At 69.8% G+C, this 89,194-nt stretch carries 81 protein-coding genes, 1 tRNA gene and 1 pseudogene; 24 read left to right on the forward strand and 59 right to left on the reverse strand.

The features are described 5' to 3' along the window. Nucleotides 1–109 precede the first annotated feature (109 nt). The 7 genes from Q0741_RS17630 to Q0741_RS17660 all read right to left on the reverse strand — a co-directional run bounded on the left by Q0741_RS17630 (nt 110) and on the right by Q0741_RS17660 (nt 5,394). Nucleotides 110–388: a DUF493 family protein gene (locus Q0741_RS17630; protein WP_298234502.1), complete on the reverse strand. Its 279-nt coding sequence runs from the start codon at nt 386–388 to the stop codon at nt 110–112. Between the two features lie 87 nt (nt 389–475). Continuing rightward, nucleotides 476–1,375: a D-amino acid aminotransferase gene (locus tag Q0741_RS17635; RefSeq protein WP_298234503.1), complete on the reverse strand. Its 900-nt coding sequence runs from the start codon at nt 1,373–1,375 to the stop codon at nt 476–478. Nucleotides 1,376–1,421: 46 nt separating this feature from the next. Continuing rightward, nucleotides 1,422–2,570, reverse strand: coding sequence for a D-alanyl-D-alanine carboxypeptidase family protein (locus tag Q0741_RS17640; protein ID WP_298234504.1), 1,149 nt, complete (start codon nt 2,568–2,570; stop codon nt 1,422–1,424). 72 nt (nt 2,571–2,642) lie between these two features. Then, nucleotides 2,643–3,254: an alpha/beta fold hydrolase gene (locus Q0741_RS17645; RefSeq protein ID WP_298234505.1), complete on the reverse strand. Its 612-nt coding sequence runs from the start codon at nt 3,252–3,254 to the stop codon at nt 2,643–2,645. After that, entirely contained in the window at nt 3,254–3,580 is a 327-nt protein-coding gene (locus Q0741_RS17650) for a ferredoxin (RefSeq protein WP_028996853.1), read from the reverse strand. The genes Q0741_RS17645 and Q0741_RS17650 overlap by 1 nt, the downstream gene beginning before the upstream one ends. A gap of 169 nt (nt 3,581–3,749) precedes the next feature. Next, on the reverse strand, nt 3,750–4,898 hold the full coding sequence (locus Q0741_RS17655) for a VanZ family protein (RefSeq protein ID WP_298234506.1): 1,149 nt from the start codon (nt 4,896–4,898) through the stop codon (nt 3,750–3,752). Nucleotides 4,899–4,953: 55 nt separating this feature from the next. Next, nucleotides 4,954–5,394, reverse strand: coding sequence for a CopD family protein (locus tag Q0741_RS17660; protein WP_298234507.1), 441 nt, complete (start codon nt 5,392–5,394; stop codon nt 4,954–4,956). A 297-nt stretch (nt 5,395–5,691) separates the two neighbouring features. On the opposite strand from Q0741_RS17660, the gene hemB reads away from it, so the two are divergent. Both hemB and Q0741_RS17670 read left to right on the forward strand, forming a co-directional pair. After that, nucleotides 5,692–6,696 (forward strand): porphobilinogen synthase, encoded by a 1,005-nt coding sequence (hemB, locus tag Q0741_RS17665; RefSeq protein WP_298234508.1) that lies wholly within the window; start codon nt 5,692–5,694, stop codon nt 6,694–6,696. Nucleotides 6,697–7,082: 386 nt separating this feature from the next. Continuing rightward, entirely contained in the window at nt 7,083–7,841 is a 759-nt protein-coding gene (locus Q0741_RS17670) for a magnesium transporter CorA family protein (protein ID WP_367184137.1), read from the forward strand. 20 nt (nt 7,842–7,861) lie between these two features. Here the strand turns inward: Q0741_RS17670 and ybeY are convergent, their stop codons facing one another. After that, nucleotides 7,862–8,317 carry an rRNA maturation RNase YbeY gene (ybeY, locus tag Q0741_RS17675; RefSeq protein WP_298234509.1) on the reverse strand — a complete coding sequence of 152 codons (456 nt, stop codon included), beginning with the start codon at nt 8,315–8,317 and terminating at the stop codon, nt 7,862–7,864. Between the two features lies 1 nt (nt 8,318). Further along, nucleotides 8,319–9,290: a PhoH family protein gene (locus Q0741_RS17680; protein WP_298234510.1), complete on the reverse strand. Its 972-nt coding sequence runs from the start codon at nt 9,288–9,290 to the stop codon at nt 8,319–8,321. A gap of 100 nt (nt 9,291–9,390) precedes the next feature. Here Q0741_RS17680 and Q0741_RS17685 point away from each other — a divergent pair, with 100 nt between their 5' ends. The 3 genes from Q0741_RS17685 to ruvA all read left to right on the forward strand — a co-directional run bounded on the left by Q0741_RS17685 (nt 9,391) and on the right by ruvA (nt 12,676). After that, nucleotides 9,391–11,259 (forward strand): sensor histidine kinase, encoded by a 1,869-nt coding sequence (locus Q0741_RS17685; RefSeq protein WP_298234511.1) that lies wholly within the window; start codon nt 9,391–9,393, stop codon nt 11,257–11,259. 108 nt (nt 11,260–11,367) lie between these two features. After that, nucleotides 11,368–12,021 (forward strand): response regulator transcription factor, encoded by a 654-nt coding sequence (locus Q0741_RS17690; protein ID WP_028996861.1) that lies wholly within the window; start codon nt 11,368–11,370, stop codon nt 12,019–12,021. Nucleotides 12,022–12,103: 82 nt separating this feature from the next. Continuing rightward, a complete protein-coding gene (gene ruvA / locus Q0741_RS17695; protein ID WP_298234512.1) occupies nt 12,104–12,676 on the forward strand; it encodes a Holliday junction branch migration protein RuvA in 573 nt (190 codons plus the stop codon). A 13-nt stretch (nt 12,677–12,689) separates the two neighbouring features. Here the strand turns inward: ruvA and Q0741_RS17700 are convergent, their stop codons facing one another. Continuing rightward, on the reverse strand, nt 12,690–13,184 hold the full coding sequence (locus Q0741_RS17700; protein WP_298234513.1) for a copper chaperone PCu(A)C: 495 nt from the start codon (nt 13,182–13,184) through the stop codon (nt 12,690–12,692). A 230-nt stretch (nt 13,185–13,414) separates the two neighbouring features. Here Q0741_RS17700 and ruvB point away from each other — a divergent pair, with 230 nt between their 5' ends. Next, nucleotides 13,415–14,473 (forward strand): Holliday junction branch migration DNA helicase RuvB, encoded by a 1,059-nt coding sequence (ruvB, locus tag Q0741_RS17705; protein ID WP_298234514.1) that lies wholly within the window; start codon nt 13,415–13,417, stop codon nt 14,471–14,473. A gap of 34 nt (nt 14,474–14,507) precedes the next feature. Here the strand turns inward: ruvB and Q0741_RS17710 are convergent, their stop codons facing one another. The 15 genes from Q0741_RS17710 to Q0741_RS17780 form a co-directional block, all read right to left on the reverse strand. Next, the gene (locus Q0741_RS17710) at nt 14,508–14,897 is read right to left on the reverse strand and encodes a hypothetical protein (protein WP_298234515.1); all 390 of its coding nucleotides are present in this window, start codon (nt 14,895–14,897) and stop codon (nt 14,508–14,510) included. Between the two features lie 205 nt (nt 14,898–15,102). Then, on the reverse strand, nt 15,103–16,071 hold the full coding sequence (locus Q0741_RS17715) for a branched-chain amino acid ABC transporter permease (RefSeq protein ID WP_298234516.1): 969 nt from the start codon (nt 16,069–16,071) through the stop codon (nt 15,103–15,105). Continuing rightward, nucleotides 16,071–16,955: a branched-chain amino acid ABC transporter permease gene (locus Q0741_RS17720; RefSeq protein ID WP_298234517.1), complete on the reverse strand. Its 885-nt coding sequence runs from the start codon at nt 16,953–16,955 to the stop codon at nt 16,071–16,073. Before Q0741_RS17720 ends, Q0741_RS17715 begins: the two co-directional genes overlap by 1 nt. An 88-nt stretch (nt 16,956–17,043) precedes the next feature. Beyond that, a complete protein-coding gene (locus Q0741_RS17725) occupies nt 17,044–18,249 on the reverse strand; it encodes an ABC transporter substrate-binding protein (protein WP_298234518.1) in 1,206 nt (401 codons plus the stop codon). 33 nt (nt 18,250–18,282) lie between these two features. Continuing rightward, nucleotides 18,283–19,035: an ABC transporter ATP-binding protein gene (locus Q0741_RS17730; protein ID WP_298234575.1), complete on the reverse strand. Its 753-nt coding sequence runs from the start codon at nt 19,033–19,035 to the stop codon at nt 18,283–18,285. A 41-nt stretch (nt 19,036–19,076) separates the two neighbouring features. Then, complete coding sequence (locus tag Q0741_RS17735; RefSeq protein ID WP_298234519.1) at nt 19,077–19,853, reverse strand: ABC transporter ATP-binding protein; 777 nt, start codon at nt 19,851–19,853, stop codon at nt 19,077–19,079. Beyond that, nucleotides 19,850–20,740 carry an IclR family transcriptional regulator gene (locus tag Q0741_RS17740; RefSeq protein WP_298234520.1) on the reverse strand — a complete coding sequence of 297 codons (891 nt, stop codon included), beginning with the start codon at nt 20,738–20,740 and terminating at the stop codon, nt 19,850–19,852. The genes Q0741_RS17735 and Q0741_RS17740 overlap by 4 nt, the downstream gene beginning before the upstream one ends. A 296-nt stretch (nt 20,741–21,036) precedes the next feature. Next, on the reverse strand, nt 21,037–21,477 hold the full coding sequence (locus tag Q0741_RS17745) for a type IV pilin protein (protein WP_298234521.1): 441 nt from the start codon (nt 21,475–21,477) through the stop codon (nt 21,037–21,039). 165 nt (nt 21,478–21,642) lie between these two features. Next, nucleotides 21,643–22,278, reverse strand: coding sequence for a histidine phosphatase family protein (locus Q0741_RS17750; protein WP_298234576.1), 636 nt, complete (start codon nt 22,276–22,278; stop codon nt 21,643–21,645). 37 nt (nt 22,279–22,315) lie between these two features. Beyond that, nucleotides 22,316–22,948, reverse strand: a complete 633-nt coding sequence (locus tag Q0741_RS17755) for a YbhB/YbcL family Raf kinase inhibitor-like protein (RefSeq protein WP_298234522.1) — start codon at nt 22,946–22,948, stop codon at nt 22,316–22,318. Nucleotides 22,949–23,088: 140 nt separating this feature from the next. Further along, on the reverse strand, nt 23,089–23,412 hold the full coding sequence (locus Q0741_RS17760) for a DUF1840 domain-containing protein (protein WP_298234523.1): 324 nt from the start codon (nt 23,410–23,412) through the stop codon (nt 23,089–23,091). Continuing rightward, on the reverse strand, nt 23,409–24,665 hold the full coding sequence (locus Q0741_RS17765) for a class I SAM-dependent methyltransferase (RefSeq protein ID WP_298234524.1): 1,257 nt from the start codon (nt 24,663–24,665) through the stop codon (nt 23,409–23,411). The genes Q0741_RS17760 and Q0741_RS17765 overlap by 4 nt, the downstream gene beginning before the upstream one ends. 184 nt (nt 24,666–24,849) lie before the next feature. Further along, on the reverse strand, nt 24,850–27,063 hold the full coding sequence (locus tag Q0741_RS17770; RefSeq protein ID WP_298234525.1) for a bifunctional diguanylate cyclase/phosphodiesterase: 2,214 nt from the start codon (nt 27,061–27,063) through the stop codon (nt 24,850–24,852). A 44-nt stretch (nt 27,064–27,107) separates the two neighbouring features. Further along, nucleotides 27,108–28,454, reverse strand: coding sequence for an HD-GYP domain-containing protein (locus Q0741_RS17775; RefSeq protein WP_298234526.1), 1,347 nt, complete (start codon nt 28,452–28,454; stop codon nt 27,108–27,110). Between the two features lie 110 nt (nt 28,455–28,564). Beyond that, complete coding sequence (locus Q0741_RS17780) at nt 28,565–28,999, reverse strand: Lrp/AsnC family transcriptional regulator (RefSeq protein WP_298234527.1); 435 nt, start codon at nt 28,997–28,999, stop codon at nt 28,565–28,567. A 118-nt stretch (nt 29,000–29,117) separates the two neighbouring features. Between Q0741_RS17780 and Q0741_RS17785 the strand changes: the two genes are divergently transcribed. The 4 genes from Q0741_RS17785 (at nt 29,118) to Q0741_RS17800 (ending at nt 32,937) form a co-directional block, all read left to right on the forward strand. Further along, nucleotides 29,118–30,251 (forward strand): saccharopine dehydrogenase NADP-binding domain-containing protein, encoded by a 1,134-nt coding sequence (locus Q0741_RS17785; protein WP_298234528.1) that lies wholly within the window; start codon nt 29,118–29,120, stop codon nt 30,249–30,251. A gap of 205 nt (nt 30,252–30,456) precedes the next feature. Next, complete coding sequence (locus tag Q0741_RS17790) at nt 30,457–31,290, forward strand: IclR family transcriptional regulator C-terminal domain-containing protein (protein WP_298234529.1); 834 nt, start codon at nt 30,457–30,459, stop codon at nt 31,288–31,290. 79 nt (nt 31,291–31,369) lie between these two features. After that, complete coding sequence (gene pobA / locus Q0741_RS17795) at nt 31,370–32,545, forward strand: 4-hydroxybenzoate 3-monooxygenase (protein WP_298234577.1); 1,176 nt, start codon at nt 31,370–31,372, stop codon at nt 32,543–32,545. A gap of 86 nt (nt 32,546–32,631) precedes the next feature. Further along, a complete protein-coding gene (locus Q0741_RS17800) occupies nt 32,632–32,937 on the forward strand; it encodes an antibiotic biosynthesis monooxygenase (protein ID WP_298234530.1) in 306 nt (101 codons plus the stop codon). Nucleotides 32,938–32,999: 62 nt separating this feature from the next. Here the strand turns inward: Q0741_RS17800 and Q0741_RS17805 are convergent, their stop codons facing one another. From Q0741_RS17805 to rsmB, 6 genes are all read right to left on the reverse strand, one after another. After that, a complete protein-coding gene (locus Q0741_RS17805) occupies nt 33,000–33,911 on the reverse strand; it encodes an AEC family transporter (protein WP_298234531.1) in 912 nt (303 codons plus the stop codon). A gap of 193 nt (nt 33,912–34,104) precedes the next feature. Then, a tRNA-Phe gene (locus Q0741_RS17810) sits at nt 34,105–34,180 on the reverse strand. 96 nt (nt 34,181–34,276) lie between these two features. Continuing rightward, entirely contained in the window at nt 34,277–34,954 is a 678-nt protein-coding gene (locus Q0741_RS17815; protein WP_298234532.1) for a response regulator, read from the reverse strand. Between the two features lie 22 nt (nt 34,955–34,976). Next, entirely contained in the window at nt 34,977–37,295 is a 2,319-nt protein-coding gene (locus tag Q0741_RS17820) for an ATP-binding protein (protein WP_298234533.1), read from the reverse strand. Between the two features lie 488 nt (nt 37,296–37,783). Continuing rightward, a complete protein-coding gene (locus tag Q0741_RS17825) occupies nt 37,784–38,389 on the reverse strand; it encodes a DUF4390 domain-containing protein (RefSeq protein ID WP_298234534.1) in 606 nt (201 codons plus the stop codon). After that, on the reverse strand, nt 38,386–39,705 hold the full coding sequence (gene rsmB, locus Q0741_RS17830) for a 16S rRNA (cytosine(967)-C(5))-methyltransferase RsmB (RefSeq protein ID WP_298234535.1): 1,320 nt from the start codon (nt 39,703–39,705) through the stop codon (nt 38,386–38,388). Before rsmB ends, Q0741_RS17825 begins: the two co-directional genes overlap by 4 nt. Nucleotides 39,706–39,903: 198 nt before the next feature. Here rsmB and folE point away from each other — a divergent pair, with 198 nt between their 5' ends. After that, nucleotides 39,904–40,620 (forward strand): GTP cyclohydrolase I, encoded by a 717-nt coding sequence (gene folE / locus Q0741_RS17835; protein ID WP_298234536.1) that lies wholly within the window; start codon nt 39,904–39,906, stop codon nt 40,618–40,620. Between the two features lie 50 nt (nt 40,621–40,670). Next, nucleotides 40,671–41,096: a BLUF domain-containing protein gene (locus tag Q0741_RS17840; protein WP_298234537.1), complete on the forward strand. Its 426-nt coding sequence runs from the start codon at nt 40,671–40,673 to the stop codon at nt 41,094–41,096. Between the two features lie 627 nt (nt 41,097–41,723). Here the strand turns inward: Q0741_RS17840 and Q0741_RS17845 are convergent. From Q0741_RS17845 to Q0741_RS17870, 6 genes are all read right to left on the reverse strand, one after another. After that, complete coding sequence (locus tag Q0741_RS17845) at nt 41,724–43,037, reverse strand: NAD(P)/FAD-dependent oxidoreductase (RefSeq protein WP_298234538.1); 1,314 nt, start codon at nt 43,035–43,037, stop codon at nt 41,724–41,726. Beyond that, on the reverse strand, nt 43,034–43,327 hold the full coding sequence (locus Q0741_RS17850; protein WP_298234539.1) for a c-type cytochrome: 294 nt from the start codon (nt 43,325–43,327) through the stop codon (nt 43,034–43,036). The genes Q0741_RS17845 and Q0741_RS17850 overlap by 4 nt, the downstream gene beginning before the upstream one ends. Nucleotides 43,328–43,413: 86 nt before the next feature. Next, complete coding sequence (locus Q0741_RS17855) at nt 43,414–43,986, reverse strand: LemA family protein (RefSeq protein WP_298234540.1); 573 nt, start codon at nt 43,984–43,986, stop codon at nt 43,414–43,416. Next, on the reverse strand, nt 43,983–44,708 hold the full coding sequence (gene queC / locus Q0741_RS17860) for a 7-cyano-7-deazaguanine synthase QueC (protein ID WP_298234541.1): 726 nt from the start codon (nt 44,706–44,708) through the stop codon (nt 43,983–43,985). The genes Q0741_RS17855 and queC overlap by 4 nt, the downstream gene beginning before the upstream one ends. A 5-nt stretch (nt 44,709–44,713) precedes the next feature. Next, the gene (locus Q0741_RS17865; protein WP_298234542.1) at nt 44,714–45,997 is read right to left on the reverse strand and encodes a glutamate-5-semialdehyde dehydrogenase; all 1,284 of its coding nucleotides are present in this window, start codon (nt 45,995–45,997) and stop codon (nt 44,714–44,716) included. Nucleotides 45,998–46,074: 77 nt separating this feature from the next. Further along, nucleotides 46,075–47,112, reverse strand: coding sequence for an AEC family transporter (locus tag Q0741_RS17870; RefSeq protein ID WP_298234543.1), 1,038 nt, complete (start codon nt 47,110–47,112; stop codon nt 46,075–46,077). Nucleotides 47,113–47,249: 137 nt separating this feature from the next. Here Q0741_RS17870 and cysQ point away from each other — a divergent pair, with 137 nt between their 5' ends. Continuing rightward, nucleotides 47,250–48,047, forward strand: a complete 798-nt coding sequence (gene cysQ / locus Q0741_RS17875) for a 3'(2'),5'-bisphosphate nucleotidase CysQ (protein WP_298234544.1) — start codon at nt 47,250–47,252, stop codon at nt 48,045–48,047. Nucleotides 48,048–48,135: 88 nt separating this feature from the next. On the opposite strand, the gene Q0741_RS17880 is transcribed toward cysQ, so the two are convergent. Beyond that, a complete protein-coding gene (locus Q0741_RS17880) occupies nt 48,136–50,748 on the reverse strand; it encodes a DNA topoisomerase III (RefSeq protein WP_298234545.1) in 2,613 nt (870 codons plus the stop codon). A gap of 108 nt (nt 50,749–50,856) precedes the next feature. Here Q0741_RS17880 and Q0741_RS17885 point away from each other — a divergent pair, with 108 nt between their 5' ends. From Q0741_RS17885 to Q0741_RS17895, 3 genes are read left to right on the forward strand one after another with little or no spacing between them, the layout of a single operon-like run. Further along, nucleotides 50,857–51,345, forward strand: a complete 489-nt coding sequence (locus Q0741_RS17885; protein WP_298234546.1) for an SET domain-containing protein-lysine N-methyltransferase — start codon at nt 50,857–50,859, stop codon at nt 51,343–51,345. Nucleotides 51,346–51,392: 47 nt separating this feature from the next. Next, on the forward strand, nt 51,393–52,310 hold the full coding sequence (locus Q0741_RS17890; protein ID WP_298234547.1) for a biotin--[acetyl-CoA-carboxylase] ligase: 918 nt from the start codon (nt 51,393–51,395) through the stop codon (nt 52,308–52,310). Continuing rightward, nucleotides 52,310–53,104 (forward strand): hypothetical protein, encoded by a 795-nt coding sequence (locus Q0741_RS17895; RefSeq protein ID WP_298234548.1) that lies wholly within the window; start codon nt 52,310–52,312, stop codon nt 53,102–53,104. Before Q0741_RS17890 ends, Q0741_RS17895 begins: the two co-directional genes overlap by 1 nt. 38 nt (nt 53,105–53,142) lie before the next feature. Here the strand turns inward: Q0741_RS17895 and Q0741_RS17900 are convergent, their stop codons facing one another. From Q0741_RS17900 to tkt, 3 genes are all read right to left on the reverse strand, one after another. Then, on the reverse strand, nt 53,143–55,032 hold the full coding sequence (locus tag Q0741_RS17900; RefSeq protein WP_298234549.1) for a S8 family serine peptidase: 1,890 nt from the start codon (nt 55,030–55,032) through the stop codon (nt 53,143–53,145). 182 nt (nt 55,033–55,214) lie between these two features. Further along, a complete protein-coding gene (gap, locus tag Q0741_RS17905) occupies nt 55,215–56,213 on the reverse strand; it encodes a type I glyceraldehyde-3-phosphate dehydrogenase (RefSeq protein ID WP_298234550.1) in 999 nt (332 codons plus the stop codon). A gap of 75 nt (nt 56,214–56,288) precedes the next feature. After that, nucleotides 56,289–58,337: a transketolase gene (gene tkt / locus Q0741_RS17910; protein ID WP_298234551.1), complete on the reverse strand. Its 2,049-nt coding sequence runs from the start codon at nt 58,335–58,337 to the stop codon at nt 56,289–56,291. 178 nt (nt 58,338–58,515) lie between these two features. Here tkt and Q0741_RS17915 point away from each other — a divergent pair, with 178 nt between their 5' ends. The 3 genes from Q0741_RS17915 (at nt 58,516) to Q0741_RS17925 (ending at nt 61,752) form a co-directional block, all read left to right on the forward strand. Further along, nucleotides 58,516–59,094, forward strand: a complete 579-nt coding sequence (locus Q0741_RS17915; RefSeq protein WP_298234552.1) for a hemerythrin domain-containing protein — start codon at nt 58,516–58,518, stop codon at nt 59,092–59,094. A 718-nt stretch (nt 59,095–59,812) separates the two neighbouring features. Then, nucleotides 59,813–60,523: a nucleotidyltransferase family protein gene (locus Q0741_RS17920; RefSeq protein WP_298234553.1), complete on the forward strand. Its 711-nt coding sequence runs from the start codon at nt 59,813–59,815 to the stop codon at nt 60,521–60,523. Beyond that, nucleotides 60,520–61,752, forward strand: a complete 1,233-nt coding sequence (locus Q0741_RS17925) for an FAD-dependent monooxygenase (protein ID WP_298234554.1) — start codon at nt 60,520–60,522, stop codon at nt 61,750–61,752. Before Q0741_RS17920 ends, Q0741_RS17925 begins: the two co-directional genes overlap by 4 nt. A 20-nt stretch (nt 61,753–61,772) precedes the next feature. Here Q0741_RS17925 and Q0741_RS17930 read toward each other — a convergent pair whose 3' ends face one another. Next, the gene (locus Q0741_RS17930; RefSeq protein WP_298234555.1) at nt 61,773–62,585 is read right to left on the reverse strand and encodes a carbon-nitrogen hydrolase family protein; all 813 of its coding nucleotides are present in this window, start codon (nt 62,583–62,585) and stop codon (nt 61,773–61,775) included. A gap of 36 nt (nt 62,586–62,621) precedes the next feature. After that, nucleotides 62,622–66,692 carry a YhdP family protein gene (locus tag Q0741_RS17935; RefSeq protein WP_298234556.1) on the reverse strand — a complete coding sequence of 1,357 codons (4,071 nt, stop codon included), beginning with the start codon at nt 66,690–66,692 and terminating at the stop codon, nt 62,622–62,624. A 130-nt stretch (nt 66,693–66,822) separates the two neighbouring features. Here Q0741_RS17935 and glnE point away from each other — a divergent pair, with 130 nt between their 5' ends. The 3 genes from glnE to Q0741_RS17950 all read left to right on the forward strand — a co-directional run bounded on the left by glnE (nt 66,823) and on the right by Q0741_RS17950 (nt 71,127). After that, nucleotides 66,823–69,552 (forward strand): bifunctional [glutamate--ammonia ligase]-adenylyl-L-tyrosine phosphorylase/[glutamate--ammonia-ligase] adenylyltransferase, encoded by a 2,730-nt coding sequence (gene glnE / locus Q0741_RS17940; protein WP_298234557.1) that lies wholly within the window; start codon nt 66,823–66,825, stop codon nt 69,550–69,552. 92 nt (nt 69,553–69,644) lie between these two features. Then, a complete protein-coding gene (locus Q0741_RS17945) occupies nt 69,645–70,244 on the forward strand; it encodes a rhomboid family intramembrane serine protease (protein ID WP_298234558.1) in 600 nt (199 codons plus the stop codon). Then, complete coding sequence (locus Q0741_RS17950) at nt 70,219–71,127, forward strand: DMT family transporter (RefSeq protein WP_298234559.1); 909 nt, start codon at nt 70,219–70,221, stop codon at nt 71,125–71,127. The genes Q0741_RS17945 and Q0741_RS17950 overlap by 26 nt, the downstream gene beginning before the upstream one ends. Before the next feature lie 54 nt (nt 71,128–71,181). Here the strand turns inward: Q0741_RS17950 and Q0741_RS17955 are convergent, their stop codons facing one another. From Q0741_RS17955 to recA, 11 genes and pseudogenes are all read right to left on the reverse strand, one after another. Then, entirely contained in the window at nt 71,182–72,045 is an 864-nt protein-coding gene (locus tag Q0741_RS17955; protein WP_298234560.1) for a ferritin-like domain-containing protein, read from the reverse strand. Nucleotides 72,046–72,482: 437 nt separating this feature from the next. Next, nucleotides 72,483–73,469: a magnesium/cobalt transporter CorA gene (corA, locus tag Q0741_RS17960; protein ID WP_298234561.1), complete on the reverse strand. Its 987-nt coding sequence runs from the start codon at nt 73,467–73,469 to the stop codon at nt 72,483–72,485. 186 nt (nt 73,470–73,655) lie between these two features. Continuing rightward, a complete protein-coding gene (locus tag Q0741_RS17965; RefSeq protein ID WP_298234562.1) occupies nt 73,656–74,594 on the reverse strand; it encodes a serine/threonine-protein kinase in 939 nt (312 codons plus the stop codon). An 85-nt stretch (nt 74,595–74,679) separates the two neighbouring features. Continuing rightward, nucleotides 74,680–75,123 (reverse strand): hypothetical protein, encoded by a 444-nt coding sequence (locus Q0741_RS17970; protein ID WP_298234563.1) that lies wholly within the window; start codon nt 75,121–75,123, stop codon nt 74,680–74,682. Nucleotides 75,124–75,147: 24 nt separating this feature from the next. Beyond that, nucleotides 75,148–75,849 (reverse strand): TerC family protein, encoded by a 702-nt coding sequence (locus Q0741_RS17975; protein WP_298234564.1) that lies wholly within the window; start codon nt 75,847–75,849, stop codon nt 75,148–75,150. Between the two features lie 320 nt (nt 75,850–76,169). After that, nucleotides 76,170–76,901, reverse strand: coding sequence for a TerC family protein (locus tag Q0741_RS17980; RefSeq protein ID WP_298234565.1), 732 nt, complete (start codon nt 76,899–76,901; stop codon nt 76,170–76,172). Between the two features lie 152 nt (nt 76,902–77,053). Next, nucleotides 77,054–77,947, reverse strand: a complete 894-nt coding sequence (gene sucD / locus Q0741_RS17985) for a succinate--CoA ligase subunit alpha (protein ID WP_298234566.1) — start codon at nt 77,945–77,947, stop codon at nt 77,054–77,056. Between the two features lie 38 nt (nt 77,948–77,985). Next, the gene (gene sucC / locus Q0741_RS17990; protein ID WP_298234567.1) at nt 77,986–79,146 is read right to left on the reverse strand and encodes an ADP-forming succinate--CoA ligase subunit beta; all 1,161 of its coding nucleotides are present in this window, start codon (nt 79,144–79,146) and stop codon (nt 77,986–77,988) included. Between the two features lie 377 nt (nt 79,147–79,523). Then, nucleotides 79,524–80,027, reverse strand: coding sequence for a regulatory protein RecX (locus Q0741_RS17995; RefSeq protein ID WP_298234578.1), 504 nt, complete (start codon nt 80,025–80,027; stop codon nt 79,524–79,526). Continuing rightward, nucleotides 80,001–80,099, reverse strand: a pseudogene (locus Q0741_RS18000) (recombination regulator RecX); the annotation flags it as partial. The pseudogene Q0741_RS18000 and the gene Q0741_RS17995, both read right to left, overlap by 27 nt. A gap of 30 nt (nt 80,100–80,129) precedes the next feature. Then, entirely contained in the window at nt 80,130–81,197 is a 1,068-nt protein-coding gene (gene recA, locus Q0741_RS18005; RefSeq protein ID WP_298234568.1) for a recombinase RecA, read from the reverse strand. 158 nt (nt 81,198–81,355) lie between these two features. On the opposite strand from recA, the gene Q0741_RS18010 reads away from it, so the two are divergent. Both Q0741_RS18010 and Q0741_RS18015 read left to right on the forward strand, forming a co-directional pair. After that, nucleotides 81,356–82,027 (forward strand): response regulator transcription factor, encoded by a 672-nt coding sequence (locus Q0741_RS18010; protein ID WP_028996917.1) that lies wholly within the window; start codon nt 81,356–81,358, stop codon nt 82,025–82,027. A gap of 50 nt (nt 82,028–82,077) precedes the next feature. Beyond that, nucleotides 82,078–83,625, forward strand: coding sequence for a sensor histidine kinase (locus tag Q0741_RS18015; protein WP_298234569.1), 1,548 nt, complete (start codon nt 82,078–82,080; stop codon nt 83,623–83,625). On the opposite strand, the gene rodA is transcribed toward Q0741_RS18015, so the two are convergent. The 5 genes from rodA to Q0741_RS18040 all read right to left on the reverse strand — a co-directional run. After that, on the reverse strand, nt 83,626–84,780 hold the full coding sequence (gene rodA, locus Q0741_RS18020; protein ID WP_298234570.1) for a rod shape-determining protein RodA: 1,155 nt from the start codon (nt 84,778–84,780) through the stop codon (nt 83,626–83,628). It lies immediately after the preceding gene. Further along, nucleotides 84,777–86,807 (reverse strand): penicillin-binding protein 2, encoded by a 2,031-nt coding sequence (gene mrdA / locus Q0741_RS18025; RefSeq protein WP_298234571.1) that lies wholly within the window; start codon nt 86,805–86,807, stop codon nt 84,777–84,779. The genes rodA and mrdA overlap by 4 nt, the downstream gene beginning before the upstream one ends. 115 nt (nt 86,808–86,922) lie before the next feature. Then, the gene (mreD, locus tag Q0741_RS18030) at nt 86,923–87,444 is read right to left on the reverse strand and encodes a rod shape-determining protein MreD (protein ID WP_298234572.1); all 522 of its coding nucleotides are present in this window, start codon (nt 87,442–87,444) and stop codon (nt 86,923–86,925) included. Beyond that, on the reverse strand, nt 87,441–88,346 hold the full coding sequence (mreC, locus tag Q0741_RS18035) for a rod shape-determining protein MreC (protein WP_298234573.1): 906 nt from the start codon (nt 88,344–88,346) through the stop codon (nt 87,441–87,443). The genes mreD and mreC overlap by 4 nt, the downstream gene beginning before the upstream one ends. 48 nt (nt 88,347–88,394) lie before the next feature. Then, nucleotides 88,395–89,194: rod shape-determining protein (locus tag Q0741_RS18040; protein WP_298234574.1), on the reverse strand; the 800-nt coding region annotated here is incomplete at its 5' end.

Below are 89,194 nucleotides of genomic sequence, written 5' to 3' on the forward strand. Positions count from 1 at the left end.
ATGCATGCCACCGCCGGCGCACGCTCTTCCAGCAACTACAACTGTAGGGTTAAGGCACGCGCGCTGTCGCAGCGGCTGGAAGCCGACAATGCGCCCGCGCCCTCCGAAGTCACAACACCACCTTGACCATCGGGTGGGTGGTCAAGGTACGGTAGAGCTCGTCGAGCTGCTCGCGGCTGGTGGCGGTGACTGTGACGGTCAGGCCCAGGTAGTTGCCGCTGCTGCTGGGGCGGCGCTCCACGGTCGCGGCGTCAAAGCCTGGATCGAACTGCAGCACGACCGCCACTACCGCTTCCTCGAAGCCCTCCACATGCGCGCCCATCACCTTGATCGGGAAGGGGCTCGGGTACTCGATGAGCGAATCGCGGGGCGTGGCGGCAGTGTTCATGGCCTGACTACGGGTTAGCGGCCCCAGGGCCGCACAATGAAAAACGGGCACGGCAAGCACCGCGCCCGTCAGGAAAGGTGGGGCGGCTCAGATCGATTGCAAGGCCTTGGCGCGCTGGTAGGCCTCGTACAGCCGGCCGTACACCGGGCCGGGCTTGCCGCGCAGCGCGCCATGACCCACGAGTTCGCCGTCCAGCCGCGTCACCGGCAGCACCTCGCGCGCCGCGGAGCTCAGCAGGATCTCGTCGGCTGCACGTAGATCCGCCTCGGGAATGGGGCGCAGGTTGTAGGCGATACCCACTTCCTCGCACAACTCGCGCAGCAACTCGTAGCGGATGCCTTCGAGCACATGCTCGCTCTTGGGTGGACCCAGCAGTGCGCCCTCGTGCACGATCCAGACGTTGCTGGCCGAGCCCTCGGTGAGGTAGCTGATGCCGCTGGCAGCCTCGCGCAGCAGGATGGTCTCGCTGGCGCCATGGTCGGCCGAGATCTGGCGCGCCAGCACGTTGCCCAGCAGCGAGGTGGTCTTGAGGTCGCAGCGCTCCCAGCGGAAGTCACGCGCCGTGATGCAGGCCACGCCCTGGTGGCGCTGCTCCGGCGTGGGAACGCGCGCGGCACTGCTCATCATGAAAACCGTGGGCACGAGCCCTTCGAGCATGACGTGGTCGCGCGGCGCCACGCCGCGCGTGATCTGCAGGTACAGCGACTGGTCCTCGCTGTCCTGCGCCGCGATCAGCCGCCGCGCATGCGCGAGCCACTGCTCGCGGCCGCAAGGATTGGGAATGCGCAGCCGGCCCAGATTGCGCTCCAACCGCGCCATGTGGTCGTCGAAGCGGAAGAGGCGCCGCCCGTACACCGGCAGCAGCTCGTAAACCCCGTCGCCGAAGAGGAAGCCTCGGTCCAGCACCGGCACCCGGGCCTGACCCAGCGGTAGGAACTCCCCGTTAAGAAAACACAGGCTCTCGGGCTGGATCGGCGCAGGATGCATCGTGGCTCCTCCTTGCTCTGGGGATCAGGGTGGCAAGCAGGTCAGGTTACTTGATCCACAGCCGCAGCGCATCCCAGGTGCGGCCCACGAAGCCGGCCTGCTCCACGGGCTCCAGCACCACCAGCGGCACCTCCGTCACCGGCGTGCCGGCGCGGGTGCTGACCTTGACGGTGCCCACGCGCTGGCCCTGCGACAGCGGCGCCACCAGCGGATCGCTGCGCTCGACCTTGGTCTGCAACTGCTGGCCCTCGCCCTTGGGCACCGTCACCACCACGCCGGTGGCAGCACCGAGCTTGGCCTGCGAGGCCACGCCCTTCCACACCTCGGGCGTGACGATGGCCTTGCCCGGCTCGAACAGGCGCACGTTGTCGAAGGCGCCATAGCCCCAGTTCAGCAGCTTCTGGCTTTCGCTGGCGCGCGCCTCGCGCGAGGCCGTGCCCAGCACCACCGTCAGCAGCCGGCGCTTGCCGTTGGGAAAGTCGCGGCTGGCGCTGGCCACCAGGCAGTAGCCCGCGGCGTCGGTGTAGCCGGTCTTCATGCCGTCCACCGTCGGGTCGCGTCGCAGCAGCAGGTTGCGGTTGTCCTGGCGGATCTTGTTGTACGTGTAGTCCTTGAGCGCGTAGTACGGGTAGTACTCGGGGAAGTCGCGGATGATGCGCGCGGCGATCACGGCCATGTCGCGCGCCGTGCTGCGGTGCCCCGGCTCGGTGATGCCGGTGACGTTCTTGAAGGCCGTGTTCTTGAGGCCCCAGGCCTGCGCCTGGCGGTTCATCATGGCCACGAAGCCCTCCACGGAGCCCGCCACGCCCTCGGCCAGCGCCACCGCGGCGTCGTTGCCCGACTGCACGATCATCCCGCGCAGCAGCTCGTCCACCTTGGGGCTCATGGTGGTGTCGATGAACATCACCGAGGCGCCGCCCTTGCGCTCGTTCCAGGCGCGCTGGCTCACGGGCAGCGTCTGCTCCAGCGTGAGCTTCTTGTCGCGCAGCGCATTGAAGACCACGTAGGCGGTCATGAGCTTGGTCAGCGAGGCCGGGTCGGCCGGCGCATCGGCCTCGCGCTCTGCCAGGGTCTGGCCGCTGGAGACATCGAGCAGGATGTACTCGCGCGCCGCAATCTCGGGCGGCTGAGGCGCCTGGGCAAAACTCGAAAGTGCCAGCGGCAAGGCCAGCAGGAAGGCGATCAGGCGTTTCATGGCAAATCTAAAGTGGGAAACGTCAACGCGCCGCCCGTGCGGCGACGTGCGGCACGCAGGAAGAGAAAAAGATCAGTGCGCGAGGTGGCGCAGCACGATCGACTTGAGCAGCGGCAGCTGGCCGTGGAAGAAATGGCCGCCCCCGGGCACCACCACCACCGGCAGGGACTGCGGGCGCGCCCAGTCCAGCGTGGCCGACAGCGGCACCACCTCGTCCTGCTCGCCGTGCACCACCAGCGTGTCCGCCGGCACGGTGGCAACGTCGAAGCGGCTGGTAGCCGGGCCGACCAGCACCAGGCGCTGCGGCGCGGGCTGCACGCGCTGCGCGACGTGCGAAGCCACGAAGCCACCGAAGGAGAAGCCGCCCAGCAGCAGCGGCTCGTCGCCCTGGCGCATCGCCGCGACCACGGCCAGCGCGTCCTCGATCTCGCCACGCCCCTCGTCCCACGCACCGGCGGAAGCCCCGACGCCACGGAAGTTGAAGCGCACGCTGCGCCAGCCCATCTGCACGCAGGCCCGTGCCAGGGTCTGCACCACCTTGTTGTCCATCGTGCCGCCGTGCTGCGGGTGGGGATGGCACAGCACGGCCAGACCGCGGGGCGTGCCTTCGGCCGGCACGTCCAGGGCGCACTCGATCTCGCCGGCCGGGCCCGGCACGCGCAAGCGCTGGGTTTTGGAGTTCATCAGCGGCCCACGTCCGGCGGCAGCAGCAGGCGCTCCACCACACGGCCTTCCTTGAGATGGGACTCGACGATCTCGTCGATGTCCTCCTTGTCCACGAAGGTGTACCAGGTGGCTTCGGGATAGACCACCGCCACCGGGCCGCCGGCGCAGCGGTCCAGACAGCCGGCCTTGTTCACGCGCACCCCGCCCGGACCCGCCAGCCCGGCGGCCTTGACGCGCGCCTTGCAGTGGTCGAAAGCCCCCTGCGCATCGTGCTGCGCACAGGACGCCTCCCCGTTCTCCCGCGCGTTCAGGCAGAAGAAGATGTGGTGCTTGTAGTAGCTCATCCCCGGGATTGTAGGGACGGGGTTTTACTTACAGGAGGTCACCGGAAGTTGCCGCGCGGCGGGCCGTGATACCCGTCACCCGCCGCACCGCTGAGCGTTTGGACGAGGCCTTCACGCCACAAGGTTCGGGCCCGTTCGAGCCCCGCCGGCGGCCCGGGCTACCAGCGGTTCAGCCCTCGTCGCGCGCCCCCACGCGCACCAGCAGCCAGGCCGCAGCGGCATAGGGCCACAGCCAGCCAAGCCAGCGCGACAGCCCGTGGAAGCGGATGAAGCGTCCCTGCGACCAAGCTTGCAGGCTCTGCGCGTAGTAGGCGTTCTCCGGCGCCTGCGCCACCACCACCACCTGCGCCGTCAGCACCATCAGCCCCACCGCTGCCGCCAGCCGCGACGGCAGCATGCAGCACGCCAGCGCGGCCAGCAGGCCCAGCGTCAGTCCCGGCACCGCCGTCGGCGTGAGCCAGGCCAGCGCATGCTCGGGGCCGAAGTTCAGCGCCGTGGACAGCGTGCTCACCGCCAGGGCCAACACCAGCGCGCCCAGAGTCAGCACGGCGCGGCGCGCACGCGAGCGCATCGCGGCAAAAGCCACCAGGCACGGTGCCAGCAGGCCCAGCGCAATGCACAGCATCTCGGTGGCCGGCGACAGCGGCGTGTGCAGCGGCGACGACGGGCGCAGCCACGACTCGGCGGCCGGCGCCCAGGGCGTGTCCTCCAGCGCCAGCCGCGCCAGTTCGCGCAGTTCGTCCCAGCACTGGCCCAACCCCAGCGGCACCGGTGTAGGGAACAGCAGCGCCATGGGCCACAGCAGCAACAGCGTCAATGCCCCGGCGCTGGCGGGGATGAACCAGCGGTCGCGCAGCGACTGCCACACCCGCAGCACGCCCAGGGCCGCCAGCGCCGCGGCCACCAGCGCACCTGCCACGCCGCCGCCGCTGTTGAGCAACCAGTCCTCGCGGCTGGGCACGCGCTCGGGCAGGAAGCTCTGGGTCAGCTCCAGTGTGTACGACAGCAGCATCGGCGACAGCGCCGCCAGCGCCAGGGCCCAGCCCCAACGCCAGCCGCTGCGCACGCCGGCGCCGTAGAGCAGCGCACCCAGCGGCATGTAGCCGATGAAATTGGCCCAGATGTCGAAGGCGATGTGGTACTGCGCCCAGGGCAGCGTCAGCAGCGACTGCAACGACTGCCCCGGCGGCCAGCGCCAGCCGCTGAAGGGGTACAGGCTCGCGTAGACGATCAGCAGCGCGAAGGCCGCTGACAGTGGCACGGTGGCCGAGCTGCGCCGCTGCGCCATCAGCGTCGTGGCTCCGCGCAGCGCCGGCACGGCACCCGATGCGTGCCGCGGACTTCGAGCACCTTCACCACAGACACGGCAGCGCTCAGAAGGGCTTGACCACCACCAGGATCACGATGGCCGTGAACAGCAGCACCGAGACCTCGTTGAACACGCGAAACCAGCGATGGCTGCGCTGATTGCCCGACTGCTCGAAGCGGCGCAGCAGCGTGCGGCAGACATGGTGGTAACCGATCACACCAGCCACCAGCACCAGTTTCGCGTGCAACCAACCATTGCCTGCTCCCTTGCCCACCCCGATACCCAGCCACAGCCACAGGCCAAGCGCCAGGGCCGGCACCATCAGCATGCTGCTGAAGCGGTAGAGCTTGCGCGCCATCAGCAGCAGCCGCTCGCGCTCGGCATGCGAGTCCGCCGGCACCATGGCCAGGTTCACGAACAGTCGAGGCAGATAGAACAGGCCGGCAAACCAGCTGGCCACGAAGACGATGTGCAGGGCCTTGACCCACAGGTAGGCGGAACTCATGCGGCCATTATCGGCAGCGCCCGCCGTGCCCCGCTGCGCTGCAGCGAGGCGGCCAGAGAGCCAGAGACAAAAAAGAAAGCCCCGGGCGCTGCCCGGGGCCGCAAGCCTTGCGCTGTCATGACGTCAAGGCACCTGCTCAGGGAGGAAAAGCAGGGAATGAAGCCTCGCGGCTATCATTCGAGTTCCAGTCTAGCAGGCGCTTGCCTGCCCAATGCGGGCCGGTCACGAGGGCTTACGGGCCTTTCATTCGCCACGCGGCTGCACCGGTTTCCGCGCCTCATCCAAGGACGCCTTGCCGTGCACATCCTGCCCCCCTACCCCGCCAGCCGGCCGCGCCGTCTGCGCCGCGACGAGTTCACCCGCGCGCTGGTGCGCGAACACCGCCTGGCGCCGCAAGACCTGATCCTGCCGGTGTTCCTGCTCGAAGGCAGCAACCGTGTCGAAGACGTGGCCAGCATGCCCGGCGTGCAGCGCATGAGCCTGGACCGGCTCTTCAGCGTGGCCGAGCAGTGCGTCAGTCTGGGCGTGCCGGTGATGGCGCTGTTCCCCGTCATCGACGCCTCGCTCAAGACGCCCGACGGCCGCGAAGCCGCCAACCCCGAAGGCCTGGTGCCTCGCGCGGTGCGGGAACTCAAGAGCCGCTTCCCGCAACTGGGCCTGCTCACCGACGTGGCGCTGGACCCCTACACCAGCCACGGCCAAGACGGGCTGCTCGATGAAACTGGCTACATCCTCAACGATGCCACCGTGGCCGTGCTCAAGGCGCAGGCCCTGGCTCAGGCCCAGGCCGGCGTGGACATCGTTGCGCCCAGCGACATGATGGATGGGCGCATCGGCGCCATCCGCACCGCGCTGGAAGAGGCCAAGCTCGTACACACCCGTATCATGGCCTACAGCGCCAAGTACGCCAGCGCCTTCTATGGCCCCTTCCGTGACGCCGTGGGCAGCGCCTCCAACCTGGGCAAGGCCGACAAGAAGGTCTACCAGATGGACCCGGGCAACAGCGATGAGGCGCTGCGCGAGGTGGCACTGGACATCGCCGAGGGCGCGGACATGGTCATGGTCAAGCCCGGCATGCCGTACCTGGACATCGTGCGCCGCGTCAAGGACGAGTTCCGCGTGCCCACCTTCGCCTACCAGGTCAGCGGCGAGTACGCCATGCTCAAGGCCGCCGCAGCCAACGGTTGGCTCGACCACGACGCGGTGATGATGGAGTCGCTGCTGGCCTTCCGCCGCGCCGGCGCCGATGGCGTGCTCACCTATTTCGCGCTGGACGCCGCGCGGCTGCTGCGCGGACGCTAAGTGCGCGTGCTCTACATCGGCGCCGACGGCGCGGTGGCGCTGGACGCGCTGCCCACGGCGCTGCCGCTGGAGGGCTTTCTCTGGATCGGCTGCGAGCGCCCGGCCTTCGAGGCCGCGGTGCCCGCGCTACAGCACGCGCTGCAACGCTGGGACTGCGGCGCGCTGGTGGATCTGCACATCTCCGACCTGCTCAACGCGCAGCTGCCCAGCCACTTCGACTACACCTCTTGGTACGACCTGCTGGTGTTCCGCCGTCTCACGGCCTCCGCGCCCGATTCGGCGGGCCCGTCATCCAGCGGGTCCAACGGCGGGAATGGCGTCCCCAGCCCCCGGCTGCCGCAGCAGCCCTGGGCACGGCCATCGCTCCGCAGCCCGCGCCGGCCCTGGTGGACACCAGCCCGGTGGGCTTTGCCATCTACGACAGGGTCCTGGTCACCGTGCACCCGCCCAAATGCCCGGTGCGTGCCTATTTCGAGAAGCGCCTGTCCGCCGCTGGCGGCATGCGCGAGCGTGGCGGCTCACGCCTGCCGGCCAGCCCGGCGGACCTGATGCTGCGCATGGTCAACCACATGGTGGACAGCTACCTCGACCTGCGCCGCCTGCTCACGCGCCAGCTCGGTGCGCTACAGCAGGCGTTGCTGCACCCGCGCAGCCGTTTCCACGACTGGCAGGTGCTGCTGGACGCGCGCAACGCGCTGCACCTGCTGGAGGACACCTGCGAGGACCAGCGTGCGGCCTTGCAGGAATGGATCGACGGGTTGGAGGAACTGCCCCTGCCGCACGAGGCGCCTCCGGCGCGCGAATTCGAGCTGCTGAAGGTGCGCTCGCGCGACGTGCAGGAGCACATCGAGCGCGTGCTCTCGCACGTGCGGCGCCTGGAGCAGTCAGCCGAGACGGCGGTGCAGATGCACTTCTCCGCCCTCAGCCACCGCACCAATGACATCATGCGCACGCTCACCGTGCTCACCGCCATCTTCCTGCCGCTGAACCTGATCACGGGTTTCTTCGGCATGAACTTTGACGCCCTGCCACTGATTCACTCCGGCACCGGCGTGTGGATCGCCATCGCGCTGATGGTGGCGCTGGGCGTGGGCCTGGGCTGGTTCTTCTGGCGCAAGCGCTACCTGGGAACGACGCGGCGCTGAAAGCCCCGCACGGAGCGCGCTCAGACCTTGGTGTAGGGGTCGTGCAGCCCCAGGCCGAGCAGGATTTCAGTTTCGCGCGCTTCCATGGCCTCGGCCTCGTCGTCCTGCTCGTGGTCAAAGCCTTGTGCGTGCAGCGTGCCGTGTACCAACAGGTGCGCGTAGTGGTCGGCCAGCGGCAGCTTCATCTCCGTCGCCTCGCGCGCCACCACGGGTGCGCACAGCACCAGGTCGGCCACCACGACCGGCTCGTGCGCGTAGTCGAAGGTCAGCACATTGGTGGCGTAGTCCTTGCCGCGGAACTCGCGGTTGAGCGCGCGGCCCTCTTCCTCGCCGACGATGCGCACGGTGATCTCGGCCGGCAGTTCGTCCAGCGCGGCGCGGATCCAGCGCTGCACCTTGTGGCGCGGCAACTCGGCGCGGTGCGCGGGGTCGGCAAACTGCAGCGACAGGCTGAGCTCGGGACGGGCGGCGGCCATCTCAGCGGTCTCCCCGAGCATCGGCGGCCTCGTAGGCTTGCACGATGCGCGCCACCAGCGGGTGGCGCACCACGTCGGCAGCGGTGAAGCGCGTCATGGCGATGCCGCGCACGCGCTGCAGCACGCGCTCGGCGTCCACCAAGCCGCTGGTCATGCCCTTGGGCAGGTCGATTTGGCTGGTGTCGCCCGTCACCACGCACTTACTGCCGAAGCCGATGCGGGTAAGGAACATCTTCATCTGCTCAGGCGTGGTGTTCTGCGCCTCGTCCAGGATGACAAAGGCGTGGTTCAGGGTGCGCCCACGCATGAAGGCCAGCGGCGCGATCTCCAGCGTCGCGCGCTCGAAGGCCTTGGTGACGCGGTCAAAGCCCATGAGGTCGTAGAGCGCGTCGTAGAGCGGGCGCAGGTAGGGATCGACCTTCTGCGTCAGGTCGCCGGGCAGGAAGCCCAGCCGCTCGCCGGCCTCCACCGCCGGACGGGTGAGGATGATGCGCTGCACCTGGCTGCGCTCCAGCGCATCCACCGCGCAGGCCACGGCCAGGAAGGTCTTGCCGGTGCCCGCCGGGCCCAGGCCGAAGGTGATGTCGTGCGCCAGGATGTTCTTGAGGTACTGCACCTGGTTGGGCGTACGGCCCTGCAGGTCGGCGCGCCGGGTATGCAGCACCACTTCGCCGCCCGGGCTGCCGGCCGCGCCGTCGCCTCCGGCGGGCGCGTTGTCGCTGGTGGCTTCGGCCAGCGCCAGCTGCAGCGCCTCGGCCGGGATGGGCTTGCTGGCCCGGTCGTACAGGCGCTGCAGCAGCGCGGCGGCGCGCTCGGCCTCGCGCTTGGTGCCCTCGATACGGAAGGACTCGTTGCGCCGCGAGAGCTTGACGCCCAGCGCGTCCTCGATGGCGCGCAAGTGCTCGTCGGTGGCGCCGCACAGGTGCGACAGGCGTTCGTTGTCGAGCGGGATGAAGGCGTGGCGCAGTATCAAAGGACGGCCTCGGGTCTGGAAACGGGGCCGGCATTGTCGCCGCAGCCTCAAGCCGCGCCGGCCGGGCGGTTTTGGCGGGAGGCTCCTGCACAATCTTTCCATGCTCCTACTGCACTCCGGCGCACCGTGGCGGCGCCTTCTGGCGCTGCTGGTCCTGACGCTGATGCTGGCCACCGCGGCCGTGGCGGACGTTTTGCGCATCGAGCAGGCGCTCAGCGCCGAAGGCGACAGCGCCCGCTTCCCGGGCAACGCGCCGCAGCGCACGGTGGCCTTGCCCGACGACTGGAACGCCTCGCGCCCGGGCCATGCGGGACCGGTGTGGTACCGCGTGCGCTTCGACGCCCCGATCGCGCAGGACAGCGGCGAGGTGCTGGCGCTGTACGTCGAGCGCGCCTGCAGCAACCTGGAAGTGCAGATCAACGGCCAGCGCCTGCACGCGGCCGGGCGCATGCGCGAGCCCGTGTCGCGCAACTGCCACCATGCCCAGCTCGTGACGCTGCCGGCGGCGCTGCTGCGCCCCGGGGGCAACCTGCTCGACATCAAGGTGGCAGGCGAGCCGCTGGAGCGCGTGGGTTCGCGGCTGCGCGCGGGCGGGCTGTCGGCACTGCAGATCGGCCCGCACGCGACGCTGGCACCGCTGCACGAGCGCCATCTCACGCTCAACGTCACGCTGCCGCTGGTGCTCAGCGGCAGCCTGCTGCTGCTGGGCGGCTTCATGTGCGTGCTGGGCTGGCTCAACCGGCGCCACAGCCACTTGGCTTACTTCGGCGTGCTGGCAGTGGGCTCGGCGCTGCTGACTGCGCGGCTGGGCTGGCGTGACCTGCCCTTTACTGGATTCCAGACCGAGGTGGTGCTGGCCTCGCTCATGCCCGTGGTGACGCTAGCGGCGGTGCAGTTCCTGCTGCGCCGCGCCGGCCACCGCGTGCCGGGCGCGGGGCTGGTGCTGCTGCTGCAGTGCATGCTGGTGCCCGCGAGCCTGCTGCTGGGCGGTCCGGCGCGCGTGCACCTGCTGGCCAACGCCTGGGCCACGCTGCTGACGCTGGAGGTACTCGTGGCGCTGGCGCGGTTCCTGCGCCGTGCCTGGCGTCGGCGCGGACCGCACGGCTGGGTGGTGGGCATGCTGATCGCGGGCGCCGCCGCGCTGGTACTGGTGCAATTGCTGGCGCTGCGGGAGCCGCCGGGCTCGACCGTGCTGGCGCTGGTGCATCTGTCGCTGCCGCTGACCTTCATCGGCATGGGCTTGCGCCTGGTGCAGCTGCACGGGCGCGCGCTGCAGGACGCCGAGGCCGACCGCCGCGTGCTGGAAGCACGCATCCGCGAGGCCACCGAGGAGATCGAACGCAACTTCGCGCAGCTCACCGAGCTGCGCATCGAACAGGTCACCGAGCGTGAGCGCAAGCGCATTGCCGCCGACCTGCACGACGACCTGGGCGCCAAGCTGCTGACCATCGTGCACACCAGCGACAACGAGCGCATCTCCACGCTGGCGCGCGAAGCGCTGGAGGAAATGCGCTTGTCGGTGCGCGGCCTCACCGGCCGGCCCGTGCGGCTCATCGACGCGCTGGGCGACTGGCGCGCCGAGGCCATGAGCCGCCTGGCGCAGACCGGGATCGAGGCGCGCTGGGTGGCGCCGACCGAGGACATGCCGCAGACACTGTCGGCGCGCGCCTACGTGCAGACCACGCGCATCCTGCGCGAGGCGGTCAACAACATCATCAAGCACAGCGGCGCCACGCACTGCACCGTGACCTGCCAGATCGAAGGCGGCGATTTCCAGCTCGCCATTCAGGACAACGGGCGCGGCATCCCGATGGAGCTTGACGGCCGGCTCGACCGCGGCCACGGCATGTCCAGCATGAAGCACCGCGCCAAGCAGCTGCAGGGCCAGTGCCTGGTGGAATCCGGTCCTGGCTACGGCACCGTCATTCGCCTCACGCTGCCGTTGGAGCGCCATGCCGTGGCGGTTTGAAAACAAGCACGCGTCATCCCTCCAGACGCGGGCCCCTGGGCAAGTGGGCCCAAACAGGCCCGCTGTTACCATGAACTACACACAACCCGTGACTTCAGTGGAGGCCCTGTGAAGAACATCCTGCTCCTCGAAGACCTGCCGCAGATCCGCACCTGGCTCAAAAGTCTCGTGATGGAGGTGTTCCCCAATGCAGAGATCTCTGAAAGTGCACGCGTGCACGATGCACTGGGGTTGGTTTCAGCGCTGCGCTTCGACCTTGCGCTGGTCGATCTGGGGCTGCCCGACGGCTCCGGCGTGGACGTGGTGACGGCGCTGCGCGAACAGCAGCCCGAGGCGCAGTCGGTGGTGGTAACGATCCACGACGACGACGAGCACCTCTTCCCCGCGCTGCAGGCCGGTGCCTATGGGTACATCCTCAAGGAACAGCCGCGCGAGCTCATCACCGAGCAGCTGCAGCGCATCAGCCAGGGCGAACCGCCACTGTCGCCCTCCATCGCGCGGCGCGTCATTGCCTACTTTGCCGCGCAGGCCAAGCCGCAAGCGCCGCTGATGCCGCATGTGCAGCTCACCGAACGCGAAAGCGAAGTGCTGCTGCGCGTGGCCAAGGGCTTCACCCTGCCCGAGATCGGCGTGCAGCTCAATTTGTCGCGGCACACTATCGCGGACTACGTGAAACAGATTTACAGGAAGCTGAACGTCAGTTCCCGGGCCGAGGCTGCGCTGGAGGCACAGCGGCTAGGACTGTTCGGCCGGAGCCGATGATCAAAAGAACCCTTCCCGCCTTCCACGCAAGCGGCGCACAAGCGCCGCTTTTTCATGTCCGCAACCCGCGCGGAGGCCGCCCGTGATCGGCCGCCTGCAGGGACAGCTCGTCGAGAAGTCGCCGCCGCTGGTGATGCTCGACGTCGGCGGCGTCGGCTACGAGGTGGACGTGCCAATGAGCACCTTCTACCAACTGCCCGCGCTGGGCGAGCGCGTCACGCTGTTAACGCACTTGGTGGTGCGCGAGGACGCGCATCAACTCTTCGGCTTTCTCACGGTGGAGGAGCGCGCGACCTTCCGCCAGCTCATCCGCATCAGCGGCGTCGGCCCGCGCATGGCGCTGTCGCTGCTCTCGGGCTTGAGCGTGGCCGAGCTGGCTCAGGCGGTGAGTCAGCAGCAGAGCGGGCGGCTGGTGAAGGTACCAGGCATCGGCAAGAAGACCGCGGAGCGGCTGCTGCTGGAGCTCAAGGGCAAGCTCGGCCCCGATCTGGGCCAGCCGGTCACGGTGGCCAACGACGCGCAAGCCGACATCGTGCAGGCGCTCATCGCGCTGGGCTACGCCGAGCGCGACGCCAGCGCCGCGCTCAAGGCCCTGCCGGCCGACGTCGGCGTGAGCGAGGGCATCAAGCTCGCGCTGCGGGCGCTGTCGCGCTGAGGCGCGCCGCGCCTCATTGCTTGTGATCGTGTCCGTGCATGTGCGCGGGCATTGACGCCGCGGCACTCGGGCCACGGTTGCCCACCACCAGCTCGGTCTTCACCTCGCCGGATTTTTCGAAGCGCAGCACCAGCGGCAGCCGCTCACCCGTGCGCAGCGGCGCCTTCAGGCCCATGAGCATGAGGTGCAGGCCGCCGGGTGCCAGTTCCACCGTGGTGCCCGCGGGCAGCTCGATGGCGTCCACCTGGCGCATGCGCATCACGTCGCCGGACATCTGCATGCTGTGCAACTCCACCCGCTCGGCCGCGGACGTACTGGCGCCCAGCAGCCGGTCGGCCGTGCCACCCGTGTTCTGCAAGCGCAAATAGGCCCCGCCCACGGGCTGGCCGCCCACGGTGGGCCGAGCCCAGGCATCGCGAGCCTGGACGGTGCCCGGTTGGGCCCAGGCGGCGGAATTCAACAGCAGCGCGGCAGCCAGCAGGCCTTGGCGCAGGGTCGGGAGCTTCATGGCGAGATCTCGCTTCAATGGTGATCGTGGCCGCCGGACGGCATGGCCGACTCCACGGCGACGTGAGCCGACGCCGGAGCGACGGCCAGCAGCACTGCAGTCGCCGTAACAGGCCGGAGGAAGAGGCGGTTCATGGGCAGTCTCAACCTCGGAGCAGCCGCCCCGGCAAGGGCGCAGGACTTGAGCGGCGGCATCTTAGCCAGCCCCGGAGGGCGGCCGATAATGGCTGTATGAGCATACAGACGGACGAATTCGCGGGCGCCCCCTCGCGCCGCGTCGTCAGCGCCGCCCCGGGCACGCCCAACGAGGAGGCCTTCGAGAAAGCGCTGCGGCCCAAGGGGCTGCGCGAGTACGTGGGCCAGGCCAAGGCGCGCGAGCAGCTGGAGATCTTCATCGGCGCGGCACGCAAACGGCGCGAGGCGCTGGACCACGTGCTGCTGTTCGGCCCACCGGGGCTGGGCAAGACCACGCTGTCGCACATCATTGCCGCGGAGTTGGGCGTCAATCTGCGCCAGACCTCCGGCCCGGTGCTGGAAAAACCCAAGGACTTAGCGGCCATCCTGACCAGTCTGGAACGGCACGACGTGCTGTTCATTGACGAGATCCACCGCCTCTCGCCGGTGGTGGAGGAGATCCTCTACCCCGCGCTGGAGGACTACCAGATCGACATCATGATCGGCGAGGGCCCGGCGGCACGCTCGATCAAGCTGGATCTGCAGCCCTTCACGCTCGTGGGCGCCACCACCCGCGCAGGCATGCTCACCAACCCGCTGCGGGACCGCTTCGGCATCGTGGCGCGGCTGGAGTTCTACACGCCACAGGAGCTGGCGCGCATCGTCACGCGCTCGGCCGGGCTGCTGGAGGCGCCCATCGACGCTGAGGGAGCGATGGAGATCGCACGACGCTCGCGCGGCACGCCGCGCATCGCCAACCGGTTGCTGCGCCGCGTGCGCGACTACGCCGACGTCAAGGGCGACGGCAGCATCGGCGGCGCGATCGCCTCGGCCGCGCTGGCCATGCTCGACGTGGACCCCCAGGGCTTCGACCTCATGGACCGCAAGCTGCTGGAGGCGGTGGTGCACCGCTTCGACGGCGGCCCGGTGGGCCTGGACAACGTGGCCGCGGCCATCGGCGAGGAGCCCGGCACCATCGAGGACGTGATCGAGCCCTACCTGATCCAGCAGGGCTACCTGCAGCGTACCCCGCGCGGGCGCATCGCCACGCTGGCGGCCTACCGGCACCTGGGCGTGGCGCCCAAGGCCGGCGCCGGAGACCTGTTCGAGAGTTGAGCCGCGGTGCCGAGGACTGGTGGACCCGGCCGGGCTACAGCATGTCCTCCACCACCAGGCGGTGGTAGCGTTCGGCCAGGCGCGCTCCATGACGATGCGCCACCTCGCCCACCCGCAGCGCCTGCTCGTCTTCGGGCGCGAACACGATCAGCCAGCCGCAGCCCTCGCGTGCCAGTTCGCAGTAGCGGCGCATGAGCACGATCTCGTGGCCGAACTCGGCCGTACCGGAAACGCCTTCGAGGAGCTCGCGCATCTCGCGGCCCTCCTCTTCACCGGTGTAGAACAGGATGTCCTCTGGCCCGAAACCCAGCGCGCGCAGATCGCGCGCGGCCTGCTGTGCCGCCGCGTCATCGGGAAAGGCAATCACCACATGCCCCACGGGCTTGAAGGCTCCAAAGGACACGGGCACTTGTGTCTTGGTCATTCGCTGAACCGCCATAGCCGACCTCCGCTGCGTGTGTGGACGGTGGCTGCGGACAGCCACCGCAGCGGGTAGCCTGCAGCGTCGCAGCCGCACCCGGGGCGAGAGCAAGACAAATGCCCGCCGAGGCGGCGGGCATAGCGGGCTTTCTGGGCTCCGGCTAGCGGGTGCGGCCGCAATCAAAGCCCGACGAAAGAAAAGGCTCGGCTCAGGCGTCCACCTTGCGCCGACGCTGCTGCCAGGCCAGCAGTTCGCCCACGAAGCCGCGGCGGAAGGCCACCACGCACACCACGAAGATGACGCCGATGATCACCGTCACCCACGAGCCCACGCGGTCGGCGAGGAAGTTCTGCAGCCCGATGATGGTGAAGGAGCCCAGCACCGGACCGGCAAAGGTGCCCATGCCGCCCAGCAGCGTCATCAGCACCACCTCGCCCGAGAGCGACCAGTGCACGTCCGACAGCGTGGCAAAGCCCAGCACCAGCGTCTTGAGCGCGCCGGCCAGGCCGGCGATGGCGGTGGAGAGCACGAAGGCCAGCAGCTTGTACTTGTCCACGTCGTAGCCCAATGAGACGGCGCGCGGCTCGTTCTCCCGGATGGCCTTGAGCACCTGCCCGTAGGGCGAGTGCACGATGCGGATCACGCCCAGGTACACGGCCACGAAGACGGCCAGCACCACGAAGTACATCGCCACGTCGTCGGCCAGCGGAATGAAGCCCAGCAGGTGCCCGCGCGGCACGCCCTGCAGCCCGTCCTCGCCGCCGGTGAACGGCGCCTGCAGGCACACGAAGTACACCATCTGCGCCATGGCCAGCGTGATCATGGCGAAGTAGATCCCCTGGCGCCGGATGGCGATGAGCCCAACCAGCAGGCCGATGAGCGCCGCGATGACGGTGCCCGCCACCACGCCCAGCTCCGGCGACCAGCCCGCGCTGCGCACCAGCCAGCCCGTGGCGTAGGCAGCCGAGCCCATGAAGGCCGCGTGCCCGAAGGACAGCAGTCCCGTGAAGCCCAGCAGCAGGTTGAAGGCGCAGGCAAAGATGGCAAAGCACAGCGCCTTCATCATGAACACCGGGTACAGCCCGATGAACGGCGCGGCCACCAACACCGCCAGCACGACAAGCCACAGCAGCCGGGAACGCCGCTCCAGGGTCACAGCAGAAGAGGCGGTGCTCATCATTTCTCCTTGCCGAACAGGCCGGCGGGCCGCAGCACCAGCACGATGGCCATGATCACGAACACCACGATGCTGGAAGCTTCGGGATAGAAGACCTTGGTCAGGCCCTCCACCAGACCCAGCATCAGCCCGGTGAGGATCGAGCCCAGGATCGAGCCCATGCCGCCGATAACCACCACCGCGAACACGACGATGATCAGGTTGCTGCCCATCAACGGCGTGACCTGAATCACCGGCGCGGCCAGCACGCCCGCCAGTGCCGCCAGCCCGGCGCCGGCGGCATAGGTGAGCATCACCATCACCGGCACGTTGATGCCGAAGGCCTGCACCAGCGCCGGGTTCTCGGTACCTGCACGCAGCGTCGCCCCGAGCGGCGTCTTCTCGATCAGGAACCAAGTACCCAGGCACACCACCAGCGAGGCGCCGATGACCCAGGCGCGGTAGTTGGGCAGGACCATGAAGCCCAGGTTGGTGGCACCCTGCAGCAGCTCGGGCACCGGGTACTGCTGGCCCGAGACACCGAACTGCTCACGGAACACCCCTTCGGCAATGAGCGCCAGCCCGAAGGTCAGCAGCAGCCCGTAGAGCGGATCGAGCTTGTAGAGTTGCTTGAGCAACGTGCGCTCGATCACCACACCCAGCGCACCAACCACCAGTGGCGCCAGCAGCAGCGCGAACCAGTAGTTGAGCCCGAAGTACTCCAGCCCCAGCCACGCCACGTAGGCGCCGATCATGTACAGCGCGCCGTGCGCGAAGTTCACGATGCCCAGCAGGCCGAAGATCACGGCCAGGCCGAGGCTGAGCATGGCGTAGAAGGAGCCGTTGACCAGGCCCAGCATGAGCTGGCCCAGGAAGGCCTGGTGCGGTATGCCGAAGATGTCCACGTGGTCCAGTCCGTTGTGGAATGCGGTTGCGACGCGCCGTCCTCAGCCTTTGCCCTGGACGGGGCGCGTCGCGCTGGAGCTCAGGGCGTCACTGCTTCCACAGCGCGCACTTGCTCTCGGCCTTGGTCGTGAAGGCCGCATCGCCCTTGATGGTCTCCACGACGTTGTAGTAGTCCCAGGGCTCGGTGGACTGCGCCGGCGTCTTGACCTGCATGAGGTACATGTCGTGCACCATGCGGCCGTCATCGCGCACGTAGCCGTTCTTGGCAAAGACGTCGTTGACCTTGGTCTTCTTGAGCTGGGCCATCACCTTGTCGCCGTCATCGGTGCCGATGGCCTTGACCGCCTGCAGGTAGTTCAGCGCCACCGAGTAGTCGGCGGCCTGCAGCGACGAGGGCATGCGCTTGACCTTGTCGAAGAACTTGCGGCCCCAGGCACGGCTTTCGGCGTCGCGGTTCCAGTACCAGCTGTCGGTGAGGTACATGCCCTGCGTGTTCTTCAGGCCCAGCGAGTGCACGTCGTTGATGAACATCAGCAGCCCGGCGAGCTTCATCGACTTGGTGACACCGAACTCGTTGGCCGCCTTGATGGCGTTGATGGTGTCGCCGCCGGCATTGGCCAGGCCCAGGATCTGCGCCTTGCTCGACTGCGCCTGCAGCAGGAAGCTGGAGAAGTCGCTGGCCGAGAGCGGGTGCTTGACCGACCCGGCCACGCTGCCGCCCGAGGCCTTGACGACGTTGGCGGTGTCGTTCTGCAGCGACTGGCCGAAGGCGTAATCGGCGGTGAGGAAGTACCAGCTCTTGCCGCCGGCGCGCACCACCGCGCCGCCGGTACCCTTGGCCAGGGCCACCGTGTCATAGGCCCAGTGGATCGTGTAGGGCGAGCACTGCTCGTTGGTCAGCGCCGAGGTACCCGCGCCCACGGCGATGAAGGGCTTCTTCTTCTCGGCCGCCACCTTGGCCATGGCCAGGCTGGTGCCGGAGTTGGTGCCGCCGATGAGCATGTCCATGCCCTGCGTGTCGAACCATTCGCGCGCCTTGGCGGCGGCAACGTCGGCCTTGTTCTGGTGGTCGGCGGTGAGCAGCTCGATCTTCTTGCCGTTGACGTTGCCGCCCATGTCGGCAATGGCCATGCGGATGGCCTCGGCGCCGCCCTGGCCGTCGATGTCGGAATACAGGCCGCCCATGTCGGTGATGAAGCCGATGCGGATCACGTCGCCCGAGAACTGGGCATGTGCCGTGCCGATGGATGCAAACGCAACGGCACAGCCGGCAGCGAGGGTCTTGAGTTCCATTTCAGGTCTCCTGTGGGGGGGTACTTCAGATCTTCAAACGCCCAGGTACTCCCGCAGCTTCTGGCTGTGCTGCGGCAGCTGGGCCTGGGTAAATTCCTCGATCACGCGACCGTGCTCCATCACGAGGAATCGGTCCGCCAGCGGGGCGGCGAAGCGGAAGTTCTGCTCCACCATCACGATGGTGTAGCCCTGGCGGCGCAGCGCCAGCACCATCTCGGCCAGCTTCTGCACGATCACCGGCGCCAGGCCCTCGGAGATTTCGTCGAGCAGCAGCAGCCGTGCACCGGTGCGCAGGATGCGCGCCACCGCCAGCATCTGCTGCTCGCCGCCCGACAGCCGCGTGCCCTGGCTCGAAGCACGCTCGCGCAGGTTGGGGAACATGGTGTAGATCTGCTCCACGCTCATGCCGCCCTTGGCCAGCACGGGCGGCAGCATCAGGTTCTCCTGGGTGGAGAGGCTGGAGAAGATGCCGCGCTCCTCGGGGCAGTAGCCCACGCCCAGCCGCGCGATACGGTGCGTGGGCAAGGAAATGCTCTCGGTGCCGTGGACCTTGATCGAGCCCTTGCGGCTGCCCGTGAGGCCCATGATGGCGCGCAGCGTGGTGGTGCGCCCGGCGCCGTTGCGCCCCAGCAGCGTCACCACTTCGCCCTCGTCGACCGTGAAGTCCACGCCGTGCAGCACGTGCGACTCGCCGTACCAGGCGTGCAGGTCGCGCAGCTCCAAGAAGCGCCGGCGCGTGCCACCGGGCGCGGTGGCGGCCACAGGGGCCGTGGTGGCGGGCTGCATGCCCGCGGGCGGCGGCGGGGTGACCACGTCGGTGCGTTCCATCAGTGCGCTCCCTGCAGTTCGACGTTGGCGCTGCCCATGTAGGCCTCCACCACCGCCGGGTTGGCCGAGACCTGCGCGTACGGCCCCTCGGCCAGCACGGCACCGCGCTGCAGCACCGTGATGGTGTCGGCGATGCTGGAGACCACGCTCATGTTGTGCTCCACCATCAGCACCGTGCGGTCGGCAGCCACCTTCTTGATGAGCTGTCGGATGCGGTCCACGTCCTCGATGCCCATGCCCTGCGTGGGCTCGTCCAGCAGCATCAGCCGCGGCTCCATCGCCAGCGTGGTGGCGATCTCCAGCGAGCGCTTGCGCCCGTAGCTCAGCTCCACCGCCGGCAGCTCGGCATAGCGCTGCAGGTCCACCGCGTGCAGCAGCTCCATCGCGCGCTCGTTGAGCACATTGAGCGAGCGCTCGGAGCGCCAGAACTGGAACGAAGGCCCCAGCTTCCTGCGCTGCAGCGCCACGCGCACGTTCTCCAGCACCGTGAGGTGCGGGAACACGGCCGAGATCTGGAAGGAGCGGATCACGCCGCGGCGTGCCACCTGCGCCGGCGCCTCGCGGGTGATGTCCTCGCCCTCGAAGAAAATGCGGCCCGAGCTGGGCTGCAGGAACTTGGTGAGCAGGTTGAAACAGGTGGTCTTGCCTGCGCCATTGGGGCCGATCAGCGCGTGGATCGTGCCGCGACGCACGCGCAGGTTGACCTTGTTGACCGCGACAAAGCCCTTGAACTCACGGGTGAGGTCCTGGGTTTCCAGGATGTATTCGCCGCTCATGCGCCGACTCCTTGCTTGTCGATGTCCGGGCGAGCCGGCGGCACCGAGCCACCCAGCCGCTGCGTGAGCTCGCGCGCCGTGCCCAGCACCACTTCCAGGTGCCGAGCACTGGCATCGGTGCCGAGCATGCTCTTGTTGATGCACACGCCCACGCCGGCCACGGCCTGGCCCGAGGCGTCGAACACCGCCGCGCCCATGCAGTACACGCCCTCGCGCACGCCTTCGTCGTCGATGCTGTAGCCGCGCTCGCGCGTGGCACGCAGCTCGCGCTTGAGCGCCGCGCGCGTGAGCGGCCCCTTGCCCGACATGCGCGGCAGCGGGTCCGCCGTGAAGAGCTGCGCCAGCCGCTCCGGGCTCTGGTGCGCCAGCATCGCCTTGCCCGTGGCGGCCAGATGCGCCGGCAACCTCATGCCCACGTTGAAGGCCAGCCCCAGCGGACGCCGTCCGGGACGCGCCGCCACGTACACCACCTCGGTGCCGTCGAGCACCGAGAGGATGATGGTCTCGTCGTGCGCGCCGCCGGCCGCGGCTTTCCACAGCGCGTTGAACTCGTCCGTCACCTGCGTCCCGGCCACGAAGGCCTCGGCCAGCCCCATCACGCGGGCACCGATGAGGAAGGCACCGTCGGGCTGGCGGCGCAGGTAACCGAAGTTCAGCAGCGTGTTGCACAGCCCATGCACGCTGCTCTTGGGATAGCCCAGCTCCGCCGCCAGCCGCGCCAGTGTCAACGGCGTGCGCGACTGCGCGATGCGTTCCAGCAACGTGAGTGCCCGTGCAACGGCCGGCACCAGTGGCGCATGCGGCAACGCTGCGTCACCCGAGCCCAAAGCCGCGGGACGAGCGGCGGCACGGCGCGCGCGGTTGGCGATGACGGCGGGGTTGTTCAACTGGCTGAATGCAATTCAATAGACGGAACCGGATGGTCCGCACTCGCTGCTCACCTGTCATCAACGTCAGCACCAAACCGCGGGAATGTCCTGTTGGGGGAAACCCTGTCAAAAACCTGGGGGCATATGTGATGCTTTCCACACCCGGCGGTGCAGTGCACTTCCACGTTGCGTGCGAAATCACACTGAAGAGGGAAGCGAGTTCCCCCATCAAGGTGATGGCAAGTGCGCACGGACTGCGGTGGTCTGCCGCAAGTCAGTCGCTACGGGGCGCCACGTGGTGCGGCGCGCAAGCTTCAGCGGCTCCAGCAATCCGACGGCGTGCGCACCGCGCTGCCGTGGCGCACCGTGACCGCCAGCGTGGTGCAGCCGGTGTCGCCGGCCTGGCTACGGCCCGCCACGGCGACGGCCGTGACGGCATAGCCGGCGGCGCCGGCATCGGACAGCGTGAGGGTGTAGTAGCCGTCCGCGCTGGCATCGCTCAGACCCAGCCCCTGCGGCGGTGGCGCGGCCAGCTCCGCCGCGTAGCCGGGATGGGCGCCGCGCCAGCGCTCCTGCGCCTGCTCCACCTGCATCAGCGCCACCACCGCATCGGTGCGGCGGCTCTTGCGCACCTGCGCCATGTAGGAGGGATAGGCCATGGCGGCCACCACCGCGGCGATGGCCAGGGCCACCATGGCCTCCACCAGCGTGAAGCCCGCGCCGGCGGGTCCTTGGGTTGCGTTTGCGTGCGCCATCACCGCAGTGTGTGCGCGCGATCGACGCGACGGCTATGGCACGAGGCCTGCGGACCCCCAGGCGTGCGTCAGTAGAACTTCGGGTGAGCCTGGCTCACAGCGGTGCAGACGTTGCGCCCCCGACCCGGAGCCCACCGCCGCGGGCCGCGGCGGTGGCCGTGGCGCTCAGGACAGCTCGTCCAGCGCCGGACGCGCCAGGTGCGCGTCGTCACTCCAGCCCACGAGCATGAAGCCCTGCGGCGTGTGCAGCAGGCGGTTGAGCGTGGCATTGCCGACCTGCCAGGTGCGCGGCGCCTGCAGCTCCAGCCGCGTGGCGGCACGGTAGAGGCAATCGAGCACGCCACCATGCGAGACCAGCGCGATCGACTGCCCCGGGTGGCGTGCCGCCAGCCGTGCCGCCGAGGTCACGCAGCGCTCGTAGAACTCGCGCAGCGTTTCCCCGCCCTCGGGGCCGAAGTCGGGATCGCGCCGCCGCCAGCGCAGGCTTTCCTCGGGCCAGCGCTGCTCGATCTCGTCGAAGCGCAATCCCTCGAAGCGGCCGAACAGCCGCTCGCGCAGCCCCGGCTCGGGCTGCACCGGCAGCCCGACGGCCTGCGCGAAGGGCGTGGCGGTTTCGACGGCCCGCCCCAGGTCGCTGGCATAGACGGCGTGCAGCGGCTCGTCGGCCAGCGCCTGCGCCAGGCACTGGGCCTGCCAGCGCCCGTTGGCGTTGAGCGGGATGTCGGTATGGCCCTGGATACGCGTATCGGCGTTCCAGTCGGTTTCGCCGTGGCGGATGGCAATGATGCGGGTAGGTTCCAGGAGAGTTTCCTTTGCAGCGCGGGCTGCGCGGCGGCGCTCAGGGCTGCGCCAGCAGCCGGCGGTTGAGGGTGTAGGTGCCGCTGAAACGGGCTTCGGCCAGCACGTGGGCGGCCAGCGCCGCGCGCGCCTGCGCGCCGGTGAAGGCGCCTTCCACCGACAGCCGCGGCACCGACAGTGCATAGAGGGTGAACACGTAATGGTGCACCAGCGCGTCGTTGAAGGGCGGGAAGGGGCCGTCATAGCCGAAATAGTTGCCGGCCATTTGCGCGTCGCCCGCGAACCAGCCGGTGTAGTCGTTCAGTCCCTGGCGCGCGCCGTGCGGCGCCGCCGGCCCGGGCTTGCCGCGGGCGGTGAAACCCTGGCTGAACTGGCCTTCACCGATTGCGGTGAGCGTGGGCGGTAGGTCCACCAGCACCCAGTGGAAGAAGTCCACGCGCGGCAGCTCGGCGGGCACTTCGCGATCGGGCTGGTTGACGTCGTCGCCGCGGCTGGGCACGTCCGGATCGTGGCAGATCAGCGCCAGCGAGCAGGTGCCCGCGGGCACGTCGCTCCAGGCCAGGTGCGGGTTGAGGTTGCCGGCAAAGCCGACGCCCTCGCTGTCGATGCGCCCGGCGGCGTAGCGCTCGGGAATGCGCGCGCCGTCGGTCCAGCTGTCGCTCCAGAGTTTCATGACGCTTCTCCTCGTTTTTCGATGCAGGGGGGAACATGCAGGCACCACGCGCCCAGCGACCCCGAGCCGGCCCGCAGGACGTCCGCGGCCACGCGCCAGGCTGCCGCCGGTGCGGGCCCGGCGCAGCGCGGCTGCCGGGGCTACACGCCCCAGACGATCGGGTAACCCGCCGCCTGGGCGCGCTTCATCATTTCCACCAGCGGCCACACGCGCTGGCGCAGGCTGACGGTCTCGCGCGGGGGCAGTTGCTGTCCTTCGGCCGCGGCCTCCGCCTCGGCCTGCGCGCGCGCGGCCTCCTCCGCCGCAACGGCCTGCTCCAGCAGCTGGCGCAGCCGGGGCATGTCCTCCACCTCGAAGATGCCCTGGGCAGCGGGTTCGCGGCCCATGATCCGCAGCAGATGGTCCCCGTTGACGCCCAGCATCACCACGTCGCCCGTCGCCTTGGACTTGAACTTGTAGATCATCGCTTGGCCATGTAGTCGCGGTTGAAGGGATAGCCGGATTGTGCGCCGCGCATTGACCCGGCGCAGACGTCGCCGCTGGGCCGGCTGGCCAGCATCTGGTGCAGCGACAACCAGCCCTGCTCGAAGCTCGCCGCGCTGCCGGCCAGGTACAGCCGGTAGGCGCGCACCACGCGCTCGCCGGCCAACTGCTCCGCCTGCCCGCGCCGTGCCTCCAGCGCGTCGGACCAGGCCCACAGCGTGCGCGCGTAGTGCGGGCGCAGGTTCTCGGTATCCACCATCTCCAGCCCCGCGTCGGCCATCTCGCGCAGCACGTGCGACACGTGCAGCAGCTCGCCGCCAGGGAAGATGTAGCGGCCGATGAAGTCGCCGATGCCCGCGCCGAGCTGGCGGTTGCGCGTGCCGCCGGCGGTGATGCCATGGTTCATCAGCAGCCCGCCGGGCTTGAGCAGGCGCTGGATCTTGGCGAAGTACACGGGCAGGTTGGCGCGCCCCACGTGCTCGAACATGCCCACCGAGGCGATCTTGTCGAAGGGCTCGTCCTCCGGCAGCGCGCGGTAGTCCAGCAGTTCCATGCGCACGCGCCCGCGCAGCCCGCGCTCCTCGATCAGCCGGTTGACGTGCGCGTGCTGGTTCTTCGACAGCGTGATGCCGTGGGCGCGCACGCCGTAGTGCTCGGCCGCCCAGAGCAGCAAGCCGCCCCAGCCTGCGCCGATGTCCAGGAAGCGCTCGCCCTCGCGCAGCATGAGCTTGCGGCAGATGTGGTCGAGCTTGGCCTCCTGCGCCTGCGCCAGCGTCATGCCGTCGTCGCGGAAGTAGGCGCAGGAGTAAACCCGGCGCGGGTCCAGCCACAGCGCGTAGAAGTCGTCCGAGACGTCGTAGTGGAACTGCACCTGGCGCGCGTCAGCCGCGGGCGTGTGGCGCGACGCCAGCGCCCGGCCCGCATCCAGCAGTTCACGCCAGGCGTGCAGCGGTGAGCGCGACTTGCGCCGCGTGGGATCGCCGCCGATGAGCTGCACCGCCAGCTGCATCACGTCGCGCGGCGCGCCGCCGATGTCCAGGCGGCGCTCGACGTAGTCCTCCGCCACGCGCCCGATCTGGCCTGTGGCCAGGTCGGCCAGCGTGCGCAGGTCCTGCAGCACCAGCGTCACGGCCGCCTGCAGCGGACCCAGCCGCCGCCCGCCGGGCAAGGTCACAGCCAGCGGTGGCTCCAACGCGGAAATCTTGCGTTCAACCAGGGCTTCGATCGTCGTCATGGCGCGCAGAGGAAATTCGTGGAGGGTGAATTCCATCCTGGGAGAAAGCGCCGGGCGCTGCAATGTGCACGCCATGCCATACCACCCGCGCACGGGTGAAACGAGCCCGCCCCCGTTGGGGCCGGACCACAGTGCTCATCCTCGCAAACCCCGGGGGTGCCGGCCGCGCCGGCGGCCGGCCGCCTCAGCCGATGAGCCGCTGTTGCAGCAGCTCCGGCTCCAGCGCCGGGGCCCACAGGTAACCCTGCCCCTCGTGGCAACCCGCGCGCGCCAGGAACTCGCGCTGCGCCTCGGTCTCCACGCCCTCGGCGATGACGTTGAGCTCCAGTGCCCGCGCCATCTGCACGATGGCGCGCACGATGGCGGCATCGCTCTCGTCGCCGGGCAGCCCGCGCACGAAGCCGCGGTCGATCTTGAGCTTGTCGATGGGAAAGCGCTTCAGGTAGGCCAGGCTGGAATAGCCGGTGCCGAAGTCGTCCACCGCCAGCCGCACGCCCAGCGCAGCCAGCGCCTGCAGCCGCGACAGCGTCTCCTCCGCGTCATGCAGCAGGATGCTCTCGGTGAGTTCCAGCGCCAGCAGCCGCGGCGGCAGCGACGCCGCCTCCAGCGCCGCCTGCACCTGGTCCACGAAATAAGGTTGCTGGAACTGCAGCGCCGAGACGTTGACCGCCACGGGCACCTCCCAGCCCTGGCTCAGCCAGTGGGCCGCCTGGCTCACCGCCTGCGTCAGCACCCACTCGCCGATAGCCACGATGAAGCCGCTGGTCTCGGCCACGGGGATGAACTCGGTGGGCGGGATGTCGCAGCCTCGCTCGGGGTCGTGCCAGCGGATGAGCGCTTCCACGCCCATGAGCCGCCCGCTGTCCAGGTCGTGCTGCGGCTGGTAGGCCAGGCGAAAGCGCTTGCTCGCCAGCGCCAGCCGCATGGCGTGGTCCAGACGGATGCGCGAGCGCGCATCCAGCGGCTGCTGCACCGGCAGGTGCAGTCGGTAGCCCGCGCGGCCTCCGGCCTTGGTGCGCTGCATGGCGTTCTCGGCATGGCGCAGCAGGTCGTCGGCGCAGGCACCGTCGATGGGATGCACGGCAATGCCGATGCTGCAGGTGAGCGTGAACTCCGAACTGTCGAGCGTGAGCGGCCGCGCCACCGCCTCCAGCGCGCGGGCCGCGGCCAGCTCCGCGCCGTGCCTGTCGCAGCCGCGCACCAGCAGCGCGAACTGGTCACCGCCCAGCCGCGCCACCACGTCGCCCTCGGGCACGCACTGCTGCAGCCGGTCGCGCATCTCGCACAGCACGCGGTCGCCGCCCTGGTGGCCCAGGCTGTCGTTGACGTGCTTGAAGTGGTCCAGGTCCAGCACCAGCACGGCGAAGTGCTCGCCGCCGGGCAGCGCATCGGCGGCGGCGCGCGCCACCGCGTCAGCGAACTGGGCGCGGTTGGCCAGCCCGGTGAGCGCGTCGGTGCTGGCCAGGCGCTCGATGCGCTGGTCGGCGGCGATGCGCTCGCTCAGGTCACGGAAGGAATACACCCGCCCGATGGGGCGGCCGTTGACCCACTGCGGCAGCGTCACGCGCTCAATCACCTGGCCCGAGCGCAGCCGCAACAGGTCGCTGGCCTGCATCAGTACCGCCTCGCGCACCGCGTCCAGCCGCTGCTGGTAGCGCACCGGATCGATGACGCTGCGGCGCATCCAGTCGTAGACGGCGGCGTCGTTGCCGTCGTGCAGCAGCGTCTCGGGCAGCGCCCAGATCTGCGCGAAGCGGCGGTTGAAGCTGCGGATGCGCCCGGCCAGGTCGGTGACGAGGATGCCGTCGGCGGTGGACTCCAGCGTGGCGCGCAGCTGCGCTAGCAGTTGCTCGCGCTCCTGCTCGGCCTGGCGCTGCGCGCTGTGGTCCTGCAGCGCCACCATGTACAGCCGCGGCGGCAGCGGGCGGATGCGCCGCGTGAGGTAGAGCGTGGTGCCATCGGCGCGCTGCAGCAGCGTCTGCGAGCACAGTTCGGTGGCGGACGCCGGCGGCTCGGCGGCAGCCTCGACCCAGAAGGCGAAGTCCTCCGGCGTGGGCAGCAGCGTGCCGGCGCCGGCGCCCAGCACCTGCGCGCGCTGCAGCCCCAGCAGCTGCAGCGCCGCCTCGTTGACGGCGCACACCCGCTGCGTGTCGGCCTGCACCAGCCACACCGCCTCGTTGAGGTTTTCGATCAGCAGCGTCCAGGCCGCCAGCAGGCCCACGCTCTCGTCTTCCTCGCCGGCGGCGCCGGCCAGCAGCGCCAGCGCCTCGGCCGCCGTCCGCTGCGAGGCCACGGCCGGCACCTGGGCCGGCGCGTCAGGCGCCGCGGCCACGCCCGGCCTGCCCGGAGCGGCCACGTCCCGGGTCGGGCTGCACGGCAGCGGACCGCGTGCCTTCATGCACGCCACTCCGGCACCAGCGGCGCCGGGCCCGCATCGAAGAACTAGGCCACGCGCTGGTGCGGACAGAGGTACTGCTGCACCTCGCGCGGCAGCAGCGCCGGCTTGAGGCTGCGCCGGATGCCCAGCCCCGGCGCATGCTCCAGGTCCAGCACCGTCGCCTCGTCGCGCGGCACGCTCGGGTCGAACACCAGCACCCGCGGCTTGAGCGGGCGCGCGGCGTTGACGCCGCTCACCAGCGCGTAGCGCTCGTCGGTGAGCTGCACTACCGAGCCCGGCGGGTACACGCCCATCATGCGCACGAAGGCGCTCACCAGCATTTGGTCGTACTTGGTCTGGCCTTGCGTGTACAGCAGCGACAGCGCCTCGTGCGGTGTGAGCGCATTGGCCGGCAGCGGCGGGTTGCACAGGTTGTCGTAGCGGTTGACGAGACCGACGATGCGCGCGGCCTGGGTCAGCCGCGCCAGCTCCAGCTGCTGCGGGAAACCGCTGCCGTCGGCCAGCTCGTGGTGCTGGCCGATCACCAGCATCACTTGCGCACTCAGCCCCATGCGGCGCCCGTGCAGCACGCCCAGCGCCACATGCTCGCGATAGAGCTTGAGCTCGGCCGCGGTGAACTGCTCGTCGAGCGTGCGCACGCGCTCGGGCAGGTACACCTTGCCGACGTCGTGCAGCAGCGCGCCCAGCCCCAGCACCTGCAGCTCGGACTCGGGCAGGTTCAGCAGCCGTCCCAGCAGCAGCGAGATCACGGTCACGTTGAGCGCATGCGCCGAGCTGCGGTCGCCTGCACCCTCGGTGAGCAGCCGGATGCAGCTCTCGGGGTCGCCCAGCATGCGCTGCAGCAGCTCGCTGGTGAGCACCTCGGTACGCTCTCGCGCTTCCACGGGCTCCCCCGCGCGCAACAGCTCGCTGGCCTCGCGCAGGCCGCGGATGGCGTCGCCGTAGCAGCGCTCGCACTGTTGCTGGGCCGCACGCTGTGCCGCCAGCAACTGACGCCGCTGGTGCCGTGCCATCTCCTGCTCGGCACTCAGGGCGGCCGTGGCGGCATCGGCCGCGTTGCCGGTTTTGGCTTCGGCCTCAGTCGTGAACACAGCTTCCGCCTCTGGCACCGCTGGGGCCACGCTCTCCGGCACGGGCTCCGCGGCCGCGTCCTCGGTCTCGTCTGGATCGCTGCCCACGGCGGCGGCAGAGGCCGCAGGGCGCTGCAGCACGCTGCGCAGCGGGTCCCAACGCACACGCTGCAGGCCCAGGCCGCGGATGGTGTCGATCTGTGCCTCGCTGCTGATGACGAAGCTGCCTCGCGGAAACGGGTGCGAGATCCAGCTCAGATCGAGCTGGACGTACATGCCCGGCCGCAGGTCGCGGACGTCGATGGTTTGAAAAGACGACATCAGGTTCAGCACGCCGACAGCCGTCGCGCGGCATGCGCGCCAGCCGCTGGGCGTTTTCAGCTATGTCGTCTTTGTCGGCTGCGGTGGCCCAGACTTAAGCTTGGCGGCGATCAACGCTGAATGCGCGTGGACAGGACGATGGCCGACATGGTTCGCTCCACGCCCTGCAGCGCGCCGATGCGGTCAATGAGCGCGTCAAGCTCGCCGATGGAAGCGGCCGAGAGCACGGCGATGAAGTCGAAGGGACCGCTCACCGAGTGCAGCAGCCGCAGCTGCGGCACGCGGCGCAGTGCCGCCTCGATGGCGCCGCCCTGCTTCGGCGCGGCCGTGATCAGCACGTGCGCCTGCACCAGCGGGCCTTCGGCCTCCTCGTTCACCACCACCGTGTAACCCGCCACCACGCGGCGGCGCTCCAGACGCTGCAGCCGGCTCTGCACCGTGGTGCGCGACAGCCCCAGCCGCCGCCCCAGCTCGGTGGTGCTGGCACGGGCGTTCTCGCGCAGTAGCGCCAGCAGTGCGCGGTCGGTGTCGTCGAGCTCGGCCATGCGCCGAATCTATACGGCAAAACGCCGAAAAGCCGTCAGCATTTCGTCGCCTTGTGGGCTGCCTGCTGCAGCGCAAGCGGCCACCATGTCCCGCATGACCCGTCAAGGAGGACGCGCGATGAAGGACGTTCTGGTACTGGGTGCCGGCCGTGTCGGCAAGGTCGCGGCGCAGTTGCTGGCCGATTCGGGCGATTACCGCGTGACGCTGGCCGACCGCAGCCCCGGCGCGCTGCAGGACTTCGGCCCGGCCTCGCTGCGCCGGCACACGCTGCAGGTGGACGCCGCCGATCCCGCGGCGCTGGCGGCGGCGCTGCAGAGCCGCTTCGCGGTGCTCAACGCCTTTCCCTTTGACTGCGCCGCCACGGTGGCCGAGGCCGCGCGCGCGCAGGGCGTGCACTACCTGGACCTGACCGAGGATGTGGCGGCCACACGCCGCATCAAGGCGCTCGCCGCGGACGCCGGCACCGCCTTCATTCCGCAATGCGGCTTGGCGCCGGGCTTCGTCTCCATTGCCGCGGCCGACCTGGCGCGGCGCTTCGAACGCCTGGAAAGCCTGCGCCTGCGCGTGGGCGCCCTGCCGCTCTACCCCAGCAACGCGCTGGACTACAACCTGACCTGGAGCACCGAGGGTCTGATCAACGAGTACATCCAGCCCTGCGAGGCCATCGTCGAGGGCCACCGCGCCGAGGTGGCGGCGCTGGAAGGGCTGGAGCAGTTCAGCCTGGATGGCGTGCGCTACGAGGCCTTCAACACCTCCGGCGGCCTGGGCACGCTGTGCGAGAGCTTCGAGGGCCGCGTGCGCGAGCTCAACTACCGCAGCATCCGCTACCCCGGCCACGGCCAGCTCATGAAGGCGCTGCTCAACGACCTGCGGCTGCGCGAGCGCCCGGCGCTGCTCAAGGAAATCTTCGAGCACGCCATTCCCGCTACCGACCAGGACGTGGTGGTGATCTTCGTCACCGCTACCGGCTGGCGCGACGGCCGGCTGACGCAGCACAGCCTCTCGCGCCGGGTGCTGGGCCGCTGGACCGGCAGCGAGCCGCGCAGCGCCATCCAGATCACCACCGCCGGCAGCGCCAGTGCGGTGCTGGACCTGCTGGCGCAGGGTCGCCTGCCGCAGAAGGGTTTCATCCGCCAGGAGCAGATCGCGCTGGACGATTTCCTCGCCAACCGCTTCGGCAGCGTCTACGCCGACCCGGCCAGCGACGGCCAGGCGCCCGGGACGCCCTCGCCGATGCAACTGGCTGCCTGAGCCCCGCCTCTTTCCCGTCCCAAGGCGGCCGTCCCGATGCGGACGGCCGCTTTTTTGTGCCATCGCTTGACATAAGGCATGTGCGCATAGCGCACAAACCCGCCTGTGCCCTGACGACAGTGGGGGGCGGAATGCCTACATTCCGCGTACTGAAACGTGTTCGACACCGGGCCACGCAACCCGGTGAAGCCCCTGGAGACAAGCCATGGCCGCCCGCCGGTCCCCCGCCACCACCGCCGCCGCATCCAGCGCGCCCGACGAGACGGTCGAGCCGCAGGGCGCGCCCGTGCGACAGCGGGACCTGGTGGCCGGGCTGGACAAGGGGCTGCAGGTGATCGAGGCATTCGACCAGGAGCGTCCGCGGCTGACCATCAGCGAGGTGGCGGCGCGCACCGGCCTCACGCGTGCCGCGGCGCGGCGCTACCTGCTGACGCTGTGCCACCTCGGCTTCGCCAGCCAGGACCGCAAGCTCTTTGCCCTCACCGCCAAGGTGCTGCGGCTGTCGCAGAGCTACATGCACTCGGCGAGGCTGCCGCGCATCGTGCAGCCCGAGCTGATGAAGCTCTCGCGCGAGCTCAAGGAAGCCTCCTCGGCCGGCGTGCTCGACGGCAGCGACGTGCTGTGCGTGGCCGCCACCAGTGCCGGGCGCGCGATCTCCAGCACCCTGCAGCCCGGCACCCGCGTGCCGGCCTGGTGCACCGCCAATGGCCGCGTGCTGTTGGCCGCGTGGCCACAGGAGGCCGTACAGGAGTGGATCGCGCAGCAGGCGCTGCAGCCGCGCACGCCCCAGACCCTGACCGACCCGCAGCGCCTGGCCGCCGAGATCGAGCAGGTGCGCGAGCGCGGCCATGCGGCGGTGGACCAGGAGTTCGAGCCGGGGCTGCGCACGGTGTCGGTGCCGCTGCTGAATTTCCGCGGCGAGACGGTGGCCGCGCTCAACGTCAGCGTCCATGCCTCGCGCATGGAAATGGACGAACTCCAGGAGGCGGCATTGCCGCCCCTGCGCCAGGCACAGGCGCATTTGCGCCAGATTCTTTGACCCCCGCGCGGCGGCCGTTCCTGCCCGCGCCTTTCCTCCCGGACAGACTGAAGGAAACCAGATCATGAGCATCCCAACGATCCGCACCCAGGTCGCCATCGTCGGCGCCGGCCCCTCGGGCCTGCTGCTGGGCGCGCTGCTGCACAAGGCCGGCGTGGACGCTGTGATCATCGAGCAGCGCAGCGCCGACTACGTGCTGGGCCGCATCCGCGCCGGCGTGCTGGAGCAGGTGACGGTGGATCTGCTCGACGAGGCCGGCGTGGGTGAGCGCATGCACGCCGAGGGGCTGCCGCACGACGGCTTCGAGATCTCCTTCGGCGACCGCATCCACCACATCGACCTGCACGCCCTCACCGGCAAGCGCGTGATGGTCTACGGCCAGACCGAGGTCACGCGCGACCTGATGCAGGCCCGCGCCGCCGCCGGGCTGCGGACCTTCTACGAGTCGCAGGGCGTGAGCATCCACGACTTCGACGGCAACAAGCCCTGCGTGCGCTTCACCGGCACCGACGGGCAGCCGGTGGAGGTGCAGGCCGACTTCATCGCCGGCTGCGACGGCTTCCACGGCGTGTGCCGCGCCAGCGTGCCGGCCGACGCGATCACGAACTTCGAGAAGGTCTACCCGTTCGGCTGGCTGGGCATCCTGGCCGACGTGCCGCCGGTGTCGCACGAGCTGATCTACGCCAGCTCCGAGCAGGGCTTCGCGCTGTGCAGCATGCGCAGCAAGACGCGCAGCCGCTACTACGTGCAGTGCTCGCTGGCGGACCACGCCGATGCCTGGAGCGACGAGGCCTTCTGGGCCGAGCTCAAGCGCCGGTTGCCGGCGCACGTGGCGGCCAACGTGACCACCGGGCCCTCGATCGAGAAGAGCATCGCCCCGCTGCGCAGCTTCGTGGCCGAGCCCATGCGCTTCGGGCGGCTGTTCCTGGCCGGCGACGCCGCGCACATCGTGCCGCCCACCGGCGCCAAGGGCCTGAACCTGGCGGCCACGGACGTGGGCTACCTGGCACGCGGCCTGGCCGAGTTCTACCGCGGCTCCGAGGCGGGCATAGCCAGCTACTCGGAGCGCTGCCTGCGCCGCATCTGGAAGGCCGAGCGCTTCAGCTGGTGGTTCACCACGCTGATGCACAAGCTGCCGGAGAACGGGGCCTTCGGCGCGCGCATCCAGCAGGCGGAGCTGGACTACCTCACCCGCTCCGAGGCCGCGCAGCGCGCGCTGGCGGAGAACTACGTCGGGCTGCCGATGGAGGACTGAGCCCCGGCCCAGCGGCCACAATAGCGACGGGCGCCCCTGCGGCGCCCGTTTTTTCATTGCCGTTCCCCCACCACCGGAGACTTCTCGTGATCCTCGAACTGGTTGACATCCGCATCCATCCCGGCCAGCAGGCTGCCTTCGACGAGGCGGTGCAGCGCGGGCTTTCCACCGTGATCGGGCCTTTCCCCGGCTGCCGCGGCTGGAAGGTGAACAAGGGCATCGAGTCGGCCGAGCGCTACGTGGTGCAGATCTTCTGGGACACGCTGGAGGACCACACCGTGCACTTCCGCGGCTCCGAGTCCTTCACCGCCTGGCGCGCCATCGTCGGCCCGTTCTTCGCGCAGCCGCCGCAGGTGGAGCATTTCGAGTTCGTGGGCAAGAGCCAGGGCTGAAGCCCCGCCAGCGGCTGCGCGCACGCGTGGCCCGGGACACTCGCCGCCCGCCTGGTGAGCGCTCAGCCCTTCACGGCCCCCGCCAGCCACAGCAGCCCCGGCGACAGCACCAGCAACGCCAGTGTGGAAACCAGCACGCCGCCGGCGGCGATCTCGCCGTGGGGGGTGAGGCGGTCGGCGTAGAGGTAGCTCGCCACCGCCACCGGCATCGCCAGCTGCAGCAGCATCACGCCCGCAGCCACGGGCGGCAGGCCCATGATCAGGCCTACGAGCAACCCCGAGATCGTGCCTGCCGCCAAGCGGATGGAGCCCAGCCACGCGCCCTGGCGCAGCCCGCCGTGCGACACCGTCACCAGCGCGTAGCCCAGGCTCAGCAGCATCAGCGGCACCGTCATCGAGCCCACCAGGCGGGCGCTCTCCAGCACCGGCGCCGGCACGGACAAACCGCTCCAGCGCAGCACCACGGCCGCGGCCACGGCGAAGACCACGCCGCGCGGCATGCGCGTGCGCTGCGGCGATGAGCGCGAGAGGATCCACACCGCCACCGTGTGCTGGAGCATCGACGTGATGGCGAAGGCTGCCACCGCGATGGCCAGCCCCTCCTCGCCAAAGGCCAGCTGCGCCATCGGCAGCCCCAGGTTGCCGCTGTTGGGCAACACCGCCGCCGGCAGCAGCGCGAGCACCGGCAACTTCAGCAGCCGCAGCGCCAGCGCCGCCATGGCCGCGGCCAGCACGAAGCCCAGTACCGTCGCCGCCCCGGCCTGCAGCAGCGCCTGACCGGACAGCGGCGTGCTCAGCAGCGTGTGAAACACCAGCGCCGGCGTAGCGAAGTTGGCGGCCAGCACCGAGATGAAATCGCCCGGAAAGGGTTTCTTCTTCCAGGCCCAGAAGGAGCCCACCGATGCGCAGGCCACCACCGGCAGCAGCAGCGCCGCCATGCGCAGGTAGAGGGTCAGGCCGTCGAGGAGAGTCATGCGAGGGACGCCGCAAGCGGGCGATGGGCGAGAGCTGTCCGCTCGACGGCAGGAAACCAAGTGGTGGAAGCCGGCGCGATGTTGGCCGAAGCCGTCCTTGCCCCGGCTGTGGTCAACGCGTATCGCGAACCGAAGGCTTCGGAGCCCACAAAGCAAAACGCCAGCCGGTGAGGGCTGGCGTTTGCTGAAGACTTGGTGGCCAAGGGCGGAATCGAACCACCGACACGCGGATTTTCAATCCGCTGCTCTACCAACTGAGCTACTTGGCCGTGAAGCTGCGCATTCTATCAGTGCTTTCTGAAAGTTTGCAAGCTTTTTTGATGAATCTGCTTCTGGATCGTTTTTGACGCCGCTCCGGACCCCGGTCAGGCCCCGCCGCGCTTGTTGCGCGAGAGGTCCACGCCGAGCTGCTTGAGCTTGCGGTAGAGGTGCGTGCGCTCCAGGCCGGTCTTCTCGGCCACGCGGGTCATGGAGCCGTTCTCCTTGGCCAGGTGGAACTCGAAGTAGGTCTTCTCGAAGGCGTCGCGCGCCTCGCGCAGCGGGCGATCGAGCTCGAAGCTGAACTCGCTGCTGAGCGTGTTGCCCAAGTGGTTCAGCGCCGGTATCCCGAAGGCGACGCTGGTGCTGTCGGCCGCGGCGTCGTTGAAGCCCGGCGCCACGGCCGGGCCTGCGTTGGCTGTGGGCTTGGCCAGGCCCTGCTCCACCGCGCGCAGCAGCTTCTGCAGCGTGATGGGCTTTTCCAGGAAGGCCATCGCGCCAAAGCGTGTGGCCTCCACGGCGGTGTCGATGGTGCCGTGGCCGCTCATCATGATCACGGGCATGCTGAGCTGGCCGCTGCTGCCCCATTCCTTGAGCAGCGTGATGCCGTCCACGTCGGGCATCCAGATGTCCAGCAGCACGAGGTCGGGACGCATCCGCTCTCTGAACCCACGGGCCTGGGCGGCGTTTTCGGCCAGCTCCACCGTGTGCCCTTCGTCCGTCAGGATCTCCGACAGCAGGGCGCGGATGCCCAGTTCGTCGTCAACAACAAGGATGGTCGCCATGGATGCTCGGTGCGCTCGGCCTTCAGGCGGCCGGCGGGAGAGGAGCCGATGCGGCCGCGGCAGGCACGGCGAGGGCAGCGGCGAGATTCGAAAATGATAGCGTCACTTGCGCCCCGGCCGCCGGGGCGTCCGGCGCCTCGCCGCCGCTGCGGTTGGCGATGCGCACGCGCGCGCCGTGCTCGTCGGCGATTTTCTTGACCACCGCCAGCCCCAGCCCCGTGCCCTTGCTCTTGGTCGTGACGTAGGGCTCGAAGGCGCGCTTGAGCACCTTGTCGGCAAAGCCCGGCCCGTTGTCCAGGATGCGCAGCCGCACCCCGCGCGGCTGCCCTTGCTCGCCCGGCTGCACCTCGGTGTGCAACTGCACGCGGCCATCGGGCTTGTCGGCCACCGCGTCCAGCGCGTTCTGCAGCAGGTTGTGCACCACCTGACGCAGCTGCGTGGCGTCGCCCTGGATCCACGGCAGCCCCGGCGCGCAGTTCACCACCAGGCGGCCTTGCTCGATGGCGTGGCCGTAGAGGGCCAGCACCTCCGCCACCAGCGCGTTGAGGTCCAGCGGCGCCAGCCGCGCCGAGGGCAGCCGCGCGTAGTCGCGGAACTCGTTGACCAGCTGCTTCATCGCTTGCACCTGCGTCACGATGGTGCCCACCGCGCGCACCAGCAGCGCCTGGTCGTTGCCCTCCAGCTTGGCTTCGAGCCGGTGCTGCAGCCGCTCCGCCGAGAGCTGGATCGGCGTGAGCGGGTTCTTGATCTCGTGCGCCAGGCGCCGCGCCACCTCGGCCCAGGCCGCCGAGCGCTGCGCCGACACCACCTCCGAGATGTCGTCGAACACCACCAGACGCGCCTCCTGCGGCAGCGTGGCGCCGCGCACCAGCAGCGTCTGCACATCGGGCTGCTCGGGCCGGTCGGCGGCGGGGTCGCCGCGGCGCTCGAAGGCGTCCTGCCACTGCCCACGCTCGCCCGCTTCGGGGCTTTCGGCCAGCAGCTCGAAGCGCTGCCACAGCGTCTGCGCGAATTCCTCCAGCCCCGGCACCTCCTCCAGCCGCCGGCCGCGCCAGGCGTACAACGGGGCCTTGAGGATGCGCGTGGCGCCGGGGTTGACGGTGTCGATGCGGCGCTGCTCGTCGAACACGATCACGCCGGCGGTCATGTTGTCCAGGATGGTTTGCAGGTGCGTGCGCGCCCGCTGCAATTGCGTGACGCTGGCGTGCGCCTGCGCCCGCGCCTCGGCCAGCTGCTGGGTCATGTCGGCGAAGGAGCGCGTGAGGCCGCCGAGCTCGTCACGCGAGGCGAACACCGGCTTGGCGCGCAGGTCGCCCGCGGCCACCTGGCGCACGCCCTCGGCCAGCAGCAGCAGCGGCCGCGCGAGCTGCTGGCCCAGCGCCGCGGCCAGCAGCACCGCCCCGAACACCGACAGGATCAGCGTCAGCGTGAGCGTGCCGATGTACATGCGCCGCAGGCCCTCGCGCGCCAGCGCGCGCTGCTGGTACTCGCGGTAGGCGGCCTGCACCGCCAGCGCCTGCGCCGTGAGGTTGGGCGGCAGCGCGCGCACGGCCAGCAGGTAGCGGTCCTCGCCGGCCAGGGTGATGTCGGGGCGCGGCACGGGCGCCAGCGCCCGCACCAGCGCCGGCGGCGCCCCGCCGGCAGCGGCGGCGTTCTCGTCGTCCAGGCCCTCGATGTGGCTGGCCACCCGCCCGCCACGCGCCTGGCGCAGCAGCGTCGGCGAGGGACGCACCGGCGCGATGGCCTGGGCGCTGCCGCCCGCGCTCAGCAGCACCTGGCCGGAGGCGCCCACCAGCGACACGGTCTGCGCCGAGAGCTGCTCGCGCACGCGCTCCAGCACCAGCGCCATGGGCACGCCGGGCGTGTCGGCAAGGTGGTCGGCGGCGAATTGCGTCTTGGCCGCGAGGTCGGCCTGCTGCGCGTCCAACGTGCTGCGTCCCAGCGCCAGGCCGGCGTTGAGCGCGCTCTCCACGCGCGCATCGAACCAGATCTCGATGCTGCGCGTGACGAACTGGTAGCTCACGGTGTAGACCAGCGCCCCCGGCACCACGCCCACCAGCGCGAAGATGCCCGCGAGCTTGAGCAGCAGCCGGCTGCCGAACTTGCCGCGGCGCACGCGCAGCGCCAGCCGCCCGGCGGCCACCAGGATCGTCACCGTCAGCAGCGTGAGCACGGCCAGGTTGGCGCCGAAGAGCAGGCCCCAGTGGCGTTCGTAGAAGCCGTCCGGATCCTGCGCGCCGCCGCCGGTGGACAGCGACAGCACGAAGCCCACCACCAACGCCACGCCCGTGAGCGCCACCAGCCCCACCAGCACGCTCGTGCGCCGGCCCTTGCTGCTCATGTCAGTTCCTCGTTCCGCTGTGTGTGCGCTGCGGCAGCGCAAGCCGCCGCCTGCGCTCCGCCAGCACGTTGCGCGCCTTGATGGGCCGGGCTCGGGAAGGCACCGTGCGGTGCGGGGCCAAGGGGTTGCTCCGCCTGCCGTAAGCCGAGCCGCTTCGCACCCTGGTTCGTCACTCCCGCGCAGGCGGGAGTCCAGGCGGCCCTTAAGCCGCCGCAAGCAGATCGGGTTGAACGCCGCAGCTTGAATCCCGGTTCGCGGCACCTAGGCTTCGGGCTGACGTGGGGCCACCTGGATTCCCGCCTTCGCGGGAATGACGAAGTAGAGGGGCGGCCACCCGTGCTTCGTCCTGCGCCAACGCTTCGCCTTTCCCCGGACAGCACTGCGCCTGCGCGGGGATGACGAGTCAGGGTGCGGTGCGCCTCAGCCACCGGGAAGCCGTGGGCCCGTGCCGATCGAGCAATCCTCAAGGCCCGCCTCCCGCAGCCGCCTCACTCCGGCCGCAGCGTGCGCTCGATGCCCAGCACCCAGTCGGCCTGGTTGCCGATGCCCAGCTGCATCGGGCGCGGCAGCTGCGAGGTGTCCAGCCGCCAGCTCCACTCGACGTAGTAGCGCTGCTCGTCGGGGTCGAGCTGTGTGGCTTCGGCGATGCGCCAGCGCGCGATGCGCGTCATCGACGCCAGCGCCTCGGCCAGCGTGGCGTAGCTCGTGTGCAGCGCGCCCAGGCTCACGCGGTAGTTCTCCGTCAGCGGCTGGTACGACAGCCGCCACTGCCGCGACTGGCGCGCCACGCGCTCGTCGCGCCAGTACCAGCGCGGCCGGTACACGGTGGCCTCGGTCTCGAAGTACAGCGGCACGCCGCGCGACAGCGCGTCTTCCACCGCGCGCGGCAACACCACGCGCAGCGCGAAATCCAGCACCAATCCGCCATCCTGCCGCCGCACGGCCAGCTCCTGCTGCTCCAGCGCGCCCGCGCGAGCGGGCGCCAGGAACAGCGCCGGCAGGAGCGCGAACAGCAGCGCCCAGCGTCCGAGCGCCGCGCGGAACCAGCTGAGTGACGGAAGAGCGGCGGCGACACGGATCGGGGTCTGGATCAAGGCTTGTGCAGCAGCGCGTAAAAGAAACCGTCCCCGGGCGGGACGTCGGACGGGGCATTGTCAGCCAGGGGCAGCAGGTGCCCGGGGGACGCCGCGTCCAGGCGTGCAGCACTCACGCCCTGGCGTTGCAAAAACGCATCGACCTGCCGCTGGCCCTCGGCCTTGAAGAGGGAGCAGGTGGCATACACCAGCCGCCCGCCGGGCTTGAGCAGCGGCCACAGCGCGTCCAGCAACTCGGCCTGCGTGCGGGCCAACTGCTGGATGTCGGCCGGGCGGCGCAGCCAGCGGATGTCCGGATGCCGGCGCACCACGCCGGAGCCGCTGCAGGGCGCGTCGAGCAGGATGGCGTCGAAGGGCCGGCCGTCGTGCCAGTCGGCGACGCGGCGCCCGTCGGCCGCCTTGAGCTCGGCGCGGGCGCCGATGCGCTGCAACGTCTCGCCCACGCGCGCCAGGCGCTGCGGGTCGGCATCCAGCGCCAGCAGGTCCAGGTCGGCCAGCTCCAGCAGGTGCGCCGTCTTGCCGCCGGGAGCGGCGCAGGCGTCGAGCACGCGCGCGCCCGCGGGCAGCGGCGCGCAGCCGGGCACGTCCAGGCCCAGCAGCAGCGGCGCGGCGCGCTGGGCCGAGAGGTCCTGCACCGACACGTCCCCGTCGGCGAAGCCGGGGAGTTGCGTCACCGCCACCGGCTGCTCCAGCACCACCGCGTGGGCGCCGATGGCACGGGCGGACAGACCCTGCTCCGCCAGGCGCCGCACGTAGCCGGCGGCGTCGCCGCGGCGGGCGTTGACACGCAGCGTCATGGGCGGGCGCTCGTTGGCGGCCTGCAGCAGCGCCCCCCACTGATCGGGCCAGTCCTGCTTCACCTGGGCGATCCACCAGGCGGGATGGTTGTGCGCCGCCACCGGGTCGCGCTGCTGCAGCGCCGGCACGAGTTGCTCGCGCTCGCGCAGGAAGCGGCGCAGTACGGCGTTGACGAAGCCGGCGGCCTGCGGGCTGCGCTTGCGCACCGCCTTGACGGCCTGGTCCACCAGCACGTGCGGCGCGTAGACCTCGGGCGGCCACAGCAGGGCCAGGGCGGTGGTGAGCAGCGCATCGACCTCGGCCGGTGGCGTCTTGGGCGCCAGGCGCGCGCGGGTCGCGTTGGCCGCGCCCAGGCGGCGCAGGGTTTCGAAGCTCAGCGCCTGGGTGCCGGCGCGGGCCTCGGCCGGCACGGTGGTGAGCACGTCGGTGAGGGAGCGGCCGGCGCGCACCGCGGCCAGCGCCTCGGCCGCGTGGCCCAGCAGCCGCGCCAGCGGTAGGGAGGAGGGAGAGGACGACATGGGGGGCGCAGTCTATAGACCCGTGCGCGCGCGCCCGGCGGCGGGGAGAAGAGCAAGGAAGGGCAAGCCGGGCAACCCGTTCGCCTTGAGCCCGAACGGATGGGTAGGTGCCTGCGGCGCCGGTGGGCCCGCGCCAGCAGCCTCATGCTTGACGGACGACAATCCCCCGATTGCGAGCCCGCAACGACTCCCGAACCGATGAATACCAAACTGCCCGTCGAGGAAGCGCTGGTGGCCAGCGCCTCCGAGCGCATCCGCCAGCGCCTGGAGCGTGCCGGCCGCCGCTTCCATGCCAACGACAACATTTCCGCCTTCATCCGCGAAGGTGAAATCGACGAGATCAAGGCCGAAGTCGAATCGCACTTGAAGCAGGTGCTGCGCGCGCTGGTGATCGACACCGACAGCGACCACAACACCAACGACACCGCGCAGCGCGTGGCCAAGATGTTCGTGGACGAGGTGTTTCGCGGCCGCTACGTGCCGGTGCCCAAGGTGACGGAATTTCCGAATGCCGAGCGGCTGAACGAATTGATGATCGTCGGCCCGATCAAGGTGCGCAGCGCCTGCTCGCACCACCTGTGCCCGATCCTGGGCCGGGTGTGGGTGGGCATCCTGCCCAACGAGCATTCCAATCTGATCGGCCTGTCCAAATACGCGCGGCTGTGCGAATGGATCATGAGCCGCCCGCAGATCCAGGAAGAGGCCGTGACCATGCTGGCCAACGAGCTGCAGGAGCGGGTGAAGCCCGATGGCCTGGCGCTGGTGATGGAGGCGGACCATTTCTGCATGCACTGGCGCGGCGTGAAGGACGACGAGTCCGTGATGACCAACTCGGTGATGCGCGGCGCCTTCCTGAAGGACGCGAGCCTGCGGCGCGAATTCCTGTCCCTGCTGAGCCGCAAGAACGGTTTTTGAGCCCTGCCCTAGCCTTGCTTCGAACCGCTTTCTGAGACCGGAGAGAGCCCATGCTGGTACGCCTGATGTACGTGAGCCGCGCGCGGGAAAACATGAGCGCGGAGGAGGTGCAAGCCATCGTGCGCGAGTCCAAGGCACGCAACCCGGCGACGGGCATCACGGGCGTGCTGTGCTGCACGGGCAACGGCCTGTTCGTGCAGGTGCTCGAAGGCGGCCGCGCGGCGGTGAACCGGCTCTACAACCGCATCGTGGCCGACCCGCGCCACCATGACGTGCAGATCCTGGCCTACGAGGAAACCACCGAGCGGCGCTTCACCGGCTGGTCCATGGGCCAGGTGAACCTGGCGCGGCTGAACCCCTCGCTGCTGCTCAAATATTCGGAAACCGCGGCGCTGGATCCTTATTCGATGTCGGGGAAGGTCGTACTCGCCTTGTTTGAGGAACTGGCTTGTACGGCGGCGGTAGTGGGGCCGTGAGCTGAACCGGTCTTGGCGCTGGAGCAGTCAGGCCCCGGGTTCTTTCCCTCGCGATGCCCCCAGACAGAGGGCTTGCCCCTTGAGCAAGCTGGCGCGGAGTGCTGCAAGACATCTCCGAAAGTGTTTGACTTTCACCCGTCGTAACAGGTTTCGGAGGGTGGAAGATGTCGATGTCCGACCCAACCCGCCGCGCCTTCGTCAGGCGTGGCATCTATGTGGCGCCGGCCATCCTGACGCTGGCCGCATCCCCGCAGTTCGCCAAGGCAGGTTCGTACAAGCCTCCGGCCGAGGTGCAACCGCCCATCCCCATCCCGCCCCGGGCTGACAGGACAGCTGCGCCACCACAGGCGCCTTCGTCCTGGTCAGCCTCGTCGTTCGAATCCCCTGAGCCGCTGCCGCCGTCCAGGCGTTCGACACGCCGCCAGGACGCCACTGGCGACAGTCCGGCGTCCGACGCCGGCATTCCCTGGACGCCGGCCGCCACTCTTCCGCAGCCCCCTGCCGCGTCGCGTTTGCCTGCCGATCTACGGGTCACCGAGATCGCTCCAGGTCCACTGTGGTGTGTCGATCCCAAGCTCTGAGCTGCGGCTTGCGCAGCGTGGCGGTTCACACAACGGCCCGGCTGCGTCAGCCCTCCCCGGCGTCCTGCCTCATTCCCTTGAGCCACCCCATCGCGTAGCTGGCTTCCCGCTCGCTGACGCCCGTCGACACCCCGCTCGCGCCCGGCAGCACCAGGTAAGTCCGCTGCGCCGCCGAGTAGCCGTGCACGCTCGCCACGTGGATCGCGTGCGCGCCGTCCACCCAGCTGTAGCAGGTGTTGGTCAGCACCGGGGCCGGGTTCGGCTCCCAGCCCGAGAGCGAGGCGACCACCGCCGCGGCAGCCACCTTCGCGTGCGCGTTGGCCATGTGCGCGCTCTTGGGCATCAGCGGCGCGGCCAGCACCGCGTCACCCAGGACGTGCACGCCGGCCCCGGGTGCGTCCTCGGCGGAGAAGTCCAGGAAATCCACCTCGCACCAGCGGCCGTTGGCCCTCGCTAAACCGCTGCGCGCCGCGATGTCGCCCGCGCGCATGTCGGGCAGCACGTTGAGCACGTCGCCGCGCTCGCGCTCGCCCAGCTCGAATTCCACCTCGCGCCCGTCCGCCGACACCGCCACCGCGTTGAACGAGGGCCGGTACTCCACGATGCCGGCGTACTGCGTAGCCCACACGCGCTTGAACAGGGCCGCCTTGCTCACCGGCTCGGGGTTGGCGTCGAAGACCAGCACCTTGGAGCGCGGCTTCACGCGCTTGAAGTAATCCGCCACCAGACAGGCGCGCTCGTAGGGGCCCGGCGGGCAGCGGAAAGGGGCGAGCGGGATGGTCAGCACGAACACGCCGCCATCGGGCAGGGCCTCCAGTTGGGCGCGCAGCGCCAGCGTCTCGGGGCCCGCCTTCCAAGCCTGCAGCACGCGGCCGGCAGCGTGCGCGGCGGACAGGCCATCCACGCGCTCGCGCATCAGCTCCACGCCGGGCGACAGGATCAGCCGGTCCCAGCGCAGCCGTCCTCCCGAGGCCAGCACGGCTTCGCGGCGCGCCAGGTCCAGCGCCGCCACGCGGTCGCGCACGCGCCGCACGCCCAGGCGCTCCAGGCCCTCGTAGCCCAGCGTCAGGTCGGCCAGCGTGCGGTGCCCGGCCAGCACCAGGTTGCTCTGCGGACAGCTCACCAGCGCCGCATCCGGCTCCACCAGCGTCACCTGCGCTTGGCCGTCGGAAAGCAGTTTCAGATGGCGTGCCGCGGTGGCGCCGCCCCAGCCACCGCCCACCACCAGCACCTGGGCGCGGCGCAGGGCGGGCATCGCCGTGTTCGGCGTGGAGGCGCAGCCGGCCAGGCCGAGCAGCCCGGCCGCGCCCGCCGCCTGCAGCCAGCGGCGGCGCTCGGGCAACAACGGCACGCCGCTCACGGCTTGAGCGCCGCGAAGTAGGCGGCGAGCTGTTCGATCTGCGCGGGGCTGTAGCCGCGGGCGATCTGGTGCATCACGGTGGCCTCGCGCGCGCCGCTCTGGAAGGCGCTCATCTGCTCGACGATCCATGGCGCCGGGCGGCCGGCCAGGGACGGCATCGCCGAGCCGGCCGGCGCGCGGCCCTCGGTGCCGTGGCAGGCGGCACAGCTGGCGGCCAGGGCGCGTTGGCGCAGCAGGGCCTCGCCATCGGACGGCCCCGTCTGCGCCAGGACTGGAGCGGCGCCTCCCATGGCAAACACCCCGGCGACGATCAGTCGCGATGAAGAAGACAGCAGGGCCGCCAAAGGCCCGGGAAAGAAACGCCGCCGTGCGCCGCTCACAGCGTCGTCGCGGTACGCAGCCCGAACAGCGGCTTGAGCAGCCGCGTCGGGTACTGCAGCAGCGCCCGGTTGTAGGCCACCACCGCGTCGTTGAAGACGTGGCGCGCCACGCCCTGGCGCGTGTCGATGTCCTGCAGTGCCTGCAGCCAGCCGGCGATGTCCTCGCTGAAGCGCAGGTCGGGGTGCTGGTCCAGCAGCGCGCGCAGCCGCGCCAGGGCCGAGGCCAGGCGGCTGTCGGCACGCAGCAGCTCGGCCAGCGACTTCGCCGCCAGCGGGCGCAGGATCTCCACCACCCGTTGCAACTGCACCTGCGCCTCCAGCGCGGAGTCCAGCGTCGCCGCCTCGTCGGCCAGCGGCTCGCGCAGCGCCTGCACCAGCGGCGGCAGCACCTCGCGGCGGCGCTTCACCTGCTCGTCCATCTGGTTCCAGGCCACCACGATCGCCGCGCGCAGCCGCATCAGCCGGTTGTGCGCACCCAGCATCCACAGCACCAGCACCGCAACCACCAGCACCAGCCACGCGTGCGACGACACCGCCGCCACGTAGTCCCAGGTCAGCTCCCAGCTCACGCCGGCAGCTCCCCGGCGCCGCCCGCGCGCCAGGCCTCGAAGCCCTGGCGCCGCAGCACGCAGGCCGGGCACTGGCCGCAGCCATGGCCCCAGGCGTGCAGCGGGCCGCGCTCGCCCAGGTAGCAGGTGTGGGTGTGCTCGACGATCAGCGCGTTGAGCGCATCGCCGCCCAGGCGCTGCGTCAAGGCCCAGGTCTGGGCCTTGGTCAGGAACATCAGCGGCGTTTCCACCGTCATGGGCGCGTCCAGCCCCAGGGAGAGCGCCACCTGCAGCGCCTTGAGCGTGTTGTCGCGGCAGTCGGGGTAGCCGGAGTAGTCCGTCTCGCACATGCCGCCCACCAGCACGCTGGCGCCACGCCGGTAGGCCAGCGCGGCGGCGAAGTTCAGGAACAGCAGATTGCGCCCAGGCACGAAGGTGTTGGGCAGCCCGTTGGCCTGCATCTCGATCGCCCGCTCGCTGGTGAGCGCGGTGTCGGAGATCTGGCCCAGCAGCTGCAAGTCCAGCAGGTGGTCCTCGCCCAGCCGCGCACCCCAGGCCGGGAAGGCGGCGCGGACCTCGTCGCGCACCCGCGTGCGGCATTCCAGCTCGATGCGGTGCCGCTGGCCGTAGTCGAAGCCCAGCGTCTCGACCGCGCTGTAGCGCTCCAGCGCCCAGGCCAGGCAGGCGGTCGAGTCCTGGCCGCCGGAGAACAGCACCAGCGCCTTGCGCGGATCCTTCGCCATGGGTCTCAGCCGCGAATCTCGCCCTGGCCCAGGACGACCCACTTCATCGAGGTCAGCCCTTCCAGGCCCACGGGGCCGCGCGCATGGAACTTGTCGGTGCTGATGCCGATTTCCGCGCCCAGGCCGTACTCGAAACCGTCGGCGAAGCGGGTGCTGGCGTTGACCATCACGCTGGAGGAATCCACCTCGCGCAGGAAGCGCATGGCATTGGGGTGGTTCGTGGTGAGGATGGCGTCGGTGTGGTGCGAGCCGTAGCGGTTGATGTGCGCAATGGCCTCGTCCAGGGTCTGCACCACCTTCACGCTGATCACGGGCGCCAGGTACTCGGTGGACCAGTCCTCCTCGGTGGCGTCCACGACCTGAGCGCCGGGCACGTCGGAGAGGATGGCCTTCGACGCCGGGCAGCAGCGCATCTCCACGCCCTTGGCGGCGAAGACGGCGCCGATGCGCGGCAGGAAGGCGCCTGCCTGGGCCGCATGCACCAGCAGCGATTCGGTGGCGTTGCAGGGGCTGTACTTCTGGGTCTTGGCGTTGTCGGTGACCACCAGCGCCTGCTCGATGTCCACCTGCGCATCGACGTAGGTGTGGCAGTTGCCGTCCAAGTGCTTGATGACAGGTACGCGCGCCTCGTTGGCGATGCGCTCGATCAGCCCCTTGCCGCCGCGCGGGATGATCACGTCCACGTACTCGGGCATCGCGATCAGCTTGCCCACCGCGGCGCGGTCGGTGGTCTCCACCAGCTGCACGGCCTCGGCGGGCAGGCCGGCCTCGGTGAGGGCCTTCTGCACCAGCCTCCACAGCGCGATGTTGGAGTGGATGGCCTCGGAGCCGCCACGCAGGATGCAGGCGTTGCCGCTCTTGATCGCCAGCGACGCGGCCTCGATGGTCACGTTGGGCCGGCTCTCGTAGATCATGCCGAACACGCCCAGCGGCACGCGCATGCGGCCCACGCTGATGCCGGTGGGGCGGCGTTTCACATCCGTGATCTCGCCGATGGGGTCGGGCATGGCGGCGATCTGCTCGCAGCCTTCGGCCACGGTTTCCAGCACCTTCGGGGTGAGGCGCAGGCGGTCCACCATCGGCGCCGCCAGCCCGGCGGCCTGGGCCGCTTCGATGTCCTTGGCGTTGTCCACCTGCAGCGGCTCGACCTGATCGCGCAGCAGCGCGGCCAGCAGGCGCAGCGCGCGGTCCTTGGCGGCCGTCGGCGCGGCGGCCATCGCGGTGGCGGCGGCGCGCGCGGCGCGGCCGAGGCGGGTCATGGTGACGTCAAGATCGGTGGGCGCAGTCATGCACGGGATTGTCGCGCAAGGGATTGCTGGTTCCACCCCGGTGGGGATTGGCGACGCCCTGCCCCTGCCCGCCGGGCTCAACCTCTCGCCATCACCATCGCCCACAGCGGCGCGGTGAGCGCGAAGGCCAGGGTGCACAGCAGCGTGGCGGCGGCGGTCTCGGTTTCCAGGGTGCGGTAGCGCTGGGCGAAGATCAGTGCGTTGCTGCCCGGCGGCAGCGCGGCGGCCATCACCACCACCGCCAGCGGCAGCGGCTCCAGCCGGAACACGAAGTGGCCTGTGAGCCACACCAGCACCGGCAGCACGAAGAGCTTCAGCACCGCGATGGAGAACACGCCGCGCAGCGTGCCGTGCAGGCTCTGGCGGCCCAGCGACAGCCCGATCAGCAGCAGGCACAGCGGCGCCACGGCGCTGCCCAGCAGTTGCAGCCACTCGTCCAGCGGCGTGGGCAGCGGCACGTCCAGGAGGTTCCAGGCCAGGCCGGCCAGCACCGGCAGCACCACGGGATGGATCAGCGTGGCGCGCAGCGTCGCGCGCACGGTGGCGCCCAGCGCGCCGTGGCCGCCGCCGGCACGGCGCAGGCGGGCGCGCGCCAGGTCGGCCTCGGCCAGCACGGTGCACAGCGTCAGCAGCGTGAGCGCGTGCAGGCTGACGATGGCCACGTGGATCGCCAGGCCCGCATCGCCGTACAGCGCCGCGATCAGCGGCACGCCCACCTGCACCGAGTTGCCGAAGCCGGCGGTGACGGCGCGCGTGGCGGGCACCACCGCCGTGGCGCTGGACACGGCCATGCCCCCGCCGCTCTGCAGCCGCCAGCGCTTGAAGCCATAGACCGCCAGCATCATCACCAGCAGCGGGCCATAGAAGGCGGCGAGCGTGCGCCACGGCATGTGGCTGAAATCCAGCCGCGCCATGGCGCGGAACAGCAGCGCCGGGATGAACAGGTACTGCGCCGCCGCGGACAGCACGCGGGTCGGGTCGGCCGCCGCCGCAACGGCGCCGCCACGCGAGCCGCCGCGTGCTCCGTCCGTGAGCCAACCCCAGCGCGCCGCGGCCCAGCCGAGCAGGACGGTGGCGAAGAGCGCGGGCAGCTTGTCGAGGACGGTGTCGGGCATGGGGGCGCGAGTATGGCGGCACGGTATTTACCCTTGTCCGGGTGGGCTGTGCGGGCCGTGCCTGGCGGAAGGACACCCCTAAAGGGAAGCAGACTCGCGCTTCCCCTGATTTCACTTCTCTTCTGGAGTCCTCCCGCATGAGCATGAATCCCACGCAGTCCCTGGAAGCCGTGTCCGCCGCCAGCCTGGACGCCATCGCCCGGCTCGCGCGCGAGGCCGGCGCGCTGATCATGGAGGTCTACGCCACCGACTTCGCCGTGCGCGGCAAGGACGACGCCTCGCCCGTGACCGAAGCCGACGAGAAGGCCGAGGCGCTGCTGCTCAAGGGACTGGCCACGCTGTACCCGGACATCCCGGTGGTGGCGGAAGAGGCGGTCGCCGCCGGCGGCGTGCCGGCGTCGGTGGGCGAGCAGTTCTGGCTGGTTGATCCGCTGGACGGCACCAAGGAGTTCATCAGCCGCAACGGCGAGTTCACGGTCAACGTGGCGCTGGTGCGCCACGGGCAGCCGGTGCTGGGCGTGGTGTACACGCCGGCGCTGGACCGGCTCTTCGCCGGTGCGCAGGGCCTGGGCGCCTACGTCGAGCAGGATGGCAAGCGCCGGGCGATCCAAGTGCGCGCGGTGCCCGAGGCCGGGCTGACGGTGGTGGGCAGTCGCTCGCATGGCGACGCGCAGGCGATGGAGGCCTTCCTCAACGGGCGCAAGGTAGCGGAGTTCCGCAGCGCGGGGTCGTCGCTGAAGCTGTGCCTGGTGGCCGCGGGCGAGGCGGACCTGTACCCGCGCCTGGGCCGCACCATGGAATGGGACATCGCCGCCGGCCACGCCGTGCTGGCCGCCGCCGGCGGCACGGTGCGCCGCGTGGACAACGGCGCCCCGCTCACCTACGGCAAGCCGGGCTTCGACAACCCGCATTTCGTGGCGGCGGGCAAGCAGTAAGGCCGACGGGGGCCCGGCCCCCTCACAAAAAAAGTGGCCGGCGGGCTCCACACCCGCCGGCCACCGTGTTTTCAGCCGCGCCGCCGGCTCAACCGGCCGCCACCTTCTTCGCCGCCGTCTTCTTCGCCGCCGGCGTCTTGGCCGCGCGGGGCTCGAACTCGAAGCCGACCTTGCCTTCCTTCTTGTCGTAGGTCAGGAAGGCCTTGAACTTGCGCCGCGTCTTGTTGGAGACGAAGTTCTCCAGCAGGTCCGTTTTCCCCGTGGCCAGCAGCTTGCTCATCTGCTCGCGCGCGACAGGCTGCTGCAGGATCACCTTGCCGGTCTTGAAGTCGCAGGTCACGTGCGCGCCCACGGCGTGCTCGCACACGTAGTTGGTGCCGTGCTCGTACACGTGGCCCTTGCACTTGGGGCAGCTGCCCAGGCTCTCCTGGTCGCTGAAGTCCACCTCCTCGCCGCCCTCGGCTTCCTTCTTCGCGTCCTCGCCGAAGTCGAACTCCATCTTCCAGTTGTTCTGTTCCTCGTCGCGCACCAGCCGCAGCTCGGCGGTGAAGGGCCAGCCGGCCTTGGAGCGAAAGCCTTCCAGCGGCCCGATACGGTGATCGCGCAACAACTGCTCCACCTCGTTGAGCTCGAAGCTGCGTCCCGCCGGGATCTTGCTGATGCTGAAGCCGCAGCCCGCGCCCTCGCCACCCTGCGTGCCGCCGTTGCGGCCCACGCAGCTGAAGCGGCGGTAGTTCTCCTTGATCACGCCACCGCAATTCGGGCAGGGCACGGACAGCGTCACGTAGTCGCCGGGAATGGTGTCGCGGTCGTACTCCTTGGCCTTGCGCACGATGCGCTCGGCCATCGCCGCGATGGCGGCCATGAACTCCTCGCGCTTGAGCCGCCCGTGCTCCATCTGCGAGAGCTGGTACTCCCAGTTGCCGGTGAGCTCGGGCTTGGTCAGGTCCTCCACGGCCAGGCCGCGCAGCAGCGTCATGAGCTGGAAGGCCTTGGCGGTGGGGATGAGCTCGCGGCCCTCGCGCAGCAGGTACTTCTCGGTGATGAGGCCTTCGATGATGGCCGCGCGCGTGGCCGGCGTGCCCAGGCCCTTCTCGGCCATGGCCGAGCGCAGCTCGTCGTCGTCCACCAGCTTGCCCGCGCCTTCCATGGCCGACAGCAGCGTGGCTTCGGTGTAGCGCGCCGGCGGCTTGGTCTTGAGCGAGAGCACGTCCACGGCCTCGGTGCGCACCAGCTCGCCCTTGTCCACCGGCACCAGCGAGGCGTCGCCTTGCTGCTCCTCGCGCCCGTACACCGCCAGCCAGCCCGGCTTGACCAGCACCTTGCCGTTGGTCTGGAACTGGTGCTCCTTGCCCTCGGCCTTCACGGTGCTGATGCGCGTCGTGACCATGAACTCGGCCGCCGGATAGAACACGGCGATGAAGCGCTTGACCACCAGGTCGTACAGCTTGGCCTCGACCTCGGTGAGGCTCTTGGGAGCCTGCATCGTCGGGATGATGGCGAAGTGGTCGGACACTTTCGCGTTGTCGAACACGCGCTTGGTCGGCTTCACGTAGCCCTCGGCCAAGCCCTTGCGCGCATGCTGCGAGAGCTCGCGCAGCGGGCCGGGCAGGTCCTCGTTGGCGATCATGTTGAAGGTGTCGCGCGCGACGTTGACGTAGTCCTCGGGCAGGAAGCGCGAGTCCGTCCGCGGGTAGGTCAGCACCTTGTGCTTCTCGTACAGCGCCTGCGCGATGGACAGCGTGGTCTTGGCCGAGAAGCCGAAGCGCGAGTTGACCTCGCGCTGCAGCGTGGTGAGGTCGTACAGGCCCGGGCTGCTCTGCGAGCTGGGCTTGGCCTCCTCGGTGACGCTGGCCGGTTGACCGCGCACCGCTTCGGCAATGGCCCGGGCCGTGGCCTCATCCCACAGCCGGTCGGCGCGGGCCTCGGCATCGTTGGGGTCCTTCTTCCACTTCGGGTCGAACCACTTGCCCTCGTACTGCCCGGCCTGGGCATCGAAGGTGGCCTTCACTTCCCAGTAGGGACGCGCGACGTGCTTGCGGATCTTCTCCTCGCGCTCGACCACGATGGACAGCGTGGGCGTCTGCACGCGGCCCACGGTGGTGAGGAAGAAGCCGCCGTCGCGCGAGTTGAAGGCCGTCATGGCGCGCGTGCCGTTGATGCCCACCAGCCAGTCGGCCTCGCTGCGGCTGCGCGCGGCGTCCGAGAGGCCGCGCATCTGCTCGTCGCTGCGCAGCTTGTCGAAGCCATCGCGGATGGCCTGCGGCGTCATGCTCTGCAGCCACAGGCGCCGGATGGGCTTGTCGATGGGCTTCTTGTCGCCCGCGGCGTACTGGACGATGAGGCGGAAGATCAGCTCGCCCTCGCGCCCGGCGTCGCAGGCGTTGATGAGCTCGGTGACGTCCTTGCGCTTGACCAGCTTCACCACCGCGTTGAGCCGGCTCTTGGCCTTGTCGATGGGAGCCAGCTCGAAGTGCGGCGGGATCACGGGCAGGTGGTTGAAGCTCCACTTGCCGCGCTTGACCTCGTAGGCCTCCGGGGCCTTGATCTCCACCAGGTGCCCGACCGCCGAGGTGACGACGTAGCGGTCGTTTTCGAAGTGATCGGCGTGTTTCTCGAACTTGCCGACCACAGGGGTGAGCGCGCGCACGATGTCCTGCGCGACGCTCGGCTTCTCCGCAATGATCAGGGACTTGCTCATGGTGCCTCTTGAAAAAGCCGCAGGCCGCCCCGGCGGCCTGCGTGCCTACAATCCGTGCTCTCTCGCGCGCGCATACGCATGCGTGCGCCCATGAAATCAATGTACCGAATGAAGCCCACCGTGCAAGCCGAGTCCCAACCCGCCCGCGGCCGCCGCATCCAGGTGCGCCGCTCCGGTGTGCACGGCAAGGGCGTGTTCGCGCTGCAGCCCATCGCCAAAGGCGAGACGATCCTCGAGTACAAGGGCGAGCTCATCACGTGGGAGGAGGCGCTGCGCCGCCACCCGCATGACCCGGCCAATCCGGACCACACCTTCTATTTCCACATCGATGACGAGCGTGTCATCGACGGTGGGCACGGCGGCAACGCCTCGCGCTGGATCAACCATGCCTGCGTGCCCAATTGCGAGGCCGAGGAGGATGAGGGACGGGTGTTCATCAAGGCGCTGCGCGCCCTGGAGCCCGGCGAAGAGCTGTTCTTCGACTACGGCCTGATCATCGACGAGCGCTACACCAGCGCGCTCAAGAAGCGCTTCGCCTGCCACTGCGGACACCGCAAGTGCCGCGGCACCATGCTGGCGCCTAAAACGAAGCGCTGAGCCAGCGCACCCGTGCACGCCACGGCACCGCCATGCGTTAACCAGTCATGAACGAATCCCGCCTGAATTGGCAAGCCGAGGCTTTGTGGCGGCAGCTGCAGCCGCTCCTGCCGGGGCTCTCGATCGAAGTGGTGGCGCATGCCGACTCCACCAACACCCGGCTGCTCGAACGCGCGCGGCAGTCCGGCGGACGCAGCGAGCGTGGCTACCAGCGCACGCCCGAGGCGCCGCCCGCGCCCAACGAGCCGCCCACCCCGCTGGGCCGGCGTGCCGACGACACCCAGCCCTGCCTGCTGGTGGCCGAGCACCAGACCCGTGGCCGCGGACGACTGGGCCGCAACTGGCAGGCCACCCCCGGCGCCTCGCTGACCTTCTCGCTGTCGCTGCCCTTCGACCCGGTGGACTGGTCCGGCCTGTCGCTGAGCGTGGGCGTGGCGCTGGCCGACGCGCTGGACCCGCTGCAGCCGGGCCAGGCCCCGCGCATCGCCCTGAAGTGGCCCAACGACCTGTGGCTCGTCGACCCGGCCGTGGTCGGCCGCAAGCTTGGTGGCGTGCTCATCGAAACCGTGGCCGTGGGTCGCCACCGCATGGCCGTGATCGGCGTGGGCCTGAACCTGCATCCTCAGCCCGTGCGCGACCTCGCCAACGGCTTCGCCAGCCTCGACGAGCTCGACCCCGGCGTCACCCCGCCGGCCGTGCTCCACCGCGTAGCGCTGTCGCTGGCCGAAGTGCTGCGCCAGCACGAGCGCGAAGGCTTCAAGCCCTTTGCCGAGCGCTACGCGCGGCGTGACCTGCTGCTCAACCGCCCGGTGAGCACCACCGCCCCGGTGTTCGAAGGCGTGGCCCGCGGCGTGGCCGAGGACGGCGCGCTGCTGGTGGAGACGGGGCAAGGGCTGCAGCGGCTGTCCAGTGGCGAGGTCAGCGTGCGGCTGTCCGGCACGTCCGTTGCGGACGGTGGGTCCTGATGCGCCGCCTGGTCGCGGCGCTGCTGCTGCTCAACCTCGCGCTGTTGACCTGGCTGCTGCTGGGCGGCAGCAGCGACCAGAAGGAGCGCGAGCCCACCCGGGTGCAGCAGCAGCTCAATCCCGATCGCGTGCGCGTGCTGCCCCCGGAGGACACGGCCAGCGACGGCGCCCCGTTCCACGTCGCCCAGAAGCCGCAGGACGGCGCCTCGCCCAATGCCGGGGACGCTCCCCTGGCGCCGTCCCCGGCTTCCGCGGTGGCCGCGGGCGTGGGCGCTTCCACCGCCGCCGGCGGGCTGGGACCGGTGACGGGCGCGGTGACGGCGCTGAATGCCGTGTGCCTGGAAGCCGGCCCCTTCGACGCGCAGAGCCTGCCCGCGGCCGAGGCGGCGTTGGCTGCCCTGCCCCGGGGCAGCTGGCGGCGCCAGGCGCTGGAGCCCGCGCCGGCCTACCTGGTGTACATGGGCCGTTTCTCTGACCAGAAGACGGCGCAGCGCCGGCTGCAGGACCTGCGCCAGCGCGGCGTCGAGGCGGAGCTGGCGCGCGACCTGCCGGCGCTGGAGCCGGGGCTGGTGTTCAGCCGCCACACCGAGGAGGCGCAGGCCGAGGCCGCGCTGGCGGAGTTGCAGGCCTCGCGCGGCCCGCACCAGGCGCGCGTGGTGCCCACCAGCGAGGCCGCGGCCGTGCTGCTGCGCGTGGAGCATCCCACCGACGAGGTGCGCTCCCAGATCGCCGCCATGGAGCCCACGCCGGCGATGCGCGGCGGCTTCAGGGGCTGCCGCAAGACGAAGAGCTGATGCGGCGGCGGCCAGTCCCCGCCGCGCGCCCACCCGGTTCAACGCCTCCGATTCGCCTCTTTCGCCCGCCGCCCGCCCCACAGCAGTACGCCTGACGCGGCCAGCAGGCCCAGCAGCCACGCCGGTTGCGTGGCACCGCCGCAGATGCCGTCGCTGCCGCAGGGACCCGCGGGCGTGTTCGGCGGAGGGGGAGTCACGGGGGGGTTGGCCGGCAAGTCCTGCGTTGCAGCCGCGTGCGCGCTGACCAGCTCGGCCGTGTTGATGTCGGCAGCCACACGCGTGGGCGCCCTGTAGCCCGTGGGATTGGCTGCGTAATTCAACGCCTCGACAGCGTCCAGGATGCCTGCGCCACAGGTGCTGGTGGTGCAGACGCAGCGCCCGGGGTTCTCGTTCGAGCAGGCGGCCATCGCCGGCGCGCCGTTCACCAACAGCGAGGACACCACGTGTGGCCGCGCACTGGCCTTGAGGCCGGCAACGATCTGGTCGGCCGTGAGCGCCGAGTTGCGGCTGAGCATCAGGCTGATCGTGGCGGAGACCAGCGGCGCGGAGAAGCTGGTGCCAATGACGCCTTCGTTCGTGTAGCCCGAGCCCACCGGCGACTGCAACCCGGTGTCGGTCGTGGTCCACAACCCGCCGTCGCCCAGGACAGTGTTCCAGGCGCCCTCGCGGTTGGTGTCATCGGGGTCGCCACCGACGGTGGAGACCGTCAGCGTGCCGAAGTTGGAATAGACGGCCTTGAAACCGTCACGGTTGAGCGCACCCACGCCGATGACGTTGGTATTGCTGCAGTTGGCCGGGCGCGTGGGGGCGGTGTGCTCGTTGCCCGCTGCGGCCACCACCACCGCACCCACCGCGCGCACCGCTTCGATGGCGTCCTGGTACTCGCTGCCGCAGGCTGCGGTGCTGCCGAAGCTGATGTTGATGATGCGCGCCGGGAAGGGATTGGCAGGCACGCCCGAAACCGGCAGGCCTGCCGCCCAGCGGATGCCGTCCGTGATGTCGCTCACGTCCGCGCCGCACTTGCCCGCCACCCGCACCGGCACGATCAGGTTGCCCTGGTTGGCACCCGCGACGCCACGGTTGTTGTTGGTTATCGCCGAGATCAGCCCGGCGATCTTGGTGCCGTGCCAGCTGCTGTTCTCCACCTCGCAGCCGCTGAATGCGCCTGAGGTGGTGGTGACGAAATCGCCGGGGTCGTGCGGATCGGGATCGCGGCCGTTGCCGTCACCAGCGTATTCGATGGTGCTGACGAAGTCGTAGCCGCCGATCCAGCGCCCCTCAAGGTCTTCGTGGTTGGTGATGCCCGAGTCCAGCACAGCCACGCGCGTGGCATCGATGTTGACGCCGGTGGCGATGCTCCAGGCTTCCTGGAAGCGCGGCACGCCGCGCAGGCGCTGCTCGATGGGCAACGCGTTGACCTGGGCGTTGCTCTGGGTGTTGAGCGGCTGGAGCCACCACTGCTGACCAAAGTCCGGGTCGTTGGGTCGGTTAGCGACCTGCAGCCGCCGCTCGCGCACGTTGGGCTCCACCCACAGCACGTCGCCACGCGCGGCCAGGCGGCGCGCCAGGCGCTGCGCCTGCTCCAGCGTCAGCGGCTTGTCGAAGCGCAGCACCTGCGAGGCGTGGCCGGTGGGGCTGATGGCGGGCGCCGAAGGCACGTCGATGGCGGCGCGGTCCATCGCGGCCTCGCGCAGCACGCGCTGCAGGCGCTCGCGGTGCTTCTCGCCCCGGGCCGAGCGCCGGTCGCGCGACAGCGCCTGCTCACGCTCCACTTCCGCGTGCGCGGGCGCGTCGCGCAGCCGCACGATCAGGCCGTTGACCGGCGCCGCGCCTGGGTTCTGGAACAGGGGCTGGGGCTTGGCCTGGGCCGCGCCGGCGGCCAGCAGCGCCGATGCCGCCAGGGCCGTCGCCACGGCCCCGTGTTTCATCGCTTTCCTCATGGTGGTCCTGAAGTCCGTCGCAGCGGGGGACTATAGGCCGGCACGCCAGAGCCCGGCTCCGGCGCAGGCCGCGGCGTTACGACAGCAACAGGAGGTACCTGGTCAGCGCACGCAAAAAAGCCGCCCGAAGGCGGCTTTCCATTGAAGCGGGTACGAAACCGCGCGGCCGATCAGCCGGCGATGACGCGCACCATCTCCAGCACCTTGTTGGAGTAGCCCCACTCGTTGTCGTACCAGGCCACGACCTTGACGAAGGTCTTGTCCAGCGCGATGCCGGCCTCGGCGTCGAAGACCGAGGTGCAGGGCTCGCCGCGGAAGTCCGTGGCCACGACCTTGTCCTCGGTGTAGCCCAGCACGCCCTTCAGCGCGCCCTGGCTCTGGGCCTTCATCTCGGCGCAGATGTCGGCGTAGGAGGCCTCGGCGTTGAGCTCCACCGTCAGGTCCACCACCGACACGTCGGAGGTGGGCACGCGGAAGGCCATGCCGGTGAGCTTCTTGTTCAGCTCGGGGATGACCACGCCCACGGCCTTCGCGGCGCCGGTGGAGGACGGGATGATGTTCTCCAGGATGCCGCGGCCACCGCGCCAGTCCTTGTTGGACGGGCCGTCCACGGTCTTCTGCGTGGCGGTGGCGGCGTGCACGGTGGTCATCAGGCCGCGCTTGATGCCCCACTTGTCGTTGAGCACCTTGGCCACGGGCGCCAGGCAGTTGGTGGTGCACGAGGCGTTGGAGATGATGGCCTGGCCGGCGTAGGTCTTGTCGTTGACGCCGAAGACGAACATCGGCGTGTCGTCCTTGGACGGGGCCGACATGATCACCTTCTTGGCGCCGGCCTTCAGGTGCTTCTCGGCGGTTTCCTTGGTCAGGAACAGGCCGGTGGACTCGACGACGATGTCGGCGCCGACTTCCGACCAGTTCAGCTCCTCGGGGTTCTTCACCGCGGTCAGGCGGATCTTCTTGCCGTTGACGATCAGGTTGTTGCCCTCGACCGCCACGTCGCCCTTGAAGCGGCCGTGCACGCTGTCGTACTTGAGCATGTAGGCCAGGTAGTCGGGCTCAAGCAGGTCGTTGATGCCGACCACCTCGATGTCGTTGAAGTTCTGCACCGCAGCGCGGAACACCATGCGGCCGATGCGCCCGAAGCCGTTGATACCGATCTTGATGGTCATGTCATCACTCTCCTGCAAAGAAAAACCGTTTCCGCCCGCCGCCGCCCGCGGGCGGCGCAGGCACTACCGAATCACTTACTTGCCCAGCACGGCACGCACGGTGGCGACCACGTTCTCGGCCGTGAAGCCGAAGTGCTTGAACAGCACGCCCGCCGGGGCGCTCTCGCCATAGGTGTCGATGCCCACCACGGCGGCGCAGCCGTACTTCCACCAGAAGTCGGTCACGCCCGCCTCCACGGCGATGCGCGGCAGCCCCTCGGGCAGCACCGAGACCTTGTAGTCGCGGCTCTGGCGATCGAACACGGTGGTGCTGGGCACCGAGACCACGCGCACGGCGATGCCGGCCACGGCCAGCTGCTGCTGCGCGTGCAGTGCCAGCTGCACCTCGGAGCCGGTGGCCAGGATGACGGCCTGCGCCTTCTTCTTCAGGCCCACCTCGCCGGGCTCGGCCAGCACGTAGGCGCCCTTGGCGATCTCGTCCAGACCAGCCTTGGGCAGGTAGGCCAGGTTCTGGCGGCTGAGCAGCAGCGCCGACGGGCGGGTCTTGCTCAGCAGCGCGGCGCTCCAGGCCACGGCCGTCTCGGCGGTGTCGGCGGGGCGCCAGACGTCGAGGTTCGGGATCAGGCGCAGCGCCGCGGCATGCTCCACGCTCTGGTGCGTGGGGCCGTCCTCGCCCAGGCCGATGGAGTCGTGCGTGAAGACGTGGATCACGCGCGCCTTCATCAGCGCGGCCATGCGGATGGCGTTGCGGCTGTAGTCGCTGAAGGTCAGGAAGGTGCCGCCGTAGGGGATGTAGCCGCCATGCAGCGCCACGCCGTTCATGACCGCGGCCATGCCGAACTCGCGCACGCCGTAGTTGATGTGGCGGCCGCCGTTGGGCTTGCCCTCGGCATCGAAGCGCAGCGCCGGGGTGCTGCTGGTGTTCGTGAGGTTGGAGCCCGTGAGGTCCGCGGAGCCGCCCAGCAGCTCGGGCAGCGACTTGGTGAAGAACTCCAGCGCGATCTGGCTGGCCTTGCGGGTGGCGACCGTCTCGGCCTTCTCGTGCGCGGCGATGGCGGCGTCCACGGCCACCTGCGCAAAGTTGGCGGGCAGCTCGCCGGCCATGCGGCGCTGGAACTCGGCGGCCAGCTCGGGGAAGGCGGCGGCGTAGGCGTCGAAGCGCTGCTGCCACTCGGCCTGCGCCGCGGCGCCGCGCTCCTTGGCATCCCAGGCCTGGTAGGCCTGCGCGGGGATCACGAAGGGCTCGTGGCTCCAGCCCAGCTTGGCGCGGGTGAGCGCGATCTCCTCGTGGCCCAGCGCCTCGCCGTGCGCCTTGGCGGTGCCGGCGCGGTTGGGCGAGCCGTGGCCGATGTTGGTCTTGCAGATGATCAGCGTGGGCTTGCCGGTGACGGTCTTGGCCGCTTCCAGCGCCGCGTCCACGGCCTCCACGTCATGGCCGTCGATGGGGCCGATGACGTTCCAGTGGTAGGCCTCGAAGCGCTTGCGCGCGTCGTCCACGTACCAGGGCGCGACCTGGCCGTCGATGCTGATGCCGTTGTCGTCGTAGAGGGCGACGAGCTTGTCGAGCTTCCAGGCGCCGGCCAGGGCGCAGGCCTCGTGGCTGATGCCTTCCATCAGGCAGCCGTCGCCCAGGAAGACGTAGGTGCGGTGGTCGACGACGGTGTGGCCTTCGCGGTTGAACTCCGCGGCCAGCAGCTTCTCCGCCAGCGCCATGCCCACCGCGTTGGTGATGCCCTGGCCCAGCGGGCCGGTGGTGGTTTCCACGCCGGGGGTGATGCCGACCTCGGGGTGGCCCGGGGTCTTGCTGTGCATCTGGCGGAAGTTGCGCAGTTCCTCGATGGGCAGCGCATAGCCCGTGAGGTGCAGCAGCGCGTAGATCAACATCGAGCCGTGGCCGTTGGAGAGCACGAAGCGGTCACGGTCGGCCCAGTGCGGGTCTTGCGGGTTGTGGCGCAGATGGCGGTCCCAGAGCGCTACCGCCATGTCCGCCATGCCCATGGGCGCGCCGGGATGGCCAGAGTTGGCCTGCTGTACGGCGTCCATCGCCAGCGCGCGGATGGCATTGGCCATCAGGGTGCTGGGATCCTGGGCGGCTTCTTGGGGGAGATCGGCGACGAGGTCCATGCGGTTTCGAGCTCGTGGGCAGCAAAAACGCGGATTTTATGCCGCCCCCCAAACGGCGCCTGCCTCTGGGGCCCAGCGCGCTTCATGAGCGTGCGCATCCGGCACCGGAAAGGCATTGATCAGCATCAATGCGCGCCAACCTGGTGCTGCCACGCTGCAAGGGCACAAGGAGGTACCCATGCGCCACGCTTCGCTGACGATCATCAACGACGAGCACCAGGCCCTGGCCGCCATGCTGCGCTCGCTGTCCATGCTGCTGGCCCAGTCGAGGCACGAGCAGAAGATGCCCAGCTTCGAGCTGCTGCGGGCGATGCTGTTCTACATCGACGAGTTTCCCGAGCGGCTGCACCACACCAAGGAGACCCAGCTGCTGTTCCCGCGCCTGCGCGAGCGCTGCCCGGACCTGGTCCCGGTGCTGGACGCGCTAGACGCTGACCACGCGCAGGGCGAGCACGCCATCCGCGAGCTGGAGCACGCGCTGCTGGCCTTCGAGATGATGGGCGAGACCCGGCGCGAGGCCTTCGAGGCCGCGGCCGAGCGCTACATCAACTTCTACCTGGCGCACATGGGAACCGAAGAGAACCTGGTGCTGCCCGCGGCGGAGAAGCACCTGCTGCCCGAAGACTGGGCCGAGCTCGATGCCGAGTTCGAAGCCAACCGCGACCCCCTTACCGGCCACGAGCCCGACCAAGCGTACCGGCCACTGTTCACGCGCATCCTCAACATGGCCCCGGCGCCAATCGGGCTGGGGAGCTGAGGCGGCGCGCACGCTTTTTCTCTCCCACACCAAGGACGCCGGCCTCATGCCGGCGTTTTTGTTTTCGAGGCGCACTTCCCTCTGGCGTACCGATCGCCTCCCGCCTCCCGCAAGCCGTAACCGCCTGTCCCCTGCATCGTCATCCTCGCGCAGGCGGGGACCCGGGCGGCCCTGCGCCGGAGCGAAGCACGGGCGCAGCGAGCCGAAGTACGAAGGCCCCCGCAGGCCACCCGATACGAAGCCTCCAACGCTCCCTTGTGCACAAGCCCGCCCAAGCCCACAGCTTGTCCAAAGCCTTGCCAGCGATGAACTTTTTCCGGCTCGACATGGCCCGGAACGCGCTGTGAACAAGCCTTCAGGCGCGCACAGCTTCTCCACCGTTTTGCCCTGGAACGCGGCTTTTGAACCTTTCCGGATTCGTTCGCTGCTCCTGGTTCGCCGATTTTTCTTCTCCAAGGATGTTCATTTTTAAGAGTGGTCGTCGTGGTAGAGCCCGCCCAGGCCTGTGGATAACCGGCGTTTGTTCTTGTGCAGCATGAACTTGCCCAGGGTCGAAGGCTGGGGACCGCACCGCTGTTTGTTCCGGCGCCAACAGAGAACAAACAGCGCGGACCGGCCCAGAGCTGTGGATAAGCCGGAGTTGTTGTGCGCACTGATCACAGCCTTGTGCACAGGCGCGTCAAAGGGAGCCCCAAAGGCCGGTCCTACACTGCCGCGCATGACTGTTTCCGCCTTGATCCTGGCCGCCGGCCGCGGCGAGCGCATGCGGCCGCTGAGCGACCGGACCCCCAAACCGCTGCTGTCCGTGCAGGGGCGGCGCCTCATCGAATGGCACCTGCTCGCGCTGGCGCGCGCGGGCGTGCGCCGGGTGGTGGTCAACACCGCCTGGCTGGAAGAGCAGTTCGAGCCCGCTCTGGGCAACGGCGCGCGCTACGGGCTGGAAATCCTGTACTCCCGCGAGGGCCGCGACCACGGCGGCGCGCTGGAAACCGCTGGCGGCATGAAGAAGGCGCTGCCGCTGCTGGGCGACAGCTTCTGGGTGGTGTCGGGCGACGTGTTCGTGCCCACCTTCTCCTTCGACGCCGAGGCCGTGCGCCGCTTCGAGGCCAGCGGCCAACTGGCCAAGCTGTGGTTGACCACGAACCCGCCGCACCACCCGGGCGGCGACTTTGGCATCCGCGACGGCTTGGCCGTGTGCGATGCGGAAACCCGATTCACCTGGACCAGCCTGGGCCTGTTCCGCCGCGCTTTCGTGGAGGAGCTGATGACCGATTTGCCTCCCGGCACCAAGGCGCCGCTGCGCCCGTACCTGGATGCCGCGATCGAGCGCCGCGTCCTGGGCGCCGAGCGCTGGCTGGAGGCCTGGACCGACGTGGGCACGCCCGAGCGGCTGGCGGCCCTGGACGCACAAGGCGAACACACCGCATGAGCACGATTCCTTCCTCGTCCAACGCTTCCACCGTGGCCGCCGTACCGGCGGCTTCGCGCATCGCCGTGGTGGGCGCCGGCCCGGTGGGCCTGGCGCTGGGCTTGATGGCGGCGCGGCAACTGCCGCGGGCGCAAATCTCTCTCTTCGACAGCCGCAGCGTCGACAAGGACGTCTCGGCCGACCCGCGTGTGCTGGCGCTGTCGCTGGGCAGCGTGCAGTTGCTGCAGCAACTCAAAGCCTGGAACGCCGCGAGCGCGCAGCCGATCCAGGAGGTGCTCGTTTCGCAGCAGCCGCCGGGCGCCTTGCCGCTGGGCGGCGAGCCGCAGGTGCGCATCAGCGCCCTGGAGGAGGCGGTGCCGATGCTGGGCGCGGTGCAGTCCTACGGCGCGGTGGTGGCGCCGCTGCAGCGCGCGTGGCTGGAACAGGCTGCGGCCGAGCCGCAGCGGCTGTTCACCCGCTTCGGCACGCCGGTGGCGTCGTTCAAGCCGCTGCCGCAGGGCGTGGAAGTGGACGCCGGCATCGCCGAAAGCTTCGATTTGGCCGTGGTGGCCGAGGGCGGCGTGTTCGCGGAGCAGGCGCGCAAGACCATCGCGCGCGACTACGGGCAAACGGCGTGGATCGGCACCGTGACGCTGGAGGGCGGCCGTCCGGGCCTGGCCATCGAGCGCTTCACCCGCCAGGGCCCGGCCGCCCTGCTGCCGCTGCCGCCAAGGCCGGACGGCCTGCATCGCGCCGCGCTGGTGTGGTGCGTGGACAGCCGCGACGACCCCGTGAAGGATTTGAACGACACGCAGCGGCTGCTGGTGCTGTCGAACATCTTCCCGGCCGAGGCGGGGCGGCTGGTGGCGGTGACGCCGATGAAAGCCTTCGCGCTGGGGCTGAATGCCGAGCGCACGTTGGCGAAGGACCGCACGGTGCGCATCGGCAACGCGGCACAGACGCTGCATCCGGTGGCCGGCCAGGGCTTGAACCTGGGTTTGCGCGACGCCTACGCGCTGGTGCACGCGCTCAAGCGCAGCGGCTCGGTGGAGGCCGCGCTGCGCCGCGTGGAATTCCAGCGCGCCCCCGACCGCTGGAGCGTGATCGCCGCCACCGATTTCCTGGCCCGCAGCTTCACCTGGCAATTGCCGGGGCTGCCGACGGCACGGGCGCTGGGGCTGGCCCTATTGCAGGCGGTGCCGCCGCTGAAATCGGCGCTGGCGCGGCAGATGATGTTTGGGCGGCGGTGAAAAACGCGCTCCTGCGCTGCTCACAGCCTCCGATGTCCCAACGCCGGCAACTGCACCCTCACCTGCCCCATCCGGGCCGCATCGAAGGGCGCGATCGCGATGCCTTCGCCTTCCTCGACCACTGAGAGCACTTCCCCCCAGGGGTCGATCACCATGCTGTGGCCCCAGGTGCGGCGGCCGTTCTCGTGCTGGCCGCCCTGGGCCGCCGCTACCACGTAGCACTGGTTTTCCACCGCGCGGGTGCGCAGCAGCAGCTCCCAGTGCGCGCGGCCCGTGGTGTAGGTGAAGGCGGCCGGGACGCTGATCACGTCGCAGGGCGGCTGCCCTGCCGCAAAGCTCATCGCCCGGTACAGCTCCGGGAAGCGCAGGTCGTAGCAGACCGACAGCCCCACCCGCAGCGCTCCCGCCTGCACCGCCACCGGCACGTCGCCCGGCTCCAGCGCCGCGGCCTCGTCGTAGCGCTCGCGGCCGTTGTCGAAGGCGAACAGGTGCAGCTTGTCGTAGCGCGCGGCACGCATACCGTCGGGCCCGTACACGCAGCAGGCGTTGCGCACGCGCTGCCCGTCGGCGGCGTGGATGGGCAGCGTGCCGCCGATCAGCCACAGGCCGTGGCGCTTGGCCTCGCCGGAGAGGAAGTCCTGGATCGGCCCGGCACCGTCCTCCTCGGCAATGCGCAGCTTGTCGCGGTCGTCCTGCCCCATGAGGCAGAAGTACTCGGGCAGCGACGCCAGCGTGGCGCCCTGCGCCGCGGCCTCGGCGATCAGCCGGGCGGCGGCTTCCAGGTTCCGGCCCACGTCGGGCGTGGACACCATCTGCAGGGCGGCAAGTTTCATGAGGCGGCTCTCTCTATAAAGGTTGGGGTTCGGGTTTCAGTTCTGCACCCGCGGGCTCGACGCCGCGGCGGCCGCGGCCGGCGGCGGTGAGGGGGCCAGGTCGGGCAGCGGCTTGCCCGGCGCGCGCTCCACGCGCTCCACCTGCGGATCGCTCCATGAGCCGCTGACCTGGAACTCGCGCGTGCCGGCCTGCATCAGCGGCTTGCGCAGGAACAACTGCGCCAGGAAGGTGCCCAGCCCCACGGCCGGGTTGATGGCCGCATAGGCCAGCGAGGCGGTGCCGGCGTTGATCTCGGGCACCACCACCACGTGCAGGTCCTGCGTCTCGCGCGCGATGTCGGCGCGGCCCTCCATCAGCACCGCGGCTTGCAGCCCGCGCATGAGCAGGTTGTTGGTCTCGGCCACGCCATCGTCCATGTGCACGTCGCCGGTGACGTTGTCGAAGGCGAAGCCCTGCAGGAACACGTCGCGGAAGTCCAGCGTCAGCCGCCGCGGGATCGACTGCAGGCTCAGCACCGACAGCAGCCGCCCCGCGCCCGCGCCGGCCTTGAGGAAGCGGCCCTGCTGGATGTCCACGCGCAGCTGCCCGTCCATGCGCGAGGGGTCCGGCGCCAGCGGCGAGCCCGGCCACGACACCTCGCCCTGCAGCCGGCCCTTGCCGCCCTCCAGCACGCCGCCCAGGCCCAGGCGCTGCAGCAGCGCGCCGCTGTCGTCGAGCTCCAGCCGGAAATCCATCACCATGCGCCGGCGCCCGTCCGGGCCCGGCACCCACTTCCCCAGCGCCTTGAGCTCGGCCTCGGCCGTGGTGAGCTGCAGCTTGTCGAGCTGCCACTCGGCCGGGCGCGGGCCGTTGCGGCGGTTGACGGCCTGGATCTCCACTTTCCCCAAGTCGCGCCCGCCCAGCTCGAAGTTCTCCACCACGATGTCCAGCGCCGGCACGCTCGCCGGGGCCTGTGCCAGCAGCGACTCCACGCCCTGCGCCGCGCTGGGCGGCAACGCCAGCCGCGCCAGCCACGCGCGCACGTGTCCGGGTTGCGCGGCGTCGCCGGCGCGGAATTCGACATGGCCATCGAGCTGGTCGGCATGCAGGTTGGCGCGCCAGGTGTCATCGCCACCGGCATGCGTGACGCCGGCCACCACGTGGTCCAGCCGCCGGCCGCTCACCAGCAGCTGCTGCACCTGCAGCGCCACGCTCATCGGCGGCGTGGCCGCCGCGCCGCCCGCGTGGCCCGCGCCACTGGCACCACTGACGGCACCCGCACCCGGCCCGCCGGCGGCGGCGGCGCTGCGCGACAGGCGCTCCCAGGTCTGCTGCCAGGCGTCGAGGTCCAGCGCCGGCAGGGCCACGGCGATGCCGAAGCCGTGCGAAGGCTGCGGCGCGGGCTGGCGCAAGCCCAGGCCGCCGCGCAGCAGCACGGCGTCGCCGTCGGCGTCCTGCTGCTGCAGGTCGCGCACGAGCTGGCCCTGCAGCAGCCCCTCGGCGTCCACCTGCCAGTGCTCGTGCAGCATCGCGCCGTCGGCCACCACGCGCGTGCTCACCTGCAGCGGCAGCGGCGCCTCGGCGGCCTTGCGCAGCGGCTCGGGCAGCTCGGAGCCCATGCCCACCAGGTTGCTCAACACCACGAATTCCGGATGCCCCTGCCGCACCGCGAGCTGCAGCCGGTATGGCGCCTGGCCGCTGAACGCGCCGGCCAGGCGCGAGATGAAGCCCAGCTCCGGCGCGCGGCGCAGCCCTTCTGCGCTGGCGACGCCGTTGCCGCTGAAGCGCAACGTGCCGTCGGGCTGCGTGCCGCCCTCGAACACCGCGTCGCCGCCGAGCACGCGCGCGCCGCCGGTGATGCCCATGCGCTGGCGCGTGAACTCCACCTTCGCCCGCGTGGCGGTCAGCAGCGGCACTTCGGGGCCCAGACGCACGTCGTTGCCCGACAGCAGCACGCTGCCCTGCACAGTGCTCTGGTCCAGGTCGAGCAGCGGCAGCTGCAGCGCCAGGCGCAGCTCGGCGTTGCCGGTGGCGACGGCCTCCTTGAGCCCGCCGTTGATCCACCCGCCCACGGGCGAGGTGTTCACGAACTGCAGCATGTCGTGCGCCGGTCCGCGCCCGGTGCCCTCGATGCGCAGCTGCGCCTGCTCCAGGTCGGCGAAGCCGCCATTGACGCCGGCCAGCTCCAGCCCCAGCCCCGCCACGCGCGCCCGCACGTTGCGCAGCGCCATCGAGACGCGGTCGAACACCAGCTCGCCACCGACCTGCGTGAACGTGGGCCAGGAGGGGTCATCGGGCACGTAGGCCAGCGTCGTGTCCTCCACCTGGCCGGCGATGCGGAACTCGCCGTTGCCGCGGCGGAAGGGAAATTCGCGCAGGTCGCCGCGCACGCGGAAGGTGGCCTTTGGGATGCGCCCGCCCTGCACCGCCTGCGCCACCCAGTGCCGCGTGTCGGCGGGGATGGTCAGCGGCAGGTAGCGCGCCACCGCTTGGGCGCGGCCCTGGACCAGCCGCCCGTCGAGCTCCAGCGTGCCCGGCAGTCGGCCCTGGGCATCGGTGCGCCAGGTGGCGTTGAACTCGGCCTGCGCGTCGGCCGTCACCAGCTTCGCCTCGCGCAGGTGGAACTCCAGCTTCGGTGCCCTCGGCGCCGCCGCCGTCTGCAGCCGCCAGGCCAGCACGCTGCTGAAGCGCTCGACATCGATGCGCGGCTGCTCGAACACGCCCGGGAGCTCCAGCGCGCCCCGCGCGAGCTGCAGCCGCGCGCTGCCGCCGGCCTCGCTGGCGTCGAACTCGGCGCTCAAGCCGCGCACCCCGGGCTGGCCGATGTCGCCCTCCACCGGCGTGCCTTCCAGCGCCAGGTCCGCGACGCGGCCCTTGACGCGGTAGCGCCCGGGCTGCTCCAGCGGCCCGTCCCAGCGGGCTTCCAGCGCGGTGACGACGCCCTCGGGCGCCAGCGAGCGCAGCCGCGCCTCCACTCCTTCGGGCAGCGGCACGCGGGTGGCCAGCCGCGCCAGCAGGGCCAGGTCCAGCCGCTCGGCGTCGAGCTCGCCGCCGGGCTGGACGCCCCGGCGCAGGTGCAGCCGCGTGTCGCCGGCGGGCCACTGCAGCCCGTCGTCGGTGGTGAAGCCCAGTTGCTGGGCGCGCAAAGTCAGGTCCTTGCCGTCGCGCTGCGCCGTCAGCCGCCCCTGCAGCTGCGCCAGCGCCAGCGGTTCGTGCCCGGGCAGGCGCAGGCTCAGCTCGCGCAGCGCCAGGTCCAGCGTGACTTCGCGCGCGTCGCCGCGGTCGATCTCCACCCAGGCGCGCAGCGCGCCCTGCCCGCCGTGGATCTCCGCCCGCAGCGTGGCGAGCTGCTGCAGCGGCACGAAGTCGATGGCGGGCAGCTCCGCGTGCAGCGTGCCGCGCCAGCGCTTGAAGTCCGAGGCGCGTGCCAGCAGCGGCTGCTTGAAGCGGCCCTGCACCGACCAGCGCTGGCCCCAGGCAGGCGGAGGCGTGAAGTCCAGCCGCAGCTCGTGGCGGCGCAGCCCGTTGCGCAGCAGCAGCAGCACCTGGCTGACTTCTACGGGCTCGGCGCCGCGCAACTCGTCGGTCCAGCGCACGCGCGCGTTGCGCACCAGGAATTCGGGCTGGGCGAAGAACCAGTCGGCCAGCGCGGTGTCGCTCTTGGCGTCGGTGACCTCACTGGTGAGCGGCAGGCCGGCCACGTGCAGGCGCCCCTGTGCGTCGCGGCGCAGCTCCAGTTGTGCGTCCTCGATCACCAGCTGCTCCAGGCGCAGCCGCAACGTCAGCAGCGAGCGCGCGGACACGGCGGCCGACAGGCGTGGCAGCCGCAGCGCCTCGCGCTGCTGCGTGTCCAGCAGCACCACGTCGCGCAGCTCCAGCGCCGGCACCCAGCCGCCGCCGCGGGTCTGGATGTCACCGATGCGCAGCGGTACACCGAGCGAACGGCTGGCGTAGGACTCGATGTGCGGCAGCCATTCGCTGGCGTGGGGCAATATGACCCAGTGCAGGACGGCCATGGCGAGCAGCAGTAGGCTCCACGCCGCGATCAAGAGACCCGCTGCCAGCCGCAGGCCCCAAGGCCAACGCGAGCGGCGGCGGGCGACGGGATCGGGGGGGATTGGAGGCATGTCGGAATGCCCGCCGGGTGTGCGGCGCGACAGGTACAACAGGTGATCGGGAACCAGACGCCAGCGCGGTCGGTTCTCCGGGGCCGCTCCAAGACCCGGTCAATCTAGCACACGGGGTTTTGCCGGCACGATGGCTTCCGTTTCTCCAACTTCAACCGTTGTTGAGCCGCCTTTGGCGGAATACAGCCGTTTCGTGCAGCGCGTGCGTCGCCGCCATGCTGACCTCCTGCCCTTGCTGGCACAGGGCGTGCCCGACGGCGCCAGCATCCAGGCCCTGATCGAAGCCCTCCTCGCCACCGGCCGCCCGCTGCCCTCGGCCTTGCGCATCGCGCGCCAGCTGGTGCTGGAGCGGCTGGCGGTGCTGGACGTGGAGCAGCACGCGCGGCTGGAGGACGTCACCAGCGCCATGACGGCACTGGCCGAAACCACGCTGGAGGCGGCGCTCGCGGAGGCGCGCGCGCAGGAGTCCGAGCGCCACGGCCAGCCGCGCACCGCCGCCGGCGAGCCGATCGAGTTCTGGATTGTGGGCATGGGCAAGCTCGGAGCGCGCGAGCTCAACGTCTCCTCCGACATCGACCTGATCTACGTGTACGAGGAGGACGGCGAAACCGACGGCGCGGTGCCCATCTCCGCGCACGAGTACTTCGCCAAGGTGGCCAAGCGGCTGTATGCGCTCATTGGCGACACCACCGACGACGGCTTCGTCTTCCGCGTGGACCTGGCGCTGCGGCCCAACGGCAACTCCGGCCCGCCGGTGGTGAGCCTGTCGATGCTGGAAACCTACTTCTATGCGCAGGGCCGCGAGTGGGAGCGCTTCGCCTGGCTCAAGAGCCGCGTGGTGGCGCCGCGCGCGGCGGTCACCAGCGGGCGCGCGCTGCAGCTGCGCGACCTGGTGACGCCCTTCGTGTACCGGCGCTACCTGGATTACGGCGTCTTCGAAGGCTTGCGCCAACTGCACCTGCGCATCCGCGAGGAGGCCCAGCGCCGTGCCGCCGGCCGGCCCGAGCGTGCCAACGACGTGAAGCTGTCGCGCGGGGGCATCCGCGAGATCGAGTTCATCGTGCAACTGCTGCAGGTGGTGCGCGGTGGGCACTTCCCGGAGATCCGAACCCGCTCCACGCTGCGCGCGCTGCAGAAGCTCACCGCGCATGGACTGATGGCCCCGGCCACCGCCGAGCGGCTGGCACGGGCCTACACCTTCCTGCGCCGCGTCGAGCACCGCATCCAGTACCTGGACGACCAGCAGACGCACCTGCTGCCCACTGCCGACGGCGACCTGGGCTGGATCGCGCGCAGCATGGAGCTCACCTGCAGCGCCGATGCCTGCGAGCTGCTGGACCGCCTGGGCGAGACGCGCGAGTTCGTGGCGCTGGAGTTCGACGCCCTGCTGCACGACGGCCGCAGTCCGCCCACCCGCGGCAACGGCTGCCGCAGCTGCGGCGGCACGCCGCTGCCGGTGGACGATGAGGGTTTCCTGGCCAAGCTGCCGGGTGAGCTGGGTCAGCGTGTGCGCCAGTGGGTGCAGCAGCCCAAGGTGCAGGCGCTGCGCGACGACAGCAAGCTGCGCCTGGCGCGGCTGGTGCAGCGCGCGGCCGAGGCGGTGGAGCGCCAGAGCTGCACCCCGGAGGCGGCGCTGCGCTTCATCGACTGGCTGGAGCCGCTGATGCGGCGCGAGAGCTACTTCGCGCTGCTGGTGGAGCGGCCCGAGGTGCAGGCGCGGCTGCTGCGGCTGCTGGGCCTGGCGCGCTGGCCGATGCGCTACCTGATGCGCCATCCGGGCGTGATCGACGAGTTGGCGGACCGCCGCATCATCGACCAGCGCTTCGACCGCGCCGCCTTCTCGCGCGAGCTCGACGAGCGCCATGCCGCCTGGGAGCGCTCGGGCGAGGCTTCGGAGGAGGCGCTGCTCGACACCCTGCGCCGCGCCCACCATGCCGAGGTGTTCCGCATCCTGGTGCGTGACGTGGAAGGCCACATCACCGTGGAGCAGGTGGCCGACGACCTCTCGGCGCTGGCCGACGCGGTGCTGGAGCGCACGCTGCACTGGGGCTGGCATCACCTGCGTAAGAAGCACCGTGAGGTGCCGCGATTTGCCGTCATCGCCTACGGCAAGCTCGGCGGCAAGGAGCTGGGATATGGAAGCGACCTGGACCTGGTCTTCCTCTTCGATGACGAGGATGAGGGTGCCGCGGAGACCTACGCCGGCTTCGTGCGCAAGCTCATCACCTGGCTGACGCTGCGCACCTCGGCCGGCGAGTTGTTCGACATCGACACCGCGCTGCGGCCCAACGGCAATTCCGGGCTGCTGGTGACCTCGCTGCAGGCCTTCGAGCGCTACCAGCTCGGCCGCGGCAGCAACACGGCCTGGACCTGGGAGCACCAGGCGCTCACGCGCGCGCGCTTCTCGGCCGGCGACCCGTCCATCGGCGTGCGCTTCGAGGAGATCCGCCGTGCCGTGCTCAGCGCGCCGCGCGACGCCGTGGCGCTGCGCCAAGAAGTGCAGGCCATGCGCGACAAGATGCGCGCCGCGCGCCCGGTGAAGGACGGGCTTTTCGACGTCAAGCACAGCCCTGGCGGCATGGTGGACGCGGAGTTCGCGGTGCAGTTCCTGGTGCTGGCCCATGGCGAGCGCCATCCGGAGTTGCTGGACAACGTGGGCAACATCGCGCTGATGTTGCGTGCGCAGGATGGGGGGCTGCTGCCCGCGGGCGTGGGCAGCGCCGCGGCTTCCGCCTACCGCGAGCTGCGCCGCGCGCAGCATCGCGCGCGGCTGGACGAGCAGCCCACGCAGTTCCCACCCGAGCAGTTCAAAGAGTCGCGCGAGGCGGTGCTGGCGCTGTGGCACGCGGTTTTTGATTGAAGCGGCGCGATCCGTTGCGCGTGTCCTCCGAGGCCTCTCGTGTGCGGGAGGCCTCGGCGTCTTCAGGCGCCGCTTTCGCAAGTCCTGGACGGATGGAGGGTGCCGCGGGGCGCCAGCCTGCTCATGCCTGGCTGGGACTGTGCGCGCTGCTGGCCTTCGGTGCCTGTACCGCCTACTTCTTCCTGTCGCCCGCGGCGCTGGACATCCAGCCCGACCGCTGGCTGCGTGAGCCCTGGCGCCTGTGGACGGCGGCCTGGGTGCACTGGACGCCGTTGCACCTGGCGGGCAATGCCGCCGGCGCGGCGGCGCTGGCGCTTTTGGGCCGGGCCGCGGGCCTGGGCCGCGGCCACGCGCTGGGCGCCTTCATCTCCTGGCCGCTGACGCACCTGCTGCTGGCACTGTGGGGCATGCCCGGGCTGATGCACTACGGCGGGCTGTCGGGTGTGCTGCACGCCGGCGTGGCGTTGGCCAGCACGGTGCTGCTAGCGCGGCGCGGGCTGCAGCGCGCGGTGGGCGTGGCGGTCTGGGCGGGGCTGCTGCTGAAGCTGGCGTGGGAGTCGCCCTGGGGGCCGCGGTTGGCGGTGGGATGGGATTTCACCGTCGCGACGCATGCGCATGTGGCGGGAGTGCTGGCCGGGCTGTTGTGTGCCTTGGCCGTGGAATGGCATGAGCGACAGAAAAACAAACCTTGATGCTCGCGCCGTGGCCGGCATCGTGCTGTGCTGCGGGTTGTGGGGCCTGAACCAGGTGGCCACCAAGGTGGCGCTGGCGGAGATCGCACCGCTGCTGCAGGCCGGACTGCGTTCACTGGGCGCGGCGCTGCTGGTGGCGCTGTGGTCGCGGGCGCGGGGCCAGGCGTTGCGGGGAGGTGCGCCGGCGGGCGCCTGGCGTGGCGGGCTGCTGGCCGGGGCGTTGTTCGCGGCCGAGTTCGGCTGCATCTTCATCGGGCTGCAGTACACCAGCGCCTCGCGCATGGTGGTGTTCGTGTACCTCGCTCCCTTCGTGGTGGCACTGGGCATGCCGCTGATCGCGCGCGCCGAGCGGCTGTCGGGGCTGCAGGCGGCGGGGCTGCTGGTGGCTTTCACGGGCGTGGCCTGGGCTTTCGGCGAAAGCTTCAACGGTCCGGCCACGGCCGGCTCGCACCAATGGCTGGGCGATGCACTGGGTGTGCTGGCGGCGCTGCTGTGGGGCTGCACCACCCTGTCCATCCGCGCCACACGGCTCTCGGCCGCCCCGGCGGAAGTGACGCTGCTCTACCAGCTCGGCGTCTCGGGCGTGCTGCTGTTGGTGGCCTCGGCGCTGGCCGGCGAGCCCTGGCCAGCGCGCGTGGGCGCGCTGTCAATGGCGATGATGGGCTTCCAGATTGTGGTGGTCAGCTTCGCCAGCTACCTGCTGTGGTTCGAGCTGCTGCGCCGCTACCCGGCGACCAAGCTCTCCGCTTTCACGCTGCTCACGCCGCTGGCGGGCTTGCTGGCCGGCGTGGCGTTGCTGGATGAGCCCCTCACCGCCCGGCTGGTGGCGGCGACCGTGGCGGTGTGCGTGGGCATCGCCGCCGTGAACCGGCGGCCGCGCTGAAAAAGAAAGCGCCCCCGCGGGGGCGCCGTGCTCAGGTTCGGCAGGTGGCCGGGCTCAGGCATCAGCCGATGCCGTGTCGGCCGGCACCGCCAGCTTCTGCGCCATCTCCTTGCGGAAGCGGTTGAGCGCCTGGACGTTCGGAAACTCGCGGCCCATGAGCAGGCTCATGTTGTGCAGGATGCGCTCCACGACCTTGCCTTCCCAGGTGGCGTCGAACTGGATCTGCTTGTCCAGCCACTGTTCCAGCCAGTCGGGATCGGGCAGGCGGCTCTGCACGGTGTCGCGCGGGAACAACTTCTCGTTGACATGCAGGTTGGTTGGGTGCAGAGGCTGCGAGGTGCGGCGGGCGCTGGCCATGAGCACGCCGACCTTGGCGAAAGCCAAGCGCGCCGCGTCGCCGTGCTGCGCCAGCGCGCGCTTCATGTAGCGCAGGTAGGCGCCGCCGTGGCGGGCTTCGTCGCGGGCCAGCGTCTCGTAGATGGCCTTGATCACCGGCTCGGTGTGCCACTCCGCCGCGCGGCGGTACCAGTGGTTCAGGCGGATCTCGCCGCAGAAGTGGAGCATCAGCGTCTCCAGCGGCGGCGCCGGATCGAATTCGAAGCGCACCTCGTGCAGCTCGGCCTCGGTGGGCACCAGGTCGGGGCGGAAACGGCGCAGGTACTCCATCATCACCAGGGAGTGCTTCTGCTCTTCGAAGAACCACACGCTCATGAAACCGCAGAAGTCGCTGTCGCCGCGGTTGTCCCGCAGGAACATCTCGGTGGCCGGTAGCGCCGCCCACTCGGTGATGGCGTTCATCTTGATTGTGTGCGCCTGCTCCTCGCTCAGCTGTGCGGCATCGAAGCGGTCCCAGGGAATGTCCGTGTCCATGTTCCAGCGGACGGCTTCGAGTTGCTTGAAGAGTTCGGGATAAAGCATGGCGGACGACATTTCCTGAGACGAGCGGTTTTTGGGCAGAACCGCGAATTTTAGAGGGGCACCCTGATAACCCTATGACAACTCCTACAGCGGCAGCCGACTTTCGCGTCTGATGCCAATCAATGACCTGCTTTGCCAAATTCTCGTTGCAGCGGGGATGCAAAGGTAACGGTGCATCACAGTGATGGAACCGGGCATGTGGTGTGTTGTCTCATGTCCGTGCCGATGCTGTTGAAGGCGCTCAGCACGACATCTGTTTTTCTGCCCTGCCGCCCGCCGGCACCGCCGGCTGCAATCCCGTAAGCGCTTCTCCTCCTCCCTCCCTCCCTCGTTCGCTACGGGGCGCGGCACGGCAGTCTTTATGAGCCACGGGGCACCGCTCGACGCGGTGCCCCGTTTTTCTTTTTAGGCGGCGGGAAGGGGGGTACGCCGGCGGCTCAGAGCCAGCCCTTGCGCTTGAAGTACCAGAACGGCGTGATAACGCTGAAGAACATCAGACCCAGCGCGAAGGGATAGCCCAGCTCCCAGTCCAGCTCGGGCATGAACTTGAAGTTCATGCCGTAGAGGCTGGCAATGAGCGTGGGCGGCAGCAGCGCCACCGAAGCCACTGAAAAGATCTTGATGATGTTGTTTTGGTTGATGTTGATGAAGCCGACGGTGGCGTCCATCAGGAAGTTGATCTTGTCGAACAGGAACGCCGTATGGCTGTCCAGCGAGTCGATGTCACGCAGGATCTGGCGCGCTTCCTCAAACTGCTCGGCATTGAGCATGCGGCTGCGCATGAGGAAGCTCAGCGCGCGGCGCGTGTCCATGACGTTGCGGCGGATGCGGCCGTTGAGGTCCTCCTCGCGCGCGATGGCCGTGAGCGCCTCGCCGGCAGCGACGTCGTTGACCTCCTGCCGCAGCACGCGCTGGCTGACCTTCTCCAGGTTGTCGTAGATGCCCTCCAGCGCATCGGCGCTGTACTCGGCGTCGGCGTCGTAGAGCTTGAGCAGCACGTCCTTGGCGTCCTCGATCAGGGCCGGGATGCGCCGCGCGCGCAGGCGAAGCAGCCGGAACACCGGAAGGTCTTCGTCATGAACCGAGAACAGCACGTTCTCGCGCAGGATGAAGGCCACGCGCACGCTGCGCGAGCCCTGCTCGTCATGGCCCTTGTCGGCGTCGATGAGGAAGTCCGAGCGCATGTGCAGCTCGCCGTTGTCCTCCTCGTAGAAGCGTGCCGATTCCTCCAAGTCCTCGTCCACGATGTCGGCGGGCAGCACCAAGCCGAAGCGGGCGTGGATCCAGGCTTTTTCCTCTTCGGTGGGGGCTTCCAGATCGACCCACACCGGCTTGAGGCCGTTCAGCGGGGCGGGATCGTGCAGTTCTTCCTGCAGCAGCCGGCCCTTGAGCTTGCCGGCCTCCAACGTGAACACATTGAGCATCTGCCCATCTCCAACGACGCATGTGTTGCGGGGCGCCGTGCGCGCCAGAAGGCTGTACGCCGGGCCCGTCGAGGTTGTGAAAACCGCCTCACCCCTCGTGGGTCCGCCAGGCGGTCACGCGTCGGAGTGGACGGTCACCAAGGGTGACTTAGGTCCAATGCTGTCTCCGTAAAAGGGACCCGCGAATTATCTCACCGGCCTTAGGGGTCCTCCGCCCCAGACGGCATGCGCGATTGCGCGCAATTCATGCGCAAGCACCACGCCATCGCCCTCGCGCAAGCCGGGTGATCGGGACAGCGCACGCGCCAGCAGCGCGGAAAGCGCCTCCGGCAGCTCAGGGCGCAGCGCGCGCAGTGGTTGCGGCTCCTTGCGCGCGATGGACTGCAGCAGCTGTCCCAGTGACTCGCCTTCGTGTGGCAGCCGTGCGGTCAGTAGCTGAAACACCATCGCCGCCAGCGCGTAGAGGTCGCTGCGCGCATCGGCGCCGGCGCCGGCCAGCAGTTCCGGCGCCATGTACGCCGGCGTGCCCAGCAGCAGCCCGCTACGCGTGCGTGCGGCGTCATGCAGCCGGGCCAGACCAAAATCGGTGAGCTTGAGCTGGTCCGAGTGGAGGTCCAGCATCACGTTGGCGGGTTTGACGTCGCGATGCAGCACACCCTGGCGATGCGCATAGGCCAGCGCCTCGGCCACGCGCGCACCGATCTCCAGCACCAACGGCTCGGGCAGCAACCGCGCCGGTTGCGTGTAGCGCGTGAGATCACAGCCGGGCAGCAACTCCATCACTAGGTAACCCAGGCCACCGGCTTGGCCGGCGTCGAACACTTGCACGATGTCCGAGTGGTGCAGACGCCGTGCTGCTTCGGCTTCAGCCAGGAAGGCCTGCTGCAGGTTCTGCGCCGAGGTGGCGTCGCTTTCCTGGAGCATCAGCGTCTTGAGCGCGCGCGCAGCACCGCTGGCGACGTCGTGGGCCAGGTACACGGCACCCAAGGCACCGCGGCCGATGAGGCGCTCGATGCGCAGGCCCGCGAACAGCATGCCCGGCATCAGGCCTTCGGTCGTCATCAGTGCCGGCGCGGCGGGCTGTTCGCGCCGCCGCCGCCACCATGCCGTCAGCGCCCATGTCATGTGCTGCCCGCCCCTGCTGCTCAGCTTGGGGCACCTTAGCACGCACCGGGACGGCTGCCGGCGATGGTGGCTGTGACGCTGGGTCTCAGTCGCCGAAGGCCAGCATGAGGCTCAGGCCCGAGGTCACGATGACGGGCAGCGTCCAGCGGTCTTGTGCAGGAGGTGTTTCGACCAGCTCCGGCGACAGTGTCTCGTGAGGCTGGAGGATGCGGGGCCGGCGTGCATCGATCAGGCGTAGCCCCTGTCCATGGCGTAGCTGCAACTGCTGCACCACTTCGGGCAGTGGCCGCCGGGCCACCATCGTCTCGAAGCGTGCGCCCGTGAGCTTCGGGCGCAACTCTTCGAACAGCTGCGCTGCCCAGCGCGCGCGCCACTGCTCGCGGCTGCTGTGCGCCACCCACTTGCTGACGCGGTGCGTCAGCTTGGGAGCGCAGCCCACCAGCACCCAGTGCGTACCGGGGCCGGCCAGCGGCTGGAGCAGGCGTAGCGCGTGCTCGGGGTCATCGACGAACGCAGCGATCTTTTGCATGAGACACCTCCTGCGGCGGCAAGGTCAGGCCGCCGAGGACTCCGACGGCAGCGATTGTGTGGCTCGGCGTGCAGTCAGCCAGCCCGCCCCCAGCACGCCAGCCACCAACACCACATAGAGTGCCACGCGCGCCGTCAGGTTCGGGTCGAACACGGCATCGAGCAGCGGTTCGCCCACGATCATCTTGGCCGCCGTGAAGGCCAGCACGCCCGCGCCGATGTAGGTGATGGCGGGGAAGCGCTCGACCAGCTTGAGCACCACGGAACTGCCCCAGACCACGATGGGCACGCTGATGAGCAGGCCGATGACAACCAGGTCAAAGGCGCCGTGCGCCGCGCCGGCCACGCCCAGCACGTTGTCCACGCCCATGAGCGCGTCGGCAATGACGATGGTCTTCATCGCGCCCCAGAAAGTGTTGGCGCCGGCACCGCCATGGCCGCCCTCTTCGGACTGCGGGGCCAGCAGCTTGTAGGCGATCCACACGAGACCCAGGCCGCCCACGAGCATCAGCCCCGGGATCTTGAGCAGCCACACCACGCCCAGCGTCATGAGTGAGCGCATCGCGATGGCGCCGACGGTGCCCCAGAGAATGGCTTTTTTCTGCAGGTGCGTGGGCAGGCTGCGTGCGGCCAGCGCGATGACGATGGCGTTGTCGCCGGCCAGCACCAGGTCGATGAGGATGATGGCCGCGAGGGCCGAGAACCAGGCAGGGGAAAGAAACTCCATGAGGGCTCCGAAAGTGGATTGCAGGACGGACGGTGCGCAGCGTCCGGCAGGAATGCACGACGGAGGGACCAGGGAGTGTGTCGCCGCCTTCGAGCACCCGCGCCGGGCGGTGTGCGTCGAAGGTCTTGCTCAGCGCCCGTGGTGTGCACGGGCCCAACAGGCCGGAAGTCAAGCTTCGTATTGACGACCTGCTGATCATCCGTTGCCGTGTGGCTGGTGGCACCGGACGGGAGCTACTCCCCTTCAGGAGCGCCATTAAAACAGAAGGCGCCCGAAGGCGCCCTTGTGGGGATTGCGTAGACGCGGCGAGCGTCTGGCGGTCAGCCCACAGCGCTTTCCTGCGGCTTGCGCGCGGCAATCCACTTGCCCCAGGCCAGCACCAGCAACGCGCCGGCGATGCCCGCGGCGTAGCGCAGCGTGGCGCTTTCTTGCAGCTTGGGCATCCAGGACAGCGTTTCGGGGTTGATCACCGCTGGGTCGCTCACGGCCATAGTGCCGGCGATCCAGCCCAACAGCATGCCGCCCAGCGTGATCACGACGGGGAAACGGTCCATGAGCTTGATCACCATCTGGCTGCCCCAGACGATGATGGGGATGCTCACCAGCAGGCCGAAGATCACCAGCGGCATCTGGTGATGCTCGCCCGCGCCCTGCGCGGCGCCGGCGATGGCGATGACGTTGTCTAGGCTCATCACGAAGTCGGCCACGATCACCGTCTTGACCGCCGCCCAGAGCTTGTCGCTGGCCTGGATGTTGGCGTGGTCGTCGTCGTCCTGCGGCGCCAGCAGCTTGATGCCGATCCACACCAGCAGTGCCGCGCCCACGAGCTTCAGGAAGGGAATGGCCAGCAGCGTGAGGGCGAAGAAGATCAGGATCACGCGCAGCACGATGGCGCCCACGGTGCCCCAGATGATGCCCTTGGTACGCTGCGCGGGTGCCAGCTTACGGCAGGCCAGCGCGATAACGACGGCGTTGTCGCCGCCCAAGAGGATGTCGATCATGATGATCTGACCGACGGCGAGCCAGAACGCTGGCGTCAGGAACTGTTCCATGGAAAGGCTGTAAGGGTTCGGACCGGGGCGCGAGTGTAGGCGCGCGGCGCCGCCCCGCCGTGCGTGGAATTACAGATGCAGCCCTTGCGTGCTGTGCCCAACGAGAAAAAGGCCGCTTGCGCGGCCTTTTTCGTGTGGAGGGTGTGCCGGGATTACAGCAGTGCCTTGAGCAGCTTGCCCATCTCCGACGGGTTGCGCGTGACCTTGAAGCCGCACTCTTCCATGATGGCAAGCTTGGCGTCAGCGGTGTCGGCGCCGCCGGAGATCAGCGCGCCGGCGTGGCCCATGCGCTTGCCCGCAGGGGCGGTGACGCCGGCGATGAAGCCGACGACGGGCTTCTTCATGTTGGCCTTGCACCACTGGGCGGCTTCGGCCTCGTCGGGACCACCGATCTCACCGATCATGATCACGGCGTCCGTGTCCGGGTCGTCGTTGAAGGCGCGCATCACGTCGATGTGCTTCAGACCGTTGATCGGGTCGCCGCCGATGCCCACGGCCGAGCTCTGGCCCAGGCCGATCTCGGTGAGCTGCGCCACGGCTTCATAGGTCAGCGTGCCCGAGCGGGACACGACGCCGATGCGGCCCTTGCGGTGGATGTGGCCGGGCATGATGCCGATCTTGATCTCGTCGGGCGTGATCAGGCCGGGGCAGTTGGGGCCCAGCAGCAGCGTTTCCTTGCCGCCGGCAGCGACCTTGGCCTTCATCTTGTTGCGCACTTCCAGCATGTCCCGAACCGGAATGCCTTCGGTGATGCAGATGGCCAGGTCCAGGTCGGCCTCGACGGCTTCCCAGATGGCGGCCGCGGCGCCCGCGGGCGGCACGTAGATCACGCTGACGGTGGCGCCCGTCTCGGCCTTGGCTTCCTTGACGCTGGCGTAGATGGGAATGTCAGCGAACTTCTCGCCGGCCTTCTTGGGGTTCACGCCGGCAACGAAGCACTCCTTGCCGTTGGCATAGGCTTGGCAGCCCAGGGTGTGGAACTGACCGGTCTTGCCCGTGATGCCTTGGGTGATGACGCGGGTGTCCTTGTTGATGAGGATGCTCATGGGGTGTTCTTCCGAGATTCAGTGCGGGACAGCGCGGATCACTTCACCGCGGCCACGATCTTGGTGGCCGCCTCGGCCATCGTGTCGGCGGAGATGATGGGCAGGCCGGAGTCAGCCAGCATCTTCTTGCCCAGGTCCTCGTTGGTGCCCTTCATGCGCACCACCAGCGGCACCGACAGGTTCACCGCCTTGCACGCGGCGATCACGCCTTCGGCGATGGTGTCGCAGCGCATGATCCCGCCGAAGATATTGACCAGGATGCCTTTGACCTCCGGGTTCTTCAGCATGATCTTGAAGGCCTCGGTGACCTTCTCGGCCGTGGCGCCGCCGCCCACGTCCAGGAAGTTCGCCGGTTCGCCGCCGAAGAGCTTGATGGTGTCCATGGTGGCCATGGCCAGGCCGGCGCCGTTGACCAGGCAGCCGATGTTGCCGTCCAGGCTGATGTAGGCCAGGTCGAACTTGGAGGCCTCGACTTCAGCCGGGTCCTCTTCGTCCAGGTCGCGGTAGGCCACGATCTCCGGATGACGGAACAGAGCGTTGGAGTCGAAGTTGAACTTCGCGTCCAGGGCCTTGATGTTGCCGTTGCCTTCCAGGATCAGCGGGTTGATCTCGGCCAGACTGGCGTCGGTGTCCATGTAGCACTGGTACAGGCCCTTGAGCACCTGGACCGCCTGGGCTTGGCTGCCCTCGGGAACGCCGATGCCTTGAGCCAGGTACAGCGCCTGCTCGTCGGTCAGGCCGACGGCGGGCTCGACGAAGACCTTCAGGATCTTCTCAGGCGTGGCGTGGGCCACTTCCTCGATGTCCATGCCGCCTTCGGAGCTGGCCATCATCGCGACCTTCTGCGTGGCGCGGTCGGTCAGCGCGGCGACGTAGTACTCCTTCTTGATGTCGGCGCCTTCTTCGATCAGCAGGCGGCGCACCTTCTGGCCCTCGGGACCGGTCTGGTGGGTCTTGAGCTGCATGCCCAGGATCTCACCGGCCAGCGTCTTGACCTCGTCGATGGAGCGCGCGAGCTTGACGCCGCCGCCCTTGCCGCGACCGCCGGCGTGGATCTGCGCCTTCACCACCCAGACATTGCCGCCGAGCTTCTGAGCGGCTTCCACCGCCTCCTGGACGGTGAAGGCCGGGTAGCCGCGCGGCACCGGCACGCCGAACTGGCGCAGCAATTCCTTGCCTTGATATTCGTGGATCTTCATGGGGTGTGACTCTGGGGTGGATGTGTCGGCTCAGACTGTGGTCGCCGGCCGGCCGGGATTGTCGGCACCGTGGGTGCCTGTCCCGCGTGGAGAACACGTAGCGAACGCCTGCCGCGCCAGGTTGCGCCCCCGGGCCGTCACACCGCCGCCATGGAGCACGGCCACACTGCCGCGGCTGGGGCGGCAGGCGGGCTCGTTTCGCAGGAAGGCGGCAGACATTGGGGCCATGGGACTGCGGCGCTGAAACCCGCGACTGCGGGGTTCCTGGGGCCTGGGGCGTGGCAAACGGCGCGCAATGTAGCACGCGCTTCCTGCGGCCAAACTTACGCGGGGGTGTGCCCACGCACGGTGTCAATCCGTAGCCTTGCTGGCCTGGGTCAATCGTCGCCGGCCTGCAGCACGCGGCGGATCACGTCGGCGCTAAAGCCCCGCGCGGCCAGGAAGCGCATCTGCTTCGCGCGCGCGGCAGCATCGGCCGGACGCTCGCCGCCGAACTTGCGCGTCCACACCTCGCGGCAGCGCTCCAGCTCGGTGTCGCGCAGCCGCTGCGCGGCCTCGGCGTCAAGCGCCACCCCATGCTGCGCCAGCTCCTGACGGATGCGCAGGTTGCCGAAGCGCCCCGCGCGCGCATGCACGCGCGACTCGACGAAGCGCTGCTCCGACAAATAGTGTTGCGCCTGCAGCCAGTCCAGCAGTGCTTCGACGGCGCTTTCAGCCTCGGCCCAGGCCGCGTCGGTGTCCGGGGCCGCCTCGGACGCGCCGGAAGAAAAAACACCCGGCCGGGCGGACGCCGGGCCGGGTGAGCGGTGCAGCTCGGATGCGATTGCAGTCGCGGCTTCGAGCGCCGCGGCGCGCGCGTGCGGCAGCAGCTTGCGCCGCAGCTCAGCGCGGCTGTGCTCGCGCCGCGCCAGCATCGCCAGCGCGCGCGCCTTGAGCGACAGCGCCGGCTTCACGCTGGCGACCCGCAACTCGCCATGCCGGCCTTACTCGGCGTCGGTCACCGGCGGCGCGGCGCCATCACCGGCGAGCGCGGGCAGTACCGGGATGCCCATGGCCTCGCGCACCTTGTTCTCGATCTCGTGCGCCACGTCGGGGTTCTCGCGCAGGAACTCGCGCGCGTTGTCCTTGCCCTGGCCGATCTTCTCGCCTTGGTAGGCGTACCAGGCGCCGGACTTGTCCACGATCTTGGCGGCCACGCCCATGTCGATGATCTCGCCCTCGCGGCTGATGCCCTCGCCGTAGAGGATGTCGAACTCGGCCGTCTTGAACGGGGGGCTGACCTTGTTCTTGACCACCTTGACCTTGGTTTCGTTGCCGATGACCTCCTCACCCTTCTTGATGCTGCCGGTGCGGCGGATGTCCAGGCGCACCGAGGCATAGAACTTGAGCGCGTTGCCACCGGTCGTGGTCTCGGGGTTGCCGAACATCACGCCGATCTTCATGCGGATCTGGTTGATGAAGATGACCATGCAGTTGGTCTTCTTGATCGTGGCGGTGAGCTTGCGCAGCGCCTGGCTCATCAAGCGCGCCTGCAGGCCCGGCAGCGAGTCGCCCATCTCGCCTTCGATTTCGGCCTTGGGCGTGAGCGCGGCGACCGAGTCGATGACGATCAGGTCCACTGAGCCCGAGCGCACCAGCGCGTCGGTGATCTCCAGCGCCTGCTCGCCGGTGTCGGGCTGGCTGATGAGCAGGTCCTGCAGGTTCACGCCCAGCTTCTGCGCGTACTGCACGTCCAGCGCGTGCTCGGCGTCGATGAAGGCGCACACGCCGTTTTGCTTCTGCATCTCGGCAATGACCTGAAGCGTCAGCGTCGTCTTGCCCGAGGACTCGGGGCCGTAGATCTCGATCACGCGCCCGCGCGGCAGGCCGCCCACGCCCAGCGCGATGTCCAGGCCCAGCGAGCCGGTGGAGACGACCTGGATGTCTTCGATGGCCTCGCCCTCGCCCAGCCGCATGATCGAGCCCTTGCCGAACTGCTTCTCGATCTGGGCCAGCGCCGCCTGCAGGGCCTTGGCTTTTTCGGTGTTGAGTGCCTTCACAGGTGCGTCCATTGCTTTCTCCGGTTTCGTGGCCATGATTTTATCGCGAAGCTGTATGTTTATACAGGTGTGGAGGGACTTTGCGGGGTCGGCCCCCTGGCCGACTCCCTAAAATGAAGACAGTGCCGGCCAGCACAAGGCCGGAGAAGCTGTCAACGAGGAGATAAGGCATGCGCATCCTGATTGCCGAAGACGACCAGGTGCTGGCCGACGGGCTGCTGCGCTCATTGCGCAACAGCGGCTACGCGGTGGATCAGGTCAGCAGCGGTACTGAGGCCGATGCCGCGCTGTCTTCCCACGAGTTCGACCTGCTCATCCTGGACCTGGGCCTGCCCAAGCTCCACGGTTTCGAGGTGTTGCGCAAGCTGCGTGCGCGAGGCAGCGCGGTGCCGGTGCTCATTCTGACCGCGGCCGACGGCATCGAACAGCGGGTCAAGGGCCTGGACCTGGGCGCGGACGACTACATGGCCAAGCCCTTCGCGCTGGCCGAGCTGGAGGCGCGCGTGCGCGCCCTCACCCGCCGCGGCCTGGGCACGGCCTCCAACGTCATCAAGCACGGGCCGCTGTCTTTCGACGCCACAGGGCGCGTGGCTTACATCAACGACCAGATGATCGACCTCTCCGCGCGCGAACTCTCGCTGCTGGAGGTGCTGCTGCAGCGCGCCGGGCGCCTGGTGAGCAAGGACCAGCTCGTGGAGCGGCTGTGCGAGTGGGGCGAGGAGGTCTCGAACAACGCCATCGAGGTCTACATCCACCGCCTGCGCAAGAAGATCGAGCAGGGGCCGATCCGCATCGCCACCGTGCGCGGCCTGGGCTACTGCCTGGAGAAGATCCCCGGCTGATTGCGCCAGCGCGCCGCAGGCCGCGGCGCCCGGCCGCCGTGGCGCCCACCATGTTTGCTTCCTCCCGCGAGCAACGCTCCCTCTTCGGCGAGATCCTGGACTGGATGCTCGCGCCGCTGCTGCTGCTGTGGCCGATGAGCGTGAGCATCACCTACCTGGTGGCGCAGGGCATCGCGCACCGCCCCTACGACCGCGACCTGGGCGAGATGGCGCGCACGCTGGCGCGCCGCGTGGTGGTGGAGAGCGAGGCCGGGCGCGCGGTGCTGGCGCCCGAGCGCATCGCCGAAACGCTGGGCGACACGCTGCGCGCCGACGACACGGGGCAGTTCTATTTCCAGGTGCTGGGCACGCACGGCGAACTGGTGGCCGGCGACCGCGAGCTCCCCCCGCCCACCGGCGACGCTGCCCCCGCGGGCGAGCTGCGCTTTCGCGACGACCAGCTGCTCGACGAGCCCGTGCGCGTGGCCTCGGTGCGCCTGGCGCTGCCGGTGGCGCCGGACGAGGAGCCGCCGCTGGTGCAGGTGGCCGAGACGCTGGACCGCCGCTCGCGCCTGGCCACCGAGATCATCAAGGGCGTGATCCTGCCGCAGTTCGTGATCCTGCCCGTGGCGGTGCTGCTGGTGTGGCTGGCGCTGGCGCGCGGCCTGGCGCCGCTGAACGACCTGCAGCGCCGCATCCGCCAGCGCGAGAGCCAGGACCTGAGCCCCATCGACGAGCGCGACGCGCCCGAGGAGGTCACGCCGCTGGTGCGCGCCATCAACGACCTGCTGGAGCGCCTGGACACCTCGATGAAGGCGCAGAAGCACTTCCTGGCCGACGCGGCCCATCAACTCAAGACGCCGCTGGCGGGCCTGCGCATGCAGGCGGAGCTCGCCCAACGGGAAATCGACGCCGGCAGCGACACGCAGGCGGTGAAACGCTCGCTGCAGCAGATCGCCCTGTCCAGCCAGCGCGCGGCGCACATGGTCAACCAGCTGCTGTCCATGGCCCGCGCCGAGGACGAGGAGCAGGGCCGGCGCGTGCAGTCCTTCGACCTGGCGCGGCTGGCCACCGAGGCCGTGCACGACCTCGTGCCCAAGGCCATGGACAAGCGCATCGACCTGGGCTACGAGGGCCCCGAGGACGGTGAGGCGCTGCCGCCGCTGTCCGGCCAGCCGGTGCTGGTGGGCGAGCTGGTGCGCAACCTGGTGGACAACGCGCTGCAGTACACCCCGGCCGGCGGCACCGTGACGGTGCGGGTGCGGATGGACCCCGCCACCGCCGACGACCCCGCGCAGCCGGTGCTGCTGCTGCAAGTGGAGGACTCGGGCCCCGGCATCGCGCCGGCCGAGCGCGAGCTGGTCTTCCAACCCTTCTACCGCGCGCTGGGCACGAACGTGGACGGCAGCGGCCTGGGGCTGGCGATCGTGCGCGAGATCGCGCAGCGTCATAACGCCGACATCACGCTGGAAGACACCTACGACCGTGCCACCCATGCCATGCCCGGCACGCGCGTGAGCGTGAGGTTCAGGCTGCCGCCGCAGGAGCCGGCGGACGAGGCGGCGGATGAGGCCGCGCCGCAGGGCGAGCCCCGGCCGGACACGGGCCTGGCGGGCTGATCAGGACTGCATCAGCCGCCGGCTGCGCGCGATCGACATCAGCATTCCCAGGCTCAGCCCCAGCGTGACCATGGCGGTGCCGCCGTAGCTGATGAAGGGCAACGGCACGCCCACCACGGGCAGGATGCCGCTGACCATGCCCATGTTGACGAAGGCGTAGGTGAAGAAGCTCAGCGAGATCGCCCCGGCCAGCAGCCGCGCGAAGGTGGTGGGCCCCTCGGCGGCGATCATCAGCCCGCGCACGATCAGGAACGTGAAGCCCAGCAGCAGGCTCAGCGTGCCCGCCAGCCCGAACTCCTCGGAGAAGGCGGCGAAGACGAAGTCGGTGGTGCGCTCGGGAATGAACTCCAGGTGCGTCTGCGTGCCCTTCATGAAGCCCTTGCCCGTGGTGCCGCCGGAGCCGATGGCGATCATGCCCTGGATGGTGTGGAAGCCCTTGCCCAGCGGGTCCTTGGCCGGGTCCAGCAGCGTGCACACGCGGTGCTTCTGGTATTCGCGCAGCACCACCCAGTCCGTGTCGGGCTGGCAGAGCTGCTCCTCGCTGGCGATGATCGCGCCGATGCCCAGCGTGCCGGCGATGAGCACCGGCAGGATCAGCCGCCAGCTCAAGCCCGCGAAGAAGATCACGTACAGCCCCGCCGAGAAGATCAGCAGCGAGGTGCCCAGGTCGGGCTGCTTGGCCACCAGCAGGAACGGCAGCAGCACCAGTCCCCAGGCGACAGCGAAATCGCTGCGCCGCGCCTGCCCCTCGCGGCGGTGGAACCACCACGCCACCATCAGCGGCGTGGCGATCTTGAGCATCTCGCTGGGCTGGATCACCACGCCCACGTTGAGCCAGCGCGTGGCGCCCTTCTTGGTGATGCCGAACAGCAGCGTGGCCACCAGCAGCGCCACGCCCAGGCTGTACAGCGGCACCGCCAGCTGCAGCAGCCGCTGCGGTGGCACCTGCGCCACCACGAACATGATCCCGGCGGCCAGGATCATGTTGCGGCCGTGGTCCACGAAGCGCGTGCCATGGTCGTAGCCGACGGAGTACATCGTCACCAGCCCACCCACGGCCAGCAGCAGCACGCCCAGGAGCAGCAGGAAATCGAAGCCCGAGAACACCGGGCGCAGCCGCTGCCACAGCGTGGGGCGCACCAGCACCGCGTTCATCGTTTCACTTCCTCATTGGCAGCCGCGCCCTGCGCCATGCGCTGTGGCGGCGTGCCGAAGCCCGCCAGCACCTCTACGTTGCCCGGCAGCGGGACGTCCTCGGCGCGGCGCGGCGTGCCGATGGGCGCCACGCTCTGGCCGCGGCGCGTGGCGGCGACATCATCCTCGCTGGGGTAGTTGCCCAGCAGCCAGTAGTCGAAGACCCGGCGCGCGATGGGCGCGGCCGCGGCGGCGCCGAAGCCCGCGTTTTCCACGACCACCGCCAGCGCGATGGTGGGCTCCTCCAGCGGCGCGAAGGCCAGGTACAGCGAGTGGTCGCGTTGGTGCTCGGCCAGCCGCGCGGCGTTGTAGCGCTCATGCTGGCGCACGGTCACCGCCTGCGCCGTGCCGGTCTTGCCGCCGCTCTTGTAGGGCGCACCGGCAAAGACCCGGGTGGAGGTGCCTTCCTGCGTCACGCCGTACATGGCGCGCTTGATGATCTCCACGTGCTCGGGCTTGAGCGCCAGCGGCGGCAGCGCCTCGCGTTCCACCGGGCGCTTCTGGTGCGTGACCACGTCCTGCACCTCGCGCACCAGGTGCGGCGGCGGGCGTTGCCCGCCGGAGAGCAGCGTGGACATGGCGTTGGCGACCTGCAGCATGGTGAAGTTGTTGTAGCCCTGGCCGATGCCCAGCGAGATGGTTTCGCCGGCGTACCACTTCTGCTGCTCGGGCCGCTTGTAGGCGCGGCGCTTCCACTCGGTGCTGGGCAGGATGCCGGTGGCCTCGCCCTGGATGTCGATGCCCGTGCGCCGGCCGAAGCCGAAGGGTTCGAGCTGGTCGTGCATCAGGTCCACGCCCATCTCGTTGGCCAGCGAGTAGTAGTAGACGTTGCTGGACATGACGATGGAGCGGTGCATGTCCACCGCCCCCAGCCCGTGGTCGCCGTGGCTGCGGAAGGTGTGGTTGCCGAACTGGAAGCTGCCGTTGTCGTAGATGACCTGGCCGGCGTGGCGCTTGCCGGTGTTGAGCGCCGCCATGGCCATGAAGGGCTTGAAGGTGGAGCCCGGCGGATAGGTGCCGCGCAGCGCGCGGTTGAGCAGCGGCTTGTCGATGGACTCGTTGAGCTCGCGCCAGTTGTCGACGTCGATGCCGTCCACGAACAGGTTGGGGTCGAAGGTGGGCTTGCTCACGAAGGCCAGCACCTCGCCCGAGCGCGGGTCCATCGCCACCAGCGCGCCGCGGCGATCGCCGAAAAGGTCCTCCACCAGCGCCTGCAGCTTGATGTCCACCGACAGCACCACCGTGTTGCCCGGCGTGGGCGGGTGCGTGCGCAGCCGCCGCACGGCGCGCCCGCCGGCGCTGGTCTCGACTTCCTCGAAGCCGGTGGTGCCGTGCAGCACCGTCTCGTAGCTCTGCTCCACGCCGAGCTTGCCGATGTAGTCGGTGCCGCGGTAGTTGGCCTGCAGCGACTCGTCCCACTCCTCCATGGCCTTCTTTTCGGCCTGGTTGATGCGGCCCATGTAGCCGATGAGGTGGCTGCCGGTCTCGCCCAGCGGGTACTGGCGGAACAGCCGTGCCTTGACTTCCACGCCCGGGAACAGGAAGCGCTGCGCCGTGAAGCGCGCCACCTCCTCGTCGCTGAGGCGGTTGCGCAGCGGCACCGAGTCGAAGCTCTTGCTCTCTTCCAGCAGCCGCTTGAAGCGGCGGCGGTCGCGTGGCGTGATCTCCACCATTTCCGACAGCTGCTCGATCACGCGCTCCATCGGCTGCTCCAGCTTGGAGGGCGTGATCTCCAGCGTGTAGGCCGAGTAGTTGGTGGCCAGCACCACGCCGTTGCGGTCCACGATCAGCCCGCGGTTGGGCACCGAGGGCAGCACGGCGATGCGGTTGGCCTCGGCGCGCGCGGAGAGCTTCTCGTGCTGCATCACCTGCAGGTAGAAGAGCCGCGCCCCGATCAGGCCGAAGCCGATCAGCACGAAGGCCACCGCCGCCAGCACCCGGCTGCGGAAACGGTGCAGTTCGCGCTCGACGTTGCGGAGTTCGGTCACGCTGTGAACGGGGGTTGCCAGGGGTGGAGGGGGCGCACTGTGCGGGAGGTGCCGCGGTTATGCAGGTGCGGGGGCATTGGCGGACAGCGGCGCGGCACGAGCGGCGGCGGGCGGCTCAGAGCGGGCGGTTCTCGTCCGGGTCGGGCGCGCGGCGCTGCGGTGCCAGCAGCAGCCAGGCCGCCGGCGGCCACAGCAGTGTCTCGAACAGCGGCGCCAGGAACAGGCTCCAGCCCGGGAACATGTCGCCGGCCAGCAGCCGCACCACCAGCGACACCACGTGCGCGCCCAGGAACAGCGGCGCGATCTGCAGCGCCTGCTCCAGCACGCTGAACCAGCGCAGCCGCCGGTGCACGGTAATGGCGAAGTACGACAGCAGCGAGTAGGCCAGCGCGTGCTGGCCCAGCAGCGCGCCATGGTTGACGTCCATCACCAGCCCGGCCATGAAGGCCACGCCCACGCCGATGCGCCGGGGCTGGTGCACGTTCCAGAACACCAGCACCAGCGCCAGCAGGTCGGGCATGGCGGGCACGCGTCCCAGCGGCAGCAGGTTGATGGCCAGCGCCACCAGCAGCGCGCACCAGACGAACAGCGGGTTGGCCGGTAGCAGCAGCTGGTCCGAGCCGCGCGGCATGATCATCGTGGCCCTCCACTGCCGGCCAGGGCGTCCTTCGGGTCCGGGCGCGTGGGCAGCTGCCGGCTCATGGGCTCCAGCACCAACACGTGGTGCACGTTGTCCATCTGCGCCGCGGTCTTCAGGCTCACGCGCGCGAAACCGCCTTCGGCGCGGCGGTCGATGTGCTGCACGGTGGCCACGGCCAGGCCCGGCGGGTACAGGCCGTCCAGGCCGGAGGTGAGGATGGGATCGCCCGGCTGCACGTCGGCGTTGGCGGCGATGAAGCGCAGTTCCAGCGCGTCGTTGACGCCGCCGAAGGCCGCGGCGCGCTGCTGCGTGCGGCCGTTGAGCACGGGAATGGCGGCGTCCTTGTCGGACAGCAGCGTGACCTCGGCCGACAGCGGGAACAGCCGTGTCACCTGCCCCAGCACGCCGTGCTCGTTGACCACCGGTGCGCCCAGCGCCACGCCCTGCTTGGCACCGCGGTCGATGACGAGCTTGCGCGTGTAGGGGTCGGCCGCCTGCCACAGCACCTGCGCCGCCTGCGTGCGCACGGCGAAGCTCGGGCGCAGCTCCAGCAGCTCGCGCAGCTTGGCGTTCTCGGCCTCCAGCTCGCGCATGCGCGCAGCCTGTACCGAATGCTGCGCCAGGCGCGCCAGCGCGTCCTGCTCGGCCGCGCGCGCGGCCTTGAGCCCTTGCAGGTACTCGGCGCCGTCCTCGACGATCTCCACCGGCACCAGCAGCGTGCGCTGCACCGGCAGCAGCACCGTGGCGAGCACGGCGCGCAGCTGCTGCACCAGTGCAAAGCGGGCGTCAGCCACCATCAGGAACAGCGCCAACGCCGCGAAGAGAATCAGTTTCGTGCGCGCCGACGTGCCCTGCCGGAAGAACGGCGGCGGCGTGCGGTCGAGAGTGCCCAGGGCCATGACGCGAGCTGCCAGGAATGCGTCGGGCGTGGCTACGCCAGGCTTGGTTTATTCGGAGGTGAAGATGCTGCCCAGGCGCTCCATGCGCTCCAGCGCCATGCCGCAGCCGCGCACCACGCAGGTCAGCGGATCCTCGGCCACCAGCACGGGCAGGCCGGTTTCCTCGGCCAGCAGCCGGTCCAGGTCGCGCAGCAGCGCGCCGCCGCCGGTGAGCATCATGCCGCGCTCGGCGATGTCGGCGCCCAGCTCCGGCGGGGTCTGCTCCAGCCCGTTCTTGACGCTGGAGACGATGTTGTTGAGCGGGTCGGTGAGCGCTTCCAGGATCTCGTTGGAGCTGATCGTGAAGCTGCGCGGCACGCCCTCGCTGAGGTTGCGGCCCTTGACCTCGATCTCCTTGACTTCGGAGCCGGGGAAGGCGCTGCCGATGTTTTTCTTGATCATTTCGGCGGTGGGCTCGCCGATGAGCATGCCGTAGTTGCGGCGGATGTAATTGATGATCGCCTCATCGAACTTGTCGCCGCCCACGCGCACGCTGCCCTTGTAGACCATGCCGCCCAGCGAGATGACGCCGACCTCGGTCGTGCCGCCGCCGATGTCCACCACCATCGAGCCCGAGGCTTCGGACACCGGCAGTCCGGCGCCGATGGCCGCGGCCATGGGCTCCTCGATCAGGTAGACCTCGGAGGCCCCGGCGCCCAGCGCGGACTCGCGGATGGCGCGGCGCTCGACCTGGGTGGAGCCGCAGGGCACGCAGATGATGATGCGCGGGCTGGGCTTGAGCACCGAGCGCGGATGCACCATCTTGATGAACTGCTTGAGCATCTGCTCGGTGACGGTGAAGTCGGCGA

This window comes from uncultured Azohydromonas sp., assembly GCF_937926365.1.
GTDB lineage: Bacteria > Pseudomonadota > Gammaproteobacteria > Burkholderiales > Burkholderiaceae_C > Azohydromonas.

Excerpts from the sequence above, each read along its gene's own strand:
- Q0741_RS17935 (WP_298234556.1), bottom strand. The coding sequence starts at position 66,692 with ATGCCTCCAATCCCCCCCGATCCCGTCGCCCGCCGCCGCTCGCGTTGG.
- Q0741_RS17630 (WP_298234502.1), bottom strand. The coding sequence starts at position 388 with ATGAACACTGCCGCCACGCCCCGCGATTCGCTCATCGAGTACCCGAGC.
- Q0741_RS17805 (WP_298234531.1), bottom strand. The coding sequence starts at position 33,911 with ATGACTCTCCTCGACGGCCTGACCCTCTACCTGCGCATGGCGGCGCTG.
- Q0741_RS17900 (WP_298234549.1), bottom strand. The coding sequence starts at position 55,032 with ATGAAACACGGGGCCGTGGCGACGGCCCTGGCGGCATCGGCGCTGCTG.
- Q0741_RS17650 (WP_028996853.1), bottom strand. The coding sequence starts at position 3,580 with ATGAGCTACTACAAGCACCACATCTTCTTCTGCCTGAACGCGCGGGAG.
- Q0741_RS17730 (WP_298234575.1), bottom strand. The coding sequence starts at position 19,035 with ATGCAGCCCGCCACCACGGCCCCTGTGGCCGCCACCGCGCCCGGTGGC.
- Q0741_RS17755 (WP_298234522.1), bottom strand. The coding sequence starts at position 22,948 with ATGAAACTCTGGAGCGACAGCTGGACCGACGGCGCGCGCATTCCCGAG.
- Q0741_RS17780 (WP_298234527.1), bottom strand. The coding sequence starts at position 28,999 with ATGGCCGAGCTCGACGACACCGACCGCGCACTGCTGGCGCTACTGCGC.
- Q0741_RS17915 (WP_298234552.1), top strand. The coding sequence starts at position 58,516 with ATGCGCCACGCTTCGCTGACGATCATCAACGACGAGCACCAGGCCCTG.
- rsmB (WP_298234535.1), bottom strand. The coding sequence starts at position 39,705 with ATGTCGTCCTCTCCCTCCTCCCTACCGCTGGCGCGGCTGCTGGGCCAC.
- Q0741_RS17725 (WP_298234518.1), bottom strand. The coding sequence starts at position 18,249 with ATGGAACTCAAGACCCTCGCTGCCGGCTGTGCCGTTGCGTTTGCATCC.
- Q0741_RS17965 (WP_298234562.1), bottom strand. The coding sequence starts at position 74,594 with ATGACATGGGCGCTGACGGCATGGTGGCGGCGGCGGCGCGAACAGCCC.
- Q0741_RS17635 (WP_298234503.1), bottom strand. The coding sequence starts at position 1,375 with ATGCATCCTGCGCCGATCCAGCCCGAGAGCCTGTGTTTTCTTAACGGG.
- Q0741_RS17710 (WP_298234515.1), bottom strand. The coding sequence starts at position 14,897 with ATGACCAAGACACAAGTGCCCGTGTCCTTTGGAGCCTTCAAGCCCGTG.
- Q0741_RS17980 (WP_298234565.1), bottom strand. The coding sequence starts at position 76,901 with ATGGAACAGTTCCTGACGCCAGCGTTCTGGCTCGCCGTCGGTCAGATC.
- Q0741_RS17715 (WP_298234516.1), bottom strand. The coding sequence starts at position 16,071 with ATGAGCACCGCCTCTTCTGCTGTGACCCTGGAGCGGCGTTCCCGGCTG.
- Q0741_RS17895 (WP_298234548.1), top strand. The coding sequence starts at position 52,310 with ATGCGCCGCCTGGTCGCGGCGCTGCTGCTGCTCAACCTCGCGCTGTTG.
- glnE (WP_298234557.1), top strand. The coding sequence starts at position 66,823 with ATGGCTTCCGTTTCTCCAACTTCAACCGTTGTTGAGCCGCCTTTGGCG.
- gap (WP_298234550.1), bottom strand. The coding sequence starts at position 56,213 with ATGACCATCAAGATCGGTATCAACGGCTTCGGGCGCATCGGCCGCATG.
- Q0741_RS17785 (WP_298234528.1), top strand. The coding sequence starts at position 29,118 with ATGAAGGACGTTCTGGTACTGGGTGCCGGCCGTGTCGGCAAGGTCGCG.
- Q0741_RS17660 (WP_298234507.1), bottom strand. The coding sequence starts at position 5,394 with ATGAGTTCCGCCTACCTGTGGGTCAAGGCCCTGCACATCGTCTTCGTG.
- Q0741_RS17880 (WP_298234545.1), bottom strand. The coding sequence starts at position 50,748 with ATGAGCAAGTCCCTGATCATTGCGGAGAAGCCGAGCGTCGCGCAGGAC.
- Q0741_RS17925 (WP_298234554.1), top strand. The coding sequence starts at position 60,520 with ATGAGCACGATTCCTTCCTCGTCCAACGCTTCCACCGTGGCCGCCGTA.
- sucC (WP_298234567.1), bottom strand. The coding sequence starts at position 79,146 with ATGAAGATCCACGAATATCAAGGCAAGGAATTGCTGCGCCAGTTCGGC.
- Q0741_RS17645 (WP_298234505.1), bottom strand. The coding sequence starts at position 3,254 with ATGAACTCCAAAACCCAGCGCTTGCGCGTGCCGGGCCCGGCCGGCGAG.
- Q0741_RS17945 (WP_298234558.1), top strand. The coding sequence starts at position 69,645 with ATGGAGGGTGCCGCGGGGCGCCAGCCTGCTCATGCCTGGCTGGGACTG.
- Q0741_RS17975 (WP_298234564.1), bottom strand. The coding sequence starts at position 75,849 with ATGGAGTTTCTTTCCCCTGCCTGGTTCTCGGCCCTCGCGGCCATCATC.
- Q0741_RS17790 (WP_298234529.1), top strand. The coding sequence starts at position 30,457 with ATGGCCGCCCGCCGGTCCCCCGCCACCACCGCCGCCGCATCCAGCGCG.
- Q0741_RS17685 (WP_298234511.1), top strand. The coding sequence starts at position 9,391 with ATGCTCCTACTGCACTCCGGCGCACCGTGGCGGCGCCTTCTGGCGCTG.
- Q0741_RS17700 (WP_298234513.1), bottom strand. The coding sequence starts at position 13,184 with ATGAAGCTCCCGACCCTGCGCCAAGGCCTGCTGGCTGCCGCGCTGCTG.
- folE (WP_298234536.1), top strand. The coding sequence starts at position 39,904 with ATGAATACCAAACTGCCCGTCGAGGAAGCGCTGGTGGCCAGCGCCTCC.
- tkt (WP_298234551.1), bottom strand. The coding sequence starts at position 58,337 with ATGGACCTCGTCGCCGATCTCCCCCAAGAAGCCGCCCAGGATCCCAGC.
- Q0741_RS17920 (WP_298234553.1), top strand. The coding sequence starts at position 59,813 with ATGACTGTTTCCGCCTTGATCCTGGCCGCCGGCCGCGGCGAGCGCATG.
- Q0741_RS17955 (WP_298234560.1), bottom strand. The coding sequence starts at position 72,045 with ATGCTTTATCCCGAACTCTTCAAGCAACTCGAAGCCGTCCGCTGGAAC.
- Q0741_RS17745 (WP_298234521.1), bottom strand. The coding sequence starts at position 21,477 with ATGGCGCACGCAAACGCAACCCAAGGACCCGCCGGCGCGGGCTTCACG.
- Q0741_RS17760 (WP_298234523.1), bottom strand. The coding sequence starts at position 23,412 with ATGATCTACAAGTTCAAGTCCAAGGCGACGGGCGACGTGGTGATGCTG.
- Q0741_RS17890 (WP_298234547.1), top strand. The coding sequence starts at position 51,393 with ATGAACGAATCCCGCCTGAATTGGCAAGCCGAGGCTTTGTGGCGGCAG.
- Q0741_RS17865 (WP_298234542.1), bottom strand. The coding sequence starts at position 45,997 with ATGACTGCGCCCACCGATCTTGACGTCACCATGACCCGCCTCGGCCGC.
- Q0741_RS17850 (WP_298234539.1), bottom strand. The coding sequence starts at position 43,327 with ATGGGAGGCGCCGCTCCAGTCCTGGCGCAGACGGGGCCGTCCGATGGC.
- Q0741_RS17765 (WP_298234524.1), bottom strand. The coding sequence starts at position 24,665 with ATGACGACGATCGAAGCCCTGGTTGAACGCAAGATTTCCGCGTTGGAG.
- Q0741_RS17770 (WP_298234525.1), bottom strand. The coding sequence starts at position 27,063 with ATGAAGGCACGCGGTCCGCTGCCGTGCAGCCCGACCCGGGACGTGGCC.
- Q0741_RS17870 (WP_298234543.1), bottom strand. The coding sequence starts at position 47,112 with ATGCCCGACACCGTCCTCGACAAGCTGCCCGCGCTCTTCGCCACCGTC.
- mreC (WP_298234573.1), bottom strand. The coding sequence starts at position 88,346 with ATGGCCCTGGGCACTCTCGACCGCACGCCGCCGCCGTTCTTCCGGCAG.
- Q0741_RS17930 (WP_298234555.1), bottom strand. The coding sequence starts at position 62,585 with ATGAAACTTGCCGCCCTGCAGATGGTGTCCACGCCCGACGTGGGCCGG.
- Q0741_RS17775 (WP_298234526.1), bottom strand. The coding sequence starts at position 28,454 with ATGTCGTCTTTTCAAACCATCGACGTCCGCGACCTGCGGCCGGGCATG.
- Q0741_RS17820 (WP_298234533.1), bottom strand. The coding sequence starts at position 37,295 with ATGAGCAGCAAGGGCCGGCGCACGAGCGTGCTGGTGGGGCTGGTGGCG.
- corA (WP_298234561.1), bottom strand. The coding sequence starts at position 73,469 with ATGCTCAATGTGTTCACGTTGGAGGCCGGCAAGCTCAAGGGCCGGCTG.
- mreD (WP_298234572.1), bottom strand. The coding sequence starts at position 87,444 with ATGATCATGCCGCGCGGCTCGGACCAGCTGCTGCTACCGGCCAACCCG.
- Q0741_RS17815 (WP_298234532.1), bottom strand. The coding sequence starts at position 34,954 with ATGGCGACCATCCTTGTTGTTGACGACGAACTGGGCATCCGCGCCCTG.
- queC (WP_298234541.1), bottom strand. The coding sequence starts at position 44,708 with ATGGCGAAGGATCCGCGCAAGGCGCTGGTGCTGTTCTCCGGCGGCCAG.
- Q0741_RS17970 (WP_298234563.1), bottom strand. The coding sequence starts at position 75,123 with ATGCAAAAGATCGCTGCGTTCGTCGATGACCCCGAGCACGCGCTACGC.
- Q0741_RS17735 (WP_298234519.1), bottom strand. The coding sequence starts at position 19,853 with ATGAGCGGCGAATACATCCTGGAAACCCAGGACCTCACCCGTGAGTTC.
- Q0741_RS17885 (WP_298234546.1), top strand. The coding sequence starts at position 50,857 with ATGAAGCCCACCGTGCAAGCCGAGTCCCAACCCGCCCGCGGCCGCCGC.
- sucD (WP_298234566.1), bottom strand. The coding sequence starts at position 77,947 with ATGAGCATCCTCATCAACAAGGACACCCGCGTCATCACCCAAGGCATC.
- Q0741_RS18010 (WP_028996917.1), top strand. The coding sequence starts at position 81,356 with ATGCGCATCCTGATTGCCGAAGACGACCAGGTGCTGGCCGACGGGCTG.
- Q0741_RS18015 (WP_298234569.1), top strand. The coding sequence starts at position 82,078 with ATGTTTGCTTCCTCCCGCGAGCAACGCTCCCTCTTCGGCGAGATCCTG.
- Q0741_RS17950 (WP_298234559.1), top strand. The coding sequence starts at position 70,219 with ATGAGCGACAGAAAAACAAACCTTGATGCTCGCGCCGTGGCCGGCATC.
- rodA (WP_298234570.1), bottom strand. The coding sequence starts at position 84,780 with ATGAACGCGGTGCTGGTGCGCCCCACGCTGTGGCAGCGGCTGCGCCCG.
- Q0741_RS17840 (WP_298234537.1), top strand. The coding sequence starts at position 40,671 with ATGCTGGTACGCCTGATGTACGTGAGCCGCGCGCGGGAAAACATGAGC.
- cysQ (WP_298234544.1), top strand. The coding sequence starts at position 47,250 with ATGAGCATGAATCCCACGCAGTCCCTGGAAGCCGTGTCCGCCGCCAGC.
- Q0741_RS17640 (WP_298234504.1), bottom strand. The coding sequence starts at position 2,570 with ATGAAACGCCTGATCGCCTTCCTGCTGGCCTTGCCGCTGGCACTTTCG.
- ybeY (WP_298234509.1), bottom strand. The coding sequence starts at position 8,317 with ATGGCCGCCGCCCGTCCCGAGCTCAGCCTGTCGCTGCAGTTTGCCGAC.
- ruvB (WP_298234514.1), top strand. The coding sequence starts at position 13,415 with ATGAGCATACAGACGGACGAATTCGCGGGCGCCCCCTCGCGCCGCGTC.
- recA (WP_298234568.1), bottom strand. The coding sequence starts at position 81,197 with ATGGACGCACCTGTGAAGGCACTCAACACCGAAAAAGCCAAGGCCCTG.